Here is an 81945-nt window from a genome sequence, read left to right as displayed (position 1 = left end):
CGGTCACGGCCGTCTACAACGGGGACGGATGCTTCTCCTCATCGACCGGCACCGCACCGGTGACCGTCAACCAGGCGGCCAGCACCACCACCGCATCGGTGACCCCCAACCCGTCGGTATGCGGCCAGTCCGTGACGGTCTGCGCCACCGTCACCGCAGTCGCACCCGGCAGCGGCACCCCCACCGGAACCGTCACCTTCACCGGCCCCGGCGGACTGAACACGACCGTACCCCTGAACGCAGGCGGCACGGCATGCGTCACCACCAGCAGCCTCACCAGCGGCACGGTCACGGCCACCTACAACGGCGACGGGTGCTTCAAGCCGTCGAACGGCACGACGGGCGTGACCGTGAACAACGCCCAGACCACGACCGCGCTCACCATCACCCCCAACCCCGTGATCTGCGGCCGCCCGGTGACGTTCTGCGCCACGGTCACGACCGTCGCGCCGGGCAGCGGCACGCCCACCGGGACGGTCACCTTCACCGGCCCCGGCGGCTTCAGCCAGACCGTGGCGCTCAACGCCGGCGGCACGGCCTGCGTCACCACCACCGCGGGCGCCAGCGGCACGGTGACCGCCGTCTACAACGGCGGCACCTGCCACAGTCCCTCCGCAATGGCGGCCAACCTGACCGTGAACCCGGCTCCCACGACGCTGACGGCGGCCCCGGCGCAGATCCGCCTGCGGACGAACGGCACGTTCGTCATCCCGTCGATGAGCGCCACGCTCAAGGTCACCTCCAGCGCCGCTCCGCTCCCGGGACAACTGGTCACCTTCAGGGCGAACACGACGCTCGGACCCATCGTCCTCGGGACCGCGCTCACCAACGCCAGCGGGGTGGCGACACTGGCCCCGCCGATGCTGCCGGTTCCCAGCACGGTGATCACGGCGACGAGCTACACCGCGTCCTTCGCGGGGACGAGTTGCTACGCCGCTTCCTCCGTGACGGCGCCGCTGACACTCGTCCTCTTCCCGCTCCTTCCCTGACCGAACACCGGTCACCGCTCCGGGAGCCACGGGCCGGGGCGGGCCGGCTGACCGGGGCGGTGGCCGCCGCCCCGGTCAGCGGCGACCGTGAAGACACACGTGGTGCTTGGCAATGGGCCGGGGCGGCGCCGACGAGGGTTCGGCGTCGCCCCGGTCCGCTGCGGGCCGCCGGGCTCCGGCAGATCTGCCCGTGGGGCTGGTCGGCGTCCGCGCTCGGACCGAGGCCGAATCGGTACGATCGCCGACCGTGCTCCTCACCGCCGTACTTCGCCCCCGTCGTCCGCGGGACGGCGTACCGCTCGGTGCTCCGCACCGGTGGCGACGAACCCTCCCCCGCGGTCGCGTCGGATGCGACCATGATCCTGGTCGCCAGCGAACGGCGGCGGACGGACCCCGGGCGCCGGCAAGAGGCCACGTCCCTACCCGAGTTGCGCGCCCGAAACCTGGTTCCCCTGTTCCTGGCGCTCGCTTCGCCCGTAGTCCAAACGTCCATGAGTACGACCGCGCCCCCGTAGAAGGCAGCCCGTCATGAGTGAAGCCACGAGCCGTGGCCCCCAACGTGTCGTCATCGTCGGGGGGAGCCTTGCCGGCATGCTCGCGGCAGCAGCGGTCAAGGACCACGTCGATTCCGTTGAGATCCTCGAGGCCCACGATCTACCCGCAGGGCCCGGACCGCGCACCGGAGTTCCCCAAGCCGCCCACATCCACTGGCTGCAAGTCGGCGGCGCAGAGGCGATCAACGCCCTGCTACCGGGCAGCATCGACCTGTTGATGGCCGCGGGCGCTCACCGCATACCGGTGACGACCGACATGGTGATCTACTCTCCCGAGGGGTGGTACCGCCGCTGGCAGCGCGCCACCCACTACGTGATCACCGCGAGCCGGGACTTGACGGACCTCGTGGTCCGGAAAGAGGTCCTCAAAGACCCGCGGGTCACAGTGCGTACGCGCACCAGGGCCGTCGGACTGCTCGGCGACCGCCATGCCGTCAGGGGCGTACGACTGCGTGATGCCGACGGCATGGAATCGGACCTGCGCGCCGACCTGGTCATCGACGCCTCCGGCCGGGCCTCCCGCCTGCCCCGGTGGCTTGCCCAGCTCGGACTCACCGGCCTCGCCGAGGAGCGTCTCGACTCCGGCATGGTCTATGCGAGCCGCCTCTACCGGGCCCCCGTCCCCACGCGCGGCTGGCCGGTCGTCGGAGTGCAGGCCGACCCGCGTCTGCGCCGGCCTGCCAAGGCCGGCGGCATTCTGCCGATCGACGGCGACCGCTGGCACGTCAGCCTGATGGGAGCCCCTGGTGGAGAGCCCACTCGTGCCGCAGAGGACTTCGAGTCCTTTGCCCGTACGCTGCGCCATCCCATCATGGCCGACCTGCTGAAGCACGCCGAACCGCTCAGCGACGTCAGCGTCACCCACAGCACCGCGAACCGGCGCTACTACTACGAACGGCTCGGCGCGCGGCCCGATGGCCTGGTGGCACTAGGGGATTCCGTTGCCACCTTCAACCCTGTCTATGCGCAGGGGATGTCGGTGGCAGCGCTGGGCGCCCTCGCCCTGCGCGACCTGCTCGCGACCGGCTCGACCGGCGACCTGGCCCACCGCGCGCAGCGCGCCATCGCCCGGCCCGTCAACGCTGCCTGGGCCCTTTCCACCGGTCAGGACATCCACTTCACCACCACCCAGGGCAAGCGCCCGAAGCTCGCCGATCGGCTCCTGCGTCGCTACGTCAGCCGCCTGTCCCGCACAGCAACCGGATCGTTCCGTGCCGCCACGGCACTGACCGATGTCCTGGCTCTCCAGGCCCCGCCCACGTCCCTCGTCAGACCCGGTGTGCTGCTGGCCGCCCTGATCGGCCCCTTGCGTCCTCAGCTGGACAGCCCTCAGTTCAACTCGGCTGAACGTGACCTCCTGAACGGCCTGTCCCACCGAAGGACCTCACGGACCTGATGCGGGCCGCCTCCCTCGCGGAGGCGGCCCGCCGGGCGGGCGAGGTGGGTCAGTCGCGCAGCACCGGGATGATGTGCTGCCCGTAGGCGTCGATCGTGGCCTCCCGCGCGTCGTGCATGTCGTAGACGGCGAACTGGTCGACGCCCAGGTCGCGCAGGGCCCGCAGCTTCTCGATGTGTGCCTCGGCCGGGCCCAGCAGGCAGAAGCGGTCGACGATCTCGTCGGGGACGAAGTCGGTGGACGGGTTCCCGGCCCGGCCGTGGTGGCTGTAGTCGTAGCCCTGGCGGGCCTTGATGTACTCGGTGAGCTCGTCGGGGACCATCGAGGAGTGCTCGCCGTAGCGGCCGACGAGGTCCGCGACGTGGTTGCCGACCATGCCCCCGAACCAGCGGCACTGGTCGCGGGCGTGCGCGAGGTCGTCGCTCACGTACGCGGGCGCCGCCACGCAGATGGTGATGTCCGCCGGGTCGCGGCCGGCCGCGACGGCGGCCTCGCGGACCGACTTGACCATCCACTCGGTGAGGTAGAGGTCGGCGAGCTGGAGGATGAAGCCGTCGGCCTTCTCCCCCGCCAGGGCCAGGGCCTTGGGCCCGTACGCCGCCATCCAGACGGGGAGTTTCCCGTCGCGGACCCACGGCAGGCGGACCGGGTTGCCGTCCACCAGGGCCTCACGGCCCTCGGCCAGGTCCCGGATGACGTCGATGGCCTCGCCCAGGCGGGCCAGGGTGTTGGGCTTGCGCCCGGCGACGCGCATCGCCGAGTCCCCGCGCCCGATCCCGCAGACGGTGCGGTTGCCGAACATGTCGTTGAGGGTGGCGAAGGTGGAGGCGGTCACCTCCCAGGTACGGGTGCCGGGGTTGGTGACCATGGGGCCGATGTGCAGCTTGCGGGTGTGTTCCAGGATCTGGCTGTAGATGACGAACGGCTCCTGCCACAGCACGGCGGAGTCGAAGGTCCAGCCGTAGCGGAAGCCGTTGCGCTCGGCGCGCTTCATGAGGCTGATGACCTGGGAGGCGGGCGGGTCGGTCTGCAGGACGAGGCCGAAGTCCATGGGGCGGCTCCTTGACGCTTTACAGGTACTGGCAGGTGGAGCGGGGGACGAAGGCCCCGTGGCCGGCCCGGCCGGTGAATTCGCGCTGGTCGATGACGAGTTCGCCGCGCGAGAGCACGGTGTCGACGCGTCCGGTGATCCGCCTGCCCTCGTACGCCGAGTAGTCCACGTTCATGTGGTGGGTCTCGGCGGAGATGACCTGCTCGGCGTGCGGATCGTAGAGCACGATGTCGGCGTCGGAGCCCGGCGCGATGGTGCCCTTCTGCGGGTAGAGGCCGAACATCCGGGCCGGGCTCGCGCAGGCGATCTCGATCCAGCGGCGGCGGCTGATGTGGCCGTCCAGGACGGCCTGGTGGAGGAGGTCCATACGGTTCTCCACGCCCGGCAGCCCGTTGGGGATCTTCGAGAAGTCCCCGCGGCCCAGTTCTTTCTGGCCGCGGAAGCAGAAGGGGCAGTGGTCGGTGGAGACCACCTGGAGGTCGTTGGTCCGCAGGCCCCGCCACAGTGCCGCCTGGTGTTCCTTCGGCCGCAGCGGTGTGGAGCAGACGTATTTGGCGCCCTGGAAGTCGGGCTCCTCCAGGTTGTCGGTGGACAGGAAGAGGTACTGCGGACAGGTCTCCCCGAAGACCGGGAGGCCCTTGTCGCGGGCGGCGGCGAGCTCTGCCACCGCTTCCTCCGCCGAGACGTGGACCACGTACAGCGGGGCGCCCGCGACGCGCGCCAGCTGAATCGCGCGGTGCGTGGCCTCGGCTTCGAGCAGCACCTTGCGGACCTCACCGTGGTGACGGGGGTCGGTCTCGCCGCGCGCGAGGGCCTGTTCGACGAGGACGTCGATCGCGATGCCGTTCTCGGCGTGCATCATGATCAGCCCGCCGTTGGCGGCGCCGCGCTGCATGGCGCGCAGGATCTGCCCGTCGTCGCTGTAGAAGACGCCGGGGTAGGCCATGAACAGCTTGAAGGAGGTGACCCCCTCGCCGACTAGGTGGTCCATCTCCTTGAGCGTTCTCTCGTTGACGTCCGAGAGGATCATGTGGAAGGCGTAGTCGACGGCGCAGTTGCCGTCGGCCTTGGCGTACCACCTGTCGAGTCCCTCGCGCAGGGAGTGGCCCACGCTCTGCACGGCGAAGTCGACGATGGTGGTGGTGCCGCCCCAGGCGGCGGCTCTGGTCCCGGTCTCAAAGGTGTCGGAGGCCGAGGTGCCTCCGAAGGGAAGTTCCATGTGGGTGTGCGCGTCGACCCCGCCGGGGATCACGTACTTCCCGGTCGCGTCGATCGTGCGGTCGGCCGTCCAGGCCCCGGCGGCCGCCGAGCCGTGTGCGGCCAGCGCCGCCACGCGGCCGTCCTCGATCAGGACGTCCGCGTGCACTTCGTCGGAGGCGGTGACGACGAGGCCGCCGCGGATCAGGGTGCGGATGCTCATGTGATCCCCCTACTGGATGCTGCGCAATGCCTGTTCGAGGATCTCGGCGCCCTCTTCCGCCTCGGCGACGGTGAGGGAGAGCGGCGGCGCGATGCGCAGCACGCTGGTGTTGTACCCGCCGCCCTTGCCGAGCAGCAGGCCGCCTTCGCGGGCCGCCTCCAGGACGGCGGCGGCCGCGTCCGGGTCGGCCTCGTCGGTGCCCGGCTTCGTGAGTTCGAGGCCGGCCATCAGGCCCCGGCCCCGGATCTCCCGTACGGCGGGCACGGTGGCGGCGATGCCGCGCAGCCGCTCCAGGAGCAGGCCGCCGACGCGGCGGGCGTTGCCCTGGAGGTCGTGCTCCAGCAGGTACGCGAGGTTGGCGACGCCGGCCGCCATGGTGACCGGGGAGCCGCCGAAGGTGGAGATGGAGTTGGAGTCCAGGCAGTTCATCACCTCGGCGCGGGCCACGACCCCGCCGATGGACATGCCGTTGCCGATGCCCTTGGCGAAGGTGAGGATGTCCGGCGGGCCGTTCTGGGCGTGTGCCTGCCAGCCCCAGAAGTTGTCGCCGGTGCGGCCCCAGCCGGTCTGCACCTCGTCGCTGATCCACAGGATGCCGTGGCGGTCCAGGACCTCGCGGAAGGCGCCGTACAGGCCGTCGGGCGGGGAGGTGAAGCCGCCGACGCCCTGGATGGGTTCGGCGATGAGGGCGGCCACTCCCCCGCGGGCCTGGCCGAGTACGTCCTCCAGGTCCTCGACGGCGGCGGCCGTGAAGGCGGCGTCGTCCAGGTGGGCGAGGGGGCCGCGGGTGCGGACCGCGCCCTGGACGTAGTACGTCTGCAGCGGCGAGAGGCTGGTCGGGGACCAGCCGCGGTTGCCGGTGATCGAGACGGTGGAGAAGGACCGGCCGTGGTAGCTGTTGCGCATCGCCAGGATCTGGTTGGAGCGGCGGTACGTCGTGGCGAGCAGCAGGGCGGTGTCGTTGGCCTCGGTGCCGGAGGTGGTGAAGAAGACCCGGGCGTCGGGGATGCCGGAGAGGGCGGCGACCCGCTCGGCCAGCTCGATCATCGGCCGGTTGAGGTACAGGGTGGAGGAGTGGATGATCCGTCCGGCCTGCTCGGACACGGCCTTGGTGACCTCGGGCAGGGCGTGGGCGGTCATCGTGGTGAGGATGCCGCCGAAGAAGTCGAGGTAGCGGTTGCCGTCGGCGTCCCAGACGTGGCGGCCCTCGCCGTGGGTGAGCTCGATGGGGTGCTTGTAGTAGAGCGCGAGCCAGTCGGGCAGGACGGTGCGGTGGCGGCTGAAGAGCGGGGTCGGGTTGGTCACGGCTGTACGAGCCCTCCGTAGGCGTCGGGACGGCGGTCGCGGTAGAAGGCCCACTGGTCGCGGACCTCCTTGATCAGGTCGAAGTCGAGGTCGCGGACGACGAGTTCCTCGTCCTTGTCGCTGGCGACCTCCCCGACGAACTGACCGCGCGGGTCGACGAAGTAGCTGGTGCCGTAGAAGTCGTTGTCGCCGTACTCCTCCTGGCCGACGCGGTTGATGGCGGCGACGAAGTACTCGTTGGCGACGGCGGAGGCGGGCTGCTCCAGCTGCCACAGGTACGCGGAGAGGCCTCGGGAGGTGGCGGAGGGGTTGTAGACCAGCTGGGCTCCGGCCAGGCCCAGTTGGCGCCATCCCTCGGGGAAGTGGCGGTCGTAGCAGATGTAGACGCCGATCCGGCCGACGGCGGTGTCGAAGACGGGCCAGCCGAGGTTGCCCGGACGGAAGTAGTACTTCTCCCAGAAGCCTTTGACCTGGGGGATGTGGTGCTTGCGGTACTTGCCCAGGTAGCTGCCGTCGGCGTCGATGACGGCGGCGGTGTTGTAGTAGAAGCCCTCGCTCTCCAGCTCGAAGACCGGTACGACGATCACCATGCCGGTCTCGCGGGCGAGGTCCTGCATCCGGCGTACGGTCGGGCCGTCGGGGACGGCCTCGGCCCAGCCGTAGTGCTCGGGCTCCTGGACCTGACAGAAGTAGGGGGCGTTGAAGACTTCTTGGAAGCCGATGATCTGCGCGCCCTGGGCGGCTGCCCGGCGGGCGTGCTCCTCGTGTTTGGCGATCATCGACTCGGTGTCTCCGGTCCAGGTGGCCTGGACCAGCGCGGCGCGGACGACTTGGGCCATGAGCTGCTCCTCGCGACGGGAACGCCGAGTTCTACGCACGTAGACGGTGTGCGTAAGGAGTAGAACGTAGGCCTCGTCACAGCGTGGGGCAAGACCGCCGTGCGCGGTTGGAGTAGTCGATCACGTTACGTCGCCCCGCGGTCGAATACGGTCACGAGACGGGCGGGTTAAGCGCCCCAAGACCCCCCTACGCGCCTGCGATGCCCGCCACCCGCAGGGCGTGGACCAGGTCGCGGTGCTGGGGCCCGGGCAGCGCCCGGGCCGCCCGGAGCAGTCGCGGGGCGAACCACTGCGGGTCGTGCCGGGCCAGGCCCGCCGCCTCCTCGGCGGTGCGCACCCGGACGAAGGCGCCGAGCAGTGCGTCGGCCTCACGGATCCGGCCGGCCCCGCCGAGGGCGAGCGCCGCGTCCGCGACCTCGGCGGCGGGGCGGGCGGCGCCCTGGCGCAGCAGGGCATCGGAATCGCCCTCCCGGCCGGCGGCGCCGAGGGCGGCGGCGGCCGCCGCGAGCCGCTCGGGAGGGAGCGAGGCCGCCTCCCACAGCAGGGTGGCCCAGTCGGCCGCCAGCCCGGCCCGGGTCAGCTCGGCGGCGAGTGCGGGCAGCTGCTCGGCGGGCCGGGCCGCGGCCTCGCACAGCAGGACGTGCGCCTCACCACTGCGGCCCTGGGCGCGCAGGGCGAGGAGGGCGGCGGCGACGGCTCCGGGGACGCCCGCCGAAGGCCCTGCCCGGTGCTCGGGATGCGGTGCGGGGCGTGGCGCGGCCTCGGCGCCGCCAGGGGCCTCGGGTGCGGGGGCGTCCGGGATGCCGAAGCGCGCTCCGCGCGGTGCGGGGAGCACGGGGCCGGGACCGGACCCCGGCGTACCGTCCCCGCCGGGGTGTCCCGGCGGCGGGGTGAAGGCCGGGGCCGCGGGGGCCGCCGAGCCCGCGTACCGGGCGCCGCCGGCCCGCCGCGCACCGCGCAGCCACCGCCCCTCGGCCCGGCCGACCGGCGCCTCGGCCCGCGCGGGGGGCTCCTCGGCGTCGGCCGCTTGCGGCGCGGCGCCCGGTTCGGCGCGCGGTTCGATGCCCGGTTCGATGCCCGGCCCGGCGCCCGGTTCGATGCGCGCCTCCCGCTGCCGGGGCACCCCGGGCAGCCACTCCGCAGCCTCGGGCCGCGCCGGCCACAGCCCGTCGGGGCCCGCCCGCAGGGCCCGCAGGCGGGCAGCCAGATCTTCATGGCGGGCCATCGCGCGGGCCACGTCGTCCTGGGCCCAGGAGAGTTCCCGGGTGAGGGCGTCCGTCTCGGCCCGGTCGGCGGCCCTGCCGAGCCGTACCGTCAGGCTCCGCAGGGCCGTCTGCGCATCGGCCCGCTGCGCCACCGCCGCCGCGATCAGGGTCCGCAGCTCCCCCTCGCCGCCCGGCAGCCGGTCCCACACGGCGACGGCCGCCGCCCGCAGCTGGGCCGCGTATACGGTCTCCCGCGCCGCGAACTCCGCCCCCCGCGCCCCGGCCAGGTCCCGCAGCAGCGATTCCACCACATCCCACGGGGGCATCGCCGCCCCGTCGAGACAGGCCTTCATCCCCTCCGGATCCCGGCGCAGGAACTCCCCGTACCAGCCTGCCCCGGGATCCAGCCTCTGCGTCAATCCCCGCAAGTACCCCGAGAGTTGACTGATCGCCAGCGAAGTCGCGGTCTCCATGACCGCATTGGATCCCACCTGTGTTACGGGCGGGCTACGGGAGTCTCAAAGCTTGACGGCGATCGCGGTGTGCGGACGCTTGCCCCGGCGCGCCAGGGCGGCGGGCACGTCCACCAACCAGAACTGCCAGCCGTACTTGCGCGACATCAGCTTCCGCACCCGCCGCAGCCCCGCCTCGTCGAGCAGCCGGGCCTCACCCTCCCGCGCCTGCGCCCCTTCCTCGACGCGCCCGCGCATGTCGCAGGCGGTGACGGTGACCCGCCCGTTGTTGCGGATCCGCTTGACCTTCCACGAATCGCTGCGCGTCCACACGTACAGCTCACCCCCGTCGGCGACCGCCCACACCGGTGTCGCCACGGGCGTGCCGTCCTTGCGGAAGGTGGTGAGACTGACGTACCGCGCCCTGCCGAGCCCTTCGAGATCCATGACCGCACCCTAAGGGCTGTCAGGCGGGCGGGGTCTCTCCGTGGCTAACCGTTTCCCAGGCCACGAACAGCTCGTCCGTCCCGGCCGGCCGCGTCTTCTCGACCAGGGCGCGGGTGTACGGGAGCTTCGCGCCGGTCCGCGTCTCGTAGTGGTGCAGGGCCACCTCCAGGTCGGGCCCCATGGTCCGCTCCACCTTGCCCCCGCACAGCCACGGCGGTGCCTCGGCCCCGAGCTGGTACTTCGCGTGGAACTCCAGCGCGGTGCGCAGCCGGGCGGACTGCTCGCCGTACAGGTCGACGCCCTGGTGCCAGGCGGTCTCGGCGATGTGTGCGGACGCGGCGAGCGCGTAGCCGACGTGCATCAGGTTGCGGCAGGTCTCCTGGGCGATGCCGTCGACGTAGGTGCCCTGGTCGAACCAGTACGCCTTGACCTGGTCGGCCGTCTCGATGGCGGTGTACGGCGGGGCCATCGGGCGCGGGCCGTCCATCCGGAGGTAGAAGTACGCCGGCACGCGCGCCCGGAACCGCTCCAGGGACTCCCGGAAGATCACCTGGTCCTCCAGGAAGACGGCGATGGAGACGGCGGCGTCGGTCATGGCCAGTTCCCAGTTGCCGTTGTAGGCGGGCACCTGGGCGCGGACGGCCGGCAGGTAGGCCTTGCGCAGCATCTCCTTGAACCGGGTGACCCGGGGCTCCTCCCAGTTCGGGTAGTCGGCGTGCACGATCTCGGCGGCCCGCGCCCAGCTGGATCCGGACCAGGCGGCCTGGAGTCCGGCGTTGTCCTCGCGGTGCTTCTTCATCACGGCCGACCAGGCGTCCATGATCTGTACGGCCTTGCGCGCGTGGGCGGTCCTGCCGTTCACCGACCACAGCAGGGCGTGGGTGTAGGCGGCGATCGCGTCCTGCCGTTCGTCGAGACAGGACCGGGGTCCGCTGTCGAAGGGGCAGGGCACCACGTCGGCCGGGTGCGGGGTGTAGTCGAGGGAGGCGTAGCGGCTGCCCAGGAGTGCCCGGTACGCGGAGAGCCAGGGTTCCTTGCCGGCCGCGACCATCTGCTTCGCCTGCCGGAGCTGGCCGTGGCTGACGACGACGCCGGGGTGGCGGAAGACCACGTCGCCCGCGCGGGGGCGGCCTTCGGGGGCGGCACACGCCGCGAGCAGCAGGCCGCCCGCGAGGAGGGCGCCGACGACTGCGAAACCGACTCGCTTGGATGCGTTCATGGCTGACACGCCTTCACGCTTGCCCCGCGCTCCGGACCTCCCACCGCCGATTGGGCCGTCTGGCCGCCGGGCCCGCCCGAACGGCAGGCCCGGACGGCAGGCCCGGACGCGCCCCGGGCGGAAACTAGGCGGGGACGACGGCGCAGCGGCGCAGCAGGTCGTCCAGGGAGAGGCCGAGCGCCGCGGCGAGGGCGGCGACCGTGAAGAAGGCGGGGGTGGGTGCCCGGCCGGTCTCGATCTTGCGCAGGGTCTCGGCGGAGAGCCCGGCGCCGGCCGCGACCTCGACCATGCTCCGGCCGCCGCGGGCCTCGCGAAGCAGGACGCCGAGCCGCTCGCCGCGCTCGCGCTCTTCGGGGGTGAGGGGGGTACGGACCATGCGCTCATCCTACCCCGCACACCAATAACTATCCCGTTATTCTTATACCGGTATAGTTATTGGCATGGTGAAACTGAAGACTGACCGAGAGATCGACGAGATGCGGGCCGCGGGCCGGGTGGTCGCCCGCGCCCTGGCCGCCGTACGGGAGGCCGCCGACGTGGGGGTGTCCCTGCGGGAGCTGGACGGGGTGGCCCGCGAGGTGCTCCGCGAGGCCGGTGCCACCTCGCCCTTCCTGGGCTACCGGCCGCCGTTCGCGCCCGTGCCCTTCCCCGCCGTGGTGTGCGTCTCGGTGAACGACGCGATCGTGCACGGCATCCCCGGCGACTACCGGCTGCGCGGCGGTGACCTGGTCAGCGTCGACTGCGGGGCGAAGCTCGGCGGCTGGGTCGGGGACGCGGCGGTCAGCTTCACCGTGGGCCCGGCCCGGCCCGACGACCTCCGGCTGATCGAGACCTCCGAGGCGGCCCTCGCCGCCGGGATCGCCGCCGCCGTGCCCGGCAACCGGATCGGCGACATCGCCCACGCGATCGGTGCCACCTGCCGAGCCGCCGGGTACGGGGTGCCGGACGGCTTCGGCGGCCACGGCATCGGCCGCACCATGCACGAGGACCCGGGCGTGCCCAACGAGGGCCCGCCGGGACGCGGCATGAAGCTGCGCCCCGGCCTGGTCCTCGCCATCGAGCCGATGCTGATCGCGGGCGGCACGGACGACTACACCTGCGACGCGGACGGCTGGACCCTGCGCACCGTCGACGGCAGCCGCGCCGCCCACTCGGAGCACACGGTCGCGATCACCGCCGACGGTCCACGGATCCTCACCGCCCTCTGATCCGCCCTCCCTCACCGCATCCGGACCGCCTCCGGACCGCCCTCCGGTCCCTACGGCTTCCCGTGCGGGCGGACCACCATCGCCGAGCCGCCGCCCCGGCGGCTGGTCTCGGCCGCCGCCAGCCAGCGGCCGTCCGGCAGCCGCTGCACGCCGGTGGCGGCGCCGATCTCCGGGTTCTGCCGGAAGCTGTGGCCGATCGCCTCCAGCTCCGCCCGCAGCGGGCTGTTCCACAGGCCCGGCTCCAGCTCGGTGGTGGTCTGGTTGCGCTGGCTGGCCCGCGGCGCGGCGATCGCGTCGACCAGCGGCAGACCCCGGTCCAGGTGGCCGGTCAGGGTCTGCAGCACGGTGGTGATGATGGTGGCACCGCCCGGGGAGCCCACCGCGAGCACCGGGCGGCCGTCCTCCAGCACGATCGTCGGGGACATGGAGGAGCGCGGCCGCTTGCCGGGGCCGGGCAGGTTCGGGTCCGGGACCCCGGGCACGGCCGGGGCGAAGGAGAAGTCGGTCAGCTCGTTGTTGAGCAGGAAGCCGCGTCCGGGAACGGTGATCGCGCTACCGCCGGTGGACTCGATGGTCAGGGTGTAGGAGACCACGTTGCCCCAGCGGTCGGCGGCCGTCAGGTGCGTGGTGTTCTCCCCCTCGTACGTGGTCGGGGCGGCCTGGCCGGAGCCGCCGCAGGCCGCCGGGTGGCGCGGGTCACCGGGGGCCAGCGGGCTGGTCAGCGTACGGTCCGGCGTGATCAGGCAGCCGCGCGAGTCGGCGAACCGCTGCGAGAGCAGCTCACGCGTGGGCACGTCCACCGCCGCCGGGTCACCGACCCAGCGGCCCCGGTCGGCGAAGGAGATCCGCGAGGCCTCGATGAAGCGGTGCAGGTACTGCGTCTCGGACAGCTTCGAGAGGTCGGTCCGCTCCAGGATGTTCAGCGCCTCGCCGACGGTGGTGCCGCCGGAGGAGGAGGGCGCCATGCTGTAGACGTCCAGGCCCCGGTAGCTCACCCGGGTCGGGTCCTGCCGTTTGGTCGCGTACGCGCGCAGGTCGGCGGTGGTCAGGTCGCCGGGGCGGACCTTGCGGGTGGCCGCCGGGCTCACCGGGGGTGTGCGGACGGTCCGGACGATGTCCTCGGCGAGGGGCCCGCGGTAGAGGGCGCCGGTCCCCTTGCGGCCGAGTTCGGCGTAGGTGGCGGCCAGGTCGGGGTTCTTGAAGGTGGAGCCGACCACGGGCAGGGCGCCGCCCGGCAGGAAGAGCTTCGAGGTGTCCGGGAAGTCCTTGAAGCGGTCCTGGTTGAGCTCGGTCTGGGCCCGGAAGGTGGCGTCCACCGTGAAGCCGTCGCGGGCCAGCTTCTCGGCGGGCCGCAGCAGTTTGTCCAGCGGGCGGGTGCCCCAGGCGTCGAGGGCGCTCTTCCAGGTGGCGGGGGTGCCGGGCACGCCGACACCGAGACCGCTGGTCTGGCCCTCCGCGAAGGGGATGGGGAGGCCGTTCTCCTGGAACAGCGTCTCGGTGGCCGTGGCGGGGGCGGTCTCGCGGCCGTCGATGGTGTGCATCCGGTGCGAGCGGGCGTCGTAGTAGACGAAGTAGCCGCCTCCGCCGATGCCCGCCGAGTAGGGCTCGGTCACCCCGAGGGCGGCGGCGGTGGCGATCGCCGCGTCCACGGCGTTGCCGCCGGAGCGCAGGACGGCGATGCCCGCGGCGGTGGCGTCGGTGTCGACGCTGGCGACGGCCCCGCCGTAGCCGGCGGCGACCGGCACCTTGGCCGGCGGGGCGGTCGTGGTGGGCGGGGCCGCGGCCCCGGTGGAGACGAGTGCCCCGGCGAGGGCGACGAGCGCTAGCTGACGTGCGGCGGGAGCACGCATGCGGTTCCTCCGGTCGACGGCCGGTCAGGTCTGGTTCGCGCAGCGTAACTTCACCTCACCCCCCGCGTCAGGACGGCGGCCCGGCCGCTACCATCCGCCGCATGAACGACGACGTGCGCAACATCGTGCTCGGGGTGATAGCCACCGCCGTCAGCGGCGGGTTCGGCTGGTTCGCCCGGACCTATCTGTGGCGCCGTACGCTGCGCCGCAAGCAGGGGTTCTTCGGACTGCCGGCCGGCGGCGAGTGCCTGTTCGTGGTGAACCGGCAGATGGGCGGCAAGGAGTCGTCGGTGCACCGCAACGACGCGTTCGCGCTGCTGGAGATCTCCGCGCTGATCAAGGACTGCGGGGCCAACGTCCAGATCGTCACGCACGACGAGGCGCGTCAGGGCTTCGGCGACCGCGCCGAGTTCTGTGTCGGCGGCCCGACGTCCAACGCCCGTACGGTGGCGCACCTGGCCTCGATGCTGCCGGGGGTACGGGTGAACGTCGACACCCAGGAGCACGAGGACCGGGGCGCGATCCAGGTGGGCGGCGAGAGCTACCGGTGGGCCAAGGGGCGGGTGGAGTACGTGCTGCTGGCCAGGCTGACGGGCGCACAGGGCGGCCGCCCCGTCTTCCTGCTCTCCGGGCAGACGGCGGTCAGCAACCAGGCCGCCGCACGCTACCTGGCCCGCAACCACGAGCGGCTGGCCCGCACGTACGGGAAGGATCCTTTCTGCCTGGTGCTGAAGGTGGTCAACTCCGATGCCTACGGCCCCGATGTGACCGAGCTCGCGGCCGATGTCACCCAGGCCGCCCTGACACCCGAACCGGCAGCCGTGTGATCCCGTTGATGAAGTTGGAGACCAGTCGGCGCGGCGGTCCCGCCAGTTCCGGCGTTGGCATGGCCGCGCACCACTCCTCGTAGAGGATGCGCAGCTGGAGCCGGGCGAAGTGGGCGCCGAGGCAGACGTGCGGGCCGTCCCCGAAGGAGACGTGCGGGTTGGGCGTCCGCGCCAGGTCGAGGCGGCCGGGGTCGGTGAAGGCGCGCTCGTCGTGGTTGGCGGAGGCGTGGAAGACCACCACCTTGTCCCCGGCGCGGATGGTGCGCCCGGCCAGTTCGGTGTCGGCGGCGGCGGTGCGGCGGAAGCTGAGCACCGGCGGGTGGACGCGCAGGAGTTCGTCGACGGCCCGGTCGAGCGGGACGGTTCCGTCCGCGAGCCGGCGGTAGGAGTCCGGGGCCCCGGCCAGTGCGAGCAGGCCGCCGGGGGCGGCGCTGCGTACGGTGTCGTTGCCCGCGACGGTGAGCAGGAAGAAGAGCATCTCCAGTTCGGCCGGGCCGAGTCCGGCCTCGGCGAGGGCGGTCATCACGTCGTCGCCGGGGTGGGTGCGCTTGTGTTCGGCCAGTTCGCGGGCGTACGCGAACATCTCGCCGAGCAGGGCCGGGGAGCGCGGGTTGAGCGGCGTGCCGTCCGGGCCGAGGAGCGGCGCCGGGGCGTCGTCGGGGTCCTGGTACCCGATGATCCGTACGGTCCACTCCAGTAGCAGGGCCCGGTCGGCGGCCGGGACACCCAGCAGGTCGGTGAGGTTCAGCAGCGCGTACTCGTCGGTGACGGCGCGTACGAGGTCGGCGGTGCCGTCCTCGGCGTCCTCGCGGGCGGCGGCGAGCAGGGCGCGGGCGCGCTCCCGTACCCGCCCGGCGAAGGCGTCGACGCGGGCGGGGGTGAAGGCGCGGGACACCAGCCGCCGCAGCCGGCCGTGTCCGGGCGGGTCCTGGTTGAGCATGGTGCGGCGCAGGAAGGGCAGGTCGGCCGGGTCGGGGTCGCGGATCTGGGTGGCGCCCAGCCAGGAGGAGTACGTCCGGTGGTCGCGCAGGACCCGTACGACATCGGCGTGCCGGGTGACGGCCCAGAAGCCGGGGCCGGCGGGCCAGCCCTGGATCTCCGGCTCCGCCTGCCAGGCCACGGGGTGCCGCTCGCGCAGCAGCCGGTAGCGCTCGTGCGGGATGCCGGCGGCGTAGATGCGGGGGTCGAAGACGTCGGGGACGTCCGCGGCGTGATCCATGGGGTCACCGTGACGGGTGCGCGGCCCTGACCGCAAGGCCGCGGCCGCGGCCGGGTACCTACGGGTCCGTCAGCGCTTCAGGTCGCATTCGGCGGGGGCGAGGGTGGTGTCGCTGCCCTGCAGGGTGACGGGGCTGAGGGTGTCCTTCACGGCGGAGATGCCGATGGTGCACACGAGCTGCATGCGGGCCAGTGCCGACAGGTTGCCCACGGCGAACGGCACCCGGACCGTGATCCCCTCGTGCGAGTAAGGGCTCACCGCGAGCTTCTCCGTCCCCTGACCGGGGGGCAGCTGGGGCAGCCCCGTGGTGAGCCCGACCTCGCCGGCCCGGCCGCGGGGGCCTTCCAGCAGCAGGCGCAGCAGCACCACGCGATTGAGGTCGTAGTCCTGCAGCAGGCTGAACGGGGCCGGGACGAGCCGGTCGCCCTCCTTGGAGAGGAAGTAGAGATAGGTGCTGTTCTTGCCATCGGTGACCTTGACGGTGGCGGCGTGGCCGCTGTCGATCACCCCGCTGCGTTTGATCCCGCATCCGGTGAGCAGCAGGGCGCAGCTCACCAGCACCGCCGCGGACCTCGCCGGCGCAGCCGCCCGGGACCTCTTCCTGCGCCCTGTCATACGCGGGCCTCCAGCGGCATGTCGAGGGTGAAGACCGCTCCCCCGGCGGGCCCGTTGGCCGCGAGGAGGGTTCCGCCGTGCAGGCGGACGTTCTCCAGGGTGATGGCGAGGCCGAGACCGCTGCCGGCGGAGCGGGTCCTGGCCGCGTCGGCCTTGAAGAAGCGGTCGAAGATGTGCGGCAGCACCTCGGGGGCGATGCCGGGTCCGCTGTCGGCGACGTCGATCAGCAGCCGTTCGCCGTCCTCGCCCGGTGCGGTCCGTACGGTGATGCGTACGGGGGCGCCGCCGTGCCGCAGGGCATTGCCGACGAGGTTGGCGAGGACCACGTCGAAGCGGCGCGGGTCGAGCCGGGCGCGCACCTGTTCCGGCAGCTCGGCGACGATGCGGTCGTCGACCCAGTGGCGGCGCTCCAGGGTCTTGCGCACGGCTTCGGCGATGTCCACGTCGTCGAGGTTGAGCTCGGCGGCCCGGGCGTCGAAGCGGGAGATCTCCATCAGGTCCTCGACGAGGACGGCGAGCTTGCCCGTCTCTGTGCTGACCAGGCGCAGGGCCTTGGCGGTGTCGGCGTCGAGGCGTTCGGCGTCCTCGTCGAGGACCTCGGTGACGGCCAGCATCCCGGCGAGGGGGGTGCGCAGTTCGTGGGAGACGTCGGAGGCGAAGCGGCGGGCGCGGACCTCCGCGTCCTGCAGCTCGCGCACGGACTGCTCCAGGGCGCGGGCGGTCTCGTTGAAGGTGCGGGCGAGTCCGGCGAGCTCGTCGGCGCCCCGGACCTCGATCCGGGTGTCGAGGCGCCCGCGGCCGAGGTGCTGGGCGGCCCGGCGCATGTCGCGGACGGGCCGCAGCACGCTGCGGGCGGCCAGCAGCGCGGGCACGATGGCGATGGCCAGTCCCGGGACGGCGCCCTGCTGGGCGGCGTCGACCATGGCTTCCACGGTCTGCTTCTCGGTGGAGAGCGGGACGCTGGCGTAGAAGACGGCTCCGGTGGATTCGGTGAAGCCGTTGTGCTCGAAGAGGGCGGGGACGCCGATGGTGAGCCAGGGGTTGCCGCGCGCGTCCTCGACCCGCTGGAAGGCGGTGTAGTCGTTGCGGCGGACCTTCTCGCGCAGGTTGTCGGTGATCACGCTGGAGGTCGGCGTGCCGGGGTTGGTGGAGACCCGTACGCTGCCGTACTCGCCGAAGATGATCCACGGGTGCGGTTTGCCGCGCTTGCCGAGATCGATGACGATGCGCTGGAGCTCCTGCTGGTCCAGCGGAAGACGGAACTCCTGCTGTTCGACCTGGTCCCGCAGGGTGCTGATGGCGGTGTCCTGGGTCTGCTTGAGGATCGCGTTGCGCGCCTGCTGGTAGGTGAGGGCGGCGGTGGTCACCGCGCTGATCGCGGCGACCAGCAGGAAGGCCGCGATCAGTCGGGTGCGCAGGCCCAGCGGCGCGATGCGTCTCACGGTCGCCTACAGCGGACCGAAGCGGTAGCCGAAGCCGCGCACGGTCTGTATGTAGCGGGGGCTCGCGTCGGGGTCCTCGACCTTGGTGCGCAGCCGGCGCACACAGGCGTCCACGAGCCGGGCGTCGGCGTGGTAGCTGTGGTCCCAGACGTATTCGAGGAGTTGCTGGCGGGAGAAGACCTGCTCGGGCGAGGCCGACAGGTGCAGCAGCAGCTTGATCTCGCTGGGGGCGAGGGGCACGCGCTCGCCGTTCTTGGCGACGCTCAGCCCGGCGCGGTCGATGGTCAGCTCGCCGTGGTGCTCGACCCCGGGGCGGGCGCCCACGGGGTCGCTGAGCCGGCGCAGTACGGCTTTGATGCGGGCCTCGATGACCTCGGTGCGGGCGGGTTTGACGATGTAGTCGTCGGCGCCGGCCTCCAGGCCGACGACTATGTCGAAGTCGTCGCCGCGGGCGGTGAGCATGATGATCGGCACCTGGCTGGTCTCGCGGATGCGGCGGCAGACCTGGACCCCGTTGATCCCGGGCAGCATCAGGTCGAGCAGGACGAGCTCGGGGCGGAAGCCGCCCATCAGGGCCAGTCCTTCCTCGCCGGTCTCGGCGGAACTCACGTCGTGGCCACGGCGGCGCAGGCCGAGGCCGACCCCCTCGCGGATGGAAGGGTCGTCCTCGATCAGCAGTACGCGCGGCATCCGGTCAGTATCCCAAAGGTGTTGCGGGGCCTCGCCTCCCGTCAGCGGCCGGTCCTGCGCCGCAGGGAGTTCAGCATGTCGTTGATCTCCGTCAGGCGCAGCGGCCCGGCGAGGATGACGACGACGAGGGCCAGTGCGGCGGTTCCCGCCCCGACCGCGGCGAAGTTGCCGAACGGGTCGGCGGCGCGGGCGGCCGCGTACCCGGCGGCGGCCGCCGGTGCGCAGGCGGCCAGCAGCCGCAGGTGGGTCCGTACGGCGGTCGCGCGCCGTTCGGTACGGGTGCCGGCGCGCGGGCCGAGCCGGCGGGTGAGGGTGTAGGCGGTGACGGCGGCGCCCGCGAGGAAGGCGATGGAGGAGGCCGCGGCCATGCCGGTGACCGCCCAGCGCGGGGACAGCAGGAAGTAGGCGGCGGCGGACAGCCCGGCGGTGAGCGCGGCGATGACCAGGTTGAGGAAGAACGGGGTCCGGGTGTCGGAGAGGGCGTAGAAGCCGCGCGAGAGGACGTACTGCGCGGAGTAGGCGATCAGGCCGGGCGCGAAGGCGATGAGGATGCCCGCCATGACCTCGATGTCGGCGGCGCCGGTGCGGCCGTACTCGAAGACGCTGCCCATCACCCAGGGGGCGAGGGCGGCGAAGAGCGCGGCGGCGGGCACGACGAGGGCGGCGCTGGAGCGCAGGGCGTAGGAGATGTCGCGGCGCACGGCGCCGAGGTCGCCCTCGGTGGCGGCCGCGCTCATCCGCGGCATCAGGGCGGTCACGAGGGAGACGGTGATGATGCCCTGCGGGACGATCCACAGCTGGTAGGCGTTGCTGTAGGCGGTGTAGCCGGCGCCGCCCGCGAGTCCGGCGTCCACGGCGTGCTGTCCGGTGGTGGTGGAGAGCCGGGTGACGACCCAGTAGGCGATCTGGTTGGTGAGGACGAGCATGACCAGCCAGCCCGCGTTGCGCAGCGGGCGCCCGAGGCCGCTGCCGCGCCAGTCGAAGCGGGGGCGCCAGCGGAAGCGGGCGGCGCGCAGCGAGGGGACGAGGGCGAGCGCCTGGATGACGATGCCGAGGGTGGTGCCGAGGCCCAGGAGCCGGGTGTCGGCGGCGGTGAGGCCGGCCGCCGCGTCGTGGGAGAGGTAGAGGAAGAGCCCGAAGACGCCGATGATGACGAGGTTGTTGAGGACCGGGGTCCACATCATGGCGCCGAACCGGCCGCGGGCGTTCAGCACCTGCCCGAGCAGGGTGAAGAGCCCGTAGAAGAGGATCTGCGGCAGGCAGTACCGGGCCAGGGCGACGGTGGTGCTCGCCTGTGCCCCGTCGTAGTCGGTGTACAGCGAGACGATCAGCGGGGCGGCGAGGACCGCGACGGTGGTGAGCGCAACGAGGGCGGCGGTGCAGGCGGTGAGCAGCCGGTCGGTGTAGGCGGATCCGCCGTCCGCGTGCTCCTTGGCGGCCCGGACGAGCTCGGGTACGAAGACGGCGTTGAGCGCGCCTCCGATGAGCAGCATGTAGATGATGTTCGGGACCGTGTTGGCGACGGCGTAGCCGTCGCCGAGGAGTCCGGTGCCCAGCGCCGCGACGACGACGGCGGAGCGGATGAAGCCGGTGGCGCGGGAGACGATCGAACCGGCCGCCATGAGCGCGCCGCTGCGCAGCACCGAGGTCTTCCCGGGGGACGCGCCGGCGGCGCCGGGGGCGGCGGCCGCCCTGGTGCCGGTGTCGGTGCCCGTGTCGGTGGCGCTATCGGTGTCGGTGGCCGTCACCGGCGGGCCAGGTATGCCTGGAACGCCTTGTAGAGCGCCGTGTTGGCGACTCCGTCCATCGGTATCTCCCACTCTCCGAGCGTCTCGACGACCTGTCCGCCGGTGCCGAGCTTCCAGCGCAGCAGCCCGAAGGAACGTTCGTCGGGGTCAAGGGTGGAGGGTACCCCCCGCATGTCGTACTCCTCCGCTCCGAGGGCGTGGGCGTCGCACATCATGCGCCACTGCAGGGCGTTGCTGGGCCGTACGTCGCGGCGGTGGTCGGCGGAGGCGCCCGTCTGGTACCAGACCCGCTTCCCGGCGGTGATCATCGTGTGGGCGGCGAGGATCTCCCCCTGGTGGACGCCCAGGTAGAGCCGCATACGGCCGGGCGCCTCCTCGTTGAGGACCCGGTACTGCTGCTCGTAGTACGCGAGGGAGCGGCCGAGCCGGAAGCCGTCGCGCTCCTCGGTGATGCGCAGCAGCCGGTAGAACTCGGGCAGGTCCGCGAAGGTGCCGATGACCGTCTCCACGCCGGACTTCGTGGCCTTGCGCACGTTGCGCCGCCATTCCTGGTTGAGGCCCGCCCACACGTCGTCGAGGGTGCGGCCGGCCAGCGGCACGCGGAAGACGTGACGGGGCTGGGCGTCGCCGTCGTCCTCGCCGCCGCACCGCGTCCAGCCGCGCGTGCGCAGCCGGTCGGCGAGGGCCGCGCCCACCGGGTCGACCTCGGTGGCGAGCACGTCGGATATCTGCCGGCCCGGCCCGGAGGCGGACTTGGCGGTGGCCGCGTCCCAGCGCCGGTAGGCGGGGGTGGGACCGATGCGGACGGCGAAGGCGCCGGAGGAGCGCAGGTGGCGCATGAGCGGGGTCAGCCAGCGGTCGATGTGCGGATCGGACCAGTCGGCGACGGGCCCCTCGGGGAGGTAGGCGAAGTATTTGCGGGTGCCGGGAAATTGCCGGTAGAGAACGAGACCGGCGCCCTGAATCTGACCGTCCGGATAGTGCCATCCGACCCTTTCCGAGCGCCAGAGGTCCTTTACGCGGGCCCAGGACGGGTACTGGAGAAAGCTCGCCCCGCCGTGGCGGGAAAGGAACGCCTGGTATTCGGAGACGGACAGGGCACGCACCCGGAGCTCCCGGTCCTGGTCATGGTTCTGCTGGGCGGGGGTCACGAGCAGTGCACACACGGCAGACGGCCTTTCTGTCGTCCTGACGGTCTCTCACAGGACTCTCACAGCCGCCCGTGACCGAAGTGCGCGGCGATTGTGACCGGATGATGACCGTTTCGCTGCGGTCGACGTCACAAGAGAAAAGACGACTTTTTCCCCCGATTGCGGAACCTAAAGTCGAGTCGTTCGCATCCTCTTTTGCGGACGTTCACCTCCCCCGCTCCTGGAAAGGGCCCTTCGTTGAGCCGTATACGCCGCACCGCCATGGCGGGCACCGCACTTCTGGCCGCCTCGCTGACCGCCTGTTCGGGCGGGAGCGACGGTGGCGGTGACGACAAGGGCAAGACCGAGCTGAAGCCGAAGGCGCCCATGGCGGTCGCGGTCAACCTCGCGGGCGATCAGGTCAAGGCGGGCCAGCCGGTGACGGTGACCGTGGCCGAGGGCAAGCTGGCCCAGGTGAAGGTGACCGACGCCAAGGGCGCGGAGCTGCCGGGGAAGATAGCCGACGACGGGAAGACCTGGACCTCGGAGCGCAACGCCCCGCCCGGTGCGGAGTACAAGGTGGAGGCGCAGAACACCGAGAGCCAGAGCGCCACCACGCAGTTCAAGACCGGACCCGCCGACAAGGTGAACAAGGTCTCGATCAACATCTCCAAGGGCAGCTCGGTGGGCGTGGCGATGCCGGTGTCCCTTGTGTTCGACAACCCGGTGACGAACAAGGCCGACGTGGAGAAGCAGCTCAAGGTCACCACCTCGGACAACTCCGAGGGTTCCTGGGGCTGGATGAAGGACCACGACGGCAAGGACCGCGTCGACTGGCGGCCCAAGGACTACTGGAAGTCCGGCACGGACGTGAAGGTCGACATGCACCTGAACGGCGTGGACTCCGGCAAGGGCGGCGGGCTGTTCGCCCGCGACTACAACACCGAGTTCAAGATCGGCAAGGACCGCCGGATCCAGGTCAGCCTCGACACGAAGAAGATGTCGGTCACCCAGGACGGCCAGGCGCTCAGGACGATCCCGATCTCGGCCGGCACTCCCGGCGGCAAGAAGGCCTCCTGGTCCGGGAAGATGGTGATCATGACCAAGGAGGGCACCATCCGGATGGACTCCCAGACGGTGGGCCTGGACAACGCCTACGACAAGATGGTCGATTACTCGATGCGGCTGACCTGGTCCGGCATGTACGCGCACGCCGCCCCGTGGAACTCCGGCAACTTCGGCCGCACCAACAGCAGTTCCGGCTGCGTGGGGATGAGCGACGCCGACGCCAAGGAGCTCTTCGGACAGTCCCAGGTCGGCGACCTCTTCGAGGTGGTCGGCGAGGGCTCGAAGGGCCAGGCGGAGATCGGCAACGGCTACGGCGAGTGGAACCTGTCGTGGGACCAGTGGAAGGCCAAGAGCGCCCTGTCCGGCACCCCGCAGAACGGCTGACCGCCGGCCCGCGGCCGGTCCACCGCCATCGCCCAATCGTTACCAGTGCGTAACTTACCCATGGGTTACTTTCGGTAACACGCTCCCGTTACCGTCGGGTCACTTTGACAATCCCGGCGCACGCGCGAGGAGCGACAGATGCAACGCACCACCACCGCCGCGGCCGTGGCGACCCTGCTGGCGGCAGCCGTCCTGGGCCTGGCCCCCCATCAGGCCCAGGCGGCTCCCGCCACCACCGCGGCAGCCGCCGCAGACGCCACCTCGCAGCTGCGCTTCCACGACATCCCGGGCTCCGGCGGCATCACTCTCAAGGGCAACGTCTTCACCCCGGCCGGGGCCGAGAGCGGCCGGAAGTACCCGCTGATCGTGCTGCCCACCAGCTGGGGCCTGCCGCAGATCGAATACATCGCCCAGGCCAAGAAGCTCGCCGACTCCGGTTACGTCGTGGTCAGTTACACCTCCCGCGGCTTCTGGCTCTCCGGCGGCAACATCGAGGTGGCCGGCCCGCCGGACATCGCCGACGTCAGCGCCGTCATCGACTGGGCCCTCGCCAACTCCCCCGCCGACGCCGACCGCATCGGCCTCGGCGGGGTCTCGTACGCCGCCGGCATCACCCTGCTGGCCTCCGCCCACGACCCGCGCGTCAAGGCCGTGGTCGCGATGAGCGGCTGGGCCGACCTCATCGAATCCATCTACTCCGGCCGCACCCAGCACCTCCAGGCCGCCGGAATGCTCGGCGCCGCCGGATACCTCACCGGCCGCCCCGGACCCGAACTCAAGACGCTCCTCGGCAACTTCCTCGGCTCCCGGCTGGACCAGGAGCAGCAGATGATCGAGTGGGGCAGGAAGCGCTCGGCCTCCGAGCAGGTGGACCGGATCAACGCCAACGGCGCCGCGATCATGCTCGGCAACGCCTGGGGCGACACCATCTTCCCGCCCAACCAGTACGCGAAGTTCTACGAGCGGCTGACCGGCCCCAAGCGCCTGGAGTTCCGGCCCGGGGACCACGCCACCGCCGAGGGCACCGGCCTGCTGGGGCTGCCCAACGACACCTGGACCAACGCGCACCGCTGGTTCGACCGCTACCTCAAGGGCGAGCGCAACGGCGTCGACACCGAGGCGCCCGTGCAGATCAAGTCCCGTAGCAACGACGGGTACGAGGGCTACGCCGACTGGAAGTCGGTCGGCTCCGGAGGCACCGAGAAGCTGGCGCTCTCCGACAGCGAGCACCTCTTCGCCAACGTCGACTCCGGCGCCAACGGCGGCATCCTCCTCCTCTCCAGCGCCCTCGACCAGTTCGTGAAGGCGCCGCCGATCGCCTCCATCCCGCTGCTCCCCCGGGCCTTCGCGGCCGTCTGGCAGTCGGAGCGCTACGACGAGGCGCGCCGGATCCGCGGCACCGCGAAGCTGCACACCACCGTCACCCCCACCAAGGGCGACGGCACCTTCGTCGCGTACCTCTACGACGTCGGCCCGCTCGGCATCGGCAAGCTCGTCAGCAACGCCCCGTACACCTTCCACGGGAAGGCTCCCGGCCAGGCCTTCGGCGTGGACCTGGAGCTGTTCTCCACCGCCTACGACGTCCCCGCGGGCCACCGGCTCGCTCTCGTCATCGACACGGTCGACCCGCTCTACATCGAGCACAACCCCATGGGCGCGCAGCTGACCTTCTCCTCGCCGCGCACCGATCCCAGCTATGTGTCGGTGCCGCTGCGCGAGCAGTGAGCCGCGGCTGCTGCCGGGGCAGGGCCGCCCGGCAGCAGCCGCCCGGCGCCCGGCACCCGCCCGGGGCCCGGCTGGTGCCTGGCGCCTGGCGCCGTCAGTGCTTGAGGATCTTCGAGAGGAAGTCCTTGGCCCGGTCGCTCTCGGGGGCGGTGAAGAACTGCTCCGGGGTGCGGTCCTCGATGATCTGCCCGTCGGCCATGAAGACCACGCGGTTGGCGGCGGAGCGGGCGAAGCCCATCTCGTGGGTGACCACGACCATGGTCATGCCCTCGCGGGCGAGCTGCCGCATGACCTCCAGCACCTCGTTGATCATCTCCGGGTCGAGCGCGGAGGTGGGCTCGTCGAAGAGCAGGGCCTTGGGGTTCATGGCGAGGGCGCGGGCGATCGCCACGCGCTGCTGCTGACCGCCGGAGAGCTGGGCCGGGAACTTCTCGGCCTGGTCGGCCAGGCCGACCCGCTCCAGGAGCTCCCGGGAGCGCCGGTCCGCCTCGCCCCGCTTGCGGCCGCGGACCTTGACCTGGGCGAGCGAGACGTTGGCGAGGACGGTCTTGTGCGCGAACAGGTTGAAGGACTGGAAGACCATCCCCACCTCGGCGCGCAGCCGGGCCAGCTCCTTGCCCTCGGCGGGCAGTGCCTCCCCGTCGATCAGGATCGTGCCCGACTCGACGGACTCCAGCCGGTTGATCGCCCGGCACAGGGTGGACTTCCCGGAACCGGAGGGGCCGATGACCACCACCACTTCACCGCGGCCGACGGTGAGGTTGATGTCCCGCAGTACGTGCAGCGCACCGAAGTGCTTGTTGACGTCCCGCAGCTCGATCAACGGTTCGACGGCCATGTGCTGTCCTGCCCACTTGTCGGAGTCGGTCTCGGTGACGGCCCGAGTGCCGGACCCGGTACCGGTCCCGGTCCCCGTGTGCTGAGTCAGCGCAAACTATCCAGCCCCGGAAGGGCACTTCGCACGGGAGGGGTACCACGACACGCCGGGACGTCAGCCCTCGGAGGCCTCAGCGTACGCCTGGCTGAGCTCGGGTGATCCGGTCATCGCCCAGGACAGGCCCGACTCGATCACGTTCAGCTCCCGGCCCGAAGCCAGCCGGATCACCGGCTGGCCGTTGGGCCACACCCGCCAGGCGGCCCCCGGAACGGTCCGGATGATCACGGTCCCGAGGTAGAAGCCGGCGTCGTTGCCGAGCCAGGGCACCGCCTCGGGGTCCCGCCGCCAGCGCGGCATCAGCTGGTCCAGGGCCTCCAACGAGGCCTGGCTCTCGTCCAGTTCGAGCCCGGCCGCCCGTGCCTGGACGCGCAGCATCTCGCACTCCGAGAACAGCTCGGCGACGCCCTCGGGGTCGTCCGCGAGGGCGGCGGCGAGTCCCGCACCCTGTTCCGTTTGGCGTCGGTTCAGCCAGTTGTCCAGGAAAGGGATGTTCATACCACCCAGCGTCGCACCAGGATCCGGCGCTGACCACAGGGCGCGCCTGGATCCACCGGCCCGGATGGCACGGCACCGGCTACGGGCTACGGGCTACCGGCCGAGGTCCAGGTCCACGACGACGGGCGCGTGGTCGGAAGCGCCCTTGCCCTTGCGCTCCTCGCGGTCGACGTAGGAATCGGTCACGGCCTTGGTGAAGGGCTCGTTCCCGTAGACCAGGTCGATGCGCATGCCCTTGTTCTTGGGGAAGGCGAGCATCCGGTAGTCCCAGAAGGTGTAGGGACGGTCGTACTTCAGCGGGCGCGGGAACACGTCCGAGAGGCCGGCGGCGCGCAGCGCCTCCAGGGCGGCCCGCTCGGCGGGGGTGACGTGGGTGAGGCCCGCGAAGACGGCCGGGTCGTAGACGTCCTCGTCGGTCGGGGCCACGTTGAAGTCGCCGAGCACCGCGAACGGCCGCGGACCGGCCGCCTCCTCGGCGATGGCCGTGGTCAGGGCGCGGAACCAGTCCAGCTTGTAGCCGTAGTGGTCGTGCTCGACCTCGCGCCCGTTGGGCACGTACACCGACCAGACCCGGACCCCGCCGCAGGTGGCGGAGATCGCGCGGGGTTCCTGTACGCCCTCGTAGTCGGGCCCGCCGGGCAGTCCGGGGACCACGTCCTCCAGGCCGACCTTGGAGAGCAGGGCCACGCCGTTCCAGCGGCCGGTGGCGTTGACCGCCGATTCGTAGCCCAGCTCGCGCAACGCGTCGTGCGGGAACTGCTCCGCCGAGCACTTGGTCTCCTGGATGCACAGGACATCCGTACCGGAGCTCTCCAGCCAGGCCAGCAGGCGCGGCAGCCGGGCGGTGATGGAGTTGACGTTGAAGGTGGCGATACGCATACCTGCCAACCTACCGCCCGGCACCGACAGTCACAGTTCGGCGGAGTCCCCCGCGGTGAGTCGCCCGTGGTCGGTGCCGCCGAGGGTGTCCAGGGCGTAGTCGTAGACCGGCCGGGCGATGTCGGAGAGGTAGGCGTCGTGGATGTCCAGGGCCCGGCGCGGCTTGACCTCACGGAGGTAGTCGATCACCTCGGAGACCTTGTTCCAGGGGGCGTGTACCGGGAGCATCAGGGTCTCGACGGGCACTCCGGGCACGGTCAGCGCGTCCCCGGGGTGGAAAAGGGAACCTTCCACGAGGTAGCCGACGTTCGTGACGCGCGGGATGTCCGGGTGGACCACCGCGTGCAGCTCCCCGTGGACCTGGACCTCGAACCCGGCCGCCGTGAAGGCGTCGCCGTGGCCGACGGTGTGCACCCGGCCCGGATAGGCGGGGGCGAGCTTCTCGGCGACGCTGCGCAGGGTCCACAGCTCGACCGCCGGATCGGCGTCGAGGGCGGCCCGCAGCCGGCCCTCCTCGAAGTGGTCGGGGTGTTCGTGCGTGACCAGCAGGGCGTCCGCCCCCAGTCCCGCGTCCGGTTCGCTGAAGGCGCCCGGGTCGATGACGAGCGTGCGCCCGTCCTTCTCCAACTGGACGCAGGAATGCAGCCGCTTGGTGAGCTTCATGATCCCAAGGCTAGCGGTGACCGGGGGTGGTCAGGGGGTGGTGGAGGAGACGACGTAGACCTTGGAGACCTTGGGGTCGGTGAGGTCGACGGTGATGTCCCGGGTGGGCCGCGGGTCGTCCTGTTCGAGGGTGGTGCCCAGCCACGGGGTCTGCGGCTTCCAGTGCCAGCCGGCGATCGAGGTGTCGTGCGCGGAGACCGAGACCCCGGGGGTCAGGTCCTCCCGGCTGATGCCGAGCGAGGACAGGAAGCCGTCCAGCTCCGGCGGGGTGACCGCGAACTGGACGTACAGCCGGCTGGTGCGCCAGTTGTTGGTCTCCAGGAACCCGACGCGCCAGGCCTTGTCCGGGACCGGAACCTCGTAGATGCTGCGCTGCACCTTGGAGGGCCAGCCGGGGCGCACCTTGGACGCGCCGACCTTGGCGGCCTTGTCGCGGCCGCTCTCGCGGCTCTGCTGGGTGGAGATCGCCAGGTAGCCCGCGGGTACGCCGACCAGCAGCAGGATGATGATCGCGGTGATCCAGCGGCGCTTGACGACGTGCCTGCGGTCCTCGGCGGTGGGCGCCGGGGTGCTTTCGGAGTCGGGGGCGGAGGCCTGGTGGGGCAGGGTGGGCGGGTTCACTGTTCGTCCTGGTCCTTGGGGGCGGCGGGGTCGCGCCGCCCCAGCTGCTGCGCGTAGCGCTCGTACCGCTCGTAGCGCTCGACCCGGCGGCGGGTGGCGCGGCGGAAGCGGCGGGCGACGAGCCGGGCGAGGTCGGCGGCGCCGACCATGCCCGCCTCGGGTCCGAGCTGGGCCTTGGCGATACGGGCTTCGGGGCGGTAGCCGCGGCCGGTGAGGTGGCGGCGGAAGGCGTCCCGGGCCGGGCCGATCAGCAGGTCGTCGGCGGCGCTGACGCCGCCGCCGATGACGAAGCAGGACGGGTCGAGGGCGGCGGCGAGGTTGGCGATGCCGACGCCCAGCCACTGGCCGATGTCCTGGAGCAGCTCGACGCACATGGCGTCGCCCTCGCGGGCCAGCTCGGTGATCAGCGGTCCGGTGATCTCGGAGACGTTGCCGCCGACCCGGGCGATGATGTTGTACGCGACCGGCGAGTCGGCGGCGGCCAGCTCGCGGGCCTCGCGGACCAGGGCGTTCCCGGAGCTGTACTGCTCCCAGCAGCCGCGGTTGCCGCAGGGGCAGCGGTGGCCGCCGGGGACGACCTGCATATGGCCGAATTCGCCCGCGACCCCGTACCGTCCGCGCTTGACCTGGCCGCCTTCGAGGATGGCCCCGCCGATGCCGGTGCCGAGCGTGATCATGACGAGGTGGTCCTCGCCGCGTCCGGCGCCGAAGCGCCATTCCGCCCAGGCGGCGGTGTTGGCATCGTTGTCGACCATGACCGGGACCGCGAGCCGGGACTGGAGCGCGTCGCGCAGGGGCTCGTCGCGCCAGGCCAGGTGGGGTGCGAACAGCACGCGGGAGCGGTCGGCGTCGACCCAGCCGGCCGCCCCGATGCCGACCGCGTGCACGTCGTGCCGGTCGGAGAGGTCCAGCACCAGCTCGACGATGGTGTCCTCGACGACCTTGGGGCTCTTGGACTTGTCCGGGGTCTCCGTGCGGATCTTCTCCAGGATGATCCCGTCGGCGTCGACGACGCCGGCCATCACCTTGGTGCCGCCGATGTCGATGCCGACCGTGGGGACGCGCGGGGCCGTCAGGTGCGACCGGCGCTCCCGGGTCCCGATGGTCCGCAGGACGGTGCCTCGCGCCGACCCCCGGTGGGTGAGCGTGAAGTCCCGGTACGTGCTCATCGAGTCGTGTCGTCCCTCTTGGGTGCGGTGGTTCGGGGGGTCCGGCCGGCCTCGCCGGCCGGGCCGCTCCGGCCGGCTGCGCGGTCCGTCGCGGCCGTGGCGTCTGGGGTGCCTGCCCCTGATTCTGCCACTCGCTCCAGTTCGTGGCTCAGTTCGTCCAGCTCGGAGCCGCCCGCCATCTGCCGGGTGAGCTCGTCGAGCGTGATCGAGTCGCGGGTGTGGCTGCCCGCCATGGTGCCGCGTTTGAGGAGGACGAAACGGTCCCCGACCAGGTACGCGTGGTGCGGGTTGTGGGTGATCAGGACCACGCCGAGGCCCGCGTCCCGGGCGGCGGCGACGTACTTGAGGACCACTCCGGACTGCTTGACGCCGAGGGCCGCGGTGGGCTCGTCGAGCACGAGGACCTTCGCCCCGAAGTACACGGCGCGGGCGATGGCCACGCACTGCCGCTCACCGCCGGACAGCGTGCCGATGGGCTGGTCCACGTCCCGCAGGTCGATGCCCATGCGCAGCAGCTCGGTGCGGGTGGTCTCGCGCATGAGGTCCACGTCGAGGCGGCGGAAGGGGCCGCGGCCCCTGGTGGGCTCCGAGCCGAGGAAGAAGTTCCGCCAGACGGGCATGAGCGGGACGACGGCGAGGTCCTGGTAGACGGTGGCGATGCCGTGGTCGAGGGCCGCGCGGGGGTTGGCGAGCACGGTCTCCTCCCCCTCGATCTCGAAGGTGCCGGCGTCGTGCCGGTGCAGCCCCGCGATGATCTTGATGAGGGTGGACTTGCCGGCGCCGTTGTCGCCGAGGACACAGGTGATCTCGCCCGCCGAGACCTCCAAGGAGACCCCTTGGAGGGCGCGGATGTTCCCGTAGAACTTGCTGACGTCGGTCAGCTTCACCAGGGCGGTGCCCGCTCCGGGCCCGGTCGCGGTCTTCTCGGTCGCGGTCACTTGGTTGCCTCCGCCCGCTTGCGGACCCATGCGTTGAGCAGCGTGGCCAGCAGGAGCATCGCGCCGAGGAAGAACTTGAACCAGTCCGGATTCCACTGGGCGTACACGATGCCGTTGCTGGTCATGCCGAAGATGAAGGCGCCGACCGCCGAGCCGATGGCAGAGCCGTAGCCGCCGGTCATCAGACAGCCGCCGATGACGGCCGCGATGATGTAGAGGAACTCGTTGCCCACGCCCTCGCCCGACTGGACCACGTCGAACGAGAAGAGGATGTGCTGTCCCGAGATCCAGGCGCACAGGGCGACGCCCATGTAGAGCCCGATGCGGGTCTTCACGACGGGCACGCCGGTGGCGCGGGCCGCGTCGGCCCCGCCGCCCACGGCGAAGATCCAGTTCCCGGCGCGGGTGCGCAGCAGGATCCAGGTGGCGACGGCGACGATGGCGAACCACCACAGGATGGTGACCTTGAGGGTGACCGAGCCGATGTTCCACTGCGAGGCGAAGAGGGCGCGGGCGGAGGAGAAGCCCTCCATGTCGGCGATGGTCTTGGTGGAGACCGTGCCGGTGATCAGCTTGGTGAAGCCGAGGTTCAGGCCGGTCAGCATCAGGAAGGTGCCGAGCGTGATGATGAAGCTCGGCAGCTTCGTGCGGGTCAGCATGAACCCGTTGAAGAACCCGATGGCCAGGGTGACCAGCAGGGACACGCCGACGCCGACCCAGACGTTGGCGGTCATCTGGTAGCTGAACATCGAGCTCACCAGTGCCGAGGTCGTGACCATGACGCCCGCGGAGAGGTCGAACTCGCCGCCGATCATCAGCAGGGCCACCGGGGCGGCCATGATCCCGATGGTGGAGGCCGAGTAGAGGATCGTGCTGAGGCTGGAGGCCTGCAGGAAGGTCGGCGCGACGATGGAGAAGAAGACGAAGACGGCGACGGCGCCGACCACCGAGCCCAGCTCGGGGCGGGCGAGCAGCTTGCGCAGGGTGGAGGTGGGGGCGAGCCGTTCGTCGCGCCCGTCGGCGGGTGCGGCCGCGCTCATCGGCTGCCCCGCTTGATGTACTCCTCCAGCTCGGCCGCCTCGGCGGCGGTGACGATCTGCGGTCCGGTGAGCACCGGGCGGCCGCCGCCGAGCACGTTCGCGTTGTAGCGGTAGAGCCAGAGCAGGTCGATGGCCTCGTAGCCCTGCAGGTAGGGCTGCTGGTCGACGGCGAAGCCGAGGGCGCCGGACTTCAGGTCGCGGGCGACCGAGGCGTTGAGGTCGAAGGTGTCGACCTCCGCCTTGCTGCCCGCCTCGTCCTTCGCCTTGACGGCGGTGGGCGCGAAGGGCGCACCGAGGGTCACGATCGCGTCGATCGAGGGGTCCGCCTGGAGCTTGGCCTGGAGGGACGCCTGGACGGAGGGCATGTTGGTGCCCTCGACGTACAGGTTCTCCATGGTCCCGGAGAAGGTCTTCTTCGCCCCGGCACAGCGCTGCTCGTGGCCGACGTTGCCCTGCTCGTGCAGGACGCAGACGGCCCGCTTCCTCCCGCGCTTGTTCAGCTCGGTGCCGACGGCCTCGCCCGCGATCACCTCGTCCTGGCCGATGTGGGTCAGGGCCCCGTACTCGGCGGACTGGGCCGAGCCGGAGTTGACCGTGATCACCGGGATGCCGGCCTTGGCGGCCTTGGCGAGGACGTCCTTGAGGGCCTCGGGCTTGGCCAGGCTGACGACGATCCCGTCGACCTTCTGGTCGATGGCGTTCTGCACGAACTGTGCCTGCTGCTGGGCCTGGTCGTCGTGGGCGTAGACGAAGTTGATGTTGTCCTTCGCCGCGGCCTCCTTGGCGCCCTTCTGGACGATGTCCCAGAAGGTGTCGCCGTCGCCCGCGTGCGTGACCATCGCGAAGGTCCAGCGCGGCGTGGAGACGGCCGGCCGGCCCGCCTCGGCGGCCCTCGCGCGCTCCTCGGCGCGCTTGCCGCCCGTACTGCTGCAGCCCGCGAGCGAGGCCCCCAGTACCGCCGCGAGCACGGCGCCCACGACGCGTACCCCTGTCCGAACCCTAGCCACGTCGCCGCGCCCTTCCCTCGTCATCGATTCGGTCCGTCGTCGAGCCGGTCACCAATCCGGTCATTCCGGCTCCATTCCGGTCCAGCCGCTCAGTATCCGCCACAGTCGACCATGAAGGGTCATCGGGGCACGCACGGTCAGGTTGACATGCGCGGGCGGATTGACAGGTTCCGCCGACAGGGTCAGGTTGAGTGCATGCGCATCGGGTTGATCGGAACGGGCCGGATCGGGTCCTTCCACGCGGCGGTACTGGCCCGCCACCCAGAGGCGGGCTCGCTCCTGCTCGCGGACGCCGATCCCGCGCGGGCGGCGCGCCTCGCCGACCGGCTCGGGGCCACCGCCGCGCCCTCCGTGGAGCAGGTCTTCACCTGGGGCGTGGACGCGGTGGTGGTGGCGTCGGCGACCGAGGCGCACGCGGACCTCGTCGTACGGGCGGTCCGCGGCGGGCTGCCGGTGTTCTGCGAGAAGCCGCTGGCCCCGGACCTGAACCGGACCCTCGCGGCCCTGCGCGAGGTCACGTCCTCGGGCGGACTGCTCCAGGTGGGCTTCATGCGCCGCTTCGACGCGGGCTACGGCACGGCGCGGGAGCTGGTCCGTTCGGGCACCCTGGGGCGGCTGCACACCGTCCGGACGATGACGGCCGACCCGGCGCCGCCGGCGGCCGCGTACCTGGCGACCTCGGGCGGACTGTACCGGGACTGCCTGGTGCACGACTTCGACATGGTCCGCTGGGTGACCGGGCACGAGGTGGTCGAGGTGTACGCGGCCGGGTCGGACGCGGGTCCGGCGCTCTTCCGGGAGACGGGCGACATCGACACGGCGGCCGCCGTGCTGACGCTGGACGACGGGACCCTGGTCACGGCGACCGGTACCCGGTGCAACGGCGCCGGGTACGACGTGCGGATGGAGCTGGCCGGGGAGCTGGACCAGGTCTCCGTCGGGCTGGACGACCGGACGCCGATCGCCTCCACCGAACCGCACGGCCCGCCCCCGGCGAGCAAGCCGTGGACGGGCTTCCTGGAACGGTTCGCCCCGGCCTACGAGGCCGAGCTGGCGGCCTTCGTCCAGTTCGTACGGGGTGAGGGCGCCAACCCGTGCGACGGCCGGGAGGCGCTGGCGGCGTTCCGGATCGCGGAGGCCTGCGAACTCTCGCGCCGCGAGCGGCGCCGGGTGCGGCTGGAGGAGCTCCCGGACCTGCCGGCTCTGTAAGGGGGGCACGGGGCCACAGTACGGCGGGTGATCACCTGTGGCTGCGGCGCTTTCCGGACACGCTCAGGCGGTGCTGACGGCGCGCCGTCCCCAGGCGGTGCCGGCGAGGACCAGGAGGGCTCCGGCATAGCCGGGGAGCCCCAGCTCCTCCCCGCCGATGGCGATGCCGGCGACGGCGGCCCACAGGGGCTCGGTGCCCAGCAGCAGGCTGACCCGGGAGGGCGAGGTGCGGCGTACGGCCCACATCTGCACGAAGAAGGCGAAGAGCGTGCAGAAGACGGAGAGGAAGGCGAGCCCGGCCCACTGGGCGGGCCCGAAGTCCGCCGCGGCGGCCCAGGGGGTCGCGCCGGTGCCGGGTACGGCGGCCAGCATCGCGAAGACGAGGACCGCGGCGCCGAGCTGCACGGTGGTCAGGGACAGCGAGTCGGCGTCCTGGACGGCCTCGATGCGGGCCATGAGCAGGACGTGCAGGGTCCGGGCGAGGGCGGCACCGAGGATGAGCAGGTCACCGGGGCTGGGCGCGGTGAAGCCGGCGCCCTGGGTCAGCAGCACGACGCCGGCGACGGAGACGGCCGCGGCCCCGAGGAACCCGGTGGAGGGCGCCCGCTTGCGGACGGCGGCCTCGGCGAGCGGGGTGAAGATCATCGTCAGGCTGATGATCAGCCCGGCGTTGGTGGCGGAGGTGTGGACGACCCCGTAGGTCTCCAGGAGGAAGATCCCGCCGAGTACCAGGCCCAGCAGCCCGGCGCCGCGCAGCTGGGCGGGGCTCAGGGCGCGCAGCCGCGCCCACCCGGCGACGACGAGCACGGGCAGCACGAGCGCGAACCGGAGCACGAGCACGGCGATGACGGTGTGGGTGGTGGTGATGCCCTTGGCCGCGAGGTAGCTCCCGCCCCAGACGACGGCGACGGCCAGCACGGGCAGATCGGCGAGCCAGGCCCGGCGGGGTGCTTCGAGGGCGGGCGAGATCACGGTCAACGGAGGTCTCCAACGGCTCATCGGGGGTGGAGACGTCGGCGGCTCGCACGGGTGCGGGCACACCGTACCGGAGCCGACCATGCCGGGCGACCCCTTTCCGGGCCTGCGACCCCGGCCCCGTAGCATCGGGCCCATGGCTGATCTCTACGCCCTGGACCTGGCGTTCGACCTGCTCGACACCACGCCCGACGACGTGCTCGCGGAGGTGCGGCGCCAGCTGACGGGGGACGGACTGCTCTCGACCCGGGGCCCGGCGTGGCGCGTCGGCGGCATGCTCGTCGGCGAGTTCGGGCCGGGCGAGCGCGACGGCTGGGCCCTGACCGCCCGCCAGGAGGTCCACGAGGAACAGCTCCCGGAGGTGGAGGACCTCCTCCTGCTCCTGGCCCCCCACATCCGCCCGCCGGGCCCGGTCGGCCGGCTCCGCTTCTACGAACACGAGGCCCCGGACCTGCTGGTCCTGCGCGAGGGCCGCGTGGTCCAGCTGGCGCTGGACCGGCGGTAGGGGATGCCGCTGTAGCCTGCCCGGCATGGCTGAGACCTGGGACGAGCAGCGGCTGATCGCGGGCGGATTCCGGCGCGCGTACGCCGAATTCGAGTGGTACGACGGACCGCGCGCGGGCCTCGCCGACGTCGACGGCAGGCCGCACTACTTCCAGGGCTGTGACTACGACCATGCCGACGAGTCCGACGAGTACCTCGTGTGGCCGGCGAGCGAGGCCGCGGTGGTGCTGGAGCGCGAGCAGTGGGCGATCTTCGTCAGGTGGAACCAGCGCAGCGAAGCCGGGGAGGCCGGTCCGGAGAGTCATCCGGGCCTCGGTCGCGTCGACGCCCGCTACGACGAGCTGAACCGGCTGCTCGCCCCGCACCGGCAGTCGGCGGAGGGTGCGCGGCGGCTGGTCGGCGAGCTGGCGTTCGACGCCGGCGACCGCTACCGGGCCGACGGACCCGACTACTGGTTCCGGTGGCATCCGGGCAGATGAGGAACGGATCCGCAGCGCCGGGTCAGGCGCCGACGGTGCCGAACGACGCCCGGCCCGTCGGCCGGTAGGTGTGAATGGCCGTCCCGGACGATGTCGTACGGGAGGCCGTCAGCTCATAGGCGGTCGGCAGCCCGCCGGTGGGGAACAGCCTCTGCCCCCCGCCGAGAACCACGGGGAACACCAGCAGGTTGATCTCTTCCACGAGGTCCCGGGCGAGCAGCCACTGCGCGAGCTGCCCGCTGCCGTGCAGCTGGAGCTCACCGTCCAGCGTGTCCTTGACCCGGACGATCTCGCTCTGCAGGTGCTCCCCGTCGAGCACGGTGACCGGTCCCCAGGCCGGCTCCTCGAGGGTGGTCGAGGCCACGTACTTGGGCAGCCGGTTCAGCTTGCCCGCGACGGGGTCGGCGGGGTCGTCGTGCTCCGGCCAGTACGAGGCGAAGATCTCGTACGTCTTCCGCCCGAGCAGGAACGCCTCGGCCCGCCCGAACACCTCGGTGATGAACTCCCCCATCCCCTCGTCGGCGAACGGCGCGACCCACCCCCCGTACTCGAACCCGCCGCTGCGATCCTCGTCGGGCCCCCCGGGCGCCTGCGTCACGCCGTCCAATGTGACAAAGGTGGTCAGTGTCAGCTTCCCCATGGCTCTGCGCTCCTCGATCGATGGCCTCTACGGGTTCAGACTCCCGTCCACCCGAGAACTCATCGGCACGCCACGCAACCGACCGCCCGATCAGCCGAACACCACCGCTTCCGCAGCGCCCTCGACCGGGCCGGACTCCGGCGCATCCGCTTTCACGACCTCCGGCACTCGACCGCCGCCCTGCTCCTGGAACAGGGTGTCGAACTCGTCGTCATCAACGAACTCCTCGGCCACACCCACAACGGCGTCACCGCCACCGTCTACGCACACGTCCGCCTCCGCCTCCGCCTCCAGCGCCACGCCATCGACTTCCTCGGCCGCACCCTCGGTGGGGCCTCCGGGACCGCCACCGACCCCGACGACGGCGACGACCCGCCGCTTTGTGCAGCACCCGTCAGCTGACGTTGCCGTCAACTACTGCCGTCAAGGCACGCAAGGAGCCCCACCGAGAAAGAAATTCGGTGGGGCTCCTTGTGGCCATCAGGGTTGCGAGCTGGGACTTTGTGCGCTCACCCTTCGACCCGTTCCGATCTTGACGTGAGTTTCCAAGGCAACGCGCCAGACAAAGTCCGGCGAATGCCGCCAGGAGGCACGTGCACTATCCAGGAATGACGTCAACATTATTCTGCGACAGAATCTCAAGAAGCAAATCGAATTTGGAAATTGGCCCGCGGGCAATATCCATTACCGCAGACAAGGAAGAACGTGCGACGGAAATGTTCCGCCAAATCAGCCGAACCGGGGCACCTTGGAGATGATCCTCGAGAGACTCTCCCAATTCGGTAAAACTCTGCCCGATATACCCTCCTGGGCCACGGAAAACCTCGCCAATCGCGCAGAAGAAACTCGCGACATCCTTGATTTCATCACCCCCCATAACGATCTCTCGAGGGGGAACCGAATACTCCTCCTTAGAAGCAGATTCGGCGTACCTGAGCCCGGCTACTTCTAGCCAGGCTTCACGGGATCCGACCTGAAGCGTGCACCATTCACCACGCCGCGGTTGGGAAACGCGAAACCTGTCCCACAACCTGCGGGCCTCGGCATGCGGAGGCAACCCCGTTTGTGCCGTGACGACTAGATATTCCGGCGTATCTCCGACTACTAGCTTGGCGCCCCACATCGGGTAGCGCCCCATGGGCCGACCTTCGGCGTCGAGGACAAGTACCTCGATGTCACCCCTAAGCGTCTCGATCGGCGCGTCTAGGGTCGGCCGCACAAGCCGGAAGGCGACTCGGGCGTTCTCGGCTTCAAGGAACGCGCCGAAGTCGTCGTCGCTGTAGCGCCCGACAAAAAACCCTTCCAGATCGCAAGCGAATACGAATGCGTCACTTTCCTCGAACCGGACAGAATATTTCACCAACAACGGTCACCCGCCTTCCACCGAGAACACGTCGAATCAACAGGGAGTGATAACGGTGATCTTCGCGTACTTAACTACCGGGTCCGTGTAGCCATACTCCCCAAAGCGGTTCGGACCGACGATCCTGTACGTATTGCCCTTCCCGCGAACCTCCCATTCGCGCGAGCCCGGGAAACCCGACTGCGCGTGAGGACCCCACTTGGCCAGGTGCCTCGACGATTCTTCCCCTCGATAAATCCTTTGAGTAGGATCCGTGACGCTTTCCGTGCGTGGGGTCCCCTGCCCGGCCTGAATCCTGGCAACCTCGTCTGCAGCCCACCGAGGAACATTGTTGTCGTTGTGCACCAGCACCGGCGTTGTGCCGGCGAGCACATAGTACGTGTGGAGGTCGGCGACAGTGAGGTTGTATGTCTCGTTGAACGTCTCGTATGTGCGGATCGCGCTTACAGCAACGGATTCGCCATCGTCGGTACGGAGGTTCTCGCCCGGCTTGAGGTCTCCGGCGTTCTTCCAGACATGGTCGGATTCAGACCAGAACGGGTGATGGCCCGTTGTAGTGATGGTCTTGACACCATCGCTGGTCTGGATACTGAGGTCAATATACTTCTTGTCGTCCTCGGTGAAGATGGTGGCAGTGACAGGCCTTGCCCCCGTTTCGCCGGTTTCAGGGTTGGTAGCTCGCACCTCGTCGCCGGTGGCTAGCTGCTCGATCGGCTTGCTGGTTCCGTCTGCGAGTTGCACCTTCGTGCCCGCCACAAAGCTGTTTCTGGTACAGCTCTTGGCGAACAGCCTCGCAAGGAATCCTTCCGCCCTTCGCGCCACCGCGGTCCCCACCGCTCGCGCCGCCGCTCGCCCCGCATTGGCCCCCGCTGCCACCGGCGGCAAGGGAGCAAAAATCTCTGCGAGTACGGACTCAATGGCATTTTCGTCGGATTCAACACCGAACTGCTTGAACATCCGGTTGGCCTGGTCGCGCACAGAGACACCGAAATACGTAGTAATCGGGGCCAGCGGTCCCATCACGGCCATGTCCAGCATGCCGGCGTAGCCTCGGACCGCACCCGTCCAGATGTTGGTCCAGGTCGAGGGCTTCTTCTTCGCCGTCAGCGTGGTCACACCACCCCTGCCACTGCTCCCCCGGCATTCGGGATCGCGTGAGCAGAGTCGATAGTTGGATTCCCGGGCCGCACGCTGCGTGATGCGCCGCTGCGCGACCTCCACCACCTTGCTGGCCTCGGCCTGGAAGCCGCCGTCGCTGTCACCCTCGAAGTACTTCAGGCCGTCCGGGTCCAGATTGGTGATCGGGTTGCCGTTGGCGTACGTGTACCCGTTCATCTGGAGCGGGTCGGTGATGTCGATGACCGGGTCGACGGTGATGAAGCGGCCGGTGCTGGCTTCGTATTCACGGGCGCCGATGTGGGTCAGGCCCGTGGTGTTGTCGTCCTTGCCGGTGCCTAGGAAAGTGCGGTCGCCGGGCCAGCTGGAGGGCTGGCCACCCCGCGGGTTGCCGTACGGGTCGGACTTGCGCCGGGTGACCGGCTGGCCGGCCTTCTGCTCGACGCTGATCGTCGCGGTGTTGTGGTGGTCGGTGAGCAGATGCGACAGGGTGTGGCCGGTGGTCTTGCCATTGGTGCGGCGGACCGTGGTCGGGGCGCCGGGGCTGCCGTAGTAACGAACGGCGTCCATGGCCTTGCCGGCCTTGTCGACGGTGATCTCGGTTTCACCGAGGTAGAGGGTTCGGGCGCTTCCGGTTTCCTGGATGACCCGGTTGCCGGACGCGTCGTAGAGGTAGCTGGTGAGGTTGCCGAAGCTCCACTGCTGGGCCGCCGTCGGGGCAGGACTGGCGCACGTGAGAGTGTGCAGGTCGTTGCCATCGGCGTCATTGTCGTTGGGGACGGTGAGGCACTGGTTGGTGCCGGTGACGAGGGCCTTGTCCGTCTCGCGGTAGGTGAACTTCTGGCTCCGCGCGCCCGGCGTGCAGGCCTTCAGGACGGCCTTGCCGTTTTCGGCGGTGAGGCACTTGCCGAGGGCCTGGACGGTGTCGCCGGTGATGCGCCACTGCTGGGGCTTGGACTCGTTGCAGGACAGCAGCTGGACGGGAGTGCCGTCCGCGGTGTCGCCGTCCTGGACGTCGAGGCACTTGCCAGAGAGGCCCGTGACCGCGACGGAACCGATGCCGGGGCTGGTCGCCGAGAGGAGCTTGCTGCGGCGGTCCCAGTTCAGGGTCTGGGTGTCACCGTCGATGGTGCGGGTCTTGGTGCTGCCCGCCGCGCTGTAGGTGTAGGTGGACAGGGAGTCGACCGTGGAGCCCGGCGTCCTGGTGCTCTTGTTGACCTTGGTCAGGGCATGGGGCTGCTTCTTCGGGTTCGGCAGGGCACCGCCCGTGATCTCGACGCCGTAGGTGTACGTCGTCTCATCGTCGAGGGCGCTGTTGGTGGGGTCGCGATCGGTCAGCTTGGTGCGGTTACCTATGGCGTCGAACTGATAGTCCTGCCAGTAGGCATCACCCGGCGTACCCGATCCCACCTCCGTCCGGTCCGGGCCCGTGGGACCTGTGGGGCAGCCTTCCGTCTTGCCCGTCCAGGCGCGTACGAGCTGGCCCATGGCGTCGTAGCTGTAGCACTGACGGTCGACGAGGGCCGGGGACTGAGCGGTGGTACCGGGGTACGTGTCCGTGATGGCGGTCGGGTTGCCGACCGCGTCGTACGTGTAGCTGAGCGAGGAGAGGAGATTCGAGCCGGGCGCGGAGTCGCGCGTCTCCTTGTGGCTGGTCGCCGAGGCGACCCGACCAGTGTGGGGGTCGTAGGTGTTCGTGGTCCACACGCGGTTTGGTGCGTTGCCGGAGGCGGTGCGCAGGATCTCGCCGTAGGGACTGTAGACCGTGTCCGCGGTGTACCAGGACAGGCCGGACATGGTCTGCACCATGCCGTCGGCGTTGTAGCGGGTGATCAGCTTCTCGGCGGCGAGGCCGCCGATCGTGGCCGGGAGGGTCGTCGACTGGACCTTGCCCGTGGGGGTGTACGTGGTGCTGTAGGCGTAGCTGCCGGCCAGCCCCTTCGTGGCAGGCACGTCCGGGACGGTGATCCGCGATCCGGTCGGCCGGTACTCGCTGTCGTAGCTGGTGACCTCGGTCTTGTACGAGCCGGCGCCCCACTTGCGAGTGGAGGCGACGGGCTGGCCCTTCCCGCCCGGGAGGGTGTCGTAGGTCCAGGTGGCGATGGGGTCGGCGGTTTCGGAGTCGTCGCGCAGCGCGGTCTTGCGGCCGAGTACGTCGTAGGAGGCGTACTGGGTGACGTTGTAGACGTTGGTCGTCGAGACCTGCTGGTCGAGATTGTTGTACGTGAACGTCGACTTGCCGGTGTCGGGGTCCTCCGACGCAGTCATCCGCCCGCGGGCGTCATAGGTATGGGTCCAGTTGTTGCCGGCCGTGTCGGTGACCTTGGCGAGCTTTCCGCGAATGTCGTAGGTGTAGCTGGTCTTGGTCGCTGTGCTGAGGTCGGTGGCGGTGTAGTGCTCGATCTCGGAGGTGCGGCCCAGCGCATCGGTCCACGTCTTGGCGGCGCGGCTACCCGGCAGCGGGGCCGTTCCGGTGGGCGACATGGCAGTGCGCGTCAGGGTCCAGTCGCCGCCGTACTGGGTGAGGGCGGACTGCCGGGCTTCGCCCTTCTCCAGGGTCGTGACGCGCACGGCGCGGCCGAGGCCGTCGTAGGCGGTCTGGGTGGAGTTGGGGACCTCGGTGACCGACTTGGGGACGTAGAGCTCCGTGCTCAGCTTACCTTCGGCGAGGTAGCCGCTGTTGGTCTGGCTGACGGTTCCGTTCGCACTGTGCAGGGTGTCCGTGATCAGCCGTGCGCCGCCCGGACCCTCGGTCTGGCTCTGGCGGGGACGCAGCAGTCCGTCGTAGATCGCGATGGAAGTGCTGTAGGTTCCGTTGTCCTTGAGGGCGCGGGAGATGACGGCCGGCGTCTTGAGTTCGGCGATCTGGTATTCGAACGTGTAGGCCGCCGGATCGGTGGACTTCTGCGAAGGAGTCCGGACTTCGGTGCTCCGGCCGAGCTCGTCGTACACCGTGCTGACCTTGCGGCCGTTCGCGTCGGTCGATTCAAGGACGCTGCCGCGGCCCGGGTCCACCTTGGCGGTCACGGTGTGCCCGAGGGCATTGGTCACCGTGGTGGAGAACGCCGGTCCCGTCGCGGGGCTGAAGGCCACGCTCGACGGGTTGCCCGCGGCGTCGTAGGTCTTGACCGCGCGGCCGAGCGCGTCGTACTCGGTGCGGCCGGACGTCGTCCAGCCGGTGCCTGCCGCGTCAGTGGTGTCGACCTGGTACGGGAGCCCCCTGGTGGGCGCTGCGCCAAAAGCGTTCACCGCGTCGTAGGAGGTGCGGGTGGCACTGAGGCGCGTGCCGGCCTCGACGCCGCCGCCGGCGCAGTCACCTGTCGTCTCGATGACCTCGGACTGCAGACCGATCAGGTTGCTGGCGGGGTTGTGGACGTACTTGGGCTTGGTGCAGGACTGCTTGACGGTGGTCCAACCGGTGCCCTTGTTCTCCAGGACATCCGTTTGCGTCATCTTGAGGAGACCGTACGCCTCCTTCCCCTCATAAGTGTTGAGGGTTCGCTGCATACGGAACTTGCCACCACTGATGGACTCGATGTCATCGGTCCGGGTTGTTCCCGTCTGGTACGCAACCAGGTCGCTGGTATCGGTCCTCTTGCGCCTCGCCGTCTCCATGCTCCGCGGCCACGTCAGCTCGCGACTCTCGACGCTGCCGCCGGCCTTGCTGTAGGTGATGGTCTCTGCAACCTGCCCCTGGTACTGGCGCAGATCCTCGCCCAGGTCTTCCGTTCCCGAGGAATCCTTGACGGTGACCTTGGCGGTATCGGTGGACAGACCGCGGAAGTACCGGGTGCGGGTCTGGCTCTGCTCGGTCGCGTTGGCCTTGCCCGCGTTCTCGGTCGCACCCGTCGTGGTAAGGACGCTGGCGTAGCCGCGCCACTGACTGTAGGTACGCCGATCGGGCTTGCTGAACTCGTCGTCCTCCTTGGCCCAGGCGGCGTCCTCGTACGTGTAGCTGGTCTTGGCGTCCGGGCGCTGTGCCACCCGGTCCTTCTCGATCACGCTGTCCACGACGTACTTGTTGAACAGCTCGATCGGCGGGACCTTGTCCGGGTCCAGCCCCGTGTCCGCGGACCAGTGCACGGGGAAGCAGCGCGTGGTGTTCTTCGCCAGGTCAGGGACGGTCGCCCCCTTCGCGCACGGGGCCGAGTACTTGACCTCGATCTCGCCACCGGTCTCGGTGAGGATGGTCCCCACCCGGAGCCTGTCGAAGTCCGGTGCAGCGTCGGGCTTCCCGTTCGTGTCCGCCTTCAGGACACGGTTGGGCATGTCCACTACGTTGGCCTTGAAGGAGACCGGGGGCAGCGAGACACCGAGGGTGTCGTTCTTGGCGCCGTAGGCGGTCCGGGTGATGGACTCCAGCCACAGCGGAGGGCTCGTGTCCGTGCGGTGCTTGGGCAGCGACTGCTTGAGGGCCCACTGGTCGACCTTGGTGAGCGCCGTGGAGCCCTCGGTCCGCTGGCCGTAGGTGGTGACACGGTCCAGGCGCATGCGCGACCAGAACGTGGGAGAGAAGGTTTCGCACGCCGCCGCGTCCATCTTGCAGTTCAGCGAGGCGGGGGTGTCATACCATCCGATTCCGTTCTTGGAACCGAACAGGGACTCGGCGCAGGAGACGTTCTTCTCCTCGAAGCACCGCTGCGCCACGCCGAACTCGACTCGGCCCGCAGGGGCACCGGCGAGGTTGTCGGCGCGGAGTCCGTAGAGGATGCGGGTCGGGTATCCGCCGCGGATGTATCCGACCTTGGCGCGGTCCTTCTCGTTGACCTTCTCGTTCTTGGCGTAGCGGTTCTCTTCCTTCGCCCAGTCGATGATCATGGCGTTGCCGTGGATGTCCTCGACGTAGTCGAGGTTCCAGCGCCAGGCCTGGGTGCAGGAGGAATTCGCGTAGGCCGCCTGATAGCAGGGCTCGCCAGGGTGGTTGCCGAAGACCGGGACGGTGAAGACGGAGTCGGTCACGGTCTTGGGCGACGAGCCGTCCCCGTGGGTGCCGACGCTGTGGCGGCCGTAGTGGTAGCGCATGCCGTCACGCGTGGTGACGACCCAGTATTCGCCGTCCTTCGCGCCGTTGCCGCTGCCGGTCTTGAGCTCGACCTTGGAGCCGTCGTCCGTGGCGGGGACCCAGGCACCGCTCGCGGCGTCGTGGACGAGCTCGGTCGTCGACCCGTTGAGGGACAGGACGACGTTGTCGCCGGCCCAGCACAGGTCGCCCTTCTTCTTGTCCGCGGAGTTGTCGTTGTTCGGCTTGCCGCTCGACGAAGCCTTCAGGTCGTCGGAGCAGGAGCGGTAACGGCGTTCGACGAAGCCCGGGTTGTAGTCCCAGCCGTCACCGACCCAGGACGCCTGACCGTTCGTCACGGACGTCCTGCCGTCCACCGCCTGCGAGGAGTACGAGAACGCGATGGACGGGGTGGGCCCCGCCGGCGCCCGGGGCACCGTCAGCGGGTAGGTCCAGGAGAAACCGCCCCCGCTGCCGCCTGCGGTCCATTTGCCCGAGGGCGAGAGGGAGGTGGCCTTGTACGAGCCACCCGCGCCCGCCGCACCGTCGGAGGCGACGACCGCCATGGCGCCGGCGGCGCCGCCAACGCTCATGGTCTGCATGCCCTGAACGGGGGTCGCAGCCGGGTCGAGGGTCGCGATGACCTTCTTGCCACCGGCATCGTTCGCGCTCGGCACGTCTACGGAGACCGAGCATTCGGGCAGTTCAGGGTGGTCGAGGAAGCACGCGGGGTACTGCCGCAGCTTCAGGCGTGAGGACCACTCGGTGCCGTACAGGTCCTGGAACTTCGAGTAGTCCAGAGCGATGTCGACCGGGTTCACGGCGTCGACGGGCGGTGTGATCTTGATGATGGCGCCGTCCACGCCGGCGGCTTCGGTCTTCGTGCGGCCTTCGACGGCCGCCGACCAGGTGCCCGTCGGTGCGGTACCCGTCCCGGGGACCTTACCGATGCTGACCGGGAGCGAGCCGACCTGGACGAAGTCGGTAGTAGGGACAGGCGCCAGCGGAATGGTGGCCGAGGCTTCCGCGGGCGGAGCCACGGCGGTCGGCGTGTACTCCTCGAGCGGCTTCGGCGGATCACCGACCCATCGACCGAGCGCGTCCATGGCGGCCTGGTCGGGCTTGACCTTGAGGTCTTTCTGGAGCCCTGGCAGCTCAACGCCGCTGCGGTCACCAGGTGGTGCCGCCCAGGCCTGGGCGGGTAGAAGAGTTGCGACCAGCACCACGGAGAGTGTGATGCCGGTGCGCCCGGCAAGGCGCGCGCGTGCTGCGCGCGCCTTTCTGTTTCCGGGCAGGCGGAAATTCGCCGAGAACGGCGACATGCGGACCCCCCACGATCTGCCGCCACGGCAATGGCACATGGCTGGCAGGAAACTGACAATTAGCCACTGATTCTGTGGCCGGCGGGCCTGAAACACCAACGTTCCGATATCGGGTGTGGGCATTGTCACTTTGCCAGGTGTATACCCTGGGGTAATCAGCGCAAATCGGCCGCTAACGGCACGCCCTGCGGTGAATGCCAAGGATGAAGATGTCGGCGGGATGGTTCATGCTCAGCTCGCACGCCCTGCGCCTCAACGGCCGGGCGGAGCCGGCCGTTGAGGTTCTTCAGGCCAAGGGCAGAAATCATTTTGTGAGTGCCGAGGGCTGCGAAGTCGGGCGCCCGAGGGGGGAGAAGTACGTCGTGTCTGTCAGTGATTCCGCGGGCCAAAGTCCGCCAAAAGGGGCTGGATCAGCAGAAGCCCCCGTACCGGCGCGTAGGTGGTACAGGCGCCGGCGTGCCCTGGGGGGTCTGGCCGTGTTGCTCGCCGCCGCTGTCGCAGTGCCGGCCGGTGTGCACGTGGTCGGCGACGGGAAGTCGCACAGCCGGCCCGACAAGGACGCTCCGGTCGCCGAGCCGCAGGCTCGGCGGATGGCGGAGGAGAGCGGCAAAGAGGTCGAGGTCACGGCCGCGCGCAGCGCCAACACCACGACATGGGCGCGGCCTGACGGGTCGTTCCGCAAGCAGATCCACAGTGCGGCCTTCCGTGCCAACGTGAACGGCAAGTGGAAGCCGATCGACACCTCTCTGGAGCGGGTGGAGGGCGGCTACGCGGCCAAGGCCGTCAACGGCCGCGTCTTCTTCAGCGGCGGGTCGGCGGGGCAGGCGGGCGGTGAGGGGCGTGCCGCGCGTGGCGTGTCCCGGGTGGCGCTGCGGCAGGACGCGCCCGGTGAAGTGTGGACCGAGCTGGTCCGGTTGAACACCGGCGGCCACGACATGACCGTCAGCTGGCCCGGTGCGCTGCCCGCTCCTGTCATCGACGGCCCGCGCGCCCTGTACGAGAACGTCCGCCCCGGGATCGACCTGGTGATGACCGCGCAGGACGGCGGCTACTCGCACCTGCTCGTCGTCAAGGACAAGCAGGCCGCGGCCGATCCGCTGCTGGGACAGCTCAAGTACCGTCTGGCCAGCCCCGACATGACGTTCCATCTGGACGACGAGTCGGACGCGCTGAGCGCCCGTGACGCCAAGGGCGAGGAGATCGCGGGCTCGCCGACCCCGATGATGTGGGACTCCAGCGGCAAGGTCGCCACCACCGACAACCAGCCGGCGTGGAAGCCGACCGCCGTCGCCAAGCAGCACCCGACGCTGGCCCTGGCCGGCCTGGCCGGCGCGGAGGGCGCGCGCCTGAAGCCCGTCGCGGCGACGCTTGCCGACAACGCACTGTCCCTCACCCCGGACAATGCACTGCTCAATGCTCCGGAAACGGTATATCCGGTTTTCATCGACCCCTCATTCAAGGGGCACAAGCACGCCTGGACCCTGCTTTACAAGACAGCAGAAAATTCAAGCTTCTACAACGGGCAGAACTACAACGCGAGCGGCACGAACGAAGCCCGCGTCGGATACGAGTCCTCGAGCGGCGGCACCTCCCGCTCCATTTTCAACTTCGACTTCGGCAGCCAGCTCCACGGCTCCCAAATCGTCTCGGCCAGCGTCCGGGCGTTGCAGACCTATTCGTGGTCGTGTGACAGCAAACAGATGCTCATCTACTCGACCCCGTACATCACGTCGTCGAGTACCTGGAAGAACACCGACAACGCGGCCCACTGGGGCAGAGTGGTCGCCTCGGAGTACGCGGGATACGGCTACAACAGCTCGTGCCCCGACAACTGGATCGCACCCGACATCAAGGGCCTCGTCGCCGAAGCCGCCACCAGCGGCTGGGGGGCGCTGTCCCTGGGGTTCGCCGCCCCGAACGAGTCGGACTCGTACTACTGGAAGAAGTTCATCGCCAACGGCGAGACCGCTCCGTACATCGAGGTCGTCTACAACTCGCGCCCGGACACCCCGACCGCGGCGAACATGCAGACCTTCCCCGGCGGCCCGTGCCTGACCAGTTGGCCCGGGACCGGTATCGGCAAGACCGACATCACCTTCCAGGTGAAGGGAACCGACCGCGACGGCAACCTCGACAAGGTCCAGGTCGAGGTGTGGAACGCCGCCGGTGGACCGCCGGTCTTCGACCAGTGGTTCGAACCCAACAGCGATGGCGTCGTCAGCGCCCAGGTGCCCTTGACCACCTTCACCGATGGCCAGACGTACTACTGGCTCTCCCGCGCCACGGACAAGGACGGCGCGTGGTCGGGCAGCGGGCCGCACGAATCCGGTAGCGGCGCCTGGTGCACCTTCACCGTCAGCCACACCGTCCCGCCCAACCCGGCCGTCTCCTCCGCCGCCTTCCCGCCGCAGGGCGACAACTTCACCGAGTGGAGCACCGAGCCCGCCAGCACTCCCGGGCAGACCTTCACCATCAAGGGCAACGGCGCCAAGGCGGACGAAATCCGCGAGTACCAGTGGAGCCTGAACCGGCCTCTCTTCGACCAGAAGGCCGTGCCTGCTGCCGGCAGCGATGCGGCCTCCGTCCCGCTCCAGGTGGACACCTCCGGTCCGAACGTCCTCTACGTCCGCACCGTCAGCAAGTCCGGCAACATCTCCAACCAGAGCGTCTACGGGTTCCTCGTCAAGCCGAGGGCCGGCCAGGACAAGCCCGGCGATGTCACCGGAGACGGCAACCCCGACCTCCTGGCCATCGACAAGGACGGCAACCTGCGCACGTACGCGGGAGACAGCATCGGTGACACCGACGCCTACATCCCCGGCGCGGTCGAGAACGGCACGCCCGTGGCCCCTGGCTACTGGAAAGATGTCGCCACTGGCCAGTCCGCGCTCATCGGTCACTCCACGGACTGGTACCCGGGCGACGGCCTCACCGACCTGATCGCACGGATGCCCGACGGCAAGCTGTACGTCTATCCGGGCATCGGCATCGGCCAGTTCGATGTCGGCCGCCGCATTGAGATCCTGTTGCCCACGGGTGCGCCCAACCCGGCGACCCTCCGGCAGATCGTCGTCACCGAGGACGTCGACGGCGACGGCTTCGCCGATATGTTCGCCATCGCGGGCGACGTGCTCTGGCTCTTCTCCGGGTACACCGGGTCCAGCTTCACTTCCTACAAGCAGGTGGCCAACACGGTCTGGGACTCCCGCGACGTCGTCGGCGTCCGTGACATCAGCGGGGACAAGGTCCCCGACCTCCTCTACCGCGACAACGCGAACCCCAACCGTGGTCTCGTCCTCCGCAAGGGCAAGCCGGGCACGAACGGCGGAGTCGACCTCGGCTCCCTCAAGGACGGCGCCAGTGCCGCGGGCGGCCAGGACTACGCCTACGCGGGCACCGGCTGGGGCAGGGCCGACTACCCCAAGGTCCTCGGTACTCCCGATGCCACGGGTGACGGCATCCCCGACATCTGGGCCGTCGGGAACAACGGGAACCAATGGCTCTTCCAAGGCGGAACCAGCACCGTCGGAGGCGCGGTCGGACGCGACGAGGACGGCTGGAACACCTTCCTGACGATCGGGTAGTCGGGACGAACGGTCTCAACCGCGAGCGCCCTGCCGGGAGATCACTCCTGGCAGGGCGTTCCGGCGTTCCCGCTCCCCCGCTCGGAACGCCAGGTCGGATTCCTGCCAGCGGGGTCGATCCCGCCGCGATTTGATTGAAACAGCAACCAAATCGATGCGGGAGGAACGGCATGGACAGCAACAACACCGCGGCCCTGGTGACCGGTGGGAGCAGGGGGATCGGGGCGGCCGTCGCACTGCGGCTCGCCGAGGACGGGGTCGACGTCGCGATCACCTACGTCAGCGACGCGGAGGCCGCGGCCGAGGTCGTCGGGAAGGTGGAGGCGCTCGGGCGGCGGGCGGTCGCGCTGCGGGCCGATGCGGGGGACGCCGCCCAGGCCGCGAACGCCGTCGGGGAGACCGTACGGCGGTTCGGGCGGCTCGACGTGCTGGTGAACAATGCCGGTGTGGGCGTGCTCGGGCCGTTGGCGGAGCTGGCCCCGGCCGACGTGGAGCGCGTACTCGCGGTCAACGTACGCGGGGTGTTCCACACGACGCAGGCCGCGGCCGCGCACCTCGGGTCCGGCGGGCGGATCATCACGATCGGCAGCTGCATGACCCAGCGGGTGCCGGGTCCGGGCGGGACGCTCTACGCCATGAGCAAGTCGGCGCTGATCGGGCTGACCAAGTCCCTCGCCCGGGAGCTGGGCGGGCGCGGGATCACCGCGAACATCGTGCACCCGGGGCCGGTGGACACGGACATGAACCCGGCGGACGGACCGTACGCGGGCCCGCAGGCGGCCATGACGGCGCTGGGCCGGTTCGGGAAGGCATCGGAGGTCGCCGAAGTGGTGGCCTTCCTCGCCGGGCCACAGGCCGGTTACGTCACGGGGGCGGAGTTCGCGGTGGACGGAGGCCACGCAGCGTAGACCTCGCCGGGCAGCCCTCGCCCGGCGTGCGGGCCGACACCGCGGTGCGGAGCTCGGCTTCACGCCCACCGGAGACTTCGAGGACGAGGAGGTCGTCGCCGCGCTGGGCATCCCCGCGACCGCCCCCGCGACAGCCCCTGTGACCGGGACAGGAACCGCAGCGCCGTAGCGGGCCCGGGGACCGCAGCCCCGTGACCGGTCCGGGACTCCCCCGTAGCCGGTCCCGGAACCACGAGAACCACCGCGGGGGCGCACCGGTGCCGGTGCGCCCCCGCAGGGTGTGCGGCCCCGGGAGTGTCGGCCCCCGGGGCGGTCGGAAGTGCGGGGTCAGCCGCCCAGTTCCTGGTGGCGGGCGGTCAGCGCCGCCGCGCCGCCCTCCGTCAGCGAGCCGTAGAGGCGAAGGCGGGAGAAGCCGCCGTCCGGGAAGATGTCGATCCGGATGTGCGTGCCGACCGCCGGGGCGTCCAGGACGAAGCGGTGGTTGGTGTCGGGCTGCAGGCGGGTGCGCGGCAGGAACTCCGTCCACTCGCCCTCCTCGCCCGTCTTGACCGACAGGGAGGCCCAGCCGGCCGAGTTGCCCTTGAGGTACGCGGTGTCGATCTCGACGGCGCGGATCTCGGACTCGGCGACGAGCTGGTAGCGGATCCAGTCGTTGCCGTTGTCACGGCGGCGCGCGGTCTCCCAGCCGTCGTCCATCTTGCGGGAGCGGCCCGGGTTGATGGTGTTGGTCGGCGGGGAGTAGAAGCGGTTGGAGGCGTCCTGGACGGAGCCGCCGTTCTCCAGGGCCGCCACGTCGAAGGAGCCCAGCGCGTCGAGCCACTTCGGGTCGGGCAGGACCTCGCCGTAGACGCGCAGGCGGGCGATGCCGCCGTCGGGGTGCTGGTTGACGCGCAGGTGGGTGAAGCGCTGCGGGGCGTCCACCTCGAAGCCGTTGGCCGCGTGGCCGCCGACCGGGGTGCGGGCGACGATGGTCGTCCACTTCACGTCGTCGCCCTGGAGCTCCTCCGGGGTCGGCGCGAGGGCACCCGCCCAGTTGGTGGCCTCGACGGAGACGGCCTGCGGCATGTTGCCGCGGAAGTGGGCGGTGTCGACGACGATGCCGCGGATGACGCCGGGGGCGCCCAGGCGTACGAGCGCCCAGTCGTGGTCCTCGGCGGTCGGCCAGGGCTGGGTGGCGGAGACGCCACGGCGGCGGCGGGTCTCCCAGCCGTCCATGATCTTGCCCTTGTGGCCGAAGTGCTCGGGGTCGAAGTGCGCGGCCTCGGCGATGAGGAGGTTCTCGCGCTGGGCGAAGAACTCGTCGTTGGCGGCGATGACACCGGCGCCCAGCTCACGGGCGGCGAGGTTCGCGTACTGGGTGAACGGGAAGTCCGCGGTGCGGTAGTCCGCGTACGGGTCGCCGCCTCCGTACGGGTTCGCGTTGCCGGTGAAGGAAGCCAGTCCAGTCAAACGCTGTGCCACTGTCAGTTCTGCCTTTCGAGGAGGAGGCCCGTGGGCTCGGTCGGGGTGCCGTGGTCGGCGATCTGCGTGCCGCGCAGCCAGGTGGACTTGACGACGCCGTGCAGGGTCTTGCCCGCGTACGCCGTGACCTGGTTGCGGTGGTGGAGCTCGGCCGGGTCCACAGTGAACGTTTCTTCAGGGGCCAGGACGGCGAAGTCGGCGTCGCGGCCGGCCTCGATGGCCCCCTTCTGGGTGAGGCCCGCGAGGTTCGCCGGGGCCGCGGACATCCAGCGGACGACGTCCTCCAGGGTCCGGCCGCGGCGGCGCGCCTCGGTCCAGATGGCGGGAAGGCCCAGCTGGAGGGAGGAGATGCCGCCCCACGCGGTGGAGAAGTCGCTGGTCTTCAGGTCCGCGGTGGAGGGCGAGTGGTCGGAGACGATGCAGTCGATCGTGCCGTCGGCGAGCGCGTCCCACAGGAGGTCCTGGTTGGCGGCCTCGCGGATGGGCGGGCAGCACTTGAACTCGCTGGCACCGTCCGGCACTTCCTCGGCCGTGAGGGTGAGGTAGTGCGGGCAGGACTCGACGCTGATGCGGACGCCCTCGGCCTTGGCGGCGGCGATCAGCGGCAGCGCGTCGGAGGACGACAGGTGCAGCACGTGCACGCGCGCGTTCAGCCGCTTGGCCTGGGCGATCAGGTTGCCGATCGCGGTGTTCTCGGCGTCGCGCGGCCGGGAGGCGAGGAAGTCGGCGTACTTGGGGCCCGGGACGACGGGAGCGGCGTCCAGGTGGTGCGGGTCCTCGGCGTGCACGATCAGCAGGCCGCCGAAGCCGGTGATCTCGGCGAGGGAGGTGGCCAGCTGCTCCTGGTCGAGCTCGGGGAACTCGTCCACGCCCGAGGGCGACAGGAAGCACTTGAAGCCGTAGACCCCGGCGTCGTGCAGCGGGCGCAGGTCCTTGACGTTGTCCGGCAGGGCGCCGCCCCAGAAGCCGACGTCCACGTGCGCCTTGGCGCGGGCGACCTCCTGCTTGACGCGCAGGTTGCCGGTCGTCGTGGTGGGCGGCAGGGAGTTCAGCGGCATGTCGAGGATCGTGGTGATGCCGCCGGCCGCCGCGGCGCGGGTGGCCGTCCAGAAGCCCTCCCACTCGGTGCGGCCCGGGTCGTTCACGTGGACGTGGGTGTCGACCAGGCCGGGGAGCAGGACGTCGTCGCCGAAGTCCTCCAGCCGGGCTCCGGCCGGTACCTCGGCCTCGTACGCCAGCACGGCCGCGATCTTCCCGCCGGCGACGGCCACCGAAGCGGCGCGCGTCCCCTCGGGGGTGATGACGCGCGTCGAGCGCAGTACCAGTTCCACAGCCACGTCGGCCACCGAACCTCCCCATCCACTTCCACAGAGCGAAATTCAACGTTCTGTTGACGGAGTCTTCCCGGCGATCGGTACCCAGTCAAGAGCGTCCGGACGGAGCACTGACACACCAGGACCGCAATTGGATGTTTCCACAGGATGGAATTAAGATTTCGCTATACAGAATGTAGCTACCACCACCGGCAACCGGGCGGACAACTTCCGGAGGACGTCCGCCACCAGGACAAACCCTCTCTGACCGGCGGGGACGACCTCGACCCCAGCACTGGGGCGGACGCCGACCGCCGGGTAGGCTGCTCCCTTGCCTGCCAGCACCGAAAGGACCGCGCCGTGCCGACGTCCAGCGCCAGCACCACCGACGCTTCCTCGAAGACCCCCGCCGCCAGCGGTGGCGTCCAGTCTCTTGAGCGCGCCTTCGACCTGCTCGAACGCATGGCCGATGCCGGGGGCGAGGTCGGCCTCAGCGAGCTCTCCGCCGCCAGCGGTCTGCCTCTGCCCACGATCCACCGCCTGATGCGCACGCTGGTGGCGTGCGGCTACGTACGCCAGCAGACCAACCGACGATACTCCCTCGGCCCCCGTCTGATCCGCCTCGGCGAGTCCGCGTCGCGCCTGCTGGGTACCTGGGCCCGCCCCTACCTCGCCCGCCTGGTCGAGGAGACCGGGGAGACGGCGAACATGGCCCTCCTCGACGGCGACGAGATCGTCTACGTCGCCCAGGTGCCGTCCAAGCACTCCATGCGCATGTTCACCGAGGTCGGCCGCCGGGTGCTGCCGCACTCCACCGGCGTGGGCAAGGCGCTCCTCGCCTACACCCCGGCCGACGAGGTACGGGCCCTGCTGGCCCGCACCGGGATGCCGGCGGCGACCGAGAAGACCATCACCACGCCCGAGGGCTTCCTCGACGCGCTGGAGCAGGTCCGCAAGGTGGGCTACGCGGTCGACGACAACGAGCAGGAGATAGGAGTCCGCTGCCTCGCCGTGTCGGTGCCGAACTCGCCGACCGCCGCCGCGATCTCCATCTCCGGTCCGGCGGGCCGGGTCACGGAGGCCGTGGCCGAGTCCTTCGTGCCGATCCTGCAGGGGGTGGCCGCCGAGCTCTCGGTGGCCCTGGCCAACCAGAGCCCCGCGTAGGTTCGCGCAGGCGTACGGAAAGGCCCCGGCCGCCCCCTCGCTTCGAAGGGGCGGCCGGGGCCTTTCCGTGTGCCTTCGGTATGCCTTCGGTATGCCTTCCGTATGGCTTCGTATGCCTTTCCGTACGCCGCTCAGGGCGCCGGCACCGCGGCCTGGGCCGGGGCCGGGGCCGGGCTCAGCGTCAGGCTGCCGTCCGTCATCGTCGCCGTACGGTCCATCCGCTCCAGGTGCGCGTGGTCGTGCGTGACCAGCACCGTGGCCGTGGAGCGCTCCCGGGTCAGGGTGACCAGCAGGTCGAGCACGGCCGCCCCGCGCTCGTGGTCGAGCGCGCTGGTCGGCTCGTCGACCAGCAGCACGGCGGGCTCGTTCATCAGGGCGCGGGCGATGTTGATCCGCTGCCGCTGGCCGCCGGAGAGCTGGTGGGGGCGCTTGTCGGCCTTGTCGGCCAGGCCCACCGCGTCCAGCAGCTCCAGCGCCCGCCGGCGCAGCGCACGCGGGGGGCGGCCGGAGAGGTGCGCCATGACCTGGAGCTGTTCGGCGGCGGTCAGCGAGGCCAGCAGGTTGGGCTGCTGGAAGACGATGCCGATCTTCTCCCGGCGCAGGGCCGACTTCTCGGCGGGGCCGAGCTTCGTGGTGTCCTGGCCCGCGACGACGACCCGGCCGGAATCCGGGGTGACGAGGGTGGCGGCGACCGCGAGCAGGCTGGACTTGCCGGAGCCGGAGGGGCCTATGACCGCCGTCAGCGTGCCGGCGGGCACCTCCAGGCCGACCGCGTCGAGGGCGGTGAGCCGGCTCTCGCCGTCGGGGTAGGTCAGCGTGACGTCGTGGACGAGGAGGGTCATCGGGCGCTCCCGAGGGCGGTCAGCGGGTCGACGGCGGTGATCCGCCGGATGGACAGGGCAGCGCCCAGCGCGCCGAGCAGGATCATGATCGCGGCGGGGACGAGCACGGTGGCGGCGTCGAGGACGAAGGGCACGGGGCCGCCGCTGATCAGCGCGCCGAAGCCGGCGGCGAGCGCGGTGCCCAGCCCGGTACCGATGGCGAGCATCACGACCGCCTGGCCGAGGGCGTCCTTCAGGAGGTACGGGGTGGAGGCACCCAGTGCCTTCAGGACGGCGATGTCGCCGCTGCGCTGGATCGTCCACACCGTGAAGAAGGCGCCTATCACCAGGGCGGAGATGACGAACAGGAAGCCGCGCATCAGCTGCAGCGAGCCGTTCTCGGCCTGGTACGAGCCTATGGCGCCCAGGGCCTCGTCCACGGTCTGCGCCTTGGTCGCGGCGGCCTTGTCCGCCGCGCCGAGGTCCACACCGCCGCCACCGGAGACGGCGACGACGGTGGCGAGGGTGTCGATGGAGGTGCCGGGGTTGCCGACGCGCTGCCAGTCGTTGAGGTCCGTCCAGACGACCGGGGTGTGGCTGTAGGCGGCGGTCCCGGACACGCCCGCCACGGTCAGTTCCAGCGGGCCGATCCTGAGCCTGGCCCCGGCGGTCAGGCCGCCCAGCTCCTTCGCGGCCTTCTCGGTCAGGACCACCTGGCCCTGGGTGAGGCCGGCGTTCCGCGGTGCGAGGCCCCCGGCGGAGTCCACCCCGAAGACCGAGACCGCGGCGGTGCGCTCACCCGAGACGGCGTTGGTGGTGCGGATGCCGAGCGGCTCCGCCGCCTTCACCCCGGGCTGCCTGCGCCAGGCCAGCCAGGCGGACTCGGGCACCTGGGAGTTGGTGAAGGACACCTTCTGGTCCCCGGTGGGCGCGGCGAAGGCCAGGTGCGTGGCGGGCAGACCGGTGATGGCCGAGATGTTCTCCCGGGCCAGGCCGGAGGTGAGCCCGGACAGCAGGCCCACCAGCAGCGTGATGAGCAGCACGACCGAACCCATGAGGGCGAATCGGCCCTTGGCGAACCGTAGATCTCTCCATGCGACGAACATGTTCCCCACCTTGGTCTTCCGCGTGGACACAAGGCATCGCGCCCCAGTAGTGATCCTCGTATCGAAGGGTGCGCCGGGACATCAAACTTTCGGTTGACCGGGTCCGGTCCGCCCCCACTTACGCTGGTCCGGACATGACTGCTCCCGTTTCCTCCGCCGTCCCCGCTCGCCCCGCCGTCCCCGCTCGCCCCGCCCTCCCCGCTCGCCCCACCCTCCCCGCCCTCCCCGCCACGCGTGCCCTGACGCCCGTGTCCAAGGTGCTGCGGCTGTGCCTGCACGCGCTGCTCTTCGGCCTGCTCGCGCTCGCCGCCGGGCGGGCCGTCACCGACTCCGCGCCCCGGGCCGGCTGGGTGATCGCCGCCTGCGCGGTGCTCGCCGCCGTCTACGCGGGCGGCGTACGGGCCCCCGCCGTGCACAGCTCGCCGCGCGCCGGGGCGCTGTGGCTGGCCGGGCTCGGCGCGGCCTGGGCGGCGCTGCTCGTGGTCTGCCCCGACGGGCTGTGGATCGCCTTCCCGCTGTACTTCCTGGAGCTGCACCTGCTGCGGCTGCGCTGGGGGGTCGCGGCCGTCGCGGTGACCGCGTGCGCGGCCATCGCCGGATTCCTCGCGCACAGCAGCGCGGTGACCCCCGGGGCCTTCCTCGGGCCGTTGCTGGGCGGGGCGGTGGCGGTGGCGACCGTACTGGGCTACCAGGCGCTGTACCGCGAGAGCGAGCGCCGCCGGGAGCTGATCGAGGAGCTGATCACCACCCGGGCCGAGCTGGCCGCGGCCGAGCGGGGCGCCGGGATCCTGGCCGAGCGGGAGCGCCTCGCCCGGGAGATCCACGACACCCTCGCCCAGGGGCTGTCCTCCATCCAGCTGCTGCTGCGGGCGGCCGAGCGGGCGCTGCCGGGGGAGGCTCCGGCGCTGGAGCACATCGCCCGGGCGCGCGAGGCGGCCCAGGAGAACCTCGCCGAGGCGCGTCGTTTCGTACGGGCCCTCACCCCGCCGGACCTGGAGCGAGGGTCGCTCGCGGCTGCCCTGGAGCGGCTGTGCGCGGGGGTCCCGGGACCGCGCGTGCGGTTCTCGCTGAGCGGCAGCCCGCGGGTGCTGCCCACGCCGTACGAGGTGGCCCTGCTGCGGATCGCGCAGTCGGCGCTGGCCAATGTGGTGCGGCACGCGCGGGCCGGGCGCGCCGAGATCACCCTGACGTTCATGGACGCCTCGGTCACCCTGGACATCGTCGACGACGGGCACGGCTTCGACCCGTCCTCGGTCGCCTCCGGCGCGGGCGACGGCGGCTTCGGGCTGCCCGCGATGCGCTCGCGCGCCGAGACCCTGGGCGGGCTGTTCACCGTGGAGTCCGACCCCGGCCAGGGCACCGCCGTGGCCGTCACCCTGCCGCTGGCCCTGGAACACCTGGAACACGCGGATCACGCGGATCACGCGGATCACGCGGATCACGCGGAACATCGGGACGCCGTGGAGGCCCTGTGACCGTCCGTCTCCTGCTCGCCGACGACCACCCGGTGGTCCGGGCCGGGCTGCGCGCGGTGCTGGACACCGAACCGGACTTCGCGGTGGTGGCCGAGGCGGCGACCGCCGAGCGGGCGGTGGAGCTGGCCGCCCGTGAACCGGTGGACGTGGTGCTGATGGACCTCCAGTTCGGACCGGGTCCCGGTATGCACGGCTCCGAGGCGACGGCCCTGATCACCGCCCGCCCGGGCGCGCCCCGGGTGCTGGTGCTGACCACGTACGACACCGACGCGGACATCCTGGCGGCGGTGGAGGCGGGCGCCTCCGGCTACCTGCTCAAGGACGCCCCGCCGGAGGAGCTCGCGGCGGCCGTACGGACGGCCGCGGCGGGCCAGTCGGCGCTGGCCCCGGCGGTGGCGCTGCGCCTGATGGACCGGATGCGGACCCCCGCCGAGGCGCTGACGAAGCGGGAACTGGAGGTGCTGCAGCTGGTCGCGGACGGCCTGTCGAACCAGCAGATCTCCAAGAAGCTCTTCCTCAGCCAGGCCACCGTCAAGTCCCACCTGGTGCACATCTACGCCAAGCTCGGCGTCGACTCCCGCACCTCGGCGGTCGCGGCGGCCGCCACCCGCAGGCTGATCCGCACCCCGTAGGGGGGCTGGCCCCAGGACGGACAGGCGGGGCTGCAGGCGGGTGCGCGGCGCGCGCCGACGGGAGCATCGGGGGTGTCGAGCCATCGAGTCCCCGGAACGAGAGCGAGCCCACGATGCCTGCCACCTCCATCCCCGCGCGCCGTGCGGCGGAGCGCCGCGACCCCGGCCCGCCGCCCGCCGCCGTCCGGGCCGCCTTCGCGCTCTGGGTCACCGCCGTGGCCGCGGGCGCCTTCGAGACCGCGCTGATGGCGGGCCGGGCTCCGGCCGACGGGATCGGTGCGGGTCTGGCGGTGCGGCTGGCCGTGTTCACCGCCGCCGTGCTGGTCGCCTTACGCATGCGCCGCGGCGCCGGCTGGGCCCGGATCACCCTGGCGATCGGCCTCGGGATCCTCGGCACCGCCTCGCTGGTGGTCGAACCGCTCGGGTACCTCCTCGACGGCGGATCGCTCTCCGCCGCGCTCGCTCGTGCGGACGCCCTGGAGTGGGTCTTCGGCGTCAGCAGGACGGTCCATCTGGCGGCCGTGCTGACGGCGGTGGTGCTGATGTTCCGCCCGGCGGCGAACCGGTACTTCCGCAGGTCCGCGTAGGGCCGGACCGGCAGGACACCCCCTACGCGACCCAGTGCGGCCGCTCCACCGCCGACGGCAGCGGGACCCCGTCGTGGAAGGCGCTCGCGAGGCGGCGGATCCCCTCGTCGAGCCGGTCGGCGGGGAGCGTGTACGGGATCCGGAGCCGGTGCTCGAAGGTGCCCGGGTCCACCCCGAAGCGCGCGCCGCGGCCGATGTGCACCCCGGCCGCGGCGGCCCGCTCGGCCAGGGCGGAGCTGACCGGCTCGCCCAGGTCGACCCAGAGCGAGAGTCCGCCCGGCGGGACCTGCCAGGACCATTCCGGAGTGTGCCGCTGGAGCGCCTGCACCAGGGCCTCGCGCCGGCTCCGCAGCTGCGCCAGCCGTGCGGGAAGCTCCCGGTCCATGCCGTCCAGCAGCGGGAGCGCGACCAGCTGGTCGAGCACCGAGCCGGTCATGTCGGCGGAGACCCGTACGGCCGTCAGCTCCGTGATCATCTTCGCGGTGGCCCGGATCCACCCCACCCGCAGCCCGCCCCAGTGCGTCTTGCTCAGCGAGCCGATGGTGATCACGTGGTCCGCGCCCCCGCGCGGGGCGAGGGAGGCCAGCGGCGCGGGTGCGGCCACGTCCAGCGCGATGTCGGCGATCGTCTCGTCGACGACCAGCCAGGTCCCGGTGGCGCGGGTCGCCGCGAGCAGCCGCAGCCGCTGCTCCGGCGGCATCAGCGCGCCCGTCGGGTTGTGGAAGTCGGGGATCACGTACGCCAGCCTGGGCACGGTCTGGCGCAGGGTGGACTCGGCTATCTCCAGGTCCCAGCCCGCGTCGGAGACGGCGATGGATCCGGTGCACAGCCGTGCGTGGCGCAGGGCGTCGAGGGCGTTGGCGTAGGTCGGGTTCTCGGTCACGACCCGGTCCCCGGGCCCGCAGAGCAGGCTGACGACCAGCGAGAAGGCCTGCTGGGCCCCGGCCGTCACCAGGATCTGCTCGGGGCGCGTGGGGAGCCCGCGCCGGGTGAACCGGTCGGCGACGGCGCTGCGGAGGTCGGGCAGGCCGAAGGGGTGGTAGCCGGGGCTGCGGGCGAGCTGGGGCAGCCGGGTCGCCGCCCGGGCGAAGGCGTCGGTGAGGCTGCCCTCCGGTGCGCCCATGGCGGCGATGGCGAGGTCGACACCGGGATCGCCGTCGGCGCTGTAACCGCCGGCGCCGAGGAGGGCGTGGGCTCCGACCGGGCGGTGTCCGTCGGGGAGCTCGGTCCAGGTGCCGGAGCCGCGCCGGCTGCGGACGTAGCCGCTCTCGCGCAGCAGGTCGTAGGCGCCGGTGACGGTGGCCCGGCTGGCGCCGACCGCCTCGGCGAGTTCGCGTTCGGCGGGCAGCCGGACGTGCAGGGCGACGCGTCCGTCGAGGATCAGCGTGCGGACGGCGTCGGCGAGCGCCCGGTAGCCGGGGCGGGCCAGGACGCCGGCGGGCAGCAGGGCCGCGAGCTGACGGCTGCCGATGGTTCTGTCCGCTGTCTGGACCACTCGCCCGATTGCCATGCCAACCTCCCCTGATTGGCTCTGACGGCCAGGCCAATCGAGGACCAGACTCGCTGTATTGGCCCCCGATTGGCAAGGAGATCCCGAGATGCTGACCGACCGTGACGAACGTGCCCTGCTGGCCGCCGCCGAGAACCGGATCGCCCGTCCGCTGCGGATCGGGGCCGCGCTGGCCTCCGTACGGCGCACCCTGGCACGGCGGTCACACGCGCGCACCCAGCAGCGAGAATCGGTGGCATGTCATCCCACACACACTCCGATCCACCCCTGATCGCGGGCCTGCTCCTGGCCGCCGGCGGCGGGCGCCGGCTCGGCGGACGGCCCAAGGCACTGCTCCCGTATCGCGGCCGCCCGCTGGTCGAGAACGCCGTACGGGTCCTGCGCGAGGCGGGCTGCGGCCCGGTGCACGTGGTGCTCGGCGCCTCGGCGGCCGAGGTCCGCGAGCGCGCGGACCTGACCGGGTGCGTGGTCGTGGACAACCCGGACTGGGCGCAGGGGATGGGCTCCTCGCTGCGGGTCGGCCTCACCTCCCTCGCCGGTACGGGCGCCCGCGCGGCCCTGGTCTCGCTGGTGGACCAGCCGGGCATCGGCCCGGCGGCGGTGGCCCGGGTGCTGGCGGCGTACCGCTCCCCCACGAGCCTGGTGGCGGCGGCGTACGACGGGGAGCGCGGCCACCCGGTGCTGTTCGGCGCGGACCGCTGGGCCGACATCGCCGCGACGGCGACCGGCGACAAGGGCGCGCGGGTGCATCTTGCGCGACATGCCGAAGAGCTCATGCTGGTGGAGTGCTCGGACATCGCGGAGGCCTTCGACATCGACACGCCGCCCGACCTGGTACGACTCCTCTGAGCACGGCGTGACGGCAATGGCACTGAGGGCCACCGGAAAGCGGAATCTGTCGACTCAGAGAATCTCGACATCAACAAACCATTGAACTTCCACCATGAGGAAATTACTATCCACTGGTCAGAAGCGCCCTGAACCCCCAGACGGCGCCCGCGACCGTATTCCGGAACTCTCCACACCCGACGGCACTGCGTGCCGTCTCGCGCGAGCATTCCCCCGCGGCCGCCAGGCACCGCCGCTGAAGGAGTGACAGATATGTCCGCACCAGCGCCGTCCCCGCTGGCCATCGTCGACGCCGAGCCCCTGCCCCGGCAGGACGAAGTCCTCACCGAAGCGGCCCTCGCCTTCGTGGCCGAGCTCCACCGGCGGTTCGCCCCCCGCCGCGCCGAGCTCCTCGCCCGCCGCGCCGAGCGCCGTGCCGAGATCGCCCGGACCTCCACCCTCGACTTCCTCCCGGACACCGCACAGGTCCGCGAGGGCGACTGGAAGGTGGCGCCGGCCCCGGCCGCGCTGAACGACCGTCGCGTGGAGATCACCGGTCCGACGGACCGCAAGATGACCATCAACGCCCTGAACTCGGGCGCCAGGGTCTGGCTCGCCGACTTCGAGGACGCCTCCGCTCCCACCTGGGAGAACGTCGTCCTCGGCCAGCTCAACCTCATCGACGCCTACGAGCGCCGCATCGACTTCACCGACCCGCGCACCGGCAAGGCGTACGTGCTGAAGCCGGCCGACCAGCTCGCCACCGTCGTCATGCGGCCGCGCGGCTGGCACCTGGAGGAGCGTCACCTGCGGTTCGAGGGCGGCCCGGCCTCCGGCTCGCTCGTGGACTTCGGTCTGTACTTCTTCCACAACGCCAAGCGCCTGATCGACCTCGGCAAGGGCCCGTACTTCTACCTGCCGAAGACGGAGTCGCACCTGGAGGCCCGCCTCTGGAACGAGATCTTCGTCTTCGCGCAGGACTACGTCGGCATCCCCCAGGGCACCGTCCGCGCGACGGTCCTCATCGAGACGATCACCGCCGCGTACGAGATGGAGGAGATCCTCTACGAGCTGCGCGACCACGCGGCCGGCCTGAACGCGGGCCGCTGGGACTACCTCTTCTCCATCGTGAAGAACTTCCGTGACGGCGGCGCGAAGTTCGTCCTGCCGGACCGCAACGCGGTGACGATGACCGCCCCGTTCATGCGGGCGTACACCGAACTGCTGGTCCGCACCTGCCACAAGCGCGGCGCGCACGCCATCGGCGGCATGGCGGCCTTCATCCCGTCCCGCAAGGACGCCGAGGTCAACAAGGTCGCCTTCGAGAAGGTCAAGGCCGACAAGGACCGCGAGGCGGGCGACGGCTTCGACGGCTCCTGGGTCGCCCACCCCGACCTGGTCCCGATCGCGATGGCCTCCTTCGACGCGGTGCTCGGCGAGAAGCCGAACCAGAAGGACCGGCTGCGCGAGGACGTCTCGGTGGCCCCGGGCGAGCTCATCGCGATCGACTCCCTGGACGCGCGGCCGACGTACGAGGGCCTGCGCAACGCGGTCCAGGTCGGCATCCGTTACATCGAGGCGTGGCTGCGCGGCCTCGGCGCCGTCGGCATCTTCGGTCTGATGGAGGACGCGGCCACCGCCGAGATCTCGCGCTCGCAGATCTGGCAGTGGATCAACGCGGGCGTCGTGTTCGAGAACGGCGAGACGGCCACGGCCGAACTGACCCGCAAGATCGCGGCCGAGGAACTGACCGCCATCCGCGCCGAGGTCGGCGAGGAGGCCTTCACGTCCGGCAAGTGGAAGCAGGCCCACGACCTTCTCCTCCAGGTCTCCCTGGACGCGGACTACGCGGACTTCCTGACCCTCCCCGCCTACGACCAGCTGGTCGGCTGATACCCGGATTCGGCTGAAACGCACAGCGGTCGAAGCCTGACGGCTCCGCCCCCGCCGCCTCACGGCGCGGGGGCGGAGCCGTTTGCGTTCCACAACAGGAAGAACCAACTCCCGAACGACCGGTCGGTCGTTACTCGTTCGTAACGTGACTGTACCTAGCGGTAACAAGCGGGCCCGTGTCACCTTTCCGATGCCACCGGCCGGCGGTACCCCCACTTCCCAGCCACGCGACACAGTCGTCGCCGACTTCGGCGTGGCCGAACGCAGGAGTTCCGCAGTGATCGGATTCCGCAACGTCAACAAGGACCGGGACCGCAGTCGGATGCGACGGCTGGCCGGGGCCGGAATGGTCGTACCGCTCACCGCCGCACTGCTGGCCGGCGGAGCCGGAACCTCCGCCGCCAGCCCGGAAACCGGACCCACCGCCGTGGTGTCCATGGGCGACAGCTACATCTCCGGCGAGGCCGGGCGCTGGAAGGGCAACAGCCTGACCAACAGCGGCAGCCGGAACGGGACCGACCGGGGCTGGGTCAGCGGCAGCACCTACGACCCCGCCAAGGTCTACGGGACCACCGCCGGCGGATGCCACCGCTCCGACTCCGCCGAGGTGCGCAGCGCCGGGGCGATCGCCGACGTCGCCGTGAACCTCGCCTGTTCCGGGGCAGTCTCGGACAACGTGTTCCGCTCCTCCAACGGCGGCGTCTCCTACAAGGGCGAGGCCCCGCAGGCCGACCAGCTCGCCGCGGTGGCCGCGAGCCACAACGTCAAGGTCATCGCCCTGTCCATCGGCGGGAACGACCTCGGCTTCGCCGACATCATCACCGACTGCGCGCTCGACTTCGTCCTCTGGAACTCGTACTGCTACGACGACCAGCAGTACGGCGTCGACCAGAAGATCGACGCGGTCATGGGCAAGGTCGGGAAGTCCGTGGACGAGATCCGGGCCGTGATGCGCGCGGCCGGGTACGCCGACTCCTCGTACCGGATCGTGCTGCAGTCCTACCCGTCGCCGATCCCGCGCGGCGCGGAGAACCGGTACACCCAGAGCGACTGGAGCCGGCTCAACACCGGCGGCTGCCCCTTCTGGAACCGGGACTCCGACTGGGCGCGGGACTCGCTCGTGCCGCAGATAGCGAACCGGATCAAGGGCGTCGCGGCGGCCAAGGGCGCGCAGTTCCTGGACCTGCGGGACATGATGCAGGGCCGCGAGGTGTGCGCGAAGGCCAGCAAGCAGGTGAGCTCCACCGTGCCGGCCTCGGCGAAGACGAGCGAGTGGGCGCGCTGGATCGACAACAACGAGTCGCAGGGGCTGATCCAGGAGTCCATGCACCCGAACTACTTCGGCCAGCTGGCCGCGGGGCGCTGCCTGGCCCTGGTCGTGGCGCAGCCCGCGAGCTCCGGCTTCAGCTGCAAGAACACCGCGGGCGGGGACCAGACGGGCATGTTCCTGACCCCGGCCTCCTGAGCGGTCCCGCCGTCGGGGCTCCACCGGGCGACGCGGCCCGGTGGAGCCCCGTGGGGCCCGTTCGGGTCAGTGGGACTGCGCTGACGGCCCTTCGGCGCGAGTCTGGGGGTGACGGACTGGGCGACGGACCGCGGCCCGACGCGGCGCGCCGCATCCGGAGGGAGCGTGATCGGCGTGGCCCGGAACCGCCGCCTGATCCTGAGCACGCCGTCCGAGGTCTGGCGCCTGCTGTCCGACGGCCACCGCTACGGCGAGTGGGTCACGGGAACCCGGCGGGTCCTCGCCGCGGATCCGCACTGGCCGGACGTGGGGACCCGCCTGAAGGTACGGGTCGGCACCGGCCCCCTCACCCTCGACGACACGTGCGTGGTCCGCCGGTGCGAACCGGAACGCCGCCTGGAGCTGGAAGCGCGCGCGGAACCCTTCGGCGCGGCGCGCATCGCCATGCACCTGGTCCCCTGGGGTGAGAACACCCTGTTCACCCTCGACTGGCACCCCCTGCGGGGACCCGGCACCCGGATGCACGGACTCCCCGTGGACTACATCGTCGCCATCCGCAACGGCATGATGCTGACGAAGCTCGCCAGGATCGCGGTACGCGAGCACGCCGGCGCGCTGGCGCCGCAGCGGGCGGCTCGGCGCTGACGGCTCGCCGCTGATGGCTCGCCGCTCATGGCTCCGGCCCGGCGGGCAGGTCAGCGGCCGGCGTCCGTCAGCACCGACAGGATGTTGCCCGCCGGGTCCTTGAACCAGGCGATCGTGGGCATGCCGTCCTCGCCGTGCACGATGCCCTTGGCGTCCGCCTCGAAGCCCTCGTAGCGCTCGAACGCGACTCCGCGCGCGGTGAGCCCGTCCACGGCCCGTTCGACGTCCTCCACGGGGAAGTTCAGGATCGTGTAGTTCGCGGGCCGGTGGTCCTCCTTCGGGTAGACCATGACCGTGGTGCCGCCCTCGAGGTCGAGGCGGAGCAGGCCCATCTCCTGATCCTCGGAGACGCTCAGGCCGAGGGTCGTGCCGTAGAACTCCTTGGCCTTCTCCAGGTCGTCGACCGCGAATCCGCTGAATGCCCTGCTGTTTTCGAACATGGCTGTTCCTCCGGTCCGGGGAGCCCCGCTTCCCATGGTCCCTCCGGGACGGCTGGGCGGCGATTCCGCACGCCGGCACGCGGCGGAAATCGGGGTGATCGGCGCGAGGGGGGCTGGCATGCTCGGGCGCATGGCAGCCCGTAACGCACGTCCCAGTCTCTACATCTCCGTCGACATCGAGGCCGACGGGCCCATCCCCGGACCGTATTCGATGATCAGCTTCGGGGCCTCGGTCGCGGGCCGCCAGGACGGCGCTTCGTATACGGCCGCCGATCCGGAACAGCTCACCTTCTACCGGGAGTTGCGGCCCATCAGCGAGGAGTTCGTGCCCGAGGCGCTGGCCGTGAGCGGGCTGGACCGCGACCGCCTGGTGCGGGAGGGCGCCGATCCGGCGGCGGCCATGGCCGAATTCCGTGCCTGGGTACGGGAGGTGTCCGCGGGGGCGCAGCCCGTGATGTGCGGCTACCCGGCCTCCTTCGACTGGACCTTCCTGTACTGGTACCTGATCCGGTTCGGCGGGGACAGCCCCTTCGGTCACTCCGGCTGCCTGGACATGAAGACCCTCTACGCCGCGAAGGCGCGGGTACCGCTGCGAGCCGCCGTGAAGGGGCGGATGCCGCGCGAACTGCTGTCGCGGCGCCGCCACACGCACCACGCCCTGGACGACGCGATCGAACAGGCCGAGCTGATGAGCAACTTGATGCTGTGGACCCCTCCCCCGGTGTCCGCCCCGGCCGCCGGCCGGTCCCCGCGCATCACTCACCTCTCGTGGGGCCGGATCGAGGCCGAGGGGCTCGCCCCCGGCAAGGACTTCAAGCTCTACCCTGGCGGTGGCCGCCCCTGGGACTGGTCCGAGCACGGTACGCGGCACGATCCCGGCATCCACCCCCAGGAGGTGCGCGAGCTCCTCGGTCTCGGGGTGACGGCGGTCGTGCTGAGCCAGGGTATGGAGAAGCGCCTCGGGGTCGTTCCGGAGACGCTGGAGGTGCTCCGGGCGGCCGGGGTCGAGGTGCACGTGGCGGAGACGGCCGAGGCCGTGGAGATCTACAACCGGCTGGCGCGGGACGGGCGGGTCGGCGGCCTCTTCCACTCGACCTGCTGAGCCGGGCACGGACACGGCGGGGGGGGGGGGGGGCGCGCCCCCGCGGGGGGGGGGGGGCGCGGGGGGGGGGGGGGCCGGCGCCGGGGCGGGGGGGGGCGGGGGGGGGGGGGGGGCCCCCCCCCCCCGGGGGGGGGGGGGGGGGGCCGCCGCGGTTGGGGGGGGCGGGGGGGGGGGGGGTGGGGGGGGGGGGGGGGGGGGGGGGGGGGGGGGGGGGCGGGGGGGGCCCCCCCCCCCGGGCCCCCCCCGCCACTCGGGTCGTGCTGCGGGCCGCGTCAGGCCTAGGCCTTGGCCTCCGCCAGGAGCTTCTGGATGCGGGACACGCCCTCCACCAGGTCCTCGTCGCCCAGGGCGTAGGACAGGCGCAGGTAGCCGGGGGTGCCGAAGGCCTCGCCCGGGACGACCGCGACCTCGACCTCGTCCAGGATCAGGGCGGCGAGCTCGACGGAGCTCTGCGGGCGCTTGCCGCGGATCTCCTTGCCGATGAGCTCCTTGACCGACGGGTAGGCGTAGAACGCGCCCTCGGGGGTCGGGCAGAAGACGCCGTCGATCTCGTTGAGCATCTTCACCATCGTCTGGCGGCGGCGGTCGAAGGCCTTGCGCATCTCCGCGACCGCGTCGAGGTTGCCCGAGACGGCGGCCAGCGCGGCGACCTGGGCCACGTTGGAGACGTTGGAGGTGGCGTGCGACTGCAGGTTGGTCGCCGCCTTGATGACGTCCTGCGGGGCGATGACCCAGCCCACGCGCCAGCCGGTCATCGCGTACGTCTTGGCGACGCCGTTGACGACGATGCACTTGTCGCGCAGGGCCGGGACCAGGACCGGCAGCGAGGTGAACTTCGCCTCGCCGTAGACGAGGTGCTCGTAGATCTCGTCCGTGAGCACCCACAGGCCGTGCTCGGCGGCCCACTCGCCGATCGCGCGGGCGTCGGCCTCGCTGTAGACCGAGCCGGTCGGGTTGGACGGGGAGACGAACAGGACGACCTTGGTGCGCTCGGTGCGCGCGGCCTCCAGCTGCTCGACGGAGACGCGGTAGCCGGTGGTCTCGTCGGCGACGACCTCGACCGGGACACCGCCGGCGAGACGGATGGACTCCGGGTAGGTGGTCCAGTACGGAGCCGGGACGATGACCTCGTCACCCGGGTCCAGGACGGCCGCGAAGGCCTCGTAGATCGCCTGCTTGCCGCCGTTGGTCACCAGGACCTGCGAGACATCCACCTCGTAGCCGGAGTCGCGCAGCGTCTTGGCGGCGATGGCGGCCTTCAGCTCGGGCAGGCCGCCGGCCGGCGTGTAGCGGTGGTACTTGGGGTTGCGGCAGGCCTCGACCGCCGCCTCGACGATGTAGTCCGGGGTCGGGAAGTCGGGTTCGCCGGCACCGAAGCCGATCACCGGGCGCCCGGCGGCCTTGAGGGCCTTGGCCTTGGCGTCCACGGCGAGGGTGGCGGACTCGGAAATGGCGCCGATACGGGCGGACACCCGGCGCTCGGAGGAAGGCGTTGCAGAGGTCATGTGGGCAATCGTCCCAGACGGCAAAGAAGCGCCGCACACCGTTTCACTCAACGGACCGGCGCATGTCAGCTCGGGTGCTGTTCGACGTCACGGTCCGGTTCACGTACACTCACCTGTCGTTGGACCTCGCCAGCCGCTGCAAAGCGTGAGCACTCCGTGCACTCGCTCGGATGCGGTAGGTTGGGGGACGCAAAGGGTCGTAGCTCAATTGGTAGAGCACTGGTCTCCAAAACCAGCGGTTGGGGGTTCGAGTCCCTCCGGCCCTGCTCCACACTCCATCTCGGACGTGTGTGCGCAGGTACGTACTTAGATGCAACGCCGTGCGGCGCAACCGGGCGCGGTACGGCCACGACCCGGATTCAGGTGAGAGACGTGACGGACGCCCTGGGCTCCATCGACATGCCTGACGCCGAGGACGAGACGCGCGAGAAGAAGGCCCGCAAGGGCGGCAAGCGCGGCAAGAAGGGCCCTCTGGGCCGACTCGCGCTTTTCTACCGCCAGATCGTCGCGGAACTCCGCAAGGTTGTCTGGCCCACTCGCAACCAGCTCACGACGTACACCACTGTGGTGATTGTCTTCGTCGTCATCATGATCGGTCTGGTGACCGTGATTGACTTTGGGTTCGAAAAGGCCATCAAGTTCGTCTTCGGCTGATCCCCGCGGGGGGCGGCGCCTTGATGGGTGTCGCCCGTTTTCGCATGTACCACCACCTTTTGTATCCAGGAAGAAGCAGCCACCGTGTCTGACCCGAACCTGAACGCGAGCCACGACTCCGTCGAGTCCGTCGAGGACGAGCTCGACATCGTCGAGGCGGCAGACGCTGTGGACCCCGACGAGGCCGAACTCGCCGACGCCGAGGCGGGTGTCGCCGCCGAAGAGGCCGCGCTGCACGTCGAGTCCGACGAGGACGAGGACGACGCCGAGCTTGACGCCGAGGTCGAGGTCGACGCCGAGGCCGAGGCCGAAGAGGCTGCTGACGACGTCGAGGCCGACGAGGAAGAGGCCGAAGAAGCCGCTCCGGTCGAGCCCGCCGAGCCCGTCGACCCCATCCAGGCCCTGCGCGAGGAGCTTCGCCTGCTCCCCGGCGAGTGGTACGTGATCCACACCTACGCCGGCTACGAGAAGCGCGTGAAGGCCAACCTGGAGCAGCGCGCCGTCTCGCTGAACGTCGAGGAGTTCATCTACCAGGCCGAGGTGCCCGAGGAAGAGATCGTCCAGATCAAGAACGGCGAGCGCAAGAACGTCCGGCAGAACAAGCTGCCCGGCTACGTTCTCGTCCGCATGGATCTGACGAACGAGTCCTGGGGTGTCGTCCGCAACACGCCTGGCGTCACCGGCTTCGTCGGCAACGCGTACGACCCGTACCCGCTGACCCTGGACGAGATCGTCAAGATGCTCGCCCCGGAGGCGCAGGAGAAGGCCGCCAAGGCCGCCGCGGAAGAGGCCGGTCTGCCCGCGCCCGCCGTCAAGCGCACCATCGAGGTCCTGGACTTCGAGGTCGGCGACTCGGTCACCGTCACCGACGGCCCGTTCGCGACGCTGCAGGCGACCATCAACGAGATCAACCCCGACTCGAAGAAGGTCAAGGGCCTCGTCGAGATCTTCGGCCGCGAGACCCCGGTCGAGCTCAGCTTCGACCAGATCCAGAAGAACTGATCTTCTGAGCGACAGCTTCCGGACAGGTCAGATCGCCCCGTGAAGGGCGGTCTGACCTGCTCGGTTTTTAGCCCCGCACCGATACCCGTTATCGTGGTGCGGTATGCCTCCATCCGGATGACCGGATGGGCGGCTGAAAACTCTCACTAGGACCCGGAGAGAGCAATGCCTCCCAAGAAGAAGAAGGTCACGGGGCTTATCAAGCTCCAGATCAAGGCCGGTGCGGCCAACCCGGCTCCGCCGGTCGGCCCCGCGCTCGGTCAGCACGGCGTCAACATCATGGAGTTCTGCAAGGCCTACAACGCCGCGACCGAGTCGCAGCGTGGCATGGTCGTGCCGGTGGAGATCACGGTCTACGACGACCGCTCCTTCACCTTCATCACCAAGACCCCGCCGGCCGCGCGCCTCATCCTGAAGGCCGCGGGCATCGAGAAGGGCTCCGGCGAGCCGCACAAGACCAAGGTCGCCAAGCTCACCGGCGCCCAGGTCCGCGAGATCGCCGAGCTGAAGATGCCCGACCTGAACGCCAACGACGTCGACGCCGCGATGAAGATCATCGCCGGCACCGCGCGTTCGATGGGCGTCACGGTCGAAGGCTGATCCAGCCACCCCCAGCACCACCAGTGGTAGGACCAAGCGCTGGTCCGCACCACGACTCCATGCCTGAAGCCAAAACACAGGAGCAGAAGTGAAGCGCAGCAAGACTCTCCGCGCTGCGGACGCCAAGGTCGACCGGGAGAAGCTGTACGCCCCGCTCGAGGCCGTCCGTCTCGCCAAGGAGACCTCCACGACCAAGTTCGACAGCACCGTCGAGATCGCCTTCCGCCTGGGTGTCGACCCGCGCAAGGCCGACCAGATGGTCCGCGGCACCGTGAACCTCCCGCACGGCACCGGCAAGACCGCCCGGGTCCTGGTCTTCGCGACCGGTGACCGTGCTGCGGCCGCGGAAGCCGCCGGCGCCGACATTGTCGGCGACGACGAGCTGATCAACGAGATCGCCAAGGGCAACCGCCTGAACGAGTTCGACGCCGTTGTGGCCACCCCGGACCTCATGGGCAAGGTCGGCCGCCTCGGCCGCGTGCTCGGTCCCCGTGGCCTGATGCCGAACCCGAAGACCGGCACCGTCACGATGGACGTCGCGAAGGCTGTCACCGAGATCAAGGGTGGCAAGATCGAGTTCCGCGTCGACAAGCACTCGAACCTGCACTTCATCATCGGCAAGGTCTCCTTCTCCGATGAGAAGCTGGTCGAGAACTACGGCGCGGCCCTGGACGAAATCCTTCGTCTGAAGCCGTCCGCCGCGAAGGGCCGCTACATCAAGAAGGCCGCCCTCAGCACCACCATGGGCCCCGGCATCCAGCTGGACTCGAACCGCACCCGGAACCTCCTCGTCGAGGAAGACCCGGCTGCTGTCTGAGCCTGACGGCTCACCGAGTGGCTCAGCGGGCCCCTCGCCCCCTTCACAGGGCGGCGGGGGGCCCGCTTCCGCGTTCAGGGCCACATATTCGACCTGGGCACCGCACTGCCCGTGGGCGGCCTCACGGCCTGCACCGGCCTGGCCCAGCCCCGGGACGGCGTCGGCAAGGACGGCTGCCCGGTCCGCGTGGACACCGTGAGCCCGGACGGCGAGGGCACGACGAGGACCGCGGCGACGTTCTCCGACTTCGCCGTGGCACCCCGGCCCGGACCTCGACTCCTGAGGCGATTTGCCTCGGCTGCACCCCTTCACGTAGTCTTCCCCAGAAGCCAAAGACCGCTGGTCGTTGCCGTGCCCGCAAGGGTTCGGTGGCCGAAGGATCCGTTGAATGCGGACGACCCGCGTAGGTGACTGTGGAAGGTTCCCGGAATTCGTTCCGGTTGAGCCACGCCCTGGCGCCTATGCCGGGGCGTTTCTTATTTCAGCCCCTTCTGAGCGGTCCTCATCACCCGGAAGGAGGCGAACGCACCATGCCGACGCCCAACAAGGCTGCATCGGTAGCCGAGCTCAAGGACGCGTTCCAGAGCTCGAACGCCGCCGTGCTGACCGAGTACCGGGGTCTCACCGTCGCGCAGCTCAAGACGCTGCGTCGCTCCCTTGGTGAGAACGCCCAGTACGCCGTGGTGAAGAACACGCTGACCAAGATTGCGGCCAACCAGGCCGGGATCACCGCGCTGGACGAGCACTTCGCTGGTCCGACCGCGGTCGCCTTCATCACCGGTGACCCGGTGGAGTCGGCGAAGAGCCTGCGTGACTTCGCCAAGGACAACCCGAACCTCATCATCAAGGCGGGTGTCCTTGATGGTAAGGCGCTCACCGCCGATGAGATCAAGAAGCTTGCGGACCTCGAGTCCCGCGAGGTTCTGCTCAGCAAGCTGGCCGGCGCGTTCAAGGGCAAGCAGTCTCAGGCTGCCTCGCTCTTCCAGGCGCTGCCGTCGAAGTTCGTCCGCACCGCGGAAGCGCTTCGCGTCAAGCTCGCCGAGCAGGGCGGTGCCGAGTAATTCGGCTCGCGCACTGATCCACGCCGCCTAGTGCGTGGGTCGTAGCGGGCCGTTACGCCCGCCTCTATATACATCCGGCACCTGCCGATTTAGTGGAAGGATCGCCCATCATGGCGAAGCTCTCTCAGGACGACCTCCTCGCCCAGTTCGAGGAGATGACCCTCATCGAGCTCTCCGAGTTCGTGAAGGCCTTCGAGGAGAAGTTCGACGTCACCGCCGCCGCGGCCGTCGCCGTTGCCGCCACCGGTGGCGCCGGTGTCGCTGCTGCCGAGGTCGAGGAGCAGGACGAGTTCGACGTCATCCTCACCTCTGCCGGTGACAAGAAGATCCAGGTCATCAAGGTCGTGCGTGAGCTGACCTCCCTGGGCCTCAAGGAGGCCAAGGACCTCGTGGACGGCGCCCCGAAGCCCGTCCTCGAGAAGGTCGCCAAGGAGGCCGCTGACAAGGCCGCCGAGTCCCTCAAGGCTGCCGGCGCCGGCGTCGAGGTCAAGTAACACCTCTGGGGCCCTCTGAGGCCCCAGCCAAGGGCGATCACCCGTAAGGGTGGTCGCCCTTTGGCGTACCCGCTGTGCCTGACTTGCCCTGGTCTCGTTGGGGAGTAGGGTGATCATCGTTGCTCCGACGCAGGGTCCGAAGATGATCCGCTCGGAGCAGGGGGCCTTGACGAACGGGACGCGGCGCGCAATTCTCAGTCCCGTCGAGAGGTCGACCACCTGGATCCGAGATCCGAGGCATGGATCGGCTACGAAGAGGGCAGTACTGATACGCGCTCTGTGCACGAGTACGGGCGCCGCAGCGTTGGACACAGTGTTGGTTGAACGACATGGGGAAGGCCTGTTGCCGGTTTCCGGAAACCTGGTCTGGACATCAGTGAGCCTAGTGGCTACACTGACCCTTTGCGCTGCCTGTTAGCTGTCCCCTGCCCGTCGCCAGGGACATGCCCACGCTTGAGCACACTTGATTGATCCACCCTGACCTGGCCTTTTCGGTTGGATTTGGGGGGCTTGTCTTCTGTGTCTGCTGGGACCGGTACGCGCGTAGTGAGTCCGAGCCCTCGGAAGGACCCCCTCTTGGCCGCCTCGCGCAACGCCTCGACCAATACGAACAACGGTGCCAGCACCGCCCCGCTGCGCATCTCCTTTGCAAAGATCAAGGAGCCCCTCGAGGTTCCGAACCTCCTGGCGCTGCAGACCGAGAGCTTTGACTGGCTTCTCGGCAATGCCGCCTGGAAGTCTCGCGTCGAGTCGGCGCTTGAGAGTGGACAGGACGTCCCCACCAAGTCCGGTCTGGAAGAGATCTTCGAGGAGATCTCGCCGATCGAGGACTTCTCCGGGTCGATGTCGCTGACCTTCCGCGACCACCGTTTCGAGCCGGCGAAGAACTCTGTCGACGAGTGCAAGGACCGCGACTTCACGTACGCGGCTCCGCTGTTCGTTACTGCCGAGTTCACGAACAACGAGACCGGAGAGATCAAGTCTCAGACGGTCTTCATGGGCGATTTCCCGCTCATGACCAACAAGGGCACCTTCGTCATCAACGGCACCGAGCGTGTCGTCGTGTCGCAGCTTGTCCGCTCCCCTGGTGTCTACTTCGACTCCTCCATCGACAAGACGTCCGACAAGGACATCTTCGCGGCCAAGATCATCCCGTCCCGGGGTGCCTGGCTGGAGATGGAGATCGACAAGCGCGACATGGTCGGTGTCCGCATCGACCGCAAGCGCAAGCAGTCCGTCACCGTCCTCCTGAAGGCTCTCGGCTGGACCACCGAGCAGATCCTCGAGGAGTTCGGCGAGTACGAGTCCATGCGCGCCACCCTGGAGAAGGACCACACCCAGGGTCAGGACGACGCGCTGCTCGACATCTACCGCAAGCTGCGTCCGGGCGAACCGCCGACCCGTGAGGCCGCTCAGACGCTGCTCGAGAACCTCTACTTCAACCCGAAGCGCTACGACCTCGCCAAGGTCGGCCGCTACAAGGTGAACAAGAAGCTCGGCGCCGACGAGCCGCTCGACGCCGGTGTGCTCACCACCGACGACGTCATCGCGACGATCAAGTACCTGGTCAAGCTGCACGCCGGCGAGACCGAGACGACCGGCGAGTCCGGCCGTTCGATCGTGGTCGAGACCGATGACATCGACCACTTCGGCAACCGTCGTCTGCGCAACGTCGGCGAGCTCATCCAGAACCAGGTCCGCACGGGTCTGGCTCGTATGGAGCGCGTCGTCCGCGAGCGCATGACGACCCAGGACGTCGAGGCCATCACGCCGCAGACCCTGATCAACATCCGGCCGGTCGTCGCCTCCATCAAGGAGTTCTTCGGCACCAGCCAGCTGTCGCAGTTCATGGACCAGAACAACCCGCTCTCGGGCCTGACCCACAAGCGCCGCCTGTCGGCGCTGGGCCCCGGCGGTCTGTCCCGTGAGCGGGCCGGCTTCGAGGTCCGTGACGTTCACCCGTCGCACTACGGCCGCATGTGCCCGATCGAGACCCCTGAAGGCCCGAACATCGGTCTGATCGGCTCGCTCGCGTCCTACGGTCGCGTCAACGCGTTCGGTTTCGTCGAGACCCCGTACCGCAAGGTCATCGACGGTGTCGTCACCGACGAGGTCGACTACCTGACGGCCGACGAGGAAGACCGCTTCGTCATCGCCCAGGCCAACGCCGGCCTGTCCGAGGACATGCGCTTCACCGAGAACCGCGTGCTGGTGCGCCGTCGTGGCGGCGAGATCGACTACATCGCCGGCGACGACGTCGACTACATGGACGTCTCCCCGCGCCAGATGGTGTCCGTCGCGACCGCGATGATCCCCTTCCTGGAGCACGACGACGCCAACCGTGCCCTCATGGGCGCGAACATGATGCGCCAGGCCGTTCCGCTCATCAAGGCGGAGGCCCCGCTGGTGGGCACCGGCATGGAGTACCGCTGTGCGGTCGACGCCGGTGACTCGATCCGTGCGGAGAAGGACGGTGTCGTCCAGGAGGTCTCGGCCGACTACATCACCGTCGCCAACGACGACGGCACGTACACCACGTACCGCGTCGCCAAGTTCTCCCGCTCGAACCAGGGCACCTCGGTCAACCAGAAGGTCATCGTCAACGAGGGTGACCGGATCATCGAGTCGCAGGTCCTCGCCGACGGTCCTGCGACCGAAGAGGGCGAAATGGCCCTCGGCAAGAACCTGCTCGTCGCGTTCATGCCGTGGGAAGGTCACAACTACGAGGACGCGATCATCCTGTCGCAGCGCCTCGTGCAGGACGACGTCCTCTCCTCGATCCACATCGAGGAGCACGAGGTCGACGCCCGTGACACCAAGCTGGGCCCCGAGGAGATCACCCGGGACATCCCGAACGTCTCCGAGGAGGTCCTCGCCGACCTCGACGAGCGCGGCATCATCCGCATCGGTGCGGACGTCGTCGCTGGCGACATCCTGGTCGGCAAGGTCACGCCCAAGGGTGAGACCGAGCTGACCCCGGAGGAGCGCCTGCTCCGCGCGATCTTCGGTGAGAAGGCCCGCGAGGTGCGTGACACCTCGCTCAAGGTCCCTCACGGTGAGATCGGCAAGGTCATCGGTGTCCGCGTCTTCGACCGCGAGGAGGGCGACGAGCTTCCTCCGGGCGTGAACCAGCTGGTCCGCGTCTACGTCGCCCAGAAGCGCAAGATCACCGACGGTGACAAGCTCGCCGGCCGCCACGGCAACAAGGGTGTCATCTCCAAGATCCTTCCGATCGAGGACATGCCCTTCCTTGAGGACGGCACGCCGGTCGACATCATCCTGAACCCGCTGGGTGTCCCGTCCCGAATGAACCCGGGACAGGTCCTGGAGATCCACCTCGGCTGGCTCGCCAGCCGCGGCTGGGACGTCTCCGGGCTCGGCGAGGAGTGGGCCGAGCGTCTGAAGGTCATCGGGGCCGACCGTGTCGAGCCCGGTACCAACGTCGCCACCCCCGTGTTCGACGGTGCCCGCGAGGATGAGCTCGCCGGCCTCTTCGAGCACACCATCCCGAACCGCGACGGTGACCGCCTGGTCCTCCCGTCCGGTAAGGCGCGCCTGTTCGACGGCCGCTCCGGCGAGCCGTTCCCGGACCCGATCTCGATCGGGTACATGTACATCCTCAAGCTCCACCACCTGGTCGACGACAAGCTCCACGCTCGGTCGACCGGTCCGTACTCGATGATCACGCAGCAGCCGCTGGGTGGTAAGGCGCAGTTCGGTGGCCAGCGCTTCGGTGAGATGGAGGTGTGGGCGCTTGAGGCTTATGGCGCCGCTTACGCCCTCCAGGAGCTGCTGACCATCAAGTCCGACGACGTCACCGGCCGCGTGAAGGTCTACGAGGCCATCGTCAAGGGCGAGAACATCCCCGAGCCGGGCATTCCCGAGTCCTTCAAGGTGCTCATCAAGGAAATGCAGTCGCTCTGCCTCAACGTGGAGGTGCTGTCCTCGGACGGCATGTCCATCGAGATGCGCGACACCGACGAGGACGTCTTCCGCGCGGCGGAGGAGCTCGGTATCGACCTGTCCCGGCGCGAGCCGAGCAGCGTCGAAGAGGTCTGACGGGCCTGACGGGGGGCTCGCTCAAGAGCCCCCCGTCATCCCCGGGACCGTTCAGACCATGATTGAGACTCGACCCCGAAAGAGGGATTGACGCACAGTGCTCGACGTCAACTTCTTCGACGAGCTGCGGATCGGCCTTGCCACCGCGGACGACATCCGAACCTGGTCGCACGGCGAGGTCAAGAAGCCGGAGACCATCAACTACCGCACCCTCAAGCCCGAGAAGGACGGACTCTTCTGCGAGAAGATCTTCGGTCCTACCCGGGACTGGGAGTGCTACTGCGGCAAGTACAAGCGTGTCCGCTTCAAGGGCATCATCTGTGAGCGTTGTGGCGTCGAGGTCACGCGCGCCAAGGTGCGCCGTGAGCGGATGGGCCACATCGAGCTTGCCGCTCCCGTCACCCACATCTGGTACTTCAAGGGCGTCCCGTCGCGCCTCGGATACCTGCTGGACCTCGCGCCGAAGGACCTCGAGAAGGTCATCTACTTCGCCGCGTACATGATCACGTTTGTCGACGACGAGCGCCGCACCCGCGACCTCCCGTCGCTGGAGGCGCACGTCTCCGTCGAGCGCCAGCAGATCGAGAACCGCCGTGACGCGGACCTCGAAGGCCGTGCCAAGAAGCTCGAGACCGACCTGGGCGAGCTTGAGGCCGAGGGCGCGAAGGCCGACGTACGCCGCAAGGTGCGCGAAGGTGCCGAGCGCGAGATGAAGCAGCTCCGTGACCGCGCCCAGCGCGAGATCGACCGCCTCGACGAGGTGTGGGCCCGCTTCAAGAACCTCAAGGTCCAGGACCTGGAGGGCGACGAGCTCCTGTACCGCGAGCTGCGTGACCGCTTCGGCACGTACTTCGACGGCTGCATGGGCGCCGCCGCGCTGCAGAAGCGCCTGGAGTCCTTCGACCTCGAGGAGGAGGCCGAGCGCCTCCGCGAGATCATCCGTACCGGCAAGGGCCAGAAGAAGACCCGTGCGCTCAAGCGCCTCAAGGTCGTCTCCGCGTTCCTGCAGACCAGCAACAAGCCCAAGGGCATGGTTCTGGACTGCGTGCCGGTGATCCCGCCGGACCTGCGTCCGATGGTGCAGCTGGACGGTGGCCGCTTCGCGACCTCCGACCTGAACGACCTGTACCGCCGCGTGATCAACCGCAACAACCGTCTGAAGCGTCTCCTCGACCTCGGTGCCCCCGAGATCATCGTGAACAACGAGAAGCGCATGCTTCAGGAGGCCGTGGACGCACTCTTCGACAACGGTCGTCGTGGTCGTCCGGTGACCGGTCCCGGCAACCGTCCCCTGAAGTCCCTCAGCGACATGCTGAAGGGCAAGCAGGGTCGATTCCGTCAGAACCTTCTCGGTAAGCGTGTGGACTACTCCGCGCGTTCCGTGATCGTCGTCGGTCCGCAGCTGAAGCTGCACCAGTGCGGTCTGCCCAAGGCCATGGCGCTGGAGCTCTTCAAGCCGTTCGTGATGAAGCGCCTGGTCGACCTGAACCACGCGCAGAACATCAAGAGCGCCAAGCGGATGGTCGAGCGCGGCCGCACGGTCGTCTACGACGTCCTCGAAGAGGTCATCGCCGAGCACCCGGTTCTGCTGAACCGTGCGCCCACGCTGCACCGCCTCGGCATCCAGGCCTTCGAGCCCCAGCTGGTCGAAGGCAAGGCCATCCAGATCCACCCGCTCGTCTGCACCGCGTTCAACGCGGACTTCGACGGTGACCAGATGGCTGTGCACCTGCCGCTCTCCGCGGAGGCGCAGGCCGAGGCCCGCATCCTGATGCTGTCCTCGAACAACATCCTCAAGCCGGCCGACGGCCGTCCGGTCACGATGCCGACCCAGGACATGGTCCTCGGTCTGTTCTTCCTGACCACCGACGGTGAGCTCCGTGACACCAAGGGCGAGGGCCGCGCGTTCGGCTCCACGGCCGAGGCGACCATGGCGTTCGACAACGGCGAGCTCGCGCTCCAGTCGGCCGTCGACATCCGCTTCCCGGTGGGCACCATCCCGCCGCGCGGTTGGGTGCACCCGGTCGCCGAGGAAGGCGAGCAGGAGTTCCAGGCGGGCGACAGCTTCCGTCTGCGCACCACCCTGGGCCGCGCGCTCTTCAACGAGCTGCTGCCCGAGGACTACCCGTTCGTCGACTACTCGGTGGGCAAGAAGCAGCTCTCCGAGATCGTCAACGACCTGGCGGAGCGCTACCCCAAGGTGATCGTGGCGGCGACGCTCGACAACCTGAAGGCGGCCGGCTTCCACTGGGCGACCCGTTCGGGCGTCACCGTGGCCATCTCCGACGTCGTCGTGCCCGAGGCCAAGAAGGCCATCGTCGCGGGCTACGAGGCGATGGACGAGAAGGTCCAGAAGCAGTACGAGCGCGGTCTGATCACCAAGGACGAGCGCACGCAGGAGCTCATCGCGATCTGGACCAAGGCGACCAACGAGGTTGCCGAGGCGATGAACGCGAACTTCCCCAAGACGAACCCCATCTTCATGATGGTTGACTCGGGTGCCCGAGGAAACATGATGCAGATGCGACAGATCGCCGGTATGCGTGGTCTGGTGTCGAACGCGAAGAACGAGACCATCCCGCGTCCGATCAAGGCGTCCTTCCGTGAGGGCCTCACCGTTCTGGAGTACTTCATCTCCACGCACGGTGCCCGTAAGGGTCTGGCGGACACCGCCCTGCGTACCGCCGACTCGGGTTACCTGACCCGTCGTCTGGTGGACGTCTCGCAGGACGTGATCATCCGCGAGGAGGACTGCGGCACCGAGCGCGGTCTGAAGCTGAAGATCGCCGTTCGCGGCGAGGACGGCGTGCTGCGCAAGGCCGACGACGTCGAGACCTCGATCTACGCCCGCATGCTGGCCGAGGACGTCGTCATCGACGGCAAGGTCATCGCGCCGGCCAACGTCGACCTCGGTGACGTGCTCATCGACGCCCTGGTCGCCAACGGCGTCGAGGAGGTCAAGACCCGCTCGGTCCTGACCTGTGAGTCCGCGGTCGGCACCTGTGCCTTCTGCTACGGACGCTCGCTCGCCACCGGCAAGCTGGTCGACATCGGTGAGGCGGTCGGCATCATCGCCGCCCAGTCCATCGGTGAGCCCGGTACCCAGCTGACGATGCGTACCTTCCACACCGGTGGTGTGGCCGGTGACGACATCACGCAGGGTCTGCCGCGTGTCGTCGAGCTCTTCGAGGCCCGTACCCCGAAGGGTGTCGCCCCGATCTCCGAGGCCGCCGGCCGCGTGCGGATCGAGGAGACCGAGAAGACGAAGAAGATCGTCATCACGCCCGACGACGGCAGCGACGAGACGGCGTTCCCGATCTCGAAGCGCGCCAAGGTCATCGTGCACGAGGGCGACCACGTCGAGGTGGGCCAGAAGCTCACCATGGGTGCCACCAACCCGCACGACGTGCTGCGCATCCTCGGTCAGCGTGCCGTCCAGGTCCACCTGGTCGGCGAAGTCCAGAAGGTCTACAACTCGCAGGGCGTGTCGATCCACGACAAGCACATCGAGATCATCATCCGGCAGATGCTGCGCCGCGTGACGATCATCGAGTCCGGCGACGCGGAGCTCCTGCCGGGCGAGCTGGTCGAGCGGTCGAAGTTCGAGACCGAGAACCGTCGTGTGGTCACCGAGGGCGGTCACCCCGCCTCCGGCCGTCCGCAGCTGATGGGTATCACCAAGGCCTCGCTCGCGACCGAGTCGTGGCTGTCGGCGGCGTCCTTCCAGGAGACGACCAGGGTTCTGACGGACGCGGCGATCAACGCCAAGTCCGACTCCCTGATCGGCCTCAAGGAGAACGTCATCATCGGTAAGCTCATCCCGGCCGGTACGGGCCTCGCCCGCTACCGCAACATCCGGGTGGAGCCCACCGAAGAGGCCAAGGCCGCGATGTACTCGGCCGTCGGTTACGACGACATCGACTACTCGCCCTTCGGCTCCGGCTCCGGCCAGGCTGTCCCGCTGGAGGACTACGACTACGGCCCGTACAACGGCTAAGAGCTCGTAAGAAGAAGCCCCCCGTCGCTCCGAGAGGAGCGGCGGGGGGCTTCTTCGTTGCCCTTGGGGGCCACGGGGACACCGTGGGCCGCCCCCGGGAGGCGGTCAGAGGCGCCGGCGGCGCAGGGCGGTGATCTGGACTGCGGTGAGGGCCAGCAGGGCCAGGGCGGCGCCCGCGAGGCCCGGGGCGAGGCCCTTCGGGGTGAAGGTGCAGGAGACCTCGGTCGTGCCCGGCGGGAGGTCCACGGCCAGCAGGCCGTGGAAGGGCTTCAGGGGGGCCGAGCACTGCCAGCCCGGGACGGCCGTCGTGGCGATGACGGCCGTGCCGCCGGCGGGCGCGGGGAGGGTGGCCCGGATGGTGTGGCCGCCCGGGCGGACCGTCGTGGCGCCGGTGGCGGTGAGGTGCCGGACGGCCGCGTCGAGCGCCGCGCGGTCCAGGCAGCCGAGCGGGTACGCGCCCGCGTCCGCGTCCTTCGTACGGGTCTGCAGGGTGACGTCGACCTGACCCGAGGCGGGGACGGTGCCCAGCGGGGTCACGCCGGTCATCCGGTCCTCCAGGAGCTGCCGGGGGCCGTCGCCGGCGCGGACCGTGCCGTAGGGGGCGGGGGAGTACCAGTAGGCCTCGGAGCCGGGGGTGCACCGGGCGGTGTACGTCTGCTCGGTGGCGGTCCCGCCGCGGGTGACCGGCGGGACCTGGTAGACGGTGGCGCCCAGGACGTTCTCCTGGCGGGCGTAGACGCTGTCCGCCGGGCTGGGGGAGGTGTACGGCGCGGTGCGGACGGTGACCAGCGGGGGCGCGGGGAACTTCGAGGCCGTCCAGGTGCCGGGAGTGGTCCCCGGGCGGACCCGCGCGCCGATCGAGAAGATCGCGTCGAGTACCGGGTTGTCGGCGCCGAAGAAGGTCCGGCCGTCGTTCTTGAAGCCGTACCCCAGGGGCTCCAGGGCCTGGTAGGTGGCCTCGGGGAGGTAGCTGCTGTAGTACTGCGGGCCCTCCGCCCGCAGCGCCAGTGCGTCGTTGTACGCGCTCTGGGGCGCGCCCGAGTCGGTCCGGTAGGCGGGCCAGCCCGCCACACCGCGGACGGCTTCGAAGTGGTTGCCGATCGACCGGTTCGAGGTGGCGACGGGCTTGGCCCAGCGCTCGCGGGCCCGGCGGGCGTCCGCGTTGGCGGCGGCCACCGTGGACTCGGCGAACACGACGCCGATCATCAGGGCGGCGGCCACCGGGATCAGGAACCGGCGCTTCTCGCCGAGCCGCAGCAGGACCAGGGCCAGCAGGGAGACCGCACCGCCGCCGAGCACGGCCGGCCAGGTCCAGCCGCCGAAGTCGTCGGTGCGCCGCAGTACGTAGGTGGCCGCCACCAGGAGGGCCGCCACCAGGGCCAGGTGCAGCGGGCGCGGCCGGTTGGCCAGCGCCAGCCAGGCCACGACCACGACCATCCCGCTGAAGACGAAGGCCTCGCGGTACGGGTTGCCGTTCGGCACCGCCAGCCCGTGCCACAGGTACTGCGTGGGCGGGAACTGGAAGGAGGCGACCACGAGCAGGGTCGCCGCCGCCCACACCAGGCGGGTTTGCCGGGCGACGGCGCTGTTCAGGACGAAGGCGCCGGCCAGGATCAGCCCGAGCGAGGCGACGCAGAGCCGCGGGCGGCCGCCCCACAGGTGCGTGGCCGGGAGCATGCCCGT

General features: G+C 70.3%; 65 protein-coding genes, 1 tRNA gene and 1 pseudogene. 31 read left to right on the top strand and 36 right to left on the bottom strand.

Going from position 1 to position 81945, the window contains the following annotated elements; genetic code table 11:
* On the top strand, positions 1-989 hold a 989-nt coding region (locus tag ACFY04_RS25460; protein ID WP_389119856.1), incomplete at its 5' end, for an Ig-like domain repeat protein.
* Positions 990-1517: 528 nt separating this feature from the next.
* Positions 1518-2939 carry an NAD(P)/FAD-dependent oxidoreductase gene (locus ACFY04_RS25455; protein WP_389119854.1) on the top strand — a complete coding sequence of 474 codons (1422 nt, stop codon included), beginning with the start codon at positions 1518-1520 and terminating at the stop codon, positions 2937-2939.
* 49 nt (positions 2940-2988) lie between these two features.
* Here the strand turns inward: ACFY04_RS25455 and ACFY04_RS25450 are convergent, their stop codons facing one another.
* From ACFY04_RS25450 to ACFY04_RS25415, 8 genes are all read right to left on the bottom strand, one after another.
* Positions 2989-3990, bottom strand: coding sequence for a TIGR03842 family LLM class F420-dependent oxidoreductase (locus ACFY04_RS25450; protein WP_389119853.1), 1002 nt, complete (start codon positions 3988-3990; stop codon positions 2989-2991).
* A 19-nt stretch (positions 3991-4009) separates the two neighbouring features.
* Entirely contained in the window at positions 4010-5410 is a 1401-nt protein-coding gene (gene hydA / locus ACFY04_RS25445; RefSeq protein WP_389119851.1) for a dihydropyrimidinase, read from the bottom strand.
* Positions 5411-5419: 9 nt separating this feature from the next.
* Entirely contained in the window at positions 5420-6715 is a 1296-nt protein-coding gene (locus ACFY04_RS25440) for an aspartate aminotransferase family protein (protein ID WP_314252270.1), read from the bottom strand.
* Positions 6712-7554, bottom strand: a complete 843-nt coding sequence (locus tag ACFY04_RS25435; protein ID WP_189740752.1) for a nitrilase-related carbon-nitrogen hydrolase — start codon at positions 7552-7554, stop codon at positions 6712-6714. Before ACFY04_RS25435 ends, ACFY04_RS25440 begins: the two co-directional genes overlap by 4 nt.
* Before the next feature lie 187 nt (positions 7555-7741).
* The gene (locus ACFY04_RS25430) at positions 7742-9232 is read right to left on the bottom strand and encodes a hypothetical protein (RefSeq protein WP_389119849.1); all 1491 of its coding nucleotides are present in this window, start codon (positions 9230-9232) and stop codon (positions 7742-7744) included.
* A gap of 45 nt (positions 9233-9277) precedes the next feature.
* On the bottom strand, positions 9278-9658 hold the full coding sequence (locus ACFY04_RS25425; RefSeq protein WP_389119847.1) for a PPOX class F420-dependent oxidoreductase: 381 nt from the start codon (positions 9656-9658) through the stop codon (positions 9278-9280).
* A gap of 19 nt (positions 9659-9677) precedes the next feature.
* Positions 9678-10877 carry an alginate lyase family protein gene (locus tag ACFY04_RS25420; RefSeq protein WP_389119844.1) on the bottom strand — a complete coding sequence of 400 codons (1200 nt, stop codon included), beginning with the start codon at positions 10875-10877 and terminating at the stop codon, positions 9678-9680.
* 124 nt (positions 10878-11001) lie between these two features.
* Positions 11002-11253 carry a helix-turn-helix domain-containing protein gene (locus ACFY04_RS25415; protein WP_373041571.1) on the bottom strand — a complete coding sequence of 84 codons (252 nt, stop codon included), beginning with the start codon at positions 11251-11253 and terminating at the stop codon, positions 11002-11004.
* 64 nt (positions 11254-11317) lie between these two features.
* On the opposite strand from ACFY04_RS25415, the gene map reads away from it, so the two are divergent.
* Positions 11318-12085: a type I methionyl aminopeptidase gene (gene map, locus ACFY04_RS25410; protein WP_389119842.1), complete on the top strand. Its 768-nt coding sequence runs from the start codon at positions 11318-11320 to the stop codon at positions 12083-12085.
* Between the two features lie 50 nt (positions 12086-12135).
* Here map and ggt read toward each other — a convergent pair whose 3' ends face one another.
* Entirely contained in the window at positions 12136-13935 is a 1800-nt protein-coding gene (ggt, locus tag ACFY04_RS25405; protein WP_389119840.1) for a gamma-glutamyltransferase, read from the bottom strand.
* Positions 13936-14036: 101 nt separating this feature from the next.
* On the opposite strand from ggt, the gene ACFY04_RS25400 reads away from it, so the two are divergent.
* On the top strand, positions 14037-14762 hold the full coding sequence (locus ACFY04_RS25400; RefSeq protein WP_389119838.1) for a hypothetical protein: 726 nt from the start codon (positions 14037-14039) through the stop codon (positions 14760-14762).
* Here the strand turns inward: ACFY04_RS25400 and ACFY04_RS25395 are convergent.
* The 6 genes from ACFY04_RS25395 to ACFY04_RS25370 form a co-directional block, all read right to left on the bottom strand.
* Positions 14722-15981 carry a cytochrome P450 gene (locus ACFY04_RS25395; protein WP_389119836.1) on the bottom strand — a complete coding sequence of 420 codons (1260 nt, stop codon included), beginning with the start codon at positions 15979-15981 and terminating at the stop codon, positions 14722-14724. The genes ACFY04_RS25400 and ACFY04_RS25395 overlap by 41 nt on opposite strands.
* Before the next feature lie 69 nt (positions 15982-16050).
* Entirely contained in the window at positions 16051-16596 is a 546-nt protein-coding gene (locus tag ACFY04_RS25390) for a hypothetical protein (protein WP_389119833.1), read from the bottom strand.
* A complete protein-coding gene (locus ACFY04_RS25385; RefSeq protein ID WP_389119832.1) occupies positions 16593-18038 on the bottom strand; it encodes an ATP-binding protein in 1446 nt (481 codons plus the stop codon). The genes ACFY04_RS25390 and ACFY04_RS25385 overlap by 4 nt, the downstream gene beginning before the upstream one ends.
* Positions 18039-18044: 6 nt before the next feature.
* Positions 18045-18728, bottom strand: coding sequence for a response regulator transcription factor (locus tag ACFY04_RS25380; protein ID WP_327738313.1), 684 nt, complete (start codon positions 18726-18728; stop codon positions 18045-18047).
* Between the two features lie 41 nt (positions 18729-18769).
* Positions 18770-20476, bottom strand: coding sequence for a murein biosynthesis integral membrane protein MurJ (gene murJ, locus ACFY04_RS25375; protein WP_389119830.1), 1707 nt, complete (start codon positions 20474-20476; stop codon positions 18770-18772).
* Entirely contained in the window at positions 20473-21642 is a 1170-nt protein-coding gene (locus tag ACFY04_RS25370) for a lipid II:glycine glycyltransferase FemX (RefSeq protein WP_389119826.1), read from the bottom strand. The genes murJ and ACFY04_RS25370 overlap by 4 nt, the downstream gene beginning before the upstream one ends.
* A 246-nt stretch (positions 21643-21888) precedes the next feature.
* Between ACFY04_RS25370 and ACFY04_RS25365 the strand changes: the two genes are divergently transcribed.
* Together ACFY04_RS25365 and ACFY04_RS25360 are read left to right on the top strand one after the other, a co-directional pair.
* Complete coding sequence (locus tag ACFY04_RS25365) at positions 21889-23058, top strand: Ig-like domain-containing protein (RefSeq protein WP_389119864.1); 1170 nt, start codon at positions 21889-21891, stop codon at positions 23056-23058.
* Between the two features lie 138 nt (positions 23059-23196).
* Positions 23197-24783 (top strand): CocE/NonD family hydrolase, encoded by a 1587-nt coding sequence (locus tag ACFY04_RS25360; protein WP_389119824.1) that lies wholly within the window; start codon positions 23197-23199, stop codon positions 24781-24783.
* A 94-nt stretch (positions 24784-24877) separates the two neighbouring features.
* Here ACFY04_RS25360 and ACFY04_RS25355 read toward each other — a convergent pair whose 3' ends face one another.
* The 9 genes from ACFY04_RS25355 to ACFY04_RS25315 form a co-directional block, all read right to left on the bottom strand.
* Complete coding sequence (locus ACFY04_RS25355; protein ID WP_389119822.1) at positions 24878-25621, bottom strand: amino acid ABC transporter ATP-binding protein; 744 nt, start codon at positions 25619-25621, stop codon at positions 24878-24880.
* A gap of 153 nt (positions 25622-25774) precedes the next feature.
* Positions 25775-26215: a DUF6278 family protein gene (locus ACFY04_RS25350; protein ID WP_389119819.1), complete on the bottom strand. Its 441-nt coding sequence runs from the start codon at positions 26213-26215 to the stop codon at positions 25775-25777.
* A 93-nt stretch (positions 26216-26308) separates the two neighbouring features.
* Positions 26309-27094: an exodeoxyribonuclease III gene (locus tag ACFY04_RS25345; RefSeq protein ID WP_389119817.1), complete on the bottom strand. Its 786-nt coding sequence runs from the start codon at positions 27092-27094 to the stop codon at positions 26309-26311.
* A gap of 30 nt (positions 27095-27124) precedes the next feature.
* Positions 27125-27757, bottom strand: a complete 633-nt coding sequence (locus ACFY04_RS25340; protein WP_389119815.1) for an MBL fold metallo-hydrolase — start codon at positions 27755-27757, stop codon at positions 27125-27127.
* 30 nt (positions 27758-27787) lie between these two features.
* The gene (locus tag ACFY04_RS25335) at positions 27788-28378 is read right to left on the bottom strand and encodes a hypothetical protein (protein WP_389119813.1); all 591 of its coding nucleotides are present in this window, start codon (positions 28376-28378) and stop codon (positions 27788-27790) included.
* The gene (locus tag ACFY04_RS25330; RefSeq protein ID WP_351156548.1) at positions 28375-29547 is read right to left on the bottom strand and encodes an ROK family glucokinase; all 1173 of its coding nucleotides are present in this window, start codon (positions 29545-29547) and stop codon (positions 28375-28377) included. The genes ACFY04_RS25335 and ACFY04_RS25330 overlap by 4 nt, the downstream gene beginning before the upstream one ends.
* Positions 29544-30485, bottom strand: a complete 942-nt coding sequence (locus ACFY04_RS25325) for an ATP-binding cassette domain-containing protein (RefSeq protein WP_389119811.1) — start codon at positions 30483-30485, stop codon at positions 29544-29546. The genes ACFY04_RS25330 and ACFY04_RS25325 overlap by 4 nt, the downstream gene beginning before the upstream one ends.
* Positions 30482-31525: an ABC transporter permease gene (locus ACFY04_RS25320; protein ID WP_314252232.1), complete on the bottom strand. Its 1044-nt coding sequence runs from the start codon at positions 31523-31525 to the stop codon at positions 30482-30484. Before ACFY04_RS25320 ends, ACFY04_RS25325 begins: the two co-directional genes overlap by 4 nt.
* Positions 31522-32502, bottom strand: a complete 981-nt coding sequence (locus ACFY04_RS25315) for a sugar ABC transporter substrate-binding protein (protein WP_389119808.1) — start codon at positions 32500-32502, stop codon at positions 31522-31524. Before ACFY04_RS25315 ends, ACFY04_RS25320 begins: the two co-directional genes overlap by 4 nt.
* Positions 32503-32727: 225 nt before the next feature.
* Between ACFY04_RS25315 and ACFY04_RS25310 the strand changes: the two genes are divergently transcribed.
* On the top strand, positions 32728-33741 hold the full coding sequence (locus tag ACFY04_RS25310; RefSeq protein ID WP_389119806.1) for a Gfo/Idh/MocA family oxidoreductase: 1014 nt from the start codon (positions 32728-32730) through the stop codon (positions 33739-33741).
* Between the two features lie 63 nt (positions 33742-33804).
* Here the strand turns inward: ACFY04_RS25310 and ACFY04_RS25305 are convergent, their stop codons facing one another.
* Complete coding sequence (locus tag ACFY04_RS25305; protein ID WP_389119804.1) at positions 33805-34740, bottom strand: DMT family transporter; 936 nt, start codon at positions 34738-34740, stop codon at positions 33805-33807.
* 112 nt (positions 34741-34852) lie between these two features.
* On the opposite strand from ACFY04_RS25305, the gene ACFY04_RS25300 reads away from it, so the two are divergent.
* Both ACFY04_RS25300 and ACFY04_RS25295 read left to right on the top strand, forming a co-directional pair.
* Positions 34853-35221, top strand: a complete 369-nt coding sequence (locus ACFY04_RS25300) for a hypothetical protein (protein WP_389119803.1) — start codon at positions 34853-34855, stop codon at positions 35219-35221.
* A 25-nt stretch (positions 35222-35246) separates the two neighbouring features.
* Positions 35247-35699 carry a hypothetical protein gene (locus tag ACFY04_RS25295; RefSeq protein ID WP_389119801.1) on the top strand — a complete coding sequence of 151 codons (453 nt, stop codon included), beginning with the start codon at positions 35247-35249 and terminating at the stop codon, positions 35697-35699.
* Between the two features lie 22 nt (positions 35700-35721).
* Here the strand turns inward: ACFY04_RS25295 and ACFY04_RS25290 are convergent, their stop codons facing one another.
* The gene (locus tag ACFY04_RS25290; protein WP_389119798.1) at positions 35722-36339 is read right to left on the bottom strand and encodes a dihydrofolate reductase family protein; all 618 of its coding nucleotides are present in this window, start codon (positions 36337-36339) and stop codon (positions 35722-35724) included.
* A gap of 108 nt (positions 36340-36447) precedes the next feature.
* On the opposite strand from ACFY04_RS25290, the pseudogene ACFY04_RS25285 reads away from it, so the two are divergent.
* Positions 36448-36741, top strand: a pseudogene (locus tag ACFY04_RS25285) (tyrosine-type recombinase/integrase); the annotation flags it as partial.
* A gap of 196 nt (positions 36742-36937) precedes the next feature.
* Here the strand turns inward: ACFY04_RS25285 and ACFY04_RS25280 are convergent.
* Together ACFY04_RS25280 and ACFY04_RS25275 are read right to left on the bottom strand one after the other, a co-directional pair.
* Positions 36938-37699 carry a hypothetical protein gene (locus tag ACFY04_RS25280; RefSeq protein ID WP_389119796.1) on the bottom strand — a complete coding sequence of 254 codons (762 nt, stop codon included), beginning with the start codon at positions 37697-37699 and terminating at the stop codon, positions 36938-36940.
* 39 nt (positions 37700-37738) lie between these two features.
* Positions 37739-45040, bottom strand: coding sequence for a polymorphic toxin-type HINT domain-containing protein (locus ACFY04_RS25275; RefSeq protein ID WP_389119794.1), 7302 nt, complete (start codon positions 45038-45040; stop codon positions 37739-37741).
* Positions 45041-45615: 575 nt separating this feature from the next.
* Here ACFY04_RS25275 and ACFY04_RS25270 point away from each other — a divergent pair.
* Together ACFY04_RS25270 and ACFY04_RS25265 are read left to right on the top strand one after the other, a co-directional pair.
* Entirely contained in the window at positions 45616-48723 is a 3108-nt protein-coding gene (locus tag ACFY04_RS25270; protein WP_389119792.1) for a DNRLRE domain-containing protein, read from the top strand.
* 170 nt (positions 48724-48893) lie between these two features.
* Positions 48894-49631: an SDR family oxidoreductase gene (locus ACFY04_RS25265; protein ID WP_389119790.1), complete on the top strand. Its 738-nt coding sequence runs from the start codon at positions 48894-48896 to the stop codon at positions 49629-49631.
* 327 nt (positions 49632-49958) lie between these two features.
* On the opposite strand, the gene alc is transcribed toward ACFY04_RS25265, so the two are convergent.
* Entirely contained in the window at positions 49959-51080 is a 1122-nt protein-coding gene (alc, locus tag ACFY04_RS25260; protein WP_389119787.1) for an allantoicase, read from the bottom strand.
* A gap of 14 nt (positions 51081-51094) precedes the next feature.
* Positions 51095-52429, bottom strand: coding sequence for an allantoinase AllB (gene allB / locus ACFY04_RS25255; protein WP_389119862.1), 1335 nt, complete (start codon positions 52427-52429; stop codon positions 51095-51097).
* A 336-nt stretch (positions 52430-52765) separates the two neighbouring features.
* On the opposite strand from allB, the gene ACFY04_RS25250 reads away from it, so the two are divergent.
* Positions 52766-53569 (top strand): IclR family transcriptional regulator, encoded by an 804-nt coding sequence (locus ACFY04_RS25250; RefSeq protein WP_389119784.1) that lies wholly within the window; start codon positions 52766-52768, stop codon positions 53567-53569.
* A 131-nt stretch (positions 53570-53700) separates the two neighbouring features.
* On the opposite strand, the gene ACFY04_RS25245 is transcribed toward ACFY04_RS25250, so the two are convergent.
* Positions 53701-54411, bottom strand: a complete 711-nt coding sequence (locus ACFY04_RS25245) for an ABC transporter ATP-binding protein (protein WP_389119781.1) — start codon at positions 54409-54411, stop codon at positions 53701-53703.
* A complete protein-coding gene (locus tag ACFY04_RS25240; protein WP_389119780.1) occupies positions 54408-55496 on the bottom strand; it encodes an ABC transporter permease in 1089 nt (362 codons plus the stop codon). Before ACFY04_RS25240 ends, ACFY04_RS25245 begins: the two co-directional genes overlap by 4 nt.
* 134 nt (positions 55497-55630) lie before the next feature.
* Here ACFY04_RS25240 and ACFY04_RS25235 point away from each other — a divergent pair, with 134 nt between their 5' ends.
* The 3 genes from ACFY04_RS25235 to ACFY04_RS25225 all read left to right on the top strand — a co-directional run bounded on the left by ACFY04_RS25235 (position 55631) and on the right by ACFY04_RS25225 (position 58190).
* Positions 55631-56971: a sensor histidine kinase gene (locus ACFY04_RS25235; protein WP_389119778.1), complete on the top strand. Its 1341-nt coding sequence runs from the start codon at positions 55631-55633 to the stop codon at positions 56969-56971.
* Positions 56968-57603 carry a response regulator gene (locus ACFY04_RS25230; RefSeq protein WP_389119775.1) on the top strand — a complete coding sequence of 212 codons (636 nt, stop codon included), beginning with the start codon at positions 56968-56970 and terminating at the stop codon, positions 57601-57603. Before ACFY04_RS25235 ends, ACFY04_RS25230 begins: the two co-directional genes overlap by 4 nt.
* Before the next feature lie 113 nt (positions 57604-57716).
* Positions 57717-58190, top strand: a complete 474-nt coding sequence (locus tag ACFY04_RS25225; RefSeq protein WP_389119773.1) for a hypothetical protein — start codon at positions 57717-57719, stop codon at positions 58188-58190.
* A 22-nt stretch (positions 58191-58212) separates the two neighbouring features.
* Here ACFY04_RS25225 and ACFY04_RS25220 read toward each other — a convergent pair whose 3' ends face one another.
* Entirely contained in the window at positions 58213-59700 is a 1488-nt protein-coding gene (locus tag ACFY04_RS25220) for a PLP-dependent aminotransferase family protein (RefSeq protein ID WP_389119771.1), read from the bottom strand.
* An 88-nt stretch (positions 59701-59788) separates the two neighbouring features.
* On the opposite strand from ACFY04_RS25220, the gene ACFY04_RS25215 reads away from it, so the two are divergent.
* The 5 genes from ACFY04_RS25215 (at position 59789) to ACFY04_RS25195 (ending at position 64531) form a co-directional block, all read left to right on the top strand.
* Positions 59789-59971, top strand: coding sequence for a hypothetical protein (locus ACFY04_RS25215; RefSeq protein ID WP_389119769.1), 183 nt, complete (start codon positions 59789-59791; stop codon positions 59969-59971).
* Positions 59938-60549 carry an NTP transferase domain-containing protein gene (locus ACFY04_RS25210; RefSeq protein ID WP_389119768.1) on the top strand — a complete coding sequence of 204 codons (612 nt, stop codon included), beginning with the start codon at positions 59938-59940 and terminating at the stop codon, positions 60547-60549. Before ACFY04_RS25215 ends, ACFY04_RS25210 begins: the two co-directional genes overlap by 34 nt.
* Positions 60550-60801: 252 nt before the next feature.
* Positions 60802-62421 carry a malate synthase A gene (gene aceB / locus ACFY04_RS25205; RefSeq protein WP_389119767.1) on the top strand — a complete coding sequence of 540 codons (1620 nt, stop codon included), beginning with the start codon at positions 60802-60804 and terminating at the stop codon, positions 62419-62421.
* A gap of 346 nt (positions 62422-62767) precedes the next feature.
* Entirely contained in the window at positions 62768-63886 is a 1119-nt protein-coding gene (locus tag ACFY04_RS25200; protein WP_389119859.1) for a GDSL-type esterase/lipase family protein, read from the top strand.
* A 174-nt stretch (positions 63887-64060) separates the two neighbouring features.
* Positions 64061-64531, top strand: coding sequence for an SRPBCC family protein (locus ACFY04_RS25195; RefSeq protein ID WP_389119765.1), 471 nt, complete (start codon positions 64061-64063; stop codon positions 64529-64531).
* Between the two features lie 50 nt (positions 64532-64581).
* Here the strand turns inward: ACFY04_RS25195 and ACFY04_RS25190 are convergent, their stop codons facing one another.
* Entirely contained in the window at positions 64582-64971 is a 390-nt protein-coding gene (locus ACFY04_RS25190; protein ID WP_389119764.1) for a VOC family protein, read from the bottom strand.
* A gap of 130 nt (positions 64972-65101) precedes the next feature.
* Here ACFY04_RS25190 and ACFY04_RS25185 point away from each other — a divergent pair, with 130 nt between their 5' ends.
* Complete coding sequence (locus ACFY04_RS25185) at positions 65102-66073, top strand: MTH938/NDUFAF3 family protein (RefSeq protein WP_389119762.1); 972 nt, start codon at positions 65102-65104, stop codon at positions 66071-66073.
* Between the two features lie 278 nt (positions 66074-66351).
* Here ACFY04_RS25185 and ACFY04_RS25180 read toward each other — a convergent pair whose 3' ends face one another.
* A complete protein-coding gene (locus tag ACFY04_RS25180) occupies positions 66352-67578 on the bottom strand; it encodes a pyridoxal phosphate-dependent aminotransferase (protein WP_389119760.1) in 1227 nt (408 codons plus the stop codon).
* A gap of 193 nt (positions 67579-67771) precedes the next feature.
* On the opposite strand from ACFY04_RS25180, the gene ACFY04_RS25175 reads away from it, so the two are divergent.
* The 9 genes from ACFY04_RS25175 (at position 67772) to ACFY04_RS25135 (ending at position 80262) form a co-directional block, all read left to right on the top strand.
* Positions 67772-67844: transfer RNA gene (locus ACFY04_RS25175), tRNA-Trp, on the top strand.
* A 106-nt stretch (positions 67845-67950) separates the two neighbouring features.
* The gene (gene secE, locus ACFY04_RS25170; protein WP_030388883.1) at positions 67951-68232 is read left to right on the top strand and encodes a preprotein translocase subunit SecE; all 282 of its coding nucleotides are present in this window, start codon (positions 67951-67953) and stop codon (positions 68230-68232) included.
* An 84-nt stretch (positions 68233-68316) separates the two neighbouring features.
* Positions 68317-69234, top strand: a complete 918-nt coding sequence (nusG, locus tag ACFY04_RS25165) for a transcription termination/antitermination protein NusG (protein ID WP_389119758.1) — start codon at positions 68317-68319, stop codon at positions 69232-69234.
* A 165-nt stretch (positions 69235-69399) separates the two neighbouring features.
* Positions 69400-69834: a 50S ribosomal protein L11 gene (gene rplK / locus ACFY04_RS25160; RefSeq protein ID WP_008739735.1), complete on the top strand. Its 435-nt coding sequence runs from the start codon at positions 69400-69402 to the stop codon at positions 69832-69834.
* Positions 69835-69922: 88 nt separating this feature from the next.
* Complete coding sequence (gene rplA, locus ACFY04_RS25155; protein WP_389119755.1) at positions 69923-70651, top strand: 50S ribosomal protein L1; 729 nt, start codon at positions 69923-69925, stop codon at positions 70649-70651.
* Between the two features lie 530 nt (positions 70652-71181).
* Positions 71182-71712: a 50S ribosomal protein L10 gene (gene rplJ / locus ACFY04_RS25150; protein ID WP_030008449.1), complete on the top strand. Its 531-nt coding sequence runs from the start codon at positions 71182-71184 to the stop codon at positions 71710-71712.
* Between the two features lie 110 nt (positions 71713-71822).
* The gene (rplL, locus tag ACFY04_RS25145) at positions 71823-72206 is read left to right on the top strand and encodes a 50S ribosomal protein L7/L12 (RefSeq protein ID WP_389119753.1); all 384 of its coding nucleotides are present in this window, start codon (positions 71823-71825) and stop codon (positions 72204-72206) included.
* A 576-nt stretch (positions 72207-72782) separates the two neighbouring features.
* Entirely contained in the window at positions 72783-76265 is a 3483-nt protein-coding gene (gene rpoB / locus ACFY04_RS25140) for a DNA-directed RNA polymerase subunit beta (RefSeq protein WP_328962073.1), read from the top strand.
* 97 nt (positions 76266-76362) lie between these two features.
* Complete coding sequence (locus tag ACFY04_RS25135; protein ID WP_389119750.1) at positions 76363-80262, top strand: DNA-directed RNA polymerase subunit beta'; 3900 nt, start codon at positions 76363-76365, stop codon at positions 80260-80262.
* A 105-nt stretch (positions 80263-80367) separates the two neighbouring features.
* Here the strand turns inward: ACFY04_RS25135 and ACFY04_RS25130 are convergent.
* Positions 80368-81945: YfhO family protein (locus tag ACFY04_RS25130; RefSeq protein WP_389119749.1), on the bottom strand; the 1578-nt coding region annotated here is incomplete at its 5' end.

Origin of the sequence: Streptomyces sp. NPDC001549 (genome assembly GCF_042894025.1) — a bacterium.
Classification (GTDB): domain Bacteria; phylum Actinomycetota; class Actinomycetes; order Streptomycetales; family Streptomycetaceae; genus Streptomyces; species Streptomyces kutzneri.
This window is presented reverse-complemented; position numbering and strand designations above follow the sequence as displayed.

Excerpts from the sequence above, each read along its gene's own strand:
- ACFY04_RS25455 (WP_389119854.1), top strand. The coding sequence starts at position 1,518 with ATGAGTGAAGCCACGAGCCGTGGCCCCCAACGTGTCGTCATCGTCGGG.
- ACFY04_RS25450 (WP_389119853.1), bottom strand. The coding sequence starts at position 3,990 with ATGGACTTCGGCCTCGTCCTGCAGACCGACCCGCCCGCCTCCCAGGTC.
- hydA (WP_389119851.1), bottom strand. The coding sequence starts at position 5,410 with ATGAGCATCCGCACCCTGATCCGCGGCGGCCTCGTCGTCACCGCCTCC.
- ACFY04_RS25435 (WP_189740752.1), bottom strand. The coding sequence starts at position 7,554 with ATGGCCCAAGTCGTCCGCGCCGCGCTGGTCCAGGCCACCTGGACCGGA.
- ACFY04_RS25430 (WP_389119849.1), bottom strand. The coding sequence starts at position 9,232 with ATGGAGACCGCGACTTCGCTGGCGATCAGTCAACTCTCGGGGTACTTG.
- ACFY04_RS25425 (WP_389119847.1), bottom strand. The coding sequence starts at position 9,658 with ATGGATCTCGAAGGGCTCGGCAGGGCGCGGTACGTCAGTCTCACCACC.
- ACFY04_RS25420 (WP_389119844.1), bottom strand. The coding sequence starts at position 10,877 with ATGAACGCATCCAAGCGAGTCGGTTTCGCAGTCGTCGGCGCCCTCCTC.
- ACFY04_RS25415 (WP_373041571.1), bottom strand. The coding sequence starts at position 11,253 with ATGGTCCGTACCCCCCTCACCCCCGAAGAGCGCGAGCGCGGCGAGCGG.
- map (WP_389119842.1), top strand. The coding sequence starts at position 11,318 with ATGGTGAAACTGAAGACTGACCGAGAGATCGACGAGATGCGGGCCGCG.
- ggt (WP_389119840.1), bottom strand. The coding sequence starts at position 13,935 with ATGCGTGCTCCCGCCGCACGTCAGCTAGCGCTCGTCGCCCTCGCCGGG.
- ACFY04_RS25400 (WP_389119838.1), top strand. The coding sequence starts at position 14,037 with ATGAACGACGACGTGCGCAACATCGTGCTCGGGGTGATAGCCACCGCC.
- ACFY04_RS25395 (WP_389119836.1), bottom strand. The coding sequence starts at position 15,981 with ATGGATCACGCCGCGGACGTCCCCGACGTCTTCGACCCCCGCATCTAC.
- ACFY04_RS25390 (WP_389119833.1), bottom strand. The coding sequence starts at position 16,596 with ATGACAGGGCGCAGGAAGAGGTCCCGGGCGGCTGCGCCGGCGAGGTCC.
- ACFY04_RS25380 (WP_327738313.1), bottom strand. The coding sequence starts at position 18,728 with ATGCCGCGCGTACTGCTGATCGAGGACGACCCTTCCATCCGCGAGGGG.
- ACFY04_RS25365 (WP_389119864.1), top strand. The coding sequence starts at position 21,889 with ATGGCGGGCACCGCACTTCTGGCCGCCTCGCTGACCGCCTGTTCGGGC.
- ACFY04_RS25360 (WP_389119824.1), top strand. The coding sequence starts at position 23,197 with ATGCAACGCACCACCACCGCCGCGGCCGTGGCGACCCTGCTGGCGGCA.
- ACFY04_RS25355 (WP_389119822.1), bottom strand. The coding sequence starts at position 25,621 with ATGGCCGTCGAACCGTTGATCGAGCTGCGGGACGTCAACAAGCACTTC.
- ACFY04_RS25350 (WP_389119819.1), bottom strand. The coding sequence starts at position 26,215 with ATGAACATCCCTTTCCTGGACAACTGGCTGAACCGACGCCAAACGGAA.
- ACFY04_RS25345 (WP_389119817.1), bottom strand. The coding sequence starts at position 27,094 with ATGCGTATCGCCACCTTCAACGTCAACTCCATCACCGCCCGGCTGCCG.
- ACFY04_RS25340 (WP_389119815.1), bottom strand. The coding sequence starts at position 27,757 with ATGAAGCTCACCAAGCGGCTGCATTCCTGCGTCCAGTTGGAGAAGGAC.
- ACFY04_RS25330 (WP_351156548.1), bottom strand. The coding sequence starts at position 29,547 with ATGAGCACGTACCGGGACTTCACGCTCACCCACCGGGGGTCGGCGCGA.
- ACFY04_RS25320 (WP_314252232.1), bottom strand. The coding sequence starts at position 31,525 with ATGAGCGCGGCCGCACCCGCCGACGGGCGCGACGAACGGCTCGCCCCC.
- ACFY04_RS25310 (WP_389119806.1), top strand. The coding sequence starts at position 32,728 with ATGCGCATCGGGTTGATCGGAACGGGCCGGATCGGGTCCTTCCACGCG.
- ACFY04_RS25305 (WP_389119804.1), bottom strand. The coding sequence starts at position 34,740 with ATGAGCCGTTGGAGACCTCCGTTGACCGTGATCTCGCCCGCCCTCGAA.
- ACFY04_RS25300 (WP_389119803.1), top strand. The coding sequence starts at position 34,853 with ATGGCTGATCTCTACGCCCTGGACCTGGCGTTCGACCTGCTCGACACC.
- ACFY04_RS25295 (WP_389119801.1), top strand. The coding sequence starts at position 35,247 with ATGGCTGAGACCTGGGACGAGCAGCGGCTGATCGCGGGCGGATTCCGG.
- ACFY04_RS25290 (WP_389119798.1), bottom strand. The coding sequence starts at position 36,339 with ATGGGGAAGCTGACACTGACCACCTTTGTCACATTGGACGGCGTGACG.
- ACFY04_RS25265 (WP_389119790.1), top strand. The coding sequence starts at position 48,894 with ATGGACAGCAACAACACCGCGGCCCTGGTGACCGGTGGGAGCAGGGGG.
- ACFY04_RS25245 (WP_389119781.1), bottom strand. The coding sequence starts at position 54,411 with ATGACCCTCCTCGTCCACGACGTCACGCTGACCTACCCCGACGGCGAG.
- ACFY04_RS25240 (WP_389119780.1), bottom strand. The coding sequence starts at position 55,496 with ATGTTCGTCGCATGGAGAGATCTACGGTTCGCCAAGGGCCGATTCGCC.
- ACFY04_RS25235 (WP_389119778.1), top strand. The coding sequence starts at position 55,631 with ATGACTGCTCCCGTTTCCTCCGCCGTCCCCGCTCGCCCCGCCGTCCCC.
- ACFY04_RS25225 (WP_389119773.1), top strand. The coding sequence starts at position 57,717 with ATGCCTGCCACCTCCATCCCCGCGCGCCGTGCGGCGGAGCGCCGCGAC.
- ACFY04_RS25220 (WP_389119771.1), bottom strand. The coding sequence starts at position 59,700 with ATGGCAATCGGGCGAGTGGTCCAGACAGCGGACAGAACCATCGGCAGC.
- ACFY04_RS25215 (WP_389119769.1), top strand. The coding sequence starts at position 59,789 with ATGCTGACCGACCGTGACGAACGTGCCCTGCTGGCCGCCGCCGAGAAC.
- ACFY04_RS25210 (WP_389119768.1), top strand. The coding sequence starts at position 59,938 with ATGTCATCCCACACACACTCCGATCCACCCCTGATCGCGGGCCTGCTC.
- aceB (WP_389119767.1), top strand. The coding sequence starts at position 60,802 with ATGTCCGCACCAGCGCCGTCCCCGCTGGCCATCGTCGACGCCGAGCCC.
- ACFY04_RS25200 (WP_389119859.1), top strand. The coding sequence starts at position 62,768 with ATGGTCGTACCGCTCACCGCCGCACTGCTGGCCGGCGGAGCCGGAACC.
- ACFY04_RS25190 (WP_389119764.1), bottom strand. The coding sequence starts at position 64,971 with ATGTTCGAAAACAGCAGGGCATTCAGCGGATTCGCGGTCGACGACCTG.
- ACFY04_RS25185 (WP_389119762.1), top strand. The coding sequence starts at position 65,102 with ATGGCAGCCCGTAACGCACGTCCCAGTCTCTACATCTCCGTCGACATC.
- ACFY04_RS25180 (WP_389119760.1), bottom strand. The coding sequence starts at position 67,578 with ATGACCTCTGCAACGCCTTCCTCCGAGCGCCGGGTGTCCGCCCGTATC.
- rplK (WP_008739735.1), top strand. The coding sequence starts at position 69,400 with ATGCCTCCCAAGAAGAAGAAGGTCACGGGGCTTATCAAGCTCCAGATC.
- rplJ (WP_030008449.1), top strand. The coding sequence starts at position 71,182 with ATGCCGACGCCCAACAAGGCTGCATCGGTAGCCGAGCTCAAGGACGCG.
- rplL (WP_389119753.1), top strand. The coding sequence starts at position 71,823 with ATGGCGAAGCTCTCTCAGGACGACCTCCTCGCCCAGTTCGAGGAGATG.